Source organism: Streptomyces sp. NPDC096310 (assembly GCF_044763125.1).
In the GTDB taxonomy this organism is placed as follows: Bacteria; Actinomycetota; Actinomycetes; order Streptomycetales; family Streptomycetaceae; genus Streptomyces.
The window spans coordinates 115343-227913 of record NZ_JBIWFO010000003.1 but is presented as its reverse complement, the minus strand read 5'-3'; the positions used below and the strand labels follow the sequence as shown (position 1 = coordinate 227913).

Below are 112571 nucleotides of genomic sequence, written 5' to 3'. Positions count from 1 at the left end.
CCATCACGCAGTACGTGTGCGTGCGGGGGGGGATGACTCATGACGTCGACGCCAGACGGCCCGGCCGGTGACCGGCAGGAGACCGACGCGTCCCGGACCACCCAGCTCCGCATACCCTCGCACCTCAGAAGGGCCGGACAGCAGCGGTCCCGGCCGGCGAGGAACGTCCTGCCGAAGTACGACTACGAGCACTACAGCCGCCTCGCCGGGCCGCTGACCAGGCCCGACGCGGACAAACCGTACACGGTGCAGTACCGCTCGCTGCTCTCCCAGGAGACGCACCGCATCCGGGCCGCCCTGCTGCTCGGCGCGGCGCCGCTGCTCTCGCTCGGCCTCTTCGTCTGGCTGATGCAGCCACAGCACTGGACCGAGCGCGACCCCAACCTGAAGAACGACACGCTTCTCGTTCTCGACATCGTGATGCTGGTCTCGATCGGACTGATCGAGCTGTTCCGCACGATGAATGTCCTCTCGAACGCGCACGCGACGCTGGTGGCGCGCGACCCGATACCCGTCGTGCCCGAGGGCGGTACGCGCGTGGCCTTCCTCACCTCCTTCGTGCCGGGCAAGGAGCCCCTGGAGATGGTGACGAAGACCCTGGAGGCCGCGGTCCGGATCCGGCACCGCGGCGTGATGCACGTCTGGCTGCTCGACGAGGGCGACGACCCGGCGGTCAAGGAGGTCTGTGCCCGGCTCGGCGTGCGCCACTTCTCCCGCAAGGGCATCGCGAAGTGGAACCAGCCCAAGGGCGCGCACCGCGCCAAGACGAAGCACGGCAACTACAACGCCTGGCTGGACGCGCACGGCGACGACTACGACTACTTCGCCTCCGTCGACACCGATCACGTACCGATGCCCAACTACCTGGAGCGGATGCTCGGTTACTTCCGCGACCCGGACGTGGGCTTCGTCATCGGCCCGCAGGTGTACGGAAACTACGACTCGTTCGTCACGAAGGCCGCCGAGTCGCAGCAGTTCCTCTTCCACGCGCTGATCCAGCGCGCGGGCAACCGCTACGGCGCCCCCATGTTCGTCGGTACGAGCAACGCCGTCCGGATCAGGGCGCTCAAGCAGATCGGCGGGCTGTACGACTCCATCACGGAGGACATGGCGACCGGCTTCGAGATGCACCGCCACCGCAACCCCGAGTCGGGCAACAAGTGGCGCTCCGTCTACACGCCCGACGTGCTGGCCGTGGGCGAGGGCCCGTCCGCCTGGACGGACTTCTTCACCCAGCAGCTCCGCTGGTCGCGCGGTACGTACGAGACGATCCTCAAGCAGTACTGGAAGGGCTTCTCCTCGCTGCCCCCGGGCAAGCTCTTCAACTACACGATGATGATCATCTTCTACCCGATGTCGGCCCTCAACTGGATCCTGGCCGCGCTGAGCTGCGCGCTCTTCCTGGGCATGGGCGCCTCGGGTGTGCAGATCGACCCGGCGATCTGGATGATGCTGTACGGGAACGCCTCGGCCCTCCAGATCGGCCTCTACATCTGGAACCGCCGCCACAACGTCTCGCCGCACGAGCCGGAGGGCTCCGGCGGGCTGGCGGGGATGGCGATGTCGGCCATGTCGGCGCCGCTGTACGCCCGTTCGCTGATGGACGCCGTACTGCGCCGTAAGAGCAGCTTCGTGGTCACCCCGAAGGGCGACTCGTCCAGCCCGGACACGCTCTTCGGCACGTTCCGGGTGCACTTCTTCTTCATCCTGGTCTTCGGCGGTTCGATGATCGCGTCGTTCGTCTTCGGGCACGACCATCCGGCGATGCTGACGTGGGCGACACTGGCGATGCTGATCACGGCGGCGCCGGTCTTCATCTGGTGGTGGTCCCTGCGCCAGGAGAAGCGCGCGAGGCGCAGGCGCGGCTCACATCGCGGCAGGCGCGGTTCCGGAGGCCCGGGGGCGCCCGCGCCCGCGACGGCAGGCGCGAACGCGCACCACCAGGCCGTACCCCCGCTCGGCCGTACGGCGCCTCTCGACCGTACGGCGCCACTCCCGCAGATCCCGCACCAGGCGGCACCCACACCCACACCGGCACCGGCACCCGCAGAACCCACCGCACAGACAGCACGGATTTCCCTTGGGGGACGTAAGAAATGAGCGCGATTCCCGTCCGGCAGAACCACCGCAGGAACCGGGCCAGGCGTATCGCGATCGGCGCCGCGGTCGTCGTCGCCGTGGCCGGGTTCAACGGGCCCGCGCTCTACCGCTTCGGCTCGGCGCAGTACCACGAGTACAAGATCAACCGCCCGGACTACAAGGCGGCGAACGGCCATTGGGACTTCCTGGACGTCCCGGCCAAGTTCCGGATCAACTCCATCCACGCCTCGCTGCTGCACACCGGCAAGGTGCTGCTGATCGCCGGCTCGGGGAACAACCAGAAGAACTTCGACGCGGGCACGTTCGAGTCGATCCTCTGGGACCCGGTGACCGACGCGTACAAGAAGATCCCCACCCCCAAGGACCTGTTCTGCTCCGGGCACTCCCAGTTGCCCGACGGGAAGCTGCTCATAGCCGGCGGTACGAAGCGGTACGAGAAGCTGAAGGGCGACGTCACCAAGGCGGGCGGCCTGATGGTCGTCCACAACGAGGACCCGGACAAGCCGATCACCCTGCCCGCGGGCACGGTGTTCACCGGCAAGGAGAACGGCAAGACCTTCGTCTCCAAGGACCCGATCCTGGTGGAGAAGGCCACGAAGGTCTTCGACGAGACCACCGGCGCGTATCTGCGCAACGATCCCGGTCTGGGCCGTGTCTACGTCGAGGCCCGCGAGTCCGGCGCGAAGTACGAGACCGGCGCCGAGGACAACTACCGGGTGCACGGCATGAAGGGCTCCGATGCCCGCAACGTGTACGGCATCGGACAGAAGCTCGCGCTCGACAAGAAGGACTTCCAGGGGATCAAGGAAGCGTACGAGTTCGACCCTGTCGCGGAGAAGTACATCAGCGTCGACCCGATGAACGAGGCCCGCTGGTACCCCACGCTGACCACGCTCCAGGACGGCAAGGTCCTGGCGCTCTCGGGGCTCGACGAGATCGGCCAGCTCGTCCCCGGCAAGAACGAGATCTACGACCCGAAGACGCGGACCTGGAAGTACACCGGGGACATCCAGAAGTTCCCCACCTACCCCGCGGTCTTCCTGATGGACAACGGGAAGCTCTTCTACAGCGGCTCCAACTCCGGGTACGGGCCCGCCGATGTCGGCCGTGACCCGGGGATCTGGGACCTGAAGACCAACAAGTTCGACAAGATCCCCGGACTGAGCGACCCGGACCGGATGGAGACCTCGGCGACGGTGATGCTGCCGCCCGCCCAGGACCAGAAGTTCATGGTGATCGGCGGCGGCGGGGTCGGCGAGTCGGAGGAGTCCAGCGACAAGTCCCGGCTGGTCGACCTGAAGGAGGCCGACCCGCGCTTCAAGGACGGCCCGACCCTGGAGCGGGGCACCCGCTACCCGAGCGCGTCCCTGCTCCCCGACGACAGCGTGCTGGTCACGGGCGGCTCCGAGGACTACCGGGGGCGCGGCGGCTCGAACGTACTCCAGGCACGGAGGTACGACCCGGCCTCCGACACGTACACGCGGATGGCCGACCCGAAGGTGGGCCGCAACTACCACTCCGGCTCCCTGCTGCTGCCGGACGGCCGCGTCATGATCTTCGGTTCGGACTCGCTCTACGCGGACAAGGCCAACACCAAGCCGGGCGTCTTCGAGCAGCGCATCGAGATCTACACGCCGCCGTACCTCTACCGGGACGCGAACGCCCGGCCGGAGGTCACGGACGGGCCGAAGGCGGTGAAGCGCGGCGGCTCCGCGGCCTTCAAGGTGAAGGACCCGGGCGCGGTCACGACGGCGAAGCTGATGCGGCCGAGCGCGGTCACCCACGTCACCGACGTCGAACAGCGCACGGTGGCACTGGACTTCAAGAAGACGGCGGACGGCGTCGAGGTCACGGTGCCGAAGAACAGCGCGCTGGTGCCGTCGGGGTGGTACATGCTCTTCGTGACGGACGGGGAGGGCACGCCGTCGAAGGCGGTGTGGGTGGAGGTCGAGTAGCGGCTCCCGTGGCCAGGGCGGGGGCGTGGTGCGCGCCCGGCGTCAGCGGTCCGGGAGGTGTACGACGAGGTCGGCGTGGCGGCGCGTGGCCGTGATGAGGGTGGCGTTCCGCTGGTCGGTGCCGTGGGCCCAGGCGTGGGCCTCCTCCGGGCTCTTGCCGAACTCCACGTGCCGGTCGACCAGTCGGCGCAGCCGTAGTGCCTCGTCCGGCTCGACGTACCAGGACTCGTCCAGCAGTGGCCGTACGCCGGCCCAGGGGCCTTCCGGCAGCAGCAGGTAGTTGCCCTCGGTGACGACGAGCCGGGCCTCGGGGGCGATGACGGTCTCCCCGGCGACGGACTCCTCGATCTCCCGGTGGAAGCGGGGCGCGTAGACGGCCCCCGTTCCGGTGCCGTCCGGACCGGCCACGTCCCGCAGGCGGCGTAGGAGGGCGACGTATCCCTCGGCGTCGAAGGTGTCGGGGGCGCCCTTGCGGTCCCGGCGGCCGAGGGCGTGGAGTACGGAGTTGGCCAGGTGGTAGCCGTCCATCGGCACCAGGCAGGCGCCCGGCCCCAGTTCGCGGACGAGCAGTTCGGCCAGGGTGCTCTTGCCGGCGGCCGGGGCGCCGACGATGCCGAGGACGGCACGGCCGGGGCGCTCCAGGAGCCCGCGGGCCCGGTCGAGGAGGGCGGCGAGGCCGGTCACCACGGGGGGCTCCGACCGGGGCTCCACGGGACGTGCGGGACGTACGGCGGACCCGGGAGGCGCGGGGTCGGTGGTCGGACGGTGCACCGGGGTTCTCCAGGAGGGGTGGGAGCGGGGCGGCCGCGTACCGAAGGCCCGGAACGCTGCCGGGCAGGGCCTTCCGTACCTGTCTACTTCGCGTTGCGCGCCAGGTCCAGGGCGTACTTCGCGTACCACTCCCCCGCCTTGGGGCCGCCCTTGCAGTCGCCGTCCGACTCCCCGGGGCGCTTGACCCACAGATACGCCTTGACCAGCGGGTCACCGGTGCGGACGGTCGGCCGCTCGCCGAGGGCGCGGCCCGGGGGGTTGCACCATTTCTCGCTGGAATCGCCGTCCGTGTACGGGCCGTTGCCGTTGCGGCTGGTGTCGACGACGAAGGGCTTGCCGCCGACCTTCGCGGAGAGCCGCTTGCCGAAGTCCACGCTCGCGTCGGTCGCGTAGAAGTTGGACACATTGACCGAGAAGCCGTCGGCGGCGCCGATGCCCGCCCACTGGAGCGGTTCGAAGAGCGCGTCGGGGCTCTGCCAGCCCGCGTTGCCCGCGTCCAGGTAGACGGTCGTGGCGGGCTGCTGCTTGAGCCGTTCGATCGCGCCCTTGAGCAGGTGGTACCGCTCCTCGTGGAACTCCTCCGGCGTGCAGCCGTCCACCAGGTGCAGTACGGCGTCGGGCTCCAGGATCACCGTCGCCCCGCGGTCCCCGATGCCCCGCGCGACCTGGTCGACCCAGGTCCGGTAGGAGTCGCCGTCCGCGGCGCCGCCCTTGGAGAACTGGCCGCAGTCGCGGTGCGGGATGTTGTAGAGGACGAGCAGGGCTTCCCGGTCGGCCTTCGCCGCCGCTTCTGTGAACCCCTTGGTCTGCGCCTCCGCGTTGTCCGGGACGATCCACTCGGCGGCCGGCTGCTCCGCGATCTTCCTGATCAGGGCCGCGCTCTGGCTGTCGCCCTTCTCCGTGTACGCGGCCGCCTGGCGGGCCGCACCGCCGTCGGGGTTGACCCAGTAGGGGTCCTCCGCCTTGGGGCGCTGGCTCACCGGCGGCCCCTTCGTGTCGCCGTCGCCACCGCCGCCGGACGTGCAGCCCGCCAGCAGCAGCGCCGTCACCCCCGCGACGGCGACCGCGACAGCCGCTCCGCCCTTCCGGGTCACCGGCCCCGTACGGGCCACCGGCCCCGTCCGGGCCACCGGCCCCGTACGGGATTCCGGTCCCGTCCGGACGCCCCCCGTGCCCCGGTGTCCGCGACGGGAATAACTGCCGTACATCCACTCCCCCTTGGTGCGCTGCCCCGGTGATCGCCGCTTCGCGGGCCCCCTCCCCGGTTCCTCGTCCGGGGCCGCCAATCCTGGCATACCGGGTCCCGGCGCCGGCGCGTTACGCCGGTGGCGCACACCGCCGTACGCCCCCTGTCGGCTCATCCCGGTCAGCTCACCCCGGTCAGATAGGCGGAGACCACCACGTTCGCCGTATAGGCCTGTGCCGCGCGGTCGAAGGTGCCGCCGCAGGTGATGAGGCGCAGCTCGGCGCGGGACTTCTCGTGGGCGCCGTAGACCTTCTTCGCGTCGAACCGGTCCCGGTCGACGACCTGGACGTCGTCGATGGTGAACTCGGCGATCTTTCCGTCGGCCCGGGTGACGCGGACCTTCCCGCCCGGCTTGGCCGAGCTGAGCCCGTAGAAGACGGCCGGTTCTGTCTTGGTGTCGACGTGGCCGACGAGGATCGCCGCCCCCTCCGCACCCGGCCGGGCGCCGCCGCCGTACCAGCCGACCGTGTCCGGCGTCGTGTACGGCGGCGGGTCGACCGCCCCGGCGGCGTCGAGGCCGCGGGCGACGACGGGCGCCTCGATACCGAGGGACGGGATCTCGATCCGCTGCGGGGTGCCCGCCCCTGCCGTGGCGGGCAGCGGGGTACGGGACGGCGGCAGCGGCGCGCCCAGCGGGCGGCCGACCGCGGCCACGTCGCCGGTGGTGGGGGCCGAGACGGCGCCGGGTACCTGACCGTCCCGCCCCCAGATCCACAGGCTGAGCAGCAGGACGGCCCAGGCCACGCCGGTCAGCAGCCGGCCCGACCCGTAGTACCCGTAGTGGCCGCGGTGCCAGCGGCGCCCCCACGAGCAGTGGTCCACGGAACAGTGCCCTGGCGAACAGTGCCCGGGGGAGCAGTGCCCTATGAGACGTCGCTCTGACAAACGGTGCGCTGAGAACATGTCAGTCCGTGTCCCGCCCTGCCGCCGTACGCTGCCTGCGTACGCTCCTGAAGGCCACGGCGACCGCCGCGACCCCGGCCAGAACCAGGCCGATCACCGCGTGCGGGGTGCCGGGGCCGGCCGTTCCTGCGGACTTGTGCTCCTCCGCCCGGCCCGCGGGCCGGGATTCCGCGGCGAGTTGTGCCGTACCGCCGCCGCCCGCCCTGACCGGGCTCCAGGGGTCCCGGTGGTGGCCGGGCCGCTCGTGGTCCCAGCGGCCGTCGCCCCGGCGGTCGTTGTCCCGGCGGTCGTTGTCCCAGCGGTCGTGGTCCCCACGGCCCTGGTCGGGACGGTCGTGGTCGGGGCGGTCGTGGTCGGGGCGGTCGTGGTCGGGGCGGTCGTGGTCGGGACGGTCGTGCCTGGGCGGGTCGGGGCGGCCCTTGCCGACGACGTCGAAGCTGCCCGAGCCGGCGTGGCTGTGACCGTCGCACCTGATGTCGATCTCGTACCGCCCCCCGGTGACGGACGCCTTCACCCGCGCGTGGCCGGTGAGCGGCACGGGCTTCTCCGGGTTCCTGGCCGCCTCGGCCTGGTCCCGGTTCCAGTCCTCCCCGAAGGCGCTGGGGATCAGCTTCGCGTCGTTGGCGAAGACCCGGGACACGGCCACGGCCTCGCGGCTCCTGCATCCCTCGGCGCGGATCTCCACCTGGTCGCCGGGGGCGGCGGTGGACGGGATGACGGTGACCCGGACGGCGTCATGGGCCTGGGCGGTGGTGGCGGTGCCGAGAACGGGTGCGGTCACCAGGACGGTGACCACACCCGTGGCACGGAGAGCGAGCAGAGCAGTACGCATCGTGAACCTCCTGGTGCTGCCCAGGCTCACCCGTGCGCGGGGTTTTCGCATCCCCAACGGCGCGTCGTCACCCCGTACACCGCTCTGACGTGCTCAGACGCGATCGACGAGATCGGCGATCGAGTCAACGACCGTCGAGGGGCGGAACGGGTAGCGGTCGACGTCCGCCGGAGTGGTCACCCCGGTCAGCACGAGGAAGGTCTCCATCCCCGCCTCCAGACCGGCCAGGACGTCGGTGTCCATCCGGTCGCCGATCATCGCGCTGGTCTCGGAGTGCGCGCCGATGGCGTTGAGCCCGGTCCGCATCATCAGCGGGTTCGGCTTGCCCGCGAAGTACGGGTCCTTGCCGGTGGCCTTGGTGATCAGCGCGGCGACGGCGCCGGTGGCGGGGAGCGGGCCCTCGGTCGACGGGCCGGTCTCGTCGGGGTTGGTGCAGATGAACCGGGCGCCGCCGTTGATCAGCCGGATCGCCCTGGTCAGGGCCTCGAAGCTGTACGTACGGGTCTCGCCGAGGACGACGTAGTCCGGCTCGTGGTCGGTGAGGATGTAGCCGATGTCGTGCAGCGCGGTGGTGAGTCCGGCCTCACCGATGACGTACGCCGTACCGCCGGGCCGCTGGTCCTCCAGGAACTTGGCGGTGGCGAGCGCCGACGTCCAGATGTTCTCCACCGGCACGTCGAGCCCCATCCGGGCGAGCCGGGCCTGGAGGTCGCGCGGGGTGTAGATCGAGTTGTTGGTGAGGACGAGGAACGGCCTGCCCGAGTCCCGCAGCCGCTTGATGAACTCGGCGGCGCCGGGGATCGGAACGCCCTCGTGGATGAGGACGCCATCCATGTCGGTGAGCCAGGACTCGATCGGCTTGCGCTCTGCCACTGGACTGTTCTCCGCTCTGCGGGGCCGAATATCTGTGGGCCGGATGGCCGGATACGTGCCGTCGACGCATCCCAGCCTAACCAGGGCGCTCCGGGGACGGTACGGGGCTGGGCCTTCGCAGGTCGGAGGCGGCCGGGGCGGTCAAGGCCGTCAGTGCGGTCAGGGCGGTCGAGGACGTCCAGGCGGTCAGGTCCGGTGGTCGCGCAGGCGGCGGACGCCGAGGGCGAGGACGGCGGCGGCGGCGAGCAGGGCCAGGGCGGCGACGACACGGCCGACGAGGTCGCCGCGGGGTGCGGTGGCTCCGGTCGCTGCGGCGGCCCGGTTCGCTGCGGTGGCGGCGGTTCCGGCTCCGGCGGTGGCGCCCTCGGGGCGTGGCACCGGCGCGCTGTCACCGGTCGGCGCGCCCGCCTCCGTACCGGCCGGAACGCCGCTCGCCGTACCGGCCGACGTACCGCCCGAAGTCCCGTTCGCCGCCGGGGTGGAGACGGAGACCGGGGACGCGGAGGCGGCGCCGCGGGCGGCGTCCCGTCCCCGGTCGCCGGGGGCGGCGACGGCGAAGCGGTAGGTGTTGGACGCGCCGACCCAGTCGCCACCGTCCCCCCGGCGCTGCACCGTCGCGGCGGTGGCCGAGATCTCGTTCGGGCGGGCCGTCGCCGTGAAGGCCAGCCGGATCCGGACGGTGACGGTCCGGTGCGGCTCCACGGTGAAGCCGGGCGCCCTGTCGTCCGGTACACCGACGATCTCGTCCAGGTCGGTCCGCTCCAGCGGCAGGGCGCGCATCCGCCCCTGGTCGTCGGCCATCTCCAGCTTCACATGCGCGACGTCGAGCGCCCGGTCACGGTCGTAGAGGACCACGACGGGGTGGAGGTTCCGGCACTCGGCGCCGGTGGTGTTGGTCAGGTCGAGCGACCATTCCCCGGCGGCGCCGCCGGCCCGGTACGCACCGGGGCCGCCGCGCAGCTCGGTCGTGATCGGGAACTCGGGATCGGCCACCCTGCCGCAGCTCCGCCCGGGCCCGTCGGCGGCCGTCGGGGCCAGGGGGAGCGTGACGAACGCCGTGACGAGGGCGACGACCACGGCGACCACGGTGGCCGCGGCGGCGAGGAGAGGGAGCGGTCGCACGGGACGCATGGCAGACACGGCCTTCGCTGGTCGCTGGGCGGTCGGAGCGCCCGACGCTGCCATGGGCCCCCGTTCCGCGAGGCCCGCCACACCCCAGGAAAGTCAGAAAGTCGCACAAGCGCACCTCATTGGCCCACCGCTCCCGCCCCGACCACCGATCCCGCCGGTCACCGATCCCGCCCGGTCACCGAGGCCCACCTCACCCCCGCCACACCCCGGCCACCCCGGTACCCGCCCCCCGCCTGCGGCCGAACACCGGCGCGAGCACCAACTGCGCCGCGCCCTCCGCGACCGCGTGCGCGCCTCCCCCGGCCGACTCCACCAGGACCCCCGCGCCCCCTGCGCGCCGGGCGATCTCGGCGCGTACGCCTCGTACGAAACACTCCTCGTGCGCGGCGATCGTCCGGCCGCCGAGCAGGACGCGGTCGATGTCGAGGAGCGCGACCAGGTTCGCCGCGCCCGCGCCGAGGATCCGCGCCGCCTCCGCCAGGTCGCCGCGCGCGACGGCGGCCAGGCAGAGCACTTCGACGCAGCCCCGGTTGCCGCAGTCGCAGCGGGGCCCGTCGAGTTGGATGACCTGGTGCCCGAACTCGCCCGCGCCGGTGCGCGCGCCCCGGTGCAGTACGCCGTCGAGTACGAGCCCCGAGCCCAGCCCCGTACCGAGATGGAGATACGCGAACGAGTTTCCGCCGCCGGCGGCGCCCGTGACTCCTCCGACGCCTCCGGCACCCCCGGCACCCCCCGGCCCGCGCAGGGCGAGTCCGAGCGCGGCGGCGTTGGTGTCCTTGTCGAGGACGACGGGCAGCCCGAGCCGGTCGGCGAGGGCGTCGCGCAGCGGGAACCCCTCCCAGCGCGGGAAGCCGGTGACGCGGCCGGGCACGCCGGTCAGGTGGTCGAGCGGCCCCGGCATCGCGACCCCGACGCCCAGCGGTTCCGGCTGCCCGTCGCCCCCGGATCCGCCCGCACCGGATCCGCCCACGTCGGCCGCGCACGCGTCCGCCCGTACCGCGTCGACCCGTACCGCACCCGCCCCCACCGTGTCGGCCCGTACCGCACCCGCCCGTACCGCGTCGGCGCGTACCGCCTCGATCTGCGCCGCCGCCGTCGCGACGACCCGTTCCGCGCCCGCGCCCAGGTCGAACGGGACCTTCCGTACGGCGACGGGCGCGCCCGCCAGGTCCACCAGCACCGCCGTCAGCTCGTCCCGGTCGAGATGCAGCCCCACGGCGTACGCGGCCGAGGGCACCAGCCGCAGTACGGTCCTGGGCTTGCCGCCCGTGGAGGCGCGGCGCCCGGCCTCGGCCGCGAGGCCCTCCGTACGGAGCCTGGCCGTGATCTTGCTGACCGCCTGCGGGGTGAGCCCGGTGCGCTCGGCCAGCTCCAGCCGGCTGATGCCGCCCGCGCCCGCCGTACGGAGCAGGTCGAGCACGAGCGCGGCGTTGTACCCGCGCAGCACCGGCAGATTCGCCCCGGAGCCGCCCGCGCCCGCCCTCGCGCTCATACCCGCACCTCTTCCGTTTCCGTTCCTGTCCCCGCCCGTTCCCTTACCTGTTCCGTGCCCGTACCTGTCTCGCCGCCCTTGCCCGCGCCGGTCCCCGTCGTTCCTCTGCTCACACCGCTATTGTCCACCGGTCTTGCACTTTGGAAACACCGTTGCTTAAGTGGATGCATGACTGGTACCGGCACCCCTCCCCGCGTCGGGCTCGTGGGCTACGGCCTCGCGGGCTCCGTCTTCCACGCCCCGCTGATCGCCGCCACCGAAGGACTCGTCCTCGACACGGTCGTCACCGCCGCCCAGGAGCGCCGGGCACAGGCACGCGCCGAGTTCCCGGACGTGCGGTTCGCGGCGACGCCGGAAGAGCTGTGGCAGCGGGCGGACGAGCTGGACCTGATCGTCATCGCCTCCCCGAACCGCACCCATGTCCCGATCGCGACGGCCGCGCTCACGGCCGGTCTCCCCGTCGTCGTGGACAAGCCGCTCGCGGGCACCGCCGCCGAGGCGCGCGGACTGGCGGCGCTGGCCGAGGAGCGCGGGCTGCTGCTCTCCGTCTTCCAGAACCGCCGCTGGGACAACGACTTCCTCACCCTCACCCGCCTCCTCGGCACCGGCCGGCTCGGCGACGTACAGCGCTTCGAGTCCCGCTTCGAGCGGTGGCGCCCCCAGCTCAAGGGCGGCTGGCGCGAGTCGGGCGCACCGGAGGAGATCGGCGGGCTGCTGTACGACCTGGGCAGCCATGTGGTCGACCAGGCGCTGGTGCTCTTCGGCCCGGCGGTACGGGTCTACGCGGAGGCGGACGTACGGCGTCCTGGCGCCGAGACGGACGACGACACGTTCATCGCGCTCACGCACGCGAACGGCGTCCGCTCGCATCTGTACGCCAGCGCCACCACGGCCCAACTCGGCCCGCGCTACCGGGTGCTGGGCTCGAAGGCGGGCTATGTGAAGTACGGCCTCGACCCGCAGGAGGCCGATCTGCGCGACGGCCGGCGGCCGGGCGGGGGCCGGGCGGCGGGCTGGGGCCTGGAGCCGGAGTCGCTGTGGGGCCGGCTCGGCGCGGGCGATTCGCCGCTGACCGGCGGCGGCCACCCGGTGGAGACCGAACCGGGCGACTACCCGGCGTACTACGCGGCGATCGCCGCCGCGCTGCGCGACGGCACACCGCCGCCGGTGTCGGCGTACGAGGCGGCGGCGACGCTCGATGTCCTGGAAGCGGCGGTGCGTTCGGCGCACGAGGGCACCGCCATCACTCTGGAGGCCCCGCACGCATGAACACCCCCGCGCACGCCCTCTCACCCTCGGTCGCCGAACTGGAGGACCAGCAAGCCCGCCTGACGCTCCCTCACTTCACCCACGAGGACGCCTGGACGCTCGGCACCCTGCTGGTCGAGCTGGCGCGCGCCCGGAGCGCGCCGGTGGCGATCGACATCCGGCGGGGCGCGCAGCAGCTCTTCCACTGCGCCCTGCCGGGCTCGACGGCGGACAACGCCGCGTGGATCGACCGCAAGCGCCGGGTCGTGGAGCGGTACGGGGCCGCCTCGCTCCTGGTCGGCGCCCGCTTCCGCGCCAAGGGCACCACGTTCGAGGAGTCCTCGCGCCTGGACCCGGACCGGTACGCGGCGCACGGCGGCTCGTTCCCGATCGCGGTGGAGGGCGCGGGCGTCATCGGCACGGTGACGGTCTCGGGCCTGCCCCAGGTCGAAGACCACGCGCTGGTGGTGGAGGCGCTGGAGAAGCTGCGCGGCTGAGGCGGCGCCGGTACGGGTACGGGGCCGGGGCGCGGGGCAGGGGTACGGCGCAGGGGCCGGGGCGCGGGACCGGGCCGGGGCGCGGGGCCTGGGTACGGGACCGGGCCGGGGCCAGGGTGCGGGACCGGGCCGGGGCCAGGGTGCGGGACCGGGCGCGGGGCCGGGGTTGCGGGACCGGCCCCCGAATCAAGACTCCCGCCCCCAGCCCTCAGGCCCCAGCCCCGTCCCCAGCCCGCGCCCCCACCCTCACCCCGTCCCCGGTCAGGCGTCCTTGAGCTCCTGCCGCTGCCGCCCCAGCCCGTCGATCTCCAGCTCCACCACGTCACCGGCCCGCAGATACGGCTTCGGCTCCGGCCGGCCCATCGCCACACCCGCCGGCGTCCCGGTGTTGATCACGTCGCCGGGATACAGGGTCATGAACTGGCTGACGTACCGTACGACCTCCCCCACGCCGAAGATCTGCTCGGCGGTCGTCCCGTCCTGCTTCAGCTCCCCGTTGACCCAGAGCCTGAGCCCCAGCGTCTGCGGGTCCGCCACCTCGTCGGAGGTCACCAGCCAGGGCCCGAGCGGGTTGAACGTCTCGCAGTTCTTGCCCTTGTCCCATGTACCGCCGCGCTCGATCTGGAACGCGCGCTCGGACACGTCGTGCGCGACGGCGTACCCGCCGACGTGCGCGAGCCCGTCCTCCGCCGAGTCCAGATAGCGCGCGGTGCGCCCGATGACGACGGCGAGTTCGACCTCCCAGTCGGTCTTCAGACTGCCCCGGGGCACAAGAACCGTGTCGTCAGGTCCGATCACTGTGTCCGGTGCCTTGAAGAAGATGATCGGTTCCGCGGGGATCTCGGCGCCGGTCTCGGCGGCGTGGTCGTGGTAGTTCAGCCCGATGCACACGATCTTGCCGATCCGCCCCAGCGGCGGTCCGACGCGCGTCCCGGCGCCGTCGAGCACGGGCAGCTCGCCGGCGGCTGCGGCCCGCCGGATCCCTTCCAGCGCGGCCTCGTCGGCGAGGAGCGCCCCGTCGATGTCCTGGACAAGACCGGACAGGTCCCGGAGGGTCGTCCCGTCCTCGTCGAGCAGCGCCGGGCGCTCGGCCCCCGGCGTACCGACACGCAGCAGCTTCATGGTCCCTGGTCTCCCTCTGGTCGGCCGGATCTGCGATACATCCGATCATTACGCGGAAGCCGGGGCAAGACCCCGATCACTCCGTGGACGCCTGGCCGCCCCCCTCACATCGCCGTGCCGGGGGCGAGGGCGCCCGCGACCGGCGCGTCCCGGTAGAGGAAGTACCGCTCGGCCGCTGTCCAGGTCGTACTGGTCACCACGTACAGCGCGGCGGCCAGCGGTACGACGGCGACGGTGAAGAGCGTCGCGAAGGACATCAGCGGCATCATCTTCGTCATCGCGGACATCGCGCCGGCTCCGGGAACCTGCGCTCCGTCCGGGCCCGCCGGCATCGCGGGCGCGTTCGCCATCTGGATCTTCGTACGCCGGTAGTTGAAGGTGGCGACACCGGCGACGATCGCGAAGAGCCCCAGGTAGACGAGTCCGGCGCCGCCGAGGACACCACCGTCGGCGAGCGCGTGCGTCCAGCGGTCGCCGAGGGGCGCGGCGAAGAGGGAGTGGCCGAGGAGTTCATTGGCCTCGCCGCCGATCTCACGGCTGGAGAAGAGGTGGTACATCAGGAAGAACGCGGGCATCTGCGCCAGGCTCGGCAGACAGCCGGAGAGCGGCGAGACCTTCTCCTTGGTGTGCAGTTCCATGAGCGCCTTCTGCATGCGCTCGGGGTTCTTGCCGTGCTTCTCGCGCAACTCGGCGATCTGCGGCGCCAGCTTCGTACGCGCCTTCTGCCCCCGGGCGGCGGCCCGCGACAGGGGGTGGATCGCGAGCCGTACGCACGCGGTGAACAGGATGATCGCCGCGGCGGCGGCGCCCGTGTGGAAGAGCGGCTGGAGCAGATCGGCTAGCTGCCCGACCAGGTGGGCGAATACGGACATGAACGCGGACAAGGTGAGCCCTCCGGGGGTCTCGTCGTGCCGGACGAATGGCGCTGCGGCTCGGCGTGGAGGCAGCGGGGCATGACGACCGGCGCGGAGCGCCCGGGAGTGGTCCGGTGGTGGGGCTCGCCCCTACGCGAAGGCCGTCGGCAGCGGCCGACCGGGGGCTCGGGGCCTGGTGCGACCGGAGGCGTCGGGATCGCGCTGGGGCAGGAAGGCGGTGCGCTGCTCGCGGTCGCGGATGGCCGTCCGTACCCGGTGCGGAGGGTGGACGGGCACGGAGCGCGCGGTGATCACGGCGCAGACGACGAGGGCGGAGCCCGCGGCGGCGGTGGCGGTCGCGGCGAGCGCGACGGCGGCGGAGAGGCTGCTCGCGTCAAGGAGCAGGAACTCGGCGAGGAGGAAGACCAGGAGCACGGCGGGACGCAGCAGGCGCAGCGCACTGCGGACCATGGCCCGGCCTCCTCCGCTTTCCGTTCCGTCCCTCACTTCCCCTTCGTTATACACGATGGGCCGCGGGCGCCGGATCGTACAGAAGAACGACAGAGCCGGGCGGACGCTGACGATGACGCCGATGCCCGGCTCCCGGCGCGTTCAGTCCGCAGCCGTACCAGCGTCCGGCGGGGTCAGCCCGTACCGGCGGAGGAACGCGTCGACGAGCCCGTCGGTGCAGGCCGGGCCGACCGGCTCACCGGTCACCGGCACGCGGTAGTGGAGCGGGCCCACGAGCAGGTCCGTCTCGGCCGTCGGATCGAGGCCGGCGGGAAGCTGTCCCTGGTGTACGGCGCGCTCCAGCGGCAGGCGGTCGCGGCGGCGCTGGGCGTCGAGGCAGCGGGCGCGGAAGTCCCGGGCGAACGCCGAGTCGTGCCGCCCCTGGGCGAACAGTGCCCGGGAAGACGGCGCCGGGATCGGGCTCGTCGAGGAACCATCCCGCGCCCTCCCACCGGGCCGTTCCCGCGCCCCCGTCCTTCCCCGCCCCTTCCCCTCCACCCCCGCGCGGTACGGCAGTACGGTGTGGACCATGCGCCCCGACATGCTGCCTGCCGACCACACCGCGGAAGCCGAGCGCCTGCTGCGCACCGCGGACCGGTACCCCGAGGACCACGAGCCCCTGCTCCTGCGGGCCGCGGCCCACCTGGAGCTGGCCGGCGACCGCGACCGCGCCACCGGCCTCTACGACTCCGTCCTCGCCGCGTCCCCCGACCACCCCCACCTGGTGAAGGCGCTCCAGGCCGCCAACCTCTGGGAGTACGGCCACGAGGCGGAGGCCCGCGCGATCATCGACGGACTGCGCACCGCGGCCCCGCTGGACCCGGCGCCGTGGGAGATCGTCGCGGAGACCCTGGAGTCGCACGACGAACTGGAAGCGGCCCACGACTCGTTCACCACGGCCCTGGAACTCCTCCTCGCCCCGGACGAGGAGGTCCCGTACGCCACCCAGTCCCTCCTGATCGGCCGCCACCGCGTCCGCCGCCTGCTGGGCCTGGACCATGACACCTGGGACGCCCTGGCCGACCGCGTCAACCCGGCCACCGTCCCCCTGGACGAGCTCCACGACCCGAAGCGCCTCTGGGCCCTGGGCTCCGACAACCCGGACGAACTCCAGGCCGAGATCACCCGCCTCCGCGCCGAACTGGGCTCCTACCGCACCGCCCTGTCCCGCCCGTTCCCGGTGGCGCTCCTGCACTGGCCGGCCGGAGAACTGACCGAACTCCTGGCGGCGTACCCCTCCCTGGCCGCCGAGTACCCCTCGCACGAGGCCCACCTGACCCAGGTCGAATCCGCCCTCCGCGACCTCGCCGCCACGGGCACCCCCAACCTGGGCATCGTCACGGCCACGGTCCCCTCGTACGAAGCCTTCGCAGCCTCGGAACAGTCCTCCCCCACCCACCTCCCCCTGCTCCCCCTCTACGCCACCACCCTGGCCGCCCGAGGCCGAGCCACCCCCTGGCCACCGCCCCGCAACGCGGCCTGCTGGTGCGGCTCGACGAAGGCTTACCGGGAGTGCCACGGGGCGGGGTAGGCGGCGGGGTTTAGCCCTTCAGCCGCGAGGACCGGCGACAACTGTAGATTCGAAAGTAGACGCCAGCCTGTCAGGCATACGTGGCTGCTGAGTGCATCGTCAAAACCCGAAGGGGGCTCCAGAGCACGCACAGGAGTCTCGTACATAACATCTCAAAGTACGAACTCCAGCGGGTTTGGAGCCGCACACAACCAAAGGGACTTAAACAAGGACAGAAACTGACCACAATGCTATTATCTTAGGATGCTGCAGCAGGGTGCCGAAAACGCTTCGAGCGTTGAGATAACGATGCTCAAGCTTCATCAATCATGCAGAGATCACATTGAGCAAGCAACGAGACCGAACGAGTCTGAAATAAACCGGGTCCTACACCTTGAGGCCGACCTCGCCGCCTGGCTAGGAGCTTTGGAGTTGCAACCAGAAGCCCAACAGCTCCAATCGGCACATCGCGACTTCGGACTTGCCTTCTATGCCGCAATGAGTGGCCTTTACCGTCAAGCTTTCTCTAGCCTGAGATCCTTCCTTGAGGTCATGGTCGGCGCGACCTACCTAAGCTCCCTCGAATTCAGACGACGCCAGTGGGTCAGCGGAGAGCTCGACATTAGCTGGAAGTTGATCACATCTCCCGAGGAGGGGCTATATTCCCCTGAATTTCTAAAAGAGTTTTGCCCGGAAGCAATAGATGAACGTGCGGCGATGCTCGCCAGCCTGAAACAGGCATATAGAAGATGTTCCGAGTATATCCACGGAAACGTCTCAACTTCTCAATTGCTACCAACCGAGATCTCTTACCGCGAGGACATTGCCAAGGAATGGCTGTCGGTCGCAGACTCTACCCTCACAGCAATAATCCACTGCCTCATGGTCAGGTACTATAAAGACCTTCCTCAGACCCATAGAGCGACTGTCGAAGGTTCCCTTGAGGACCATTTTTCCCATCTAGTATCCGTCAGGCAATTGCTCGACCTTCCACTGGAGGAGAAGCACTCGTGAGCACCAACGAACTGCACTTCCGGACGGAAGACCTCACACTGGAGGATGTCGGTAAATATTTCGTCGAGACAGATTTTGACCGCCAGACAATAAATGTCCTAAAAGGCAAAAAAACAGTCATCCTGCAAGGTGCGCGAGGCGTCGGGAAATCATTCCTCCTGAAAGTAGCCCAGAAGGAATCGGACGAGCAATTCGCGAATTCCAAGGTGCTCGCCGTTTACGTCACGTTCAATAAAGCCGGGCTTCTTCAAACTTCAGACTCAGAGCGATTCAAGCATTGGATGCTTGCCAAGATTTGCAATAAGATCATTCGCGAGGCGCGAAGGAAGGGCGTACTACAGAGCCAGAGCAGCGTCTTCGCGACTCTCTCCAATGGAGAGAGTGATGAAGCTACTGCGTCCAGGCTTGAGACCTTGTGGAATAGCCTGGAGGACGCCTGGAAGAACGACTCATCGCCGACAGAGGCAGACTCCGGGATTGACCCGGAAATGATTAAAGATGCAGTCGAAGACCTATGTGACCAAACAGGTGTTCGTAGAATCATTTTGCTCATCGATGAAGCAGCCCATGTATTCATCCCTGAGCAACAACGACAGTTCTTCACAGTAATGCGCGACCTGCGAAGCCCACACATTTCCGTCAAGGCTGCGGTATACCCGGGTGTCACCTACTTTGGCGACTCATTTCAAATGAGTCACGACGCGGAACTCATCAATGTCAACCGTAATATCATGGATCCAAGTTACCTCAGTTCCATGCGAGAAATCGTAATTCGGCAAGACCCGGAGCTAGAAAAATCGATAAACCGCAACGGAGCGGTCTTTGACGCTCTCGCCTTTGCTGCTAGCGGAAACCCGCGAACTCTACTCAAGACGGTATCGTCCGCGTCACCGCTAAATACGAGTAACGCTCAGCGTGTCATGAGGGAATATTATCGCGACACCATCTGGAGCGAACATTCGGCTCTAGGCGACCGCTACATCGGCCACCGCGCTGTGATCGATTGGGGGCGTGAATTCCTTCAGCAAGATGTCATTCCAATGCTACGCGGGAAGCAGCGGCAAACAAAAAATCAGGATAAGCGCATATATTTGTGGATCCACCGTGATGCCCCGGCTGCGGTGAAAGAAGCCCTGCGTCTTCTTTGTTACAGCGGAATTCTGCACGAAGCCGGGAGCGGACTGGTCGCAACTCGCGGTATAACCGGAAACCGATATATGCTGAATATCGGAACGCGAACCGGCCCAGAAGCCGACCCAGTCACCTCGACAAATTGGCTGAGAGGGTCTATTTCGATAAAGCGCATGGTGGAATTCGGAGCTAACCACGAACTCTATGAGAGTATCTCAAAGCTCGACGTCGAAAAGATGGATGAGGAGCGGCAAGAATTCATCAAGTCACAACTCGGTCAAAGCGTGGACAAGTTGGACATGACTACTTTCGCTCGTGAAAAGCTCAAAGAGCTTGGATTCGACACAGTGGGAAAAATTCTAGCGGCCTCCGAGACCGACTTTCAAAAAGCCAAATGGGTTGGCACCGTGCGGTCACGTAAAATGATGAATATCGCAACCACTGCCGTGATGGAGCACCTCTCAGGATGACGCATGGATTAACAAGCGGACGCTCCGAGATTTCAATCACAGTAATACCTGACCAGACGGCAAAGCTACTACCGTCTCGCGAATTTTTGGTTTGAGAGACGGTTCGGGTGATAGTTCCAGCAAATTCGGGGCGCACTGTGCAAAAACTTCAGTGCGCCCCAGCCGTGCTCGCCGGCCACTTCGCCGACGGTTATTTAACGAGTGGACGTTATCCGATCATTCCCCAATCGGTGGCCAACGAAGATCCACCCCAACCATCACCGTCTCTCCAGATTGAGCCAATTCCACGATTTTCCAAATATTCCGAGTAGACGCCAACATTTTCGGTGAAGAGACCCAAAAGGTGCGGCTCGGCACGCTTCTTTTGACGGTAAAGGAAGTAACTGTATTCGTAGAGTTGGCCCACGGCTTGCCGAACAGCCTCTGTAGGATTCCCACCACGAACTACCTTAGCCTCGACTAGCCATTCATCTCCGAGCGTCGCGTCATCATTCTCGCGATGAAGCACAATATCCTTAGGATGCATCAACCTTGTAGTCGGTATGTAACCTCGCGACACAATGTGACGACCAAAGGAATCAATAAGCGACTCGTGATGGCGCTTCTTCACTTGCTGATGAGCAGCGATGTTGGCAACGTAGTCAGAGCTGTCCTTTGGATGAAACCCGAAAAGTGGATCATCTTCGCGCACCCGATGACCATCTGGAGCGTAGTTCACATCAGCAAAACTGGGGCCATCCTCGAATTGCCACAAACGATCGGCGATATCCACACGCTTGAGCAACCTTGACGCATACGCAAGATCTTCCTGGATGGTGTCCTCATTCGGGAGGTGATACGTGTCGTAACGGCGAGAAATCACACTCGCCGCTTCATACGCCTTCGGTCGATCTGCATGGTGGCGCAGCTCAGGTTCATCAAACCACCCACTACGCCTTTGGGTGGCAATCGCACGACGAAGTCGCGACGCTTGACGTCGAAGGTGTTCCTGTCGGGCTCGCCCCCTGCCTAGCCGATCTTCCAAATGCGTGATGCCTTGCTGAAGTGTCAGCGAAACGGTTTGAAGATCAGCACTGAAGATATAGGCCAGGTATAGCCCCTTGCCCGCATGACTGTTGACTTCAGGGTCGAATACGCCAATCCACGGCGTCGCAGCAGGAGTTGTCTGGCCTCCGTACCCCTTAGCGAAGAGCCCTGGCGGGAGCAACAAGTCTGATCGCTGTGCGACCCCCCTCAGCACCCGCTGCCCCACAACGTGCTTCTTCGACCCCGCGCTCGCGTCGTACGTGTCAGCAACTTCGCGCAGCAGCCCATGTATGCCCATGACGCAAACTTAGGACAGGGCGGCACGTTTTTCGCTCAGATTCGACCAACGCCGCCCCACGCACTCACCCCGGCGACTGGACCCGGCTGATGGAGGGCTCCGGAGAGTCTGCCCTCTGGGTTCTTCCACTACCTGCTGGTGAGCAGAAATGGCTCAACCCGCCTTGTCCAGCTCCGCCTCGTAGTGCGCCTGGGCGTGGTCCAGGATCGTGTCCGGGTCGCCGCCGTGGGCTGCCAGCCAGTGGAGGAGGTCCGCGATCAGGTGGGTCGCGGATTCTTCTCCCGTGGGCGGTCGGGAGACGTTGAGCCCGCTGAGGGTGCCAGGGAGGTCCTGGTAGGTGTCCAGCACCGTTGACGCTCGGTGGACACGTAGGCGGGGGCCGTCCTGGGGCAGGGGGAGTTCGCACCACACCGTTTTTCCGGTCGCGGTGACCACCGCGCCCCAGTCCATGGACATCGCGGCCAAGAGGTGCAGGCCCCTGCCGCACTCCTGACCACAGTTCTGCGGCTGCCGCGTCGGCGCCTTCTGGCTCGTGTCGTGCATCTCGATGCGGAGTCGGTCCTCCGTCGGCTCCAGGACGAGCGTGGCCGGGGCGCCGGAGCCCACGTGCTTGATCACGTTCGTCGCGAGTTCCGTGACGGCGAGCTGCGCCTCATCCGCGAGCGCGGAGGCGTTCCATCCCCTGAGCTGTTCCCTGACGGTTCGCCGCAGCACGTGCAGTTGGATCGGGGCCGCAACAAAGGGCAGGACGTAACGGGTCCGGAGGGGGGGTTCTCCGTAGCTGCACATGGGTCGTGCTCCCTTCTGCGGCATGCAAGCGCGCACTCAACGAGTCCGCATGGTTGCATTACGTAGCCGCTCGATGGCTAGTATCGCATCGAGAAGTCCCGCTGTGTAACTTCTCACGAAACTCTCCCGGGTGAATCTGTCGACTCGTCAACGTCGGCTCATCACCCTTCGTTGGCTTGCGGTGCCGGTGACCGGCACTGAATGGAAGGCTGTTCCCATGTCAGTGAGGACTACAACGCGGCGTCGTCAGCTCGGCGCGATGATGCGGAAGCTCCGTGCGCGAAAGGGCATGACGTTGGAGGAGGCAGGCCGGCTCGTCGGCGTGTCCAAGGCCACCGTCAGTCGGTACGAAACCCAGGAGGGCCCGGTGAAGTGGCCCATCGTGGACGCCCTCTGCCGGGAGTACGGCGCAAGCGAGGCCGAACGGAACGCCGTGGTCAAGCTCGCCAAGGACGCCAAGCAGCAGGGCTGGTGGGCGCCGTTCAGCGATTCCATTCCCGCGGAGATGAACCTGCTGCTGACGCTTGAGGACGAGGCCACGAGGGAGGACCACTTCTCCTGCCTCTATGTCCCCGGGCTCCTCCAGACCCGCAGCTACAACACGGCTGTTCAACAGGCCAACGAGATGCGCCTCGCCGCTGTCGAGATTGAGCGACTGGTCGACATCCGCATGAAGCGTCAGGAAATCCTGAGCCGCGACAAGCCGCCTCATCTTTGGGCGATCCTTGACGAGTCGGTGATCCGGCGCATGGTCGGGTCACCGGAGGTCATGCGTGAGCAGCTTGGCCGGTTGCTGGAGGCCAATGAGTCGCCGCACATCACGCTCCAGATCCTTCCGTTCACGAAGGGGGCCCACTCGGCAGCCTTGGGAAGTTTCGTGATTCTGGGCGGCGCCGAAGCGTCACTCGACGTGGTCTACGTCGATCTACATGTCGGCTCTGTCTTCATGGAGAAAGACGCGGAACTGGACCGATACCGACTTGCGTTCGACTACCTTCGCGCACAAGCGTTTGACATGGCCGCCTCTTCGGCCATGATCCAGCGAGTTCGCGAGGAGATGTGATGGTTGCGGTGGTCCGGTCCACAGACACTCTTGAGTGGTTCAAGTCGTCCTACAGCGGTGCCAACACCACAGAATGCGTCGAAGCCGCGCACCTGCCCGACTCGACGGCCATACGTGACTCGAAGAACGTCGACGGACCCCGACTCGTCTTCCCGCAGGGCGCGTGGGCCGGGTTCGTCGGTGCGCTGCGGTGCCAAGGAGTCGGCGGGCGGCTCGGGGCTTGAGCTTCGGGGGGCGGGGTGACCGTGAAGCGGGATGGCCGGGCTGGGGCTTTGGGGTTGTTGGTGGGGTCGGGGGTCGAGCTTCGGGGGTCGAGCTCTGCTTGTGAGGATCGGTTGGTTCTTGTTACCCACCCACCCTCCCTGCCCCCGGGTGTTGACTTTTTGTGATCGGGTTGCCACTCGGGGTGAGCAGCGTCTAGCGTGCCCCTGGACGTAAAACAGCCTCCGCCTGGTGTTCGCAGCACCGGACGGAGGCCTGACCGACGAGATCGAAAGAGGCGATCCCCTTGGCTGCTCCGCAGTCTAGTAATGCGTCGACGCGCTTGCACACCGCTTCCCATCCGATGGCGAGTCCTGGGTACGGCAAGCGTTCGGTTGCCGGGCAACCGGGGCCCTCCGCCGATGACTTCGCGCTGCTTCCCGGGCGTGAGGCGGCCATCGCCGGGTTCATCGACCGGCTGCCGGACGGTGCGGACATCTCGGTGAAAGCCCTGGCCAAGGTGATGGACTACGGGCAGTGCGCCCTGCGTACCGCCCTGAACCTCCTGGAGCGGGCCGGGCATCTCCTTCGGCGGCGGGAGTTGGTGGTCGGTCCGGGCGGGGCGCGATGGGTCACCCGTACGTGGTTCTCCCGGGCCGCCCGGGAGGGCGAAGCCTGGACGGCACAGCCTTCCGGTGGTGCCTCCGAGACGGCGGCGGAGACGGAGACGGCGGCGTCAACAGGCCCGGGCGCGGCACCGTCCGGCCCGGCCCCGGCCCCGGCACAGGCACCGGGCGCGGCACCGTCCGGCCCGGAAGCGGCACCGTCCGGCCCGGCCCCGGCCCCGGCCCCGGGCGCTGCCCAGGCGCCGGGTGCGCCGACGAGCCCGGCCCCGGCGCCGGGCGCGGCGCCCGTGCGGCGTGCCGTGCGGTCGCGGGGGTATCTGTTGCTCGCCTCCGTCGGGCGCCGGTGCCCTGCCCTGTCGTTGTCCGCCGCCGAGTGCGCGGAGCTGGAGCCGCTGGCCGCCGAGTGGTTCGTACGAGGGGCCGGTGAGGAGGAGTTGCTGCGGGCCCTCACCGGTGGGCTGCCCGTGCCCGTGCATCATCCGGCCGGGCTCGTACGGTCGCGGCTCACCGCCAAACTGCCGCCCGAGCCGGTGGACGTGCCGGTGGCGCCGGGGCCGGTGGTGGGTGTGGTGGGCATCGTGGAGTGTGCCAACTGCCGGGCGCCGGGGCGGCCGGGGGCTCTGGTCGACGGGGAGTGCGGGGCCTGCCGGGGCGCGCCTGTGACCGTACGGCATCCCGCCGCGCTGCCGCCGGAGCGGGTACGGGTCCGCGTCGCCGAGCTGCGGAGCGCCGCCGCGGGCGGGTAGGCGCGCCACGTCAACGCGAGGGCCTGTGGGTCAGGCGGACCAGCGGTGCGGACGGGGCCGTCCTGGCCAGGGCCGCCCGGAGTGCGGCCAGGAGTTCTTCGGGGTCGTCCCTGAGCTGGGCCGGGGACACCGAGAGGACCGTCAGTCCGTACCGGGTCATGAGGTTGCGGCGGGCCATCGTACGCTCCCAGCCGGCCGGGCTCAGATGCCATTCCCGCGAGTCGATTTCGAGGACGACGGCCGCGTACGGCCAGTAGGCGTCGGGGCGCGCCAAGAAGGTGCCGTCCGGCAGGTACAGGTCCTGGTTCCACAGCGGGTCCGCGATGAGCGCCTCGCGCAGCACACGGCGGGCGTCGGCCTCCGCGACCGAGCGGATCCCCGCGCTCAGGCCCTCCAGCGCCCCTGCGACCCGGGGGTCCCGGTCGCGTCGGCCGGCGCGCAGCGCGGTCGTGAGGTCAGGGAGGGTGCAGCGGGCCCGCTGGACCACTTCGGCCAGCAGGGCCGTCACCTCCGCCTGGCCGGTCAGATACGGGACCGCGTCGGCAACCGCCCTGGTGAGCGTCGCGCAGGGCAGGCGGTGGACCGGCAGCGAGCGGCAGGTCCTGGGCGGGCGGTGGACGCGGACGGCGGAGCGGGCGCGGGGGCTGCGCGGGCGGCGGCCGGGTGGCACGAGTACGTCGACCACCCGCGACCCCGTCGGCGGGCCCACCGCCCGGACCCCGTACAGGGAGAGCGCCGCCGCGCCCGTGAGCAGCGCGCCCTCCCCGGCGTAGAGGAGTGCGGCGCGCAGGCGTTGGCGTGGGCTCGGGGCGCCGGTCTGGAGCAGGACCACCCGGGGGAGGACCCGCTGCCAGGGCCCGCCGGGGGCGCAGCGCCGGGAGATCGTGGAGCTGGACCAGCCCAGGCGGACGAGTTGGGCCGAGGTGGCGAGGCCGTCCTGGGCCGCGAAGTGTGAAGCGGTGTGGATACGCATGAGACAGAGCTGCCCCGCGACACGCGTTGGTCACCCTCTGTGACGAAGGGTGGCGAGAATACGCCAGGAAGGGGCCCCCTGATGGACCGTTGACCGCGCCTCGGGGGACTTTCCGTACCTCCCCCGGCGTGGCGGCCGGTGCGCGCCGCCGCCCACGCCGCCGCCCCGCCCACGCCGCCGCCCCCGCCGCCGCCCCGCCCACGCCGCCGCCCGCGCCGCCGCCGCCCCGCGCCCCGCCGGTCAGGGCGCCTCGGCCTCCCGGGCCCCCGGGGCCCCCGGCGCGGCGTCCGGCCATACCTGGATGTGGTCCTGTTCCAGCTCCAGCAGCACCCGCTGCTCCATGCCCAGCGCCGCCGTGTACTCGGTGGGCAACTGGAGCCTCCCGGCCCGGTCCAGCATCGCGTACTCCCTGGCCACCACCGATTCCTGGCCCTCCGCGTCGATCTCCGTACGGCGCAGGACCTCGGAGGAGGTGCGGCCGTCGCGGATCGCGACCGTACGGCGGACCTCGTTCTCGACCGCCTGGTCGTGCGTGACGATGACGATCGTCGTGCCCAGTTCCTCGTTGGCCCGGCGGAACGCCGCGAAGACCTCCTCGCCCGTCGCCGAGTCCAGTTCGCCGGTCGGTTCGTCGGCGAGGAGTACGGAGGGGGAGTTGGCGAGGGCGACGGCGATCGCGACGCGCTGCTGCTGGCCTCCTGAGAGCTGGTGCGGGCGGCGGGCGGCGCAGTCGGTGACGCCGAGCATCGCCAGCAGTTCCCCGGTCCGCTCGGCCCTCGCCCTCGACGTCCTTGTGGCGCGGGGGGCGCCTCGGCCCCGCAGTTGCATGGGGAGGGCGATGTTCTGGGCGGCCGTCAGATACGGGAGGAGGTTGCGGGCCGTCTGCTGCCAGACGAAGCCGACCACCTCACGGCGGTACTCCAGCCGGACCTTGGCGTTCATCGTGAGCAGGTCGCGGCCCGCGACCCTGGCCGCGCCCGCCGTGGGCACGTCGAGGCCCGCGAGAACGTTCATCAGCGTCGACTTGCCGCTGCCGGACGCGCCGACCAGGGCCATCAACTCGCCTTCCTGGACCGTGAGGTCGAGCCCCTGGAGGGCCTGCACCTCGACCCCGTCCGTGGTGAAGACACGGACCAGCCGGTCGCAGGTGATCAGCGCGTCGTGCCCGTACGAGGGGCGGTCGCGGTGCGCCGTCGCCTGCTGTTCCAGGTCGGTGAGGGTGGGGGGCAGGGCCGGTTCCTTCATCGTGTGTCTCCCGCTCTCAGCTCCGTGTTCGGTCCGCGTCGCTCCGCCCACCACGCCTGCCCGGCGGCCACCGCCCCCGCGAGGACGAGTACCGCGCCCGCCGGGAGCAGCAGGGACCAGCCGTCCGTACTCAGCGACACGCCGCCCGCCGGGGACGCCGAGGACGCCGACGCCACCGCGAGCTGGGCCAGGTCGATACCCGGGGCCAGCAGCCGGATCGTGGCCCAGCCGACGAGGATGCCGCCCCCGGCGGCGAGCAGCGCCTGCGGCAGCGCCTCCAGGCCCAGCAGCAGACGGCCCTGGCGGCCGGTGAGGCCCATGGTGCGCAACCGGGCCAGCAGGGCGGTCCGTTCCCGCGCGGCGTGCAGGAAGGAGAGGAGCAGCGCGATGACCGCGTAGACCGCGCCGGCCAGGACGGCGACGGTGTAGATCCGCTCGGCGCCCGACTGGAGCGGCGACGGGGTGAACGCCGCCCGTTCCTCGGCCAGCAGGGTCACCTCGGCGGCCCGCGCCGCCGCCCGCAGGTCCTTTCCGTTCAGCCGCTCCCCCGTGACCAGCAGCGTGGTCGGTTCGGGCGCCGCCAGCGCCGCCCGGTCCACCAGCAGGAATTCGGTGCGGGGAGCGGCCGGGGTGTCCGGCCGGACCGCGGTGATCCGTACGGTGATCTCGCCCGCCGACGACACGATCCGGCGCGGCCCGGTGCCCAGCCGTTCCGCGGTGGCGGGGGACGCCACCGCGTTCACCGCCCCGCCGGGGCCGCGCGCCGTCAACTCCCCGGCCGGGAACGCCCCGAGGCCCTGGAGCCGGGCGAGGCGGGTGTACGGTCCCGGCTCGACGCCGATCAGGGTGACGGGCTGCCGCGACGAGGCGCCGGCTTCGCCCCCGGCCGCCGGGGCCGGTTCCGCCACCGTGTCGATGCGTACCGGCGTCACCTCCCGTACGCCGTCCATCCGCCGCACCGACCGTTCGGTGCCCGTCGGCAGCGGCACGGCGTCGCCCGGCGTGGAGATCCGGGCGTCCGCCCCGACCGCCAGCACCGCGGCCCGGTCGCGCGCGTCCGTGATGCCCGTCAGGACGGAGCCGCCGAACGCCGCCGTCGTCAGCGCGATGAGCAGCGCCAGCAGCGGCGCCGCCGTCGCCGTGGCGGACGACCGGCCCGCGCGCGCCAGGGCCAGGAACCCGACGATCCCGCGCAGCCGCGCCGCCGGGCGGGCCGCGTACCGCAGGGGCAGCGGGTACAGCCGTACGAGGACGAGCGCGGCGATCAGCGCCACCAGGACGGGGGCCGCGCTCACCAGCAGGTCGCCCGCCCCGCCGGAGGAAGCGGACGAGGTGCCCCGGCGGCGCAGCGCCGCCACCGAGGCGACGGCCAGCAGGAGCAGGGTCAGTTCGGCGACGGTACGGCGGCGGCTCGGCCGGGCCGCCGCGAGGTCGTCGCGCTCCCCGGACGCGCGCGCCCCGCGCAGCGGCAGAACGGCCCGGAGCGGCATCGTCACACAGGCGATCAGTGCGACGGCGCACGCCCCGTACACCGCGGGCAGCAGGCGCACCCCGCTCCCGTCGATCAGGGCCACCGCCGGCAGCAGGGCCGCCCCGGCGGCGGGCAGCGCGATCACGGCGGTCTCGGCGAGCAGCCGGCCGCCGATGCCGGCCAGGGAGCCGCCGCGTGAGCGCAGCAGGGCGAGTTCGGCGGCGCGGCCCGCGGCGATCAGTCCGCCGGCCATCGCCAGGACGACGGCGGCGACGGCGGCCATCCCGAACGCCGCGACGACGACGATGCGCGAGATCGCCTCGCGGGTCGCGAGGTGGTGGCCGGCGATCGCGCCGAGGCGGGTCTCCACGACCGCGTTGCCGCCCGCGACCTCCCGCATCCGCAGCAGGCCGGGACCGTCCTCCAGGGCAGCGGTCCGGCGTACCAGCTCCGGGGCGTCCGCCGCGGTCAACGTGCCGATGGCGGGGGCGAAGTGCCAGTACTTGTGGGCCTCGGTGCGGGTGCCGAGGAGCGCGGGCGCCGCCTCGGGCGCCAGCAGGAGCCCCGCCTCCCAGCGGAACTGCGGCGGCTTGGAGGAGGTGGCGGTCAGCCCCGGGGTGCGCAGGAGCGGTTCGGCGGACCAGTAACCGCCCTTCGGCGCGCGGGGTTCGACCACCCCGGTGATCCGTACGGTGAGCGCCGGGGTCCCGTAGGAATCGCTCAGGGCGAGTACGGTGCCCACGCGCAGCCGCAGTTCACGGGCGGTCGCCGAGGTCACGGCGGCCTCCACCTCCGTCGTGTGCGCGTCCGCGCCCTCCCCGCCCACGGCCGGCAGCCGTCCGCTCCGCACGGTGGCGTGCGCGGCCAGCTCCGACTGCGTGGCGAGGGTGAAGCGGGGCGGGACGGCGTCGGGGCGCGGGAGCCAGCGGTCGGTGCCGGTCAGGGCCTCGCCGGTGCGTACCCCGTACGCCGACTCGGTGAGGTCGGCCCGCAGCGGGTCGGGCAGCCGCGCCGCCGCCTCCCGGTACACGGCTTCGAGCGCCCGGGGACGCATCGCCGCGACCCGGGCGGGCTCCGGCAGTTCCAGGCCCGCCTGGGGAGCGGTCACCCGCAGCACGGTGTCGGTCAGGGGCGCGGCGGCGATCTCGCGGCGCAGCCCCGCGCTCTCGTAGGCGTCGACGGCCCGGGGGAACGCGGCGGCGAGGAAGGCCGTGAGCAGCACGAGCGCCCCGAAGGCGGCGGCCGCCCCGGGGGCGGTGCGCAGCCGTGTCCGAACCCAGGGGGCGACGGCGCGCGCGGTCTTGGCCGTGGCCGTGTCCGGTCGGTGCGTACGCGTCATGTCAGTGGTCCCCCTGGTGGCGGAGCGCGACCGCGGGGTCGGCGCCGCGCCGGACGGCGAGGGCCGCGGTGATCAGCAGGGGCACGGCGGCGACGCCCGCGAGGAACAGGGCCGCCTGGGGCAGCGGGAGTTCGACCAGTACCTGGGGCACCGGGCGGCCGGCGCGGGTGGTCAGCACGGTCAGCGGGACGAGCGCCCAGGTCAGCAGCGCGCCGAGCGCCGTACCGACGGCCAGGCCGATGGCGATCAGCGCGCCTTGTTCCGTCACGACCAGCGTGGCGAGGCCGCGGCGGGGCGCGCCGAGGGCGCGCAGGACGGCGAGTTCGGCGGTCCGTTCGCGCAAGGACGCGGCGGCGGCGACCGCGAACCCCACGGCGGCCAGCGCGGCCGCCGCCAGCGCGACGGCGATCAGCGCGGCACGCGGCCCCTCGCCGAGCGGATCGCCGAGCAGCCCGGCCGCCGTCTCGTCGCGTACGAGCACCTGGCCGGGGCCGGAGCCGCCGTCGTCGCGGTCGCGCAGCGCGGACGCGACGCGCGCGGTGGCGCCTGGGTCGGTGCTCAGCCACCACTCGTTGGGGGTGAGGGCACGGTCGGTGCGGGCGGCGATGACGGCGTTGACGGCCCGCAGGTCGAGGAGGAGCCCGCCGGCGCTCTGCGCGTCCTGCGACGTACTCGCGTCGGCGCCGGCGCCGACGCCGGTATCCGCGTCCGCGTCCGTCTTCCGGTCCTCCGCCGTTCCCGTCGTCGGCAGCTCTCGTACGGCCTTCACGATGGTCACCCGCACCTGCTCCCCCGCCAGCGTCAGATCGACGCTGTCCCCGCGCCGGGCCCCGGTGGCGCGCAGGAAGCCGTCGGTGGCGACGGCCGCGATCCGCTCCGGGGCGGCGGCGCCCACGACATCGAGCCGGACGGCGAAGGAGCCGGCGGCGTAGGGCTCAGAACGCCCGGTCGGGTACGTGACGGTCAGCGGCGCCGTCGTTCCCGGGGCGGTCGCGGAGGAGGCGGAGGCGGAGGCGGTTGGTTTCAGGGCTTTCGGCGCGCTCTCCTCGGCGTCCTCCGTCACCGTGGCGCTGCCGCGCCAGCGCGTCCCGTCCGGTACGGCGACGGGTGCCGGGCGCGCGCCGTCGCCGGCGCCGGTGGCGAGCAACCGCTCGACGGTCAGCCGGTGTTGACCGGCCCCCTGCTCCGGGGCGGTCCCGCCGAGCCGCAGCCCGGTCACGCGCAGCGGCCCGGCTGGGGCGGCGCGGGTGCCCGCCGCGGTCAGGTCGAGGGCGAGGGTGGCGTGGTGGAGCCGGCCGTCGGCGGGCACTTTCCCGGCGCTGAGCCGGTACGGGATGCCGTAGCGGTCCTCGACCACCACCAGGAGGGTGGCGGCGGGGGCGCCCGGCGCGCCCTTCCCTGCCGTGATCCGTACGTCGAGGGTGAGGTGGCGGGTGTCGTCGGGCAGCGCGATCCCGGTACGGTCCCGGTCCCGGCCCCGGTCCCGGCCCTCGGGCTCCGGTAGGGCCTTCGGTACGTGCGCCACCGCCTCCAGCAGGCTCCGCGCGGGCTCGTCCGCGAGGTCCGGGCGCAGCAGCATTCCCTCCTCGGCGTGGGCGGTGTCCAGCGCGAGTACGGTCGCCGTCCGGCCGCCGGACAGGCCCGCGTCCGTACGGTGGGCGGGGGCGGCCTGCCGTACCCCCGGCAGCGCGGCGTAGAGACCGGCCTGGCCGGGGTCGGCGGGCCTGCCGTCCAGGACCCGTACCGAGGCGCCGGTCGCGAAGTCCGCCTGGTCGCGCTGGGACCGGTCCCACGACGCGCTCTGGCCGAGGGCCGGCAGACCGGTCGCCACGGCGAGAACCAGCAGCAGTACGGGCCCGGCGCCGCGCAGCGACCGGCGGCCGAGGCGGTGGGCCGCCAGCGCGCCGGGCAGACCGCGGCCCCGCGCGGCACGGCGCTCCGCGAGCAGCGCCAGCGGAGGCAGCAGCCGCAGCGTGAGCACCGTACCGGCGAGCAGCGCCAGCGCGGGCGCGGCGACCAGCACCGGATCGATACCGAGGCGGCCCTCCCGGTCGCCGCCGAGCACCCCGGTGCCCGTGCCGGCTCCGGTCCTTCGGTCCAACTGCCAGTAGGCCAGGGCCGCGACGAGCAGCAGGGCGAGATCCGCGCCCGCGCGTACCGGTGCGGGCAGGGCGGCGGCCCGGCCGGGCGCCCCGGCCGAGTCGCCCGCCCCCGCCTTCCCGGCCAGGGCGGGCAGCACGACCAGCGCCGCGCAGCAGAGGGCGACCGCCGCCGAGACCGCCCACACCGGCCAGGCCGGGAGGTCACCGAGGCCGGCCCCAGCTCCCGGCCCGTCGCCGCCGGACGCCGGCCCGCGAGCGAGCAGTCCGGTCAGCGGGGCCGCCAGCAGCGGGGCGCACAGGGCCGCCGGGAGGGCCAGCAGCAGCGCCTCCGTCGCGGCGAGGGCGGCGAGCCGGCCGCGCGAGGCGCCGCGCGCCCGCAACAGGCCCGTCTCGCCCGCCCGTTCACCGGCCAGCGACCGGGCCACCAGCAGCAGGGTGTACCCGGCCAGGAGGAGCAGTTGCAGCGCGACGATCACCAGCGTGGACCGGGAGACCAGCAGCGCCCGCTCGGTCCGGTCGAGCAGCGACGGCAGCGAGGTGGAGACCGCGGCGGCGCCGCCGAGCGCCGGTTCCGTACGCAGCCGCTCGGGGACCCGGGTGGACGCGGTGCGCAGGGCGTCGAGCCGGTCGGTGGTGACGCCCCGGTAGTCGGCGGCGGCCAGCCAGCCGGTGGTGAGGGAGGCGAAGCGGCCGGTGGTGAGGAAGGACGCGTCGGTGAGGAGCGGGCCGTAGGTGGTGAAGTCGACCTCGCGGACACCACGCCCGCCGAGGGTGTCGAGCCGCCAGTACGGCTCGGCGGGGTCGGTGGCCTCGTACACGCCGGTGATCCGGACGGTCAGCCGGTCGTCGGTCAGCCGGTCGGTGAGCACGATCCGCTCGCCCGGCGCCAGTTCCAGCCGTCGGGCGGCCGCTTCGGGCAGCGCCACGGGCACGGCCGCTGCGGGGCCGTCGGCGCCGGCCGCCGCGGACGGCCCCGGCAGTTCGCCCGCCACCAGCGTGATCCGGGAGCGGTCCAGGGCGGCGAAGTGCGTCAGGTCCGGCTTGGTCCCGTCGAGCGGCGCCGTGGCCCCCCGGAGCGAGGCGGGCAGCGCGTACGGTCCCGAGCGCTCCAGCTTCCGTACGGTCACGGGCAGCCCGTCGAACGCCTCCCGGGCGCCCCGGGCCACGGCCCGCTGCGCCGCGTCGCGCCCCTTCACCGGGATGTCCGCGCCGACGACGAGCGCGGCGGAGGCGGCGTCCCGGCCGCGCAGCGTCTCGCGCAGCGCCGTGTCCCCGACGGAGCCCGAGAACGCGGTGAGGGAGGCGAGCACACAGGTGGTCAGCACCACCGCGAGCAGCGCGGCGGCCAGCAGCAGCCGATGCCCCGCCGCACGCAGAAGAACGAACCCCGTCACGCATCCCCCGACAACCCGCACGCCCGTCCGGCCGGACCGGCCGCGGCTCGCTTCCCAGGTCTCCCCCGTTGATCCGCGCCCAGCCAAACACAAATCGGGCTCATCTCCTACCCCGTGCCCGCACATACTGTGGCCGGGCCGACAATTCAGAGGCGACGACGTTCGGGGGATGCGCCCATGACGGAACACACCAGCACGCGCGGGACCACCGCGGGGCCGGCCACCGCCGAGCCGGACGGCGGGTCCGGGGGGTCCAGCGGGTCCGGCGGACCGATGGTCAGCGCGGAGGACCTGCACCGTTCGTACGGCACGGGGCCCGCGGCCGTCCACGCGCTGCGCGGCACCTCGCTCACCGTCGCACGGGCCGAACTGGTCGCGCTCAAAGGGCGGTCAGGGGCCGGGAAGACCACCCTGCTCAACCTGGTCGGCGGCCTGGACGCGCCGGACCGGGGCCGGATCGTCGTGGACGGCGCCGACCTGTCGCGGCTCGGTGAGGACGGGCTCCTGGAACTCCGCCGCGACCGTGTCGGCTTCGTCTTCCAGTCCTTCGGTCTGATCCCCCTGCTCACGGCGGCGGAGAACGTGGGGGTGCCGCTGCGGCTGCGCGGGGCCGATCCGCGCGAGCGCGAGGAGCGGGTGGCGCTGCTGCTGGCCCTCGTCGGCCTCACCGACCACGCGGCGCAGCGCCCCGGCGAACTCTCCGGCGGCCAGCAGCAGCGCGTCGCCCTCGCCCGCGCCCTGGCCAACCGGCCGGCCCTGCTGATCGCGGACGAACCGACCGCGCAACTGGACGCCCACACCGGGCTCATGGTGATGGAGCTGCTGCGTACGGTGGTACGGAGCGAGGGCGTGACGGCCCTCGTCGCCACGCACGACCCGCAGTTGCTCGATCTGGCGGACCGGGTGGTGGAGCTGAGCGACGGCCGGATCGTCGAGGGCTGACAGACCGGGGCTCGACTCGGCTCCGGCTTCGGGTCCGTCGCCCGTCTCGTTACGCTCGGTCGTGTCCGCGGGACCCCCGTCCCGGCGGACAGTGACGACGAAAGGTGGCGGCCATGGCGGCGACAACAGCGAGGATCCCGGCGGCGGCCGTGGCGGCGGGCGGGCTCGTCGGCGGGTACGGGATCGCCCGGTGGACGAAGAAGCGTCCCCTCGGCGGGGTCGCGCTCGCCGCCGCCGGGGCCGTCGCCGCGCGCGAGTGGCACCGTACCGGCGGAACGGTGGCCGCGGCGGGGCTGACCACGCTGTACGTCGCCGCCTTCGCCGGATCGCACCCCCTGGCCAAGAAGGTCGGGGCCTGGCCCGCCGTCTTCACCGTGGCGGGCGCGGTGGCCGCCACGTCCTGGGCGGTCACACGGCGCGGCGGCGCGTGACCCGGGTCCGGACGCGGCCAGGGGATCGGTCCCGGGATCGGCTCCAGGGCCGGCTCCGGGATCGGCTCCAGGATCGGCAGAAAAGTTTTTTCGGAGCCGTTGAACACCCCGGTGCCGGGCCGCGTACTTAACGGCAACTCCCCCATGGTGGCTGGGCGCGTGAACGGACGACATGGTCCGGTACACGCGCCCAGCACTTTTTTCTCAGCCGCCCAGCGCGTGCGACACCGTGTAGATCAGCAGGCCGGCCAGCGCGCCGACCACCGTGCCGTTGATCCGGATGAACTGAAGGTCCCGGCCGATGTTCGCCTCGATCTTCTTCGAGGTGTCGGCGGCGTCCCAGCTCGCGACCGTGTCCGAGATCAGCGAGGTGATCTCGCCCCGGTACGTGGAGACGACATACGCCGCCGCGTCCTCGATCCACCCGTCGACCTTCCCCTGGAGCCGGTCGTCCGTCACCAGCCGGCCGCCCAGCGAGAGCAGCGAGGCGCGGGCCCGCAGCCGCAGCTCGCTGCGGTCGTCCTCGGCCGCCGAGATGATCATTCCGCGTACGGAGGACCAGGCCGAGGCGATGATGTCCTGCACCTCGGGGCGTGCCAGCAGCTCCGACTTCAGCCGCTCGACGCGCGCCCGGGTCTCCGTGTCGGACTGGAGGTCGGCGGCGAAGTCCCGCAGGAAGCGGTCGATCGCGCCACGCGCCGGATGCGTCGGCATGTCGCGCATCTCGGTGACGAAGCGCACCAGCTCCTTGTAGACGCGGTCCCCGATCCTGCGGTCCACGAACCGGGGCGTCCACCCCGGCGCCCCGCCCTGGACCGCGTCCATGACCGAGTCCCCGTGCTCCGCCAGCCAGTCGTGCGCCCGCGCGCAGATCAGGTCGACGGCCCGGTGGTGGGCGCCGTCCGCGACGATCTTGTCCAGGGTCTTCCCGATGCCGGGCGCGATCTCCGCCGCGTCCGCGCGCCGGGTGATCGCCTCGCCGACCACGGCCTGGACGTCCGAGTCCCGCAGGACGGTCAGGGCGCCGCGCAGCGCCGTGGACAGCTCGGCGGTGACCCGGTCGGCGTGGTCGGGCCGGGAGAGCCAGCCGCCGAGCCGGCCGCCGATGCCCAGGGCGCGCAGCCGGGCGCGTACGACATCGGCGGAGAGGAAGTTCTCGCCGACGAAGGAGCCCAGCGAGGCGCCGAGCTGGTCCTTCTTGTTCGGGATGATCGCGGTGTGCGGGATGGGCAGGCCGAGGGGGTGCCGGAAGAGGGCCGTCACCGCGAACCAGTCGGCCAGCGCGCCGACCATGCCTGCCTCGGCCGCGGCGGCGACATATCCGGCCCAGGGGCCCGCGCCGGAGTTCTTCGCCCAGGTGGCGAGGACGAAGACCAGGGCGACGAAGAGGAGGAGGCCGGTGGCGGTGGTCTTCATACGGCGCACGCCGCGCCGCTTCTCCTCGTCGGCGGCCGTGTACGAGAAGCCGGGCAGCCCGGAACGGCGACCGGCCGCGCCCCGGGGAGCCCCGCCGGCGGACGTACCGGAGGCCCCGGACGTACCGGAGGCCCCTGAGGCCCCAGTGGTCCCGGAGGTCCCCGCCGTCAGCCCATTGCCCGGGGCCCCGGCCGGAGTCCGGCCCGGAGTCCGCTCCGCCCCCTGCCCCGGGTCCGTATTATCCGGATCCGCACGTTCCATCCGCTCCACCCGTCCCCGTACGCCTCATGACTGACCCGCTCGTACACATTGTCCCTTCCTCTCGTACTCCCGGGGCGCACGTCGAGTTCCCGGCGCGATGCCGGATGATTGTTCTGTACAGAGGGGCGAGGGGATACGGGGCCATGAACAGACATCGCGGATTTGCCCTGCTCGGGGGGCTTGTGGGGGTGGTCGCGCTGGTGTGCGCCGCCATATTCGGCGCGTACGGCCTGCTGGACGCCGGCTCGTCCGCCGGTGCCGGTCGCGACAGCGTGAACGGTACGGCCGCCACGAGCGGTACGGGCGGGCCGCGCGGCCAGAACCCGCCGCCCGGCCGGGCCGCGCCCGCCTCCGCCGACGCCTGGACCGGCACCTGGGCCACGGCTCCGGCCGGGGTCGAGACCCGCGCGCCCTACGGCCACCCCGGGCGTTCCATCCGTAACGTCGTGCACACCAGCATCGGCGGCAACAGCGCCCGGGTCACCTTCTCCAACCTCTACAGCCCCCGCGCCCTCATGATCGGCCATGCCTCCGTCGCGGTCGGCGCGGGCGGGCCCCGCGCGGTCGACGGGACGCTGCGGCAGCTCTCCTTCGGCGGCCGGCCGGCCGTGACCATACCGGCCGGCGGGCAGATCATCAGCGACCCGGTGGCGCTGCGCGTGCCGTACGACGGTGATCTGCTGGTCACGCTCTACACGCCGGTCGCGGGCGGGCCCGTCACGTACCACCCGTCCGCGCTCCAGACCTCGTACCTCGCCGACGGCGACCGTACGCAGGACTCCTCCGGGGCCCCGTACACCGAACCGAGCAGGGTCTGGCGCTATCTGACCGCCGTCGACGTCCAGAACCGCGAGTCGCGCGGGGCCGTGGTCGCCTTCGGCGACTCGATCACCGACGGCGTGGGCTCGCGCACCGACGCGAACAGCCGCTGGCCGGACATCCTCGCCGACCGGCTGCGCGGCCGGAACATCGGTGTCCTCAACGAGGGCATCGGCGGCAACACGGTCCTCCAGGACTCCGTACGGGACCGCAAGGGCGCGAGCGGCATCTCCCGCTTCCGGCGCGATGTCCTCGACCGCGCGGGGGTGCGGACCGTCGTCATCGACCTCGGCGTCAACGACATCCTGCGCGGCCAGGAGCGCGACCCGGCCAGGATCACCGCCGGCCTCAGGGAGCTGACCCGGCAGGCGCACGCGCGCGGGCTGCGCGTCATCGGCTCGACGCTGACGCCGTTCGGCGCGCACCGCGGCTACAACGCGGACACCGAGTCCGTACGGGAGCGGGTCAACGCGGAGATCCGCGCGGGCCGGGTCTTCGACGACGTCGTGGACTTCGACCGGGTGGTGCGCGACCCGTACGCCCCCCACCGGATCCGGCCGCTGTACGACGCGGGCGACGGCCTGCACCCGAGCGACGCCGGGTACCGGGCGATGGGCCGCGCGCTCAGCCTGGACCTGCTGGAGAACAAGGCGCCCGCCGCGCTGTAGCGGGGAGGGGAGGGGCGGGTCGGGAGGACGCTCGAAGGGCCCCGAAGGGCTCCGCCCCCGCGGCGACGGGCGTCCCAGCGGCCTGCGGGCACTCCTGCGCCTTGCGACTACGGGGCGCCCCAGCCGCTTACGGGCGCCCCGGTGCCCCTGCGACTACGGGCGCCCGCGCGGCTACGGCCGCCCCCGCCTCACTCCAGCTCTCCGCGGTCCGTCTTCTTCTCCAGCCGCAGGCGCTTGCGCTCCTCCTTGAGCCTGCGCTTCTCCGCCTCCCGGACCTTCCGCTCCACCCCGACCCCGCCCATCAGCGCGAACCCGGTGACGATCACGCGCGGCGAGCCGGGGCTCACCGCCGCGTCGTCGCGCCCCGCCTCGCCGAAGCCGCCCATCAGGCCGAAGCCCCTGACCTCGACGTCCAGTTCGGGCGGGACGGTGACATGGACCCCGCCCATGATCGTGAAGCAGCGGATCACCACATCGCGATCCGCGAACCGCGCCTCGCGCAGATCGATCTCGCCGCCCGCCTGGAAGACGACCGCCGTGAACTTCCGGCCCACCGTCCACGTCCCCTTGCGGCCGAAGCCGCCCCAGAACGCGAACGCGCCCTTGGACGTGGCCGGTTCGCGGCCGACGCGGTCGACCCAGATGCCCGGGGCGGCGTCCCGGTCGGCGGCGCGCACGACGTCCGTCGTCGTCCCCGGCTCGGGCAGATCCCGGACCAGTGGCACCAACTCGCCGTGCGTACGCGCCTGGTAGGCCACGCCGAGGCGCTCGTCGAACTCCTCCAGCGTGAGCCGGCCCTCGGCCATCGCCTCCCGCAGCCGCTCAGCCACCTGCTCACGCTCGGCGTCGGAGGCACGCGTCTCAGGCCGTTCACTCGTCATGGGAGCAGAGTAGCCACCCCCTGAGGTCCACGTCACACGGCTGATCGGTCCGCGTACATCTTGGCGATCACCGACTCGATGTCGGGCTCCCGTACGGAGAGATCCACCAGCGGATACTCCGCCGCGATCCGCGCCACCAGCGGCGCCGCGGACTCCGCCGCCGGGAACGCCAGCCACTGCCGCGGCCCCTCCACCTTCACCACCCGCGCGCCCGCCGCCACCGCGTCGATCGGCGGCAGCTCACGCTCCAGGTCGACGACGAGGATCCGTTCGCTCCTGCCCACCTCGTGCAGCCCGCCGAGCGCCCCGTCGTACAGCAGCCGCCCGTGGTCGATGACCATCACCCGCCGGCAGAGCTGCTCGATGTCGGTCAGGTCGTGGGTCGTCAGCAGCACCGTCGTGCCGCGCTCCTCGTTGAGATCGCGCAGGAACTGCCGCACCTTCGCCTTGGAGACCACGTCGAGCCCGATCGTCGGCTCGTCCAGGTACAGCACCTCCGGGTCGTGCAGCAGCGCCGCCGCGATGTCACCGCGCATCCGCTGGCCGAGCGAGAGCTGCCGTACGGGTACGTCCAGCAGCTCCCCCAGGTCCAGCAGGTCCACGCACCGCTCCAGATTGGTACGGAAACGCTCGTCGGGGACCCGGTACATCCGGTGCATCAGCCGGTACGAGTCGATCAGCGGCAGATCCCACCAGAGCGTGGTGCGCTGCCCGAAGACGACCCCGATCCGGTGCGCCAGCCGCGTACGCTCGCGCGACGGGTCGATGCCCGCGACCCGCAGCCGGCCGCCGCTCGGGGTGAGGATGCCCGTGAGCATCTTGATGGTGGTGGACTTCCCGGCGCCGTTCGGGCCGATGTAGCCGACCATCTCCCCGCGCTCCACCCGGAAGGTGATCCCGTCGACCGCCCGCACCTGCTGCTTCTCGCGGCGCAGCAGACCCGTTCTGCGGCGGACGTCGAAGACCTTCTCCACGCCGTCCAGCTCGATGAAACCCGACGCGTCACCGCCGCCCGTCACCATCCGTACTCCCTCTTCCGCGTTGTCGTTGCCGTCGTCATCGTCATCGTCATCTTCCAAGTCACCGACATGGCTGTGCCGCTCCCCAGCCGGACGCACCCGGATCAGCTCCCCGTACTGCGGTACGCCCGCAGCCCCGCCCGCCACGCCAGCCCCGCCAGCGCGCAGCAGCCACAGGCGACGACCGGCGACAGGAACGCCGCCGCGTCCGGCAGCCCCAACGGGTCCTCGCGGCCCAGCACGTACAGCGCCGGGAGCCAGTTGACGAAGGCCAGCGGCACCACGAACGTCACCCCGCGCACCAGGTCCTTCGCGAAGACGGTCGGCGGGTACTGGAGCAGCGTCGTCCCGCCGTACGTGAACGAGTTCTGCACCTGCGCGGCGTCCTGCGCCCAGAACTGGAACGCCGCGCCCGCCACGAACACCGAAGCGAAGATCGCCGCGCCGCTGACCAGCATCAGCGGCACCATCAGCACCCGTACGACCGTCCAGTCGATGTCCACCGCGAGCAGCGCGTACCCCAGCACCAGCAGGCCCTGAGCGATCCGGCCGAGCCGGCGCAGCGCGAACCGGTCGGCCGCGACCTGCGCCAGTACGGGGACGGGCCGCACCAGCAGCGTGTCGAGCGTGCCGTCCCGCACCCTGCGGCCCACCCGCTCCATCGAGCCGAGCAGCAGATCGGCGAGGCCGAAGGCGGTGCCGGCCGTCCCGTACAGAAAGGCCACCTCGGGCAGCGTGTAGCCGCCCAGGGCGTCCACATGGGTGAACATCAGCAGGATCGCCACGAAGTCGAAGGCGGTCGCCGCGAAGTTGCCGAACGCCGTCATCACGAAGGACGCGCGGTACGTCATCGTGGAGCGCACCCACATGGCGACGATCAAGCCGTACGCCCGCAGCCCGTCCCACAGCGCCGCCCCGCGCGAGGCCCGCGGAATCCACAGCTCCGCCGCCCGGTCCTGCGCGTCCCCGGCGCCCGTCACGGGCCCCTCGGTGAACGTCTCGTCAGCCACCCTGGACCACCACCCTCCTCGTCGCCACGGTCTGGAGCAGCCGCCCAGCCGTCAGCAGCCCCGCCGCCCAGCACGCCTGGAACGCGTACGCCCCCACCAGGTCCCACCCGGTGTGCCGGCCGAGGAAGACGTCCGCCGGGATCTGGAGCAGCGAGGACCAGGGCAGCGCCCGCGCGATCTCCCCCAGCGCCCCCGGGAAGAGGGTGAGCGGCAGCGTCAGCCCGGAGAAGAACGTCCCCGCGAGGAACGAGATCTGCGCCACGCCCGCCCCGTCCATCAGCCAGAACGCGGAGAGCGCCACGAGATAGCGGAGCGCGAAGCTGACGACCACCCCGAGCGCCACCGCCACCAGGAAGGCCACCCAGACCAGCGGCGAGCCCGGCATCGCCAGGTCGAAGGCGAGCGAGCCGATCACCATCGGCACGATGCCGCGCCCCAGCAGATGGAAGAGCGCGCGGCCCAGATCCCCGGCCAGCCACCAGAGCTGGAGGTCGGCGGGACGGTAGAGGTCGACGGCGATGTCGCCGTTACGGATGCGCTCCATCAGCTCGTCCTCGAAGCCCCCTCCCAGCATGGCGCAGGTCATCAGCAGCGCCTGGCCGAGCCATACGTAGGTGACGGCCTGGGAGAGGTCGTAACCGCCGAGTTGCGGCCGTTCGTCCCAGAGCGCGGTGTAGGTGTACGCGACGATGAAGCCGAAGACCGTGTTGGTGAACGTCCCGGCCACGGTGGCCACCCGGTACGTCGCGTGACGCCGGAACCCTCCCGCGGCCACCGTCAAGTAGAGCCGCACGAGGGCCCCTTTCTCTCTGGTCGTTTCTCTCCGGGCGTTCTCTCGCTCGCCAAAGCGCATGACCCTAGACGAGTCATTCCGAAGTCCCGTCTGCGGGGAGGTGCCATGCACGCACATCCGCGGCGTTGTCGTCACTCAACGACGCTCCGCGTCGCTTCCCTCCTCCGCCTTGCGGCTGCACGCACCTGACACCTCCCCGCCCGCCCCAAGGGGCGGACGACGCTACTTCGGAATGACTCGTCTAGTACCGCGCGGCCGGCCGCCGCGACCGAATATCCGGTGCCGTCCCAACCGGCTGTCCGGTGCCGCCGCGCCGTGGCGCCGCGCCCGCCGTCGCGCCTGTAGCCGTTCTGGCCGTGTTTCATAGGGCTGCGCAGCGTTTCTTATGCCTGCGTTACGAATGGCCTGATACGACACCGTTATGCCGGAGAGTCATCCTTCGGCCACGGCCGAGGAGTCCCACGCACATGAACGACGAGCCACAGCGGCCGCCGCAGCCGGCCGAGGAGCAGGCCGGGAAGCAGGCCAAGCGGCTGAGGCGCCGCCGTACCGGCCCGCGCAGGCTCCTCCCGACCTGGCGTATGACGCTCTGCGCGCTCCTGTTCTGCGCGCTCGCCCTCATCGGCGGCTTCGCCCTCGGCTACAAACTCGTCGACATCCCGGCCGCCAACGCCGCGGCCACCGCCCAGTCGAACGTGTACCTGTACGCGGACGGCACGCAGATCGCCCGCGACGGCGACATCAACCGCGAGAACGTCCGGCTCGCCCAGGTGCCCAGGACCGTCCAGCGGACCGTGCTCGCCGCCGAGGACCGCGGCTTCTACAACGAGCCCGCCGTCGACCCGCAGGGCATGATCCGCGCCGCCTGGAACACCGCCACCGGCAAGGGCACCCAGGGCGGCTCCACCATCACGCAGCAGTACGTCAAGAACTACTACCTCGGCCAGGAACAGACGATCACCCGCAAGGCCAAGGAGTTCTTCATCGCGATCAAGCTCAACCGCGAGCAGACCAAGGAGCAGATCCTCCAGGGCTATCTGAACACCAGCTTCTTCGGCCGGAACGCGTACGGCATCCAGGCCGCCGCACAGGCCTACTACGGCAAGGACGTCGAGGACCTCACCACCGCCGAAGGCGCCTATCTGGCCTCGCTCCTCAACGCGCCCAGCGAGTTCGACGTCGTCCTCCACCCGGACAACAGGCCCGCCGCCGTCGCCCGCTGGAACTACGTCCTCGACGGCATGGTCAAGGAGAAGTGGCTCACTCCCCGCGCCCGCGCCACGCTGAAGTTCCCCACGCCCCGCGCCATCAGGCCCGCCGCCGGCGGCCTCTCCGGACAGCGCGGCTACCTCGTCCAGGCCGTCGGCGACTACCTCACCGGCCACCGGATCATCGGCGCCGACACCCTGGCAACCGGCGGCTACCGAATCACCACCACCCTGGAACGCAAAAAGCAGAACGCCCTGGTCAAGGCCGTCGACCACCAGGTCACCTCGCAGCTCGACAGCTCCCGCCCGGCCGACCGCAACGTCCGCGTCGGCGGCGCCTCCATCGCCCCGGGGACCGGCCACGTCGTCGCCATGTACGGCGGCGTCGACTACACCGAGCAGTACGTCAACAACGCGACCCGCCGCGACTACCAGGTCGGCTCCACCTTCAAACCGTTCGTCTTCGCCGCCGCCGTCCAGCACGGCTCCCGTACCCAGGACGGCCGCCGCATCACCCCCAACACCGTCTACGACGGCGACACCGGACGCATGGTCGAGGGCCCCGGCGGACCCACCGGCTACGCCCCCGACAACGAGGACGACACCGACTACGGCCCCATCACCGTCAGGACCGCCACCGACAAGTCCGTCAACGCGGTCTACGCCCAGCTCGCCGAGGACGTCGGCCCCGCCACCGTCAGGAACACCGCCGTCGCGCTCGGCATCCCCGCCGACACCCCCGACCTCACCGCCTCCCCCTCCATCGCCCTCGGCCCGGCCACCGCCAGCGTCCTCGACCTGACCCAGGCGTACGCGACCCTCGCCCACCACGGCGAGCGCACCCCGTACACCCTGGTCGCCAAGGTCACCAAGAACGGCGCGGACATCGCCCTGCCCGCGCGGACCACCACCCGGGCCGTCAGCCGCGAGGCCGCCGACACCACCACCGCCATGCTGCGCGGTGTCGTCAACGGCGGGACCGGCACCGCCGCCCGGACCGCGGGCCGCCCGGCGGCCGGCAAGACCGGTACGGCGGAGGAGGACCGGGCGGCCTGGTTCGCCGGATACACCCCGAATCTGGCCACGGTCGTCGCCGTCCTGGGCGCCGACCCGAAGACGGCCCGGCAGAAACCGCTGTACGGGGCGCTCGGCCAGGCCCGGATCAACGGCGGGGGCGCGCCCGCCCAGATCTGGGGCGAGTACACCGCCACCGCCCTGCGGTCCACGCCCGTACAGGGCTTCGACCTCCAGGTGGAGCCCGGCTCGTCCGAGACGGCGCCCCCGGACCAGCAGGGGTCGCGGGAACCTGGCACGGGGGACAGCGCCTCGCCGCGCCCCAGCGGCCGGGGACAGAACCAGGGGCAGACCCAGGGACAGACCCAGGGGCAGACTCAGGGGCAGTCACAGGGGCAGTCACAGGGCCGAACGGGTGGCGCCACCACCACCGGCTCCACCGGCGGAGGCCAGAGCCGGCCCCCGGGCCAGGGCCGGCCGACCGGCGGTACGGACGGGGCCGGCGGCGGTACGGCGGCCACCGGCGGCGCGACGACGACCGGCACCACCGCCGAGGGACCGCCCGCCGGCGGCGCCGGGGACACCGCGGGCGGGGAAGGCACCGGCGGTACGGGCGGCGCCGGCGCCCCGGACGGCATGAACACCACCGGCGGCGCGGCGGGCCAGGGCCCGCCGCCCACCCCGCACCAGGCCCCGGGCAACCTCTAGACGAGTCAGTGCCCGGAGGTCGCCTTCAGCCCCACCACGGCCACCACCAGCAGCACCACGAAGAAGATCCGGGCGGCGGACGCCGGCTCCCCCAGCACCACCATGCCGAGCACCGCCGCACCCGCCGCGCCGATGCCGACCCACACGCCGTACGCCGTACCGATCGGCAGCGTCTTCGCCGCCTGCGCCAGCAGCACCATGCTGACCACGATCCCGGCACCCGTGAACACGCTCGGCCACAGCCGCGTGAACCCCTCGGTGTACTTCATCCCGATCGACCAGGCGACCTCGACCAGACCCGCGACGACCAACAGAACCCACGCCATGACGGCACCTCCGGCACAGAAAGCACGGACAACAGGTGCGTCGTCTTTCGATTAACCCGGTACGGCGCGTCTCGTCGGGCTCCCCCAACGTAGCAAACAGAGGGGAGCCCTACGGACAAAGCCCTTACAGATAGAGCCCGGTGGAGTCCTGGGACCCTTCGAACCGGTCGGCGGCGACCGCGTGCAGATCGCGCTCCCGCATCAGGACGTACGCCACCCCGCGCACCTCGACCTCGGCACGGTCCTCGGGGTCGTACAGCACCCGGTCCCCCGGTGTCACCGTACGGACGTTCTGGCCCACGGCGACCACCTCGGCCCAGGCCAGCCGCCGGCCGACCTCCGCCGTCGCCGGGATGAGGATGCCGCCGGACGAGCGCCGCTCGCCCTCCGGGATGTCGGTCCTGACCAGCACGCGGTCGTGCAGCATCCGGATGGGCAGTTTGTCGTGTTGGCTGGGGGAGTTCTCGCTCACGTCCCAGAACCTACCTGCCCGCGGCGCTCCCGTACGCCGGAGGGGTGACACGGGCCCGCGGCGGGAACCACCACGGATCCCGCCGCGGGCACGGTCACTTCTTGCGCCGCTTCACCGTCCCGGACGCCCTGGCCGGCCGGCCCGCCATCACGAGCAGCCCCACGACGCCCACCGCGAGCAGCGCCACCGGCACCACCCGCTCCAGCCGGGGCCCGCCGTCGTCACCCACGAACGACGCGCGGACGCCCGCGACCGTCCTGTTCACGGCGACGAACGCCCGTCCCGCCGTCTGGTCCACCGTGGAAGCCACCCTGGCCTTCGCGTCGCCGACGATCGTCCGCGGGTGCACCCGCACCCCGATCTCGTCCAGCGTCTCGGCGAGCTGCCCGCGCCTGCGGACGATGTCCGCCTCGATCTGCGCCGGGGTCCTGGAATCCGACACCGCGCTGCCTCCGTCGTCGTGTCCGGTAGTCCTTGAACGACAGTCTGTCAGCTCCGCTCCCACCTCACCCGACGGCACCCCCGATTACCCTCGGGCCCGTACCGCCCCGCCCGACCTCGGAGGAGAACCATGAGCGAGCGACTGACCCCCGGCGACACCGCCCCCGCCTTCACCCTGCCCGACGCGGACGGCAAGGACGTCTCGCTCGCCGGCCACCGGGGCCGCAAGGTCATCGTCTACTTCTACCCCGCCGCGCTCACTCCCGGCTGCACCAAGCAGGCATGCGACTTCACGGACAACCTCGACCTGCTCGCCGGGGCCGGGTACGACGTCATCGGTGTCTCACCGGACAAGCCGGAGAAGCTGGCGAGGTTCCGCGACCAGGAGAACCTGAAGGTCACGCTGGTCGGCGACCCGTCCAAGGAGGTCCTGGAGCGCTACGGCGCCTTCGGTGAGAAGAAGATGTACGGCAAGACCGTGACGGGCGTGATCCGCTCCACGATCGTCGTCGACGAACAGGGCAAGGTCGAGCAGGCGTTCTACAACGTGCGGGCGACGGGCCACGTGGCGAAGATCATCAAAGACCTCGGTATCTGACGGATCCCGGCCCTGACGAACACGGATCGGGGCCCGAACGAACTCTGTGACCGAAGTCCCACTTCCGTGGGGCTTCGGTTTGCATCCGGCGCCACCGTGCAGAAGGTTCCCCTGGACTGTTCCACTCCGAGGAAAGGACCCGCGCCATGGCCGGCCAGGAGCACGAAGAGGCGGCCGACCCCGCAGCGGTCAAACGCCACCCCGCCCTTTTCCGCACCATCAAGCAGCGGAAGAACCCCAAACTCCGCCGGTCGGACATCACCGTCACCGACGAACAGGCGGTCAAGCGGGCCGTGAAAGCCGCCTCCCTGGGTAACGCCATGGAGTGGTTCGACTTCGGTATCTACAGCTATCTCGCCGTCACCATCGGCCATGTCTTCTTCCCGTCCGGGAACCCCACGATCGAACTGCTCTCCTCCTTCGCGACCTTCGCCGTCGCCTTTCTCGTACGGCCACTCGGGGGAATGTTCTTCGGCCCTCTGGGTGACCGGCTCGGCCGCAAGAAAATCCTGGCGCTGACCATGATGCTGATGGCGGTCGGCACCTTCGCCATCGGCCTGATCCCCTCGTACGGCACGATCGGCCTCTGGGCCCCGGCGCTGCTGATCCTCTTCCGGCTGGTCCAGGGCTTCTCCACGGGCGGCGAGTACGGCGGCGCGTCCACCTTCATCGCCGAGTACGCCCCCGACAAGCGCCGCGGCTACTTCGGCAGCTTCCTCGAATTCGGCACCCTCGCCGGGTACGTCGGCGCCGCCGGGCTGGTCACCGCGCTCACCGCGGCCCTCGGCTCCGACACGATGGAGGCGTGGGGCTGGCGCGTACCGTTCCTGGTCGGCGGCCCGCTCGGACTCGTCGGCCTCTATCTGCGGCTGCGCCTCGACGAGACGCCCGCCTTCCAGAAGCTGGAGGCGGAGAGCGCACACGCCTCGGAGGCGGCGGACACGGTGGAGGCCACGACGAAGGACGACCTCGCCAAGATCTTCCGCCAGTACTGGCCCTCGCTGATCCTGTGCATCGCGCTCGTCGGCGCGTACAACATCACGGACTACATGCTGCTGTCGTACATGCCGACCTATCTCTCGGACCAGCTCGGCTACAGCGAGACGCACGGCCTGCTGATCCTGCTGGGCGTGATGGTCGCACTGATGCTGATCATCAACCAGGTCGGCAAGCTGAGCGACCACTACGGCCGCAAGCCGCTGCTGATGAGCGGCATGCTCGGCTTCTTCTTCCTCTCCCTGCCGGCCTTCCTGCTGATCAAACAGGGCAGCATCCCGGCGATCGTGGGGGGCATGCTGATGCTCGGCCTCTCCCTGGTCTGCCTCCTGGGCACCATGTCGGCCGCGCTCCCGGCGCTCTTCCCGACGCACGTCCGGTACGGCTCGCTCTCGGTCGGCTACAACCTCTCCGCCTCCCTCTTCGGCGGCACGACCCCCTTGGTGATCACCGGCCTGATCAGCCTGACGGGCGACGACCTGATGCCCGCGTACTACGCGATGGCGGCGGCGCTGGTGGGCGTGATCGCGGTGGCCTGCATGAAGGAAACGGCCCAGAAGCCCCTGACGGGCTCCCCGCCCTCGGTGGAGACACCGGAGGAAGCCGTGGAACTGGTCCAGTCCCAGACCCCGGAACCCAGGTTCTGACCCCTCCACCACCTCGCCCGCACCTCGGACGGCTGCGCCGGATGGCGTAACCGTCCGATATCCGGTTCGTTACTCAGTGCGATGCCGCGAACGCGCGGCCGGACCGAGGAGGACGAGCGATGCCGGTGAAGTACACCCGCACACTGCTGGAAGAGGCGGCGCGGGAAACGACCAACTTCGATGACGCGGTGCGATGGTGCGGTGGCGAACCGACGCCCGGAAGCCGCCGGTATATCCGGGTCCGGATGGCCGAGGCGGGCGTCGACACCTCGCACTTCGTCACCACGTGGGTGCGCCACAGCGAGGAGACGCTTCGCCAACTGGTCGCCCGCTCCCGGAGCGTCGCCGAGGTCGTACGCAGGCTGGGGATCAGCCCGGTGGGAGGCAACGAGGCCCATATCGGTCGCCGGATAGCGTCTTCCGGCATCGACACCTCGCACTTCCTGCGCACCCCTCGGGGGCGCAGGAAACCCCCTCCGGCCGACCGCATGGTCCTCGGCTCCCCGTCGGACGGCAGGGTCCCGGTGGAGCGCCTGCGTCGCGAATTGGCCCGCTCGGGTGTCGAGGAATCCTGCGCGATGTGCGGCAACGGCCGTGAATGGAACGGCAAACCGTTACGGCTCGAAGTGGATCACATCAGTGGGGACTGGTGGGACAACCGGCTGGAGAATCTACGGCTGCTGTGCCCGAACTGCCACGCCGTCACGGACACTTATCGCGGCCGAAAGCGCAGGGCGTCGATATGACCACGTACCGCCGATACCCCCGCGATCTCCTGGTACGCGCGGCCGCCGAAGCCACCAGCGAGGTCGACCTGCTGCGGATACTGGGAACTCCCCTGGGAAGCGCTCCCCTTCGCTACGTACGCCAACGCCTTGAGCATTACGGTATCGATACCTCCCATTTCCGCGAGGAACGCCTCCCCGAGCGGGAACGCCGTTCCTACACGAAGGAGTTGCTGGCGGAAGCCGCCGCCCACACGCACAGTATCCGGGAAATGCTGGAGTACCTGGGCTTCCCGCCGTGCGACAGCCCGTACGGGTACATCCGAAAAAGGCTGGACCAATTCGGTATCGACACCTCCCACTTCACCCGGAGGTACGGACGGGGCACGGGCATTGTTCCCCTGAGTGAGCTGGCTCCGGCTGTCGCCGCTTCCGCGAGTATCGCCGGTGTCATCGACCTCCTCGGGCTGCGTCGGGGCGGGGCGGCCCGTGCGCGGGTGAAGCGCAGTATCGCGGCCCACGGTCTGTCCGATGCCCACTTCACCGGTCAGGGCCACACTCGTAACGTGCCCTCCCCGCGACGGAAATCCGCGGCCGAGACTCTGCGGCGTCTTCCTCCCGGATCGCCGCGCGCCAAGACCGTGATACTGAGGCGCGCGCTCGACGAGACCGAGATACCGCGCGTGTGCGCCGAGTGCGGTCTCGGCGATATCTGGCAGGGCAAACGGCTGGTGCTGGAGATCGATCACATCAACGGCGACCGGCTGGACAACCGGGCGGAGAACCTGCGCTACCTCTGTCCCTCGTGCCACAGCCAGACGCGCACCTTCTCGAAGCGTTCGCCGCGCGTCGCCGCCCCTCCCCAAGCCGTTGGAGAGACCCGGTAAAGTGAGGGCGGGGCCGTAGCCCAACTTGGCAGGAGGCACCACTTTTAGGTAGTGGACAGTGCGAGTTCGAGTCTCGTCGGCCCCACTGCGAAGGGGCGTGGCACCTGATGTGCCACGCCCCGCTCTCAGCCCAGCAGCTCCCGTACCGCCGGCACCAGCGCCCGGAACGCCTTGCCGCGATGGCTGATCGCGTTCTTCTCCGACGCCGTCAGTTCCGCGCAGGTTCGCGTCTCGCCGTCCGGCTGGAGGATCGGGTCGTAGCCGAAGCCGCCGGTGCCCGCCGGGGCGGTGCGGAGTGCGCCGGGGAGGCGGCCTTCCACCACGCGTTCCGTGCCGTCCGGGAGGGCCAGGGCCGCCGCGCAGGCGAAGTGGGCGGTGCGGTGGGGTGGGGCGATGTCGGCGAGTTGGGCCAGGAGGAGGTCCAGGTTGGCGCGGTCGTCGCCGTGGGTGCCCGACCAGCGGGCGGAGAAGATGCCGGGGGCGCCGCCCAGGACGTCGACGCAGAGGCCGGAGTCGTCGGCCACGGCCGGGAGGCCGGTGGCGGTGGCGAGGGCGTGGGCCTTGAGGAGGGCGTTCTCCGCGAAGGTGACGCCGGTCTCCTTGACGTCGGGGATGTCGGGGTACTCCTGCGCCCCGACCAGCTCGTGCGGCAGGCCGGCGTCCGCGAGGATGGCCTTGAGTTCGGTGATTTTCCCGGCGTTGCGGGTGGCGAGGATCAGGCGGGTCATGCCGACCAGTATCCGTACCGTACGAGCGTGCCGGACGGCCGCCCGTACGGTACGGGGGTTGTCAGGCCGTGCGGGCCAGCGCCGCGTTCTGGAGGGCCGCGAGGTCGACGCAGCCGGCCGTCGCGAGGTCCAGGAGGGCGTTCAGTTCCTTGCGGTCGAAGGGCTCGGCCTCGGCCGTGCCCTGGACCTCGACGAAGCGGCCGTCGCCGGTGCAGACGACGTTCATGTCGGTCTCGGCGCGGACGTCCTCCTCGTAGCGGAGGTCGAGGAGCGGCAGGCCGTCGACGATGCCGACGCTGACGGCGGCGACGGTGCCGGTGAGCGGGCGGCGGCCGGCCTTGACGATCTTCTTGCCCTGGGCCCAGGTGATGGCGTCGGCGAGGGCGACGTACGCGCCGGTGATGGCGGCGGTGCGGGTGCCGCCGTCGGCCTGGAGGACGTCGCAGTCGAGGACGACGGTGTTCTCGCCGAGCGCCTTGTAGTCGATGACGGCGCGCAGGGAGCGGCCGATGAGGCGGCTGATCTCGTGGGTGCGTCCGCCGATCTTGCCGCGTACGGATTCGCGGTCGCCGCGGGTGTTGGTGGCGCGGGGCAGCATGGAGTATTCGGCGGTGACCCAGCCTTCGCCGCTGCCCTTGCGCCAGCGGGGGACGCCTTCGCTGACGGAGGCGGTGCAGAAGACCTTGGTGTCACCGAAGGAGATGAGGACGGAGCCCTCGGCGTGCTTGCTCCAGCCACGTTCGATGGTGACGGGGCGGAGCTGTTCGGGGGTGCGGCCGTCGATTCGAGACATGGCCGTGAGCCTATCGGGACGTGGGGAGGGGCCTGATCCGGCGGTGGTGGCCGTGGTCGGATTCAGGCCCCGTGCCCGCGCCCGCGCCCGTGCCCGCGCCCCGTGCCTCTTCGTCTTTGACTTCGTCTTTGTCGCGTCGCTTTACATCATGTCTTCGATGTCGGCCGCGATGGGGTCGGCGTCCGTTCCGATGACCACCTGGACCGCGGTGCCCATCTTGACCACGCCATGGGCTCCGGCCGCCTTGAGCGCGGCCTCGTCGACGAGGTCGGGGTCGACGACTTCGGTGCGGAGGCGGGTGATGCAGCCCTCGATCTCCTCGATGTTGTCGAGCCCGCCGAGCCCGGCGACGATCTTCTCAGCCTTGGTGGCCATGTCTTTCTCCCTGACGTTCGAACACGGACCGTTTTGTCACCGTAACGCACGGTTGGCTCATCTTCGCGGGCGAGCGGTCACGCCGTACCGAATGATGGCGGGAGAAGCCTAACTCAACTGGTCTACACCAGTCATGGAGGGATGGGAGAGGAATGGGGGAACGCCGATGAGCGCCGACGGCGCCGCCGTGCCGCGGCAGCCGGCGGGGCGGCGGAAGGGGCCGTGGAGCGGTCGGTGGAACGGTCTGTTCCAGGGGCTCCAGAAGGTGGGCCGGAGCCTCCAGCTCCCGGTGGCCGTACTGCCCGCCGCCGGTCTGCTGGTCAGTCTGGGCAATCTCTTCTCGGCGTATCTGCACGGGCCGTTCTGGGACCGTACGGCGAAGGTGTTCACCCAGGGCGGCACGGCGATCCTCGACGGGGCGTTCGGGCTGCCGCTGCTCTTCTGCATCGGCGTGGCGATCGGTTTCGCGAAGAAGGCGGACGGGTCGACGGCGCTCGCCGCGGTGGCCGGCTTTCTCGTCTACCACAACGTACTGGCCGCGTTCCCGGTCGACGGCACGGTGACGAAGGCGGTGCCGGAGGGGGTGCCGCAGAATCCGGGGGTGCTCGGGGGCATTCTGATCGGGCTGCTGACGGCGGTGGTGTGGCAGCGGTTCCACCGGACGCGGCTGGTGGACTGGCTGGGGTTCTTCAACGGGCGGCGGCTGGTGCCGATCCTGATGGCGTTCCTCTGCGTGGTGCTGGGCGTGGCCTTCGGGCTGCTGTGGCAGCCGGTGGGGGACGCGCTGACGGCGTTCGCGAAGCAGCTCATCGGGCTGGGTGCCTGGGGTGCGGGGATCTTCGGGGTGGCGAACCGGCTGCTCATCCCGATCGGGATGCATCAGTTCCTGAATACGTTCTTCTGGTTCCAGGCGGGTTCGTTCACGAAGCCGGACGGCACGGTCGTGCAGGGCGATCTGACGCGGTTCTTCGCCGGGGATCCTTCGGCGGGGCAGTTCATGTCGGGGTTCTTCCCGATCATGATGTTCGGGCTGCCGGCCGCGGCGCTGGCCATCACGCACTGCGCGCGCCCGGAGCACCGTAAGCGGATCGCGGGGCTGATGCTCTCCGTCGCGCTGACGTCGTTCGTCACGGGGGTGACGGAGCCGCTGGAGTTCTCGTTCATGTTCGCGGCGCCGTTGCTGTACGGGGCGCACGCGCTGCTGACGGGCGCTTCGATGGCGATCACCTGGGCGCTGGGGGTGCACGCGGGGTTCAGCTTCTCGGCGGGGCTGATCGACTATGTGGTGAACTGGCATCTGGACACGAAGCCCTGGCTGATCATTCCGATCGGCCTCTGTTTCGCGGTGGTCTACTACGTGGTCTTCCGGGTGGCGATCACCGTGTTCGACATTCCGACGCCGGGGCGGGAGCCCGAGGAGCTGGAGACGGCGGTCGAGGAGCAGAACACGAGGTAGCCCGACCGGTCCGCGCGCCCCCGGGGCCACCGGAGCGATCCGCCCGAGCCGCCCGAGTCGTCCGCCTGCACGATCCGTCTGGGCGATCGAGTAACCCAGGTCACATTCTTCGCCGAATTAGGGCGGTTCCTTATCCGTTCCTCACCGTGTACAACTGGTCTAAACCATTGAGTGGTGTAGACCACGCGGCCTCGTGCCGCGTTCCCCCTGGAGGAAGTTGATGTCCACGGCCAGCGCCGCGCCCGCGGCGGAGAACAAGCCCGCTGCGGAGAAGCCGAAAAGGGGCAGCGGCCTGATGTCCGTGATGCAGCGTATCGGGCGCAGCCTGATGCTGCCCGTCGCGGTCCTGCCCGCCGGGGCGCTGCTCGTCCGGCTCGGGAACGGGGACATGCTCGGCCGTGACTCGTTCCCCGCGTTCGTCACGAAGATCGCGGGCTTCATGGCCGCGGGCGGCAACGCGATCCTGGACAACATGCCACTGCTGTTCGCCGTCGGTATCGCGATCGGTTTCGCGAAGAAGGCGGACGGCTCGACCGCGCTCGCCGCCGTCACCGGCTATCTGGTCTTCAAGAACGTGCTGGCCACCTTCACCGACTCGAACCTGCCCAAGGTGGCGCAGGTGGTGGACGGCAAGATCGTGATGACGGACGCGCCCGTCGACGCGAAGGTCCTGGGCGGTGTGGTGATGGGCGTCGTGGTGGCCCTGCTGTACCAGAAGTTCTACCGGACGAAGCTGCCGGACTGGGCGGGCTTCTTCGGCGGCCGCCGTCTCGTACCGATCCTCTCCGCGTTCGCCGGGCTCGCGATCGGCATCGTCTTCGGCTACATATGGCCGGTTCTGGGCGCCGGGCTGCACAACCTCGGTGAGTGGCTGGTGGGTTCGGGCGCGGTCGGCGCGGGCATCTTCGGTGTCGTCAACCGTGCGCTGATCCCGGTCGGGATGCACCATCTCCTCAACTCGTTCCCGTGGTTCCAGGCCGGTACGTTCGAGGGCAAGAGCGGTGACATCAACCGCTTCCTGGCGGGCGACCCGACGGCCGGGCAGTTCATGACCGGCTTCTTCCCCATCATGATGTTCGCGCTCCCGGCGGCCTGTCTGGCCATCACGCACTGCGCGCGCCCCGAGCGCCGCAAGGCCGTCGGCGGCATGATGCTCTCGCTCGCGCTGACCGCGTTCGTGACCGGGGTCACCGAGCCGATCGAGTTCACGTTCATGTTCATCGCGCCGGTGCTGTACGCGATCCACGCCGTGCTGACCGGGGTGTCCATGGCGCTGACCTGGGCCCTGGGCATGAAGGACGGCTTCGGCTTCTCGGCGGGCGCGGTCGACTACTTCCTCAACCTGGGGATCGCGACCAACCCGTGGGGCCTCGCGCTGGTCGGGCTCTGTTTCGCGGCCCTCTACTACGCGATCTTCCGCTTCGCGATCATCCGGTTCAACATCCCGACGCCGGGGCGGGAGTCGGACGAGGAACTGGCCGAACTCCTCAAGGCCGAGGCCAAGTAGCCGGCTCCCCGAGAGGGTTCTCCCCAGGCCCCGTGGGCCCGGCCGATGTCAGGACGGCCGGGGCCCACGGTCGCGTACGGGTACGGGTACGGGTACGTGCGCGGCGTACGTCCCGTACGCCGCGTCAGATCTCGTAGACCGCGCCGGGAACCGCCAGCTCGGCCGGGCCCGCGTACACGTCGCGCGCGTCGGTCAGGTTCCGGTCCCCGTCGGTCCACGGCGGCACATGCGTGAGGACGAGCCTGCGGGCCCGGGCCCGGGCCGCGTGCGCGCCGGCCTCGCGGCCGTTGAGGTGCAGGCCCACGACGTCCTCCTTGCCGTATGTGAAGGCCGCCTCGCAGAGGAAGAGGTCCGTCTCCTCGGCCAGCTCGACCAGCGGTTCGCAGACGCCGGTGTCACCGGAGTACGTGAGGGATCTGCCGCCGTGCTCGACGCGGATCGCGAAGGTGTCGACCGGGTGCGCGACCTTCTCCGTACGGACGGAGAACGGGCCGATGTCGAAGGAGCCCGAGCCGGGTTTGAGCGTGTGGAAGTCGAAGACCTCGCTCATGGACTTGTCCGTGGGGGTGTCCGCGTACGCCGTGGTGAGTCGCTGTTCGGTGCCCTCGGGCCCGTAGACGGGGATCGGGTCGCAGCGTCCGCCGTCGAAGCGGTAGTAGCGCGCGACGAAGTAGGCGCACATGTCGATGCAGTGGTCGGCGTGGAGATGGCTGAGGAAGATGGCGTCGAGGTCGTAGAGACCAACATGGCGCTGCAACTCGCCAAGGGCGCCATTACCCATGTCGAGGAGCAGCCGGAAGCCGTCGGCCTCTACGAGGTAACTGGAGCAGGCCGATCCCGCGGCGGGGAACGAGCCCGAACAGCCGACGACGGTGAGCTTCATGGAGCGGGAACCTCCGTGGCGTGGACGGCGGGGCGACGGGGGTCGTGCGGTGCGGAGGCCGCGCCGCCAGGCGCCGCCCGTCGCCCCGCGACGCCGCCCCGCCTGTCCGCTCGACCTCTTACCGAGCGTAAAGCGCGAAACGGCCGGTCGCTCCTCCACAGTGGTCCGTTGTGGGGGAACTCACCCAGGACGTCACTGGTTCGGATGGTCCGTACGGGCGGGCCCCGCTCCACGCCGCGGGGCCCGCGCCGTCCCGTACTCAGCCTGTGCTCCGTCCGTGGGCCGTCCGTACTCCCCCGGCCGGCCGCCGCGGACCGCTACGCCCAGAGCTGGCCGTGCAGCGTCTCGATCGCCTCTTCCGTCGTCGCCGCCGTGTAGACGCCGGTCGACAGGTACTTCCAGCCGCCGTCCGCCACGACGAAGACGATGTCGGCGCTCTCCCCCGCCTTGACGGCCTTCCGGCCCACGCCGATCGCCGCGTGCAGGGCCGCGCCGGTGGAGACGCCCGCGAAGATGCCTTCCTGCTGGAGGAGTTCGCGGGTACGGGTGACGGCGTCGGCGGAGCCGACGGAGAAGCGGGTGGTGAGGACCGAGGCGTCGTACAGCTCAGGGACGAAGCCCTCGTCGAGGTTGCGCAGCCCGTAGACGAGGTCGTCGTAGCGGGGCTCGGCGGCGACGATCTGGACGCCGGGGACGTGCTCGCGCAGATAGCGGCCGACGCCCATGAGCGTGCCCGTGGTGCCGAGGCCCGCCACGAAGTGGGTGACGGAGGGCAGGTCGGCCAGGATCTCCGGGCCGGTGGTGGCGTAGTGGGCGCCCGCGTTGTCGGGGTTGCCGTACTGGTAGAGCATCACCCAGGAGGGGTTCTCCGCGGCGAGTTCCTTCGCCACCCGTACGGCGGTGTTGGAGCCGCCCGCCGCGGGGGACGGGACGATCTCGGCCCCCCACATGGTGAGCAGGTCGCGCCGCTCCTGCGAGGTGTTCTCCGGCATCACACAGACGATGCGGTAGCCCTTGAGCCTGGCCGCCATGGCGAGCGAGATGCCGGTGTTGCCGCTGGTCGGCTCCAGGATGGTGCAGCCCGGGGTGAGCCGGCCGTCCTTCTCCGCCTGCTCGACCATGTGGAGCGCGGGCCGGTCCTTGACGGAGCCGGTCGGGTTACGGTCCTCCAGCTTGGCCCAGAGCCGTACGTCCTCCGAGGGGGACAGCCGGGGGAGCCGGACCAGGGGGGTGTTGCCGACCGCCGCGAGCGGGGAGTCGTACCGCATCAGACGGCGCGCGTCGCGTCGGGCGCGCCGCCGGCCACGGCCGGGAGGATGGTGACGCTGTCGCCGTCGGCGAGTTCGGTGGCGATGCCGTCCAGGAAGCGGACGTCCTCGTCGTTGAGGTAGACGTTGACGAAGCGGCGGAGCTGGTTGTCCTTGGCGGGGTCGATCAGCCGCTCCCGGATGCCGGCGTGCCGGGTGTCGAGGTCGGCGAACAGCTCGGAGAGCGTGCCTCCGGTGCCCTCGACCGCCTTGGCGCCGTCGGTGTAGGTGCGGAGGATGGTCGGGATGCGGACCTCGATGGCCATGGCGTGGGCTCCTGTCGGGAGGCTTCGTGGTGGGCGGGAGACTGCGTGACGGGCGCGCGGCTCGGGCCCCCGCGCGAGGGGGTGTGCGGTGACGGAGGTGCGAGGACGTGCGGATGACGTCCGGGTACGGGAGACCGCGCTCCGGGCGGGCCGTCGCTCAGCCGGCGGCGCGGCCGGGACAGATGGCACTGGCGAGGCGGCACAGATCGACGTGCAGCCGCGCCACGAGCAGCGGTGTGCTCGGCGTCTTGTCACTCACGTCGATGGAAACCATGCACTCATCGTATCGATTCCCGTTTGGCGCCCGGGCATGCGTTCCCATGGGGTGGACGCTTGACGTCCACGGAGTGGACGGGCGGGCGGACAGGGCTGGTGGACGGGCCGGTAACTGGGCCGATGGCCGGGCCCTCAGACGATCTCGACGGGCTCTTCCTCTACCGCGCCGTCCACGATGCGGTACGAACGGAACTGGAAGGGGCCCGAGCCGTCGGTGTCGGCGGTGGAGACCAGCACGTAGTGGGCGCCGGGCTCGTTGGCGTAGGTGATGTCCGTACGGGACGGATACGCCTCGGTCGCGGTGTGCGAGTGGTAGATGATCACCGGCTCCTCGTCCCGGTCGTCCATCTCGCGGTAGAGCTTGAACAGGTCCGCCGAGTCGAACTCGTAGAAGGTCGGCGAGCGGGCGGCGTTCAGCATGGGAATGAACCGCTCGGCCCGGCCGCTCCCCTCGGGGCCGGCGACGACGCCGCACGCCTCGTCGGGGTGGTCGGCTCGCGCGTGCGCGACGATCTGGTCGTGCAGGGCCTGGGTGATGGTGAGCATGAAGAAAATATAGAGGGACCGGCGCCGGGGCTGTAAGGCGGCGCTCAGCGGCGGGCGGCCCGAACGATCAGGGTGCCGATGTGGCCGGGGATCGGGGCGTCCAGTGGGCCCCCAGCGCTCCGAGGCGTTGTCGACCATGACGGGCGAGAGGTCGATCCTCGTGCCGGGCGTCCCACAGCTCGCGCTCCGAGTCGTAGTTGTGCTGGGCGGGCAACGCGCTTCCTCCGAAAGGCCGTTGAGCGGATGCGGGTGCCCTGCCCGGGGACCGGGGCAGGGCACTTCAGGCGTCAGTGGCTGTCGGGCGCCTTGTCGTCGCACGGTGAGCCGTCCGCGCCGTCGTGCGCCTTGCACGGGTTCTTGTCGGCTCACTCCGACCGACCGGGGCGGTGGATGCGGGCCCGGCCACGCACGGCCGGGCCCGCCGCCCCGCGTACCGCCGTTCGGGGCCGGTGGCGCGCGGGAGATCGGGAGGACCAGTGGGGTGCCGCTGTCACGCGGTGCCCGGCTCGACCGGTTCGTCGGGCAGGTCCTCCGCCGTGACGGGCGGGCCGTGCCACAGCAGGGTGATGCCGTGCTCGGCGCAGGCGGCGGCCTCGTCGTCCTCGTACGGGAAGTCGTGGCCGCCCCCGGGGCATCGCGTCACCACGCCTCCTGCCCGAGGAGCACGCCGGCGACCCGGTCACCCTCCCCGAAGGTGGTGGCGGTGCTGCCGCCCGCCCCGGCGACCCGTCTCTGGTACGCGAACCGGTCGCCGTAACGGGTGAGGCGGTCCCAGTGATGGACCAGACAGATCCGGGCGCGCCCACCCGGGATCCCGCGCATGAGGGTCACCAGCTCGTCGAACCGGGGGCGGTGCGCATCGCTCAGGGCGTCGTCCCCGAGGTCGACCCACCGGCCCGCGATCTCCCAGCCCTGCGCCAACGCCCAGTTCCGGCATCCCTCCAGACGGAGGTCGAGGACGGCGCGGGCGCGGGGGCTGGCGTGGCGGTCGTAGATGAACGCGAGGGGTGGCTCGGACATGGTCGGCTCCTGAGACTGCACGGGGCGCGACGTCGGCCTCACCCGGCGGGGCTCGGCCGACGCCGCCTCACACAGGTCACGCTATGGAACAGCCCGGTCACAGCCCAGTGGCAGGTTGTCCCAGTTTGCGGATCAGGTAGGACGCACCGCCCTACCCGACCAGACCAAGACGGTCGGCCAGCCCAAGAAGTGCCGTGTCGCTGCGGGAGGAGCGCTCTCGCAGGTCCTCGACCAGGCGGCGGGACGTGGCGTGATAGCGCAGCCACTCGGGTGCTTCCTCCTCCGCCTTCAGCAGGGCGTTCCCGGAAGCCCCGTCCTTGCCCAGGTCGTTGTAGGCGAGTGCCCTGTCCACATGGAAGCGGGCGCGCCAGGTCGGTGGCAGCGACTCAAGGTTCGCAACGGTGCGCGCGGCCTGGATCGCCTCGTCGCTCTTCTCCATCTCGACCAGGAAGTTCACGCGTGCGACAGAGGCATTCGTCGGCCCGAAGGGGGTGGCATAGACCGTGATGTCGTTGCCCATGCTCTCGGCGGCGCCCTTCGCCATCCGCAGCAGGTCCTTCACCGCCTCGTGTCGTTCCTGCCGTACGGCAGCGGTCGCCGCGCGCAGCAGCAGAACCCCCCACAACGCCAGCTCCGAGGGGGTGGAACGAAAGGACGGCTCGATCTGTTCGGCACGAGCCAGGGCTACTTGCTCCGCGTCCGCGAGACGCCCCTGCTTGGTGAAGACCCACGAGAGAGTTGACGCGGCCAGCGTTTCCAGGTTCGGATCGTCGCTCTGCCGGATGGCGGCGAGGGAACGCTCCATCGCGGTGAACGCCGCGTCCTCCTTGCCGAGCGCGGTGAGGGTGGTCGCTGCGACCTGGTAGGCCACTGCGAGGACGGAATTGGCTGCCGCGCCATCGCTCCCGGTGTAGGTGTGGGTTGCGGCTCGGGCGTCCCTGATGAGTTGGGGAAGGATGATTCCGATCTCGGACATGCGGCCCTCACGCCGGATGGTCTCGGTCGATTTCAAGGAAGCGCGCAGGTCGGCGATGGTCGGAGGGTCCTCCGGGTCGGTATCGCCACTCAGTAGATCCGCTACTGGGGATACGGCTTGACGAAGAGCCAGCACGGACGGCAGGCCGTCGTCCGTGGTGTCCCGCACGTCGAATGTGGTGGGCTGCCCGACGAGATAGCTGGGCTCGGTGTCCAACGCCTGGGCCAGCGCATTGATACTGGAGAGCCGGGCGGTCTTTCGGCGTCCCTGCTCCAGCTTGCGGATCACGTCGACGGACAGTGCCGCTCGCTCGGACAGTTGCTCCTGGGTCATGTTTCGCCGTTGCCGTAGTTCTGCGAGACGGTCACCCAAGCTCGATTTCGCGGTTGAACTCATCGGTACCCCCACCAGAAGGTGAGGTTCCACGGTACGCCCGCCAGGGAAACGCCCCTTCGCCCCGGCCGGGGCGAAGGGGCGCGGCGGGAGCTACGCAGGGGGGCGTCCCCCGTGTGGTGCGCCCGTGGTCACTCGGAGGCGGGGGCGTATTCCGGTTCGTCCGTGGGATTGGCGGGCCTGGTCCGCTGCGGCGTGCGGTTCTTCAGGTACTGCCAGCCGATGGCGAGGAACACCGCCCAGACCGCCCCCACGTAGAGGGAGATCCGCGCGTCGCTGTCGTACGCGATCAGACAGGTGACCAGGGCGAGGAAGCCGACCGCGATCCAGCTGAAGAGCGAGCCGCCGGGCGCCGGGAAGGACGAGGCGGGCAGCCGGCCGGCCTCGACGCCGCGGCGGTAGCGGATGTGGCTGATCAGGATCATCATCCAGGTCCAGATGCCGGCGGCGGTGGCGACCGAGGTCACATAGCCGAACGCCTTCTCGGGGACGAGGTAGTTGAGGATCACACCGATGCCCATGAGGGCGACGGAGACGCTGATGCCGACGGCCGGGGTCTTGCGGGAGTTGAGCCGGCCGAAGGCGCGCGGCGCCTCGCTGTTGGCCGCGAGGTCGCGCAGCATCCGGCCGGTGGAGTACATGCCGGAGTTGCAGGAGGAGAGCGCGGCGGTCAGTACGACGAAGTTGACGATGCCCGCGGCGAGCGGGATGCCCATCTTCTCGAAGGCGTGGACGAAGGGGCTGGTGCCCTCCTGGAACTCGGTCCACTTGACGACGGAGAGGATCACGAGGAGCGCGCCGACGTAGAAGACGATGATGCGCCAGGGCAGGGTGTTGATGGCCTTGGGGAGGGTCTTCTCGGGGTTCTCGGACTCGCCCGCCGTGACGCCGACCAGTTCGACGGCGAGGTAGGCGAACATGACGCCCTGGAGGGTCATCAGGCTGGAGCCGATGCCGTTGGGGAAGATGCCGTGGTGCTGCCACAGGTTGGCGGCGGTGGCGGTGTCACCGGCGTCGGAGAAGCCGAGGGTGAGCACACCGAGCCCGATGACGATCATGCCGATGATGGCGGTGACCTTGATCATCGAGAACCAGAACTCGACCTCACCGAAGATCTTCACCGAGATCAGGTTCACCCCGAAGAGGACCACCAGGAAGACCAGCGCGCTGACCCACTGAGGGATCCGCGGGAACCAGAAGTGGATGTAGATCGCGGCGGCGGTGAGTTCCGCCATGCCGGTGACCACCCACATCAGCCAGTACGTCCAGCCGGTGGCGAAGCCGAAGAACGGGCCGAGGAATTCGCGGGCGTACTCCGCGAAGGAGCCCGAGACGGGCCGGTAGAGGAGCAGTTCGCCCAGCGCCCGCATGATGAAGAAGATCACGACGCCGGCGAGGGCGTACATGAGGATGATGCTGGGACCGGCCTTGGCGATGTTCGCCCCGGCGCCCATGAAGAGGCCGACGCCGATCGCGCCGCCGATGGCGATCATCTGGACCTGGCGGCTGCCGAGTCCGCGCTCGTACCCCTCTTCGTCCGCGCCGTTCCCGGCGGGACCCCTGGCGGGCCCGTCGCCGCCGTACTCCTTGTCGACCTGCGCAGAGGTCATGGTCGTGCGCCCTTTCTCCATGCAGATCCGCGGTCGCTCACGGCCACGGACCAGTTCCTGATCCCCCCGGATGTGGATGGAGTGCCACCGGCGTTCGGCCGGTCGAAACACCCCCGGGGACAGGGGTGGCGTCCCCGGGGGGTCCGGCAGATCTATCACGGGAGGAGGGGCGCCGGGCGCCCGCGACTGTGGCCCAGCCCACAGGAAGAAGCGGACAAATCGCACCGCGAACCGCAAAGAAGGCCGCAGCGGTGACGCGATCGTTATGTCGATTTGAGCGTCGTTTGAGCGTCCGGCGGGAGCATGGCGGGAGGCGTCCCGGTGGCCCTGAAATGGCGCGGAGACGTCACCTCAGGGCCCCGGCCACCGGAGCCGCCGGAGACGTCACCGGGGGCCCACGAGGGACGTCGGAGCGTCAGGGCGTCAGGGTCTCCACCAGCGTCTCCTGGAGCGCGCCGAGCCAGAGGTACGCCATCACCATCGGCTTGCGCGGGTCGGAGTCCGGCAGCCGGTACAGCTCGCCGCCCTCGTCCTCGTCGCCGACCTCCAGGCGCGTGCCGATCGTCAGCCGCAGATCGTTGAGCGCGCCGAGCCAGTGCACGCAGTCGTCGGACGTCAGCTTCAGTACGGCGCCGCCCTCGCCGGTGGCGGTGAGCGCGTCCAGCGTGCGGACGAGCGCCATGCCGTCCTCGCGCTTGCGGTCGCGCAGGTCGTTCTCGGTGAACCGGCGGAACTCCGAGGAGTACTCCTTCAGTTCCTCGTCCTCGTCACCGTCGCCCGAGGACTCCGGGTCGCCGTACGCGTCCGGGAAGAGCCGGGCCAGCGCCGGGTCGGCGGGCGGCTCGCTGGGGCCCGGCGTGAAGAGCGCGGCGAGCGGGTCCTCGCCCTGTGCGGGCTCGTCGGCGGGGCCGATCAGCTCCAGCAACTGCACGGCGAGTGAACGCAGGATCGAGATCTCGACCTCGTCGAGCGCGACGGCCGCGCCGCCGCCCGGGATCGCCTCGAAGCGCCCGGCCATCAGGTGCGGTCCTGCGAGAGGGTCGCCCAGAGCCCGAATCCGTGCATGGCCTGCACATCGCGCTCCATCTCCTCGCGGCTGCCGCTGGAGACGACCGCGCGGCCCTTGTGGTGGACGTCGAGCATCAGCTTGTGCGCCTTGTCCTTCGGGTAGCCGAAATAGGTCTGGAAGACGTAGGCCACGTAACTCATGAGGTTGACCGGATCATTGTGGACGATCGTCACCCATGGCACGTCGGGCTCGGGGACCGCGAAGGTCTCCTCGGCCGATTCGGGGCGTTCGATCTCAGTCGGAGCAACACTCACGGTTCGGGACGACCTTCTTCTCCGCAGGGGGCGCCGGCATGCCGCGGCCTCACGCGTCCCATGCTGCCACCACGTGAGCGGTGTCGCACAAACGGCCATCGAGAAATCGTCAGAGTGACGAGTATTCGGGGTAGCATCGTCCTATGAACACTGCGGACCTTGGGCTGCCGGTGGACATTCCGTCGACCGCGCTCTTCACCGATCAGTACGAGCTGACGATGCTCCAGGCAGCGCTGCGGGCCGGTACGGCCGACCGGCGCTCCGTCTTCGAGGTCTTCACCCGGCGGCTGCCCGAGGGGCGCAGGTACGGGGTCGTGGCGGGTACCGGACGCGTTCTGGACGCCGTGGAGAACTTCCGCTTCGACCCCGATCTGCTGGGCTTCCTGCGCGAGAACGCCGTCGTCGACGAGGCGACGCTCGCCTGGCTCGCCTCGTACCGCTTCCGCGGCGACATCTGGGGATACCCGGAGGGCGAGGCCTACTTCCCCGGCTCGCCGGTGCTGCGGGTCGAGGGCACGTTCGCCGAGTGCGTGCTGCTGGAGACCGTGATCCTCTCCGTCCTCAACCACGACTCGGCGATCGCCGCCGCGGCCTCCCGGATGGCGACGGCCGCGGGCGGCCGCCGGCTGATCGAGATGGGTGCGCGCCGTACGCACGAGCTGGCCGCGGTGGCCGCCGCGCGCGCCGCGTACGTGGGCGGCTTCGACGCCACCTCCGACCTGGCCGCCGGGTTCCGGTACGGCATCCCCACGGTCGGTACGAGCGCGCACGCGTTCACCCTGCTGCACGACACCGAGCGCGACGCCTTCCGCGCCCAGGTCGACTCGCTCGGCCGCGGTACGACGCTGCTGGTGGACACGTACGACGTGGCCGAGGCGGTACGGACCGCCGTGGAGATCGCCGGGCCCGAGCTGGGCTCGGTGCGGATCGACTCGGGCGATCTGCTGCTGGTCGCGCACCGGGTGCGGCAGCAGCTCGACGAGCTGGGCGCGGTCAACACCAAGATCGTGGTCACCTCGGACCTGGACGAGTACGCGATCGCCTCGCTGGCGGCGGCGCCGGTGGACGCGTACGGCGTCGGTACGCAGCTCGTCACGGGCAGCGGGCACCCCACCTGCTCCATGGTCTACAAGATCGTCGCGCGGGCCGCCTCGGCGGACCCCAAGGCCCCGCTCCGGCCGGTGGCGAAGAAGTCGCTGGGCGGGAAGACCTCGATCGGCGGGCGCAAGTGGGCGGCGCGCAGGCCGGACGCGCAGGGGTACGCGGAGGCCGAGGTGCTCGGCACCGGCGCGGTGCCCCAGGAGCTGCTGGACCGGCAGCTCCTGGTGGAGCTGGTCAAGGGCGGCGAGATCGTGGCGCGGGAGTCGCTGGACGTGGCGCGCGAGCGGCACGCGGCGGCGCGGGCGGGGCTGCCGATGTCGGCGATGCAGTTGTCGCGGGGCGAGCCGGTGATTCCGACCGAGTACCTGTGAGCCCTGCCCGCGCCCGGAATGCCCGCGCCCCGCAATGGCCGCGCGCCCAGGTGCGTACGGCCCGGGTGCGGGTGAGACTGGGGGCGGGTGGGACCGGGTGCGGGTGAGACCGGGGGCGCTGGTGTGCGACCCCTCCCGCGGGGCAGCAGGAGTCTCTACGCTCGCCTCCAGCCGCCCGCCCGGCCCGGGGCCGCTCCGGTCACCGGGCCGCCCCACCGTCCGCCGCTTCTGTCCGCTCCCCACTGAAGGACCCCCGTCATGCACCGCGCACTGATCGTCGTCGACGTACAGAACGATTTCTGCGAGGGCGGCAGCGTCGCCGTGGCGGGCGGCGCCGATGTCGCCGCCGCCATCACCGACCTCGTGGCCCAGGCGACCGCCGGATACCGGTACGTGGTCGCCACCCGCGATCACCACATCGACCCGGGCGACCACTTCGCGAAGGCCCCGGCGGCACCGGACTACGTCACCACCTGGCCGGTGCACTGCGTGGCCGGTACGGAGGGCGTGGGCTTCCACCCGAACTTCGCGCCGGCGGTCGCCTCGGGCGCGATCGCCGCGGTCTTCGACAAGGGCGCGTACTCGGCCGCGTACAGCGGTTTCGAGGGCTTCGACGAGAACGGCCTGCGCCTGGCGGACTGGCTGGAGGCGCGCGAGGTGACCGAGGTCGATCTGGTCGGCATCGCCATGGATCACTGTGTGAAGGCGACCGCGCTGGACGCGGTGCGGGCGGGCTTCGCCGCGCGGGTGCTGCTCGACCTGACGGCGGGGGTGGCCGAGGAGACCACTGAGCGGGCCCAGGAGGAGCTGCGGGAGGCGGGTGTGGAGCTGACGGGCAAGCCGGTGGTCCCGTCCCGCGGGTGACCCGCCGGACGGCCGCACGGGGGCTCTCGGCCCGCCGGTGACCAGGACGGGCGCCCCGAAGGGGCTTCCATCACCTGTTGCCGGGCACGGACCCCGAGGGCGTCAGTACCCCATCACCGCGGGTCTCAGCAGCGCCCGGATCGGCCGCCAGAGCTGGTCGGCCGTGCCCGGCGCGTCCGGTGTCGTACGCCAGAGCAGGCCGTCCGGGTGGTGCAGCACGGCGGTGATCTCGTCCGGTGTCGGCGGCTCCGCGTTGCCGCGCAGATAGACCGCCCGCAGCCCCAGGTTCCGCAGCCTGGTCAGGGCGCGGGCCCGGTTCGCGGCATGCACCAGGACCCGTACGGTGCCACCCTCGGCGGCCGGGCTGGGCAGGGTCAGTGCCACCACCACGGTGCCGTTCGGGAGCTTGCTGAAGCCTCCACTCGCCATGTCCTCATCGCCCCCGTGAGACGTCGTGTCAATAAGAGAATCGTAGGACGCACCTAAACACGAACGGCCGCCGCCCGCTAGGGGGCGACGGCCGATCACGTGTTTGACCTGGTGTTACTTCCGGTTACTTGCCGGACTTACCTACCTTGACCGTCATCGTCGAGCCGTCCAGCGGCTGGCTGACGATGCTGATCTTGGTGTTGGTGTCAGGAACCTTCACGCTTCCGCCCTTGTTCTCCTCGCTCCAGTAGGTGCCCTTGCGGTCGTCGAAGACCGGGGCGCCCAGGGACGGGGAGATCCGCGTCAGCTTGTCGGCGCGGTGGAGCGAGAGACCCGACGTCGGCCACCAGCTGAAGGTGGAGTCGTACGCCTGGATCCGGTTGCGCATCAGCGTGCCGTCCGACCACTTCAGCGGCTTGGCGTGGGCGTCGATCGGCAGGACCAGGCCCTCACCCGGGTGCTGGCTGGTGTTGTTGTCCTTCTGCGAGGTGTCCCACAGCCAGATCAGCAGGCCGTTCTGGTAGGCGAAGTGCTCGACCTTGCCGTCGTTCGGCGCCGTGAAGCCGAAGTTGTACGGGCCGACCTTGAGCGTCCTGTCGTACGAGACGTACTGGCGGTTCTCCGCGATGTAGTACTGCTCGTAGTCCTGGGTGAAGGACTCGCCGATGCGCGAGAAGCCGTTCGCGGTCCAGCCCGCGTCGTCGCCCTCGGCGTTGTCGGTGAAGACCGGCGCGCCGTCGGCGGTGAGGGTGATGGCGTCGGCCGTGAAGCCCTTGCCGCTCACGCCGCCGTCCGTCTGGTAGCGGAAGCGCAGGTCGAACTTCTGGCCGGCGTAGGCGTCCAGCGGGAAGGCGAGCTTCTTCGCCGCGCCCGAGACACCGGTCAGCGCCGGCTTGTCGGCGGCGTCGCGGGGCAGGGACTTGCCGTCGGCGGTACCGTCCAGCGGCGTCCAGTTGGCGCCGCCGTCCGTGGAGACCTCGGTGTAGAGGTAGTCGTAGTCGGCCTCGATGTCCCACCAGCCGGTCAGATCGAGCGACGCGGACGACGTGCCGGTCAGATCCACCGAACGGGTGAGGGTGTTCTTGAGGTCGTCACCCATGTCGCTCCACCACTGCCTGGAGCCTTCCGCGGGCTTCACGACCGTCGTCGTCTTCTCCTTCTTGGGGAGTTCGACGACGAGGGCCTGCGGGTTCTTCGTGTTGTACGCGGAGACGCCCAGCTTGTGGGTCGAGTTGGTGGCCGCCTTCGCCTCGGCGTAGTCGAGCCAGCCGAGCTGGAGCTTGTCCCAGGCGGTCATGTCGCCGGGCAGGTCGCCGATCTCGTCCTTGCCGGTGCCCAGCCACGAGCCGGACGACATCAGCGTCCAGAAGGCGGTGGAGTTCTCGCCGCCCGCGGTGTCGTACAGGTCGGGCAGGCCCAGGTCGTGGCCGTACTCGTGGGCGAAGACCCCGAGGCCGCCGTTCTCCGGCTGCATCGTGTAGTCACCGACCCAGATGCCGGTGTCGCCGACCGGCGCGCCACCGGCCTTGTTGCCCGCGGGGCCCGTGGAGCCGGCGTTGGTGCCGTACGCGTACCAGCGGTGCGCCCAGAGGGCGTCCGTGCCCTGGACGCCGCCGCCCGCGGACTCGTCCTCACCGGCGTGGACGATCTGGAAGTGGTCGACATAGCCGTCGGGCTCGTTGAAGTCGCCGTCGTTGTCGAAGTCGTAGCGGTCCCACTGGTCGTACTGGGAGAGCTGGTCCTTGATCTGGGCGTCGGTCTGCCCCTGGGCCTTCTGGCCGGCGGTCCAGGCGGTGAGACCGTCGCGCACCAGGTCCCAGACGTTGGCGCAGTTGGTGGAGCCGCAGTAGTTGGAGCCGTAACGGGCCTCGTTCCACGGGACCTTGACCCAGTCGGAGACCTCGCCGTCGACCGAGTAACGCCCGGAGGACGTCTTCTCGTAGTAGGTCTTCAGGGAGTCCTTCGGCTCGCCCTTGGCGTCCTTGCCGGTGCCGAAGTACAGGTCCTGGAAGTGCTCCTGGCTGTAGTCGGCCTGCCAGGCGGTGGAGTTGTCCACCTTCCGGTCGGGCTCGGCTATCTCGTTGTGCAGCGGGCCGGGGTCGCCGCCGTACTTGACGACGGGCGGCAGGGGGCCGTCGGCGCCGTCCGGGTCGTACGTCGTGGTGCCGTCGACGTCGTCGCCGAACTCCACGAGAATGGTGAAGATCTTGTCGGTCTTCTCCCGGCCCAGCTCGACGTACTTCTTGTTGTCGAGCCTGACGACCTGGGAGCCGCCGCGCCGCTCCACCTTGGCGTCGCCGGATATGACCTGCTGGAGCGCGGCCTCGCGCTGCTTGGACTGCTGCTTGCTGAACGGGCCGTCCAGGTCGTGGTCGACCTGCCCCTTCTGAGGCGCCGGGTCGCGGCGCTCCGCGCCGGACGGGGCGCTGGAAGCGGAGGCGGGGTTGTCCTGGGCCTGAGCCGTGGTGAAGGCCGATGCCGTCGCGGCGGTCGCGGCCAGAGCCACGAGCACCGCGGAGACTCTTCTCGCCCGTCGGTTTCTGATCACTTGGTGGTGTTCCTCCCCGGCGCACGCGATCCGCGGACCGGGAGTGGAGGATCCGCGCGCGTCTGCGCGTCATAAGTGACGACATTGGACCCGAGTTGACGGAGAAAAGACAGACCTTGACTTGAACCCGTCAATTGCACTATGCGGCCTTCCGGTTCCACTATCCGGACGGAGGGAGCGAACCGGCCAACGGGTGCATATATTCGGCCTGTTGGCGGGGGTGCGTGACTCGATGCGCCCCCTATGCACCGGCACCATGCGTCAGGTCACGCTTACCAGCCGTTCCACTCGGGCATCCACGGCCTTAGAGTCGCGAGTAAGTGCGACCGCCTTGCCACGACCTGGTCCCACTTGTCCCCCGCACGAGATACGCGAGACGCACCCAACATCCCCAGAGCAACAGAATCCCCGTAACCCCACAGATATCAATGCCCCCGAGGGACGGATTCCGCCATGCCGCGTCCTACTGCCGCACAGCTCGCCTACGGCTCCGCCACCATCGTCTGCTCCACCCTCGCCATGCTCCTGCTCTCCGGTACGAGTACGGGTATCGGCGTCGCGGTGATCGGCGTCGCCGCGCTCGGTCTCGGGCTGCTGGTCGCCATGACCGTGCCGCTGCCCCGCAAGGACCGGGCCGCGCGGGCGGCCACCCCCCGCCGGGGGACCGGCGCGGACACCGCGGCCCGCTCCACGACGGTGCCAGGACCGCGTACGCAGGGCTCGGGCGTGGGCACGCGGGTCCGCCGCTAGCGGACCGCGTCCATACCGCCCGGCGCGCCGTGGTTCACCGGGGCGCCGTCACCACGACGGTCCTGGCGGCCTTGTCGTGCAGGCCCTGCCTGTACGGCCGGCTGGCCAGGATCGTGACGATGATGATGAACCACCAGAGGAAGAGACAGCAGAGCAGCGCGGGCACCCAGAGCACCAGGGCGCGTGTCAGCGAGGAGTTGGCCTCCGGTACGGACCCGTCGTTGAGCATCGCCACCCGCAGCCTCAGCCAGCGCTTGCCGAGGGTCTGCCCGTACTTCTTCGTCATCAGAGTGTCGTAGCCGACGTACGCGATGATCGAGATGAGCGACCAGACCCACTGGGTACCGGTGTTCACCTGGTTGGTGACCTCGTCCCAGTTCCCCGTGGTGTTCGACGAGTGGCGCCAGCCGCCGACGAGCAGCGAGACGATCGCCAGCGGGATGAAGATGATCAGCGCGTCGATGACGCGGGCCGCGAGGCGGGTGGCGAACGGCGCGAGAGGCGGCATCCCGGCGAGCGGATCCGTACCGCCGTGGGGGCCGCCTCCCCCGTAGGGGTCCTGCCCGTAGGGAGAGCCGCCGTACGGGGAGCCGCCGGGCGCGTTCGGGTCGTACGGCGGGGCCTTGGGCGGTCCGTGCTCGCCACCGTAGGGAGCGCCGTAGGGGGAGCCGTGCGGGGAATCCCCGGAGGGCGGCGGAGGCCCCTGGGGCGGTGGAGGCTCGTGCGGTCCCTGGGGGTCCTGCGGTCCCTGGCCCTGACCTTGGCCCTGCCACTGACCCTGCCTCGGCCCCTGTCCCTGTCCCCGTCCCTGTCCCGGCCCCTGGGGCTCTGACGGCTTCTTGAGGAAGGGGTCGTCCTCGGGCGGCTGGCCGGGCGGCGGCTGATCATTGCTCATGGGGGCAGTGCACCCCGGCCCGGAGAGGCCCGCAACGGCTGGCACGCCGTTCGGAGGAACACCCGGCCAGGCCCCTCGACAGCCCCGCCGGCGGGCCCTCAGCGCGCCACGAAGGTATGGGCGATCTTGTCGTGCCAGCACTGCCGCCACGGCCGGTCGATCAGGCACCACAGCACATTGCCGAGCCCCACGACGAGCACCCCGAGCACGCTGTAGACCAGCCAGCGGCGCAGCGCGGCGCCGAAGGCCGGGGCCTCGTGGGTCTCGATGTCCCGTACGTCGAGCCCGCACAGCTTCTTGCCCAGCGTGCGCCCCCACTTGGCGGTCGGCACCGCCTCGTAGACCACGCCGACGACCAGCAGGGCGACGAGGACGCCGCCGAGGTAGCCGGCCGTGGTGGTGTCGAGCAGCCAGACGGTGACGGTCTGTCCGGTCTGCCGGGCCGCCTCGACCTTGTCGTCGATATGGGCCAGGGCGCGGCTGATGAGCGGTACGGCGATGGCGCCGACGATCGCCCCCAGCACCAGCGTGTCGATCAGCCGGGCCAGGACGCGCTTGCCGAGGGCGGCGGGGCGCGAGGCGGCCTGGGCGCGCGCGACCTGGAGGAACGGGTCCTCCACGGGCGGCTTCCAGGGCACCACGGGCTGGTCTGCCTGGTCCGGTTGGGCGAGCCGGTGCACCTGCTGTGCCCAGGAGGCGGCGCCGCCGCCGCTGCCGGAGCTGATGGGGGAGGCGGGCCCGGGGTCGGGCTGGGGCGCGGGGGCCGGTTCGGGCGCGTAGGAGTGCGGGGGCTGCGAGGACTGGAGGGACTGCGGTGAGGGCAGGGCGGGCTGGGCCGGTGGCTGCGGGTGTCCCGGCTGACGGGCCGGGAGCTGCGGTTTCGGTCCGGCGTCGAGCGCGCGGATCGCCATCGTGCCCTCGTCCCCGGCGGGGCGCTCCGAGGCGGCGTCCTCGTCCTTCGCGCGCCGCGCGGCGCGCAGGGCGCGGATGGTCATGGTGGAGTCGGCGGGCTTCTTGGCCTCGCGGGGTGCCGGGGCCCGGCCGGGGCCCGCGCCGCCGCGCCGCTGGGGGCGGATCGCGACCGTACCGTCGGTGGGCGGGGTGTCGCCGTCGGCGTCGCCGCTCGCGGTGCCGTCCCCGGTCCCGGGGCCGAGGGAGCGTACGCCGGGCAGCGCGCCGCCGGACGGGTCGGCGGCCGGGGCGGGGGCGGGGACCCGGGGGTCCTGGCCGGGCGCGGCGGTTCCGCCCCAGGAGACCCGGGCGTCGCGCTCGCCACCGAAGCCGGCCTGGCGGGAGGCGTCGGCCTGCCAGGCGGAGGCGGGCTCCTGCCGGGGCCGCTCGCGCGGGTCCTCGTCGAGGAAGACCGGCCCGGTCTCGTCGACGGCGGGCAGCGCGGGCGGGGTGGCGGCGGCCGGGAGCGCGGCGGGCGCGCCCTCGTCCTCCCGGGGCGCGGGGCGCGAGGTGCCGGGCACCCAGGCGGCCCCGTTCCAGTACCGGACGTATCCGGGAATGGAAGGGTCCGGGTAGAAGCCTTCCCGGGGTACGTTCCCGCCGTCACCAGGAGGAGTAGCCACTGACCCCAACTCCGTTCGCTCACACCATGATTGACCTGAAAGGGCCGCCCGGCGCCGGAACGGCGACCGGATTCGCACTCCCGCTTGTCCAGGAAGACAGTAACGAAGAACTCGGGGCCCGGAAGATGGCGCCCGGCAGAAAGAACCCCGTTCGGGCGGCGGTCCGGCCGTACCGCTGCGAAGCGTAAAGCTGCGGGGTGGGATCTGTTCGCGGACCTGCACCAATTCGGCACACCGGTTCGAGCGGGAGCGCCCGTCCATCGGGCGGAAGCGGGGTAAAGCGCGCCTCCGTCACGCGCGTCACCCGGTTGGACCGCACGCGCGCGCCGGATTCACTCCTTGGCGGTCGTCGCGCTCGCCCCCGGCGGGACGCGCATCGCTCCCCCGGGTGACCGCGGTACCCGCCGGGGAACGGCGCTCCGCTCACGCGCAGTCAGCGCGCTCACCCAAAGTCATCGGTGAAAGTCGCGTCATGAACGACGAGGCGCCGCCTCTCTTCCGGTGAGGCCCCGTCGCCGGGCCCGCCACTGGGCCCGTCGCCGGGCCCGCCAGGAAAGGAAGTGCCCGTCATGCACTCTGTGGTCGAACGCGAGCTGGAACTGAATCTGGTGCTGTCGCCCGAGCGCAGCATCCCGGTGCCGGCCCGGCTGACGTACCGTACGGACGATCCGTACGCCGTGCACATCACCTTCCACGTCGGCTCGGACGCCCCCGTGAACTGGACCTTCGCCCGGGAGTTGCTGGTGGAGGGGGTCTTCCGGCCGTGCGGGCACGGGGACGTCAGGATCTGGCCGACGAAGGTCGACGGGCGACAGGTGCTGTGTGTCGCCCTGTCCTCGCCCGACGGGGACGCCCTGCTCGAAGGGCCCTCGGTGGCTCTTTCGGCGTGGGTGGAGCGGACGCTGCGGATCGTGCCGCCCGGCACGGAGGCCGAACGGCTGGGGCTGGACGACGCGCTGACCGCGCTGCTGACCCCGGCGGGCACCGACGAACTGTGGCTGCGCGACCCGTGGCCGTCGGACGAGTCCGTGGACGACGAGGCGTGAGCGCGCGGGGCGCGTCTCACACGTTCAGTTCGCGGGTCTCCTCGACGAAGTCACGGACGACCGCCGCGTTCCGTACGGGCACGTCGCACCGCACGGCGCCGGTACGGATCCGCAGCCGGGACGGGCCGAAGGGCGTCGTCTCCGCCAGCTCCGCCCACCCGATCACGGCCGGCTCGGCGGCCGTGCCCGACAGGCCGCCGCGCAGGGTGACGCCCTCGTCGGTGACCTCCAGGTCGCCGAGGCGGACGGTGCCCTCCGTGTCGAGGGTCGCGCGCAGCCGTTCGAGCACCCGGGGGCGTATGCCCGCCTCCAGCGCCTCGGACAGCTTGTTCTGCCGTACGACGTGCGCCAGGACGACCGGCTCCGCACGGCCGGCCGGCCAGATCGCGGTGACGGCGGCCCGTTCGGTGAACCGCAGGCCGCCGGAGGCCAGGCCGATGTCGCTGTCGCCCCGGTCGTGGCCGGTGGAGTCGATCTCCTGCCAGGCGTACGTGACGGGCTGGGACCGCGGGTATCCGAGCAGCACGCCGCCCTCGTACACGACGGCCGTCCGGACGCCCTCGGCGGGCGGTATGCGGCGCAGCCCGGCGACGCCCGCGTAGACGAGGACGGCCACCACCGGCACGTACAGGAAGGGGGACTTGAGGGTGAGGTAGGCGATCACGGCGGCCATGGCCGCCGGGACGAGCAGGATCTCCATCCAGGGCAGCCCGCGGTGGACACGGTGGACGGAGCGCCGGTCGCCCAGGCCCCGTACGCCCGCCGTCATGTCGTACTCGGTCAGCTTGCTCACACGTACTCCCGCCGCGCCCTCGGGCGGGCCGCTCCCCGGGGGAGGTGTCACGCCGTCGGCCTCAGAACAGCTTGCCCGGGTTGAGCAAGCCCAGCGGGTCGAAAGTCTGCTTGATTCCCCGCTGCAACTCCAACCCCACAGGCCCCAGCTCTCGCGACAGCCACTCCTTCTTCAGAGTGCCGACGCCGTGCTCCCCGGTGATCGTGCCGCCCAGTTCCAGGCCGAGCCCCATGATCTCGTCGAAGGAGGCGCGGGCCCGCCGGGACTCCTCCGGGTCGGCCTGGTCGAAGCAGACCACGGGGTGGGTGTTGCCGTCGCCCGCGTGGGCGCAGACGCCGATGGTCAGGTCGTACTTCTCGGCGATGGCGGCCGTGCCGTCGATCATCGCGGCGAGCCGGGAGCGCGGTACGCACACGTCGTCGATCATCGTGGCCGTCCGGACGGCCTCCAGCGCGGGGAGCGCGAGACGGCGGGCCTGGAGCAGCAGTTCGGACTCGGCGGTGTTCTCGGCGGGCACCACCACCGTGGCGCCGGCCGCCGTGCACAGCTCGCCGACGGCGGCGAGGTCGGCGGCGGGGTCCGGAGTGTCGAAGGCGGCGAGGAGCAGTGCCTCGGTGGACTCCGGAAGGCCCATGTCGGCCATCGCGTTGACGGCGCGGACGGTCGTACGGTCCATGATCTCCAGCAGTGACGGGGTGTGCCCGCCCTCCATGATCCGGCAGACGGCGTCGCACGCGGCGGCGGCCGAGCCGAACTCGGCGGCCAGGGCGAGCTGCCGGGGCGGCTCCGGTTTGAGGGCGAGGACGGCTTTGACGACGATGCCGAGGCTGCCCTCGGAGCCGACGAAGAGACGCGTCAGGTCGTACCCGGCGACCCCCTTGGCGGTGCGGCGTCCGGTGGTGAGGAGCCGGCCGTCGGCTAGGACGACGTCGAGGCCGAGGACGTACTCCGCGGTCACGCCGTACTTGACGCAGCACAGCCCGCCGGACGCGGTGCCGATGTTCCCGCCGATGGTGCACATCTCCCAGCTCGACGGGTCGGGCGGGTAGGCGAGGCCGAGTTCGGCGACGGCGCGGGAGAGGGTGGCGTTGATGACGCCGGGCTCGACGACGGCGATCCGGTCGACGGCGTCGATCTCCAGGATCCGGTCCATCTTGGTCAGGGAGAGGACGATGCACCCGTCCGAGGCGTTGGCGGCGCCCGACAGCCCCGTACGGGCTCCTTGCGGGACGACGGGGACGCGGAGGGCGGTCGCCGTGCGCATGACGTGCTGGACCTGTTCGACGGTGCGCGGCAGTACGACGACGGCGGGCGTTCCGGCCGGGCAGAAGCTGGCCATGTCGTGGGCGTAGGAGACCGTGATGTCGGGATCGGTGATCAGGGCGTCGGCGGGAAGGCCGGTCCGGAGCCGTACGAGGAGATCGTCCATGATCCCAGGCTCGCACCCGGGGCCATCGGTGTGAACCCGTGGGCGATCCACAACTCAAGACAGTGTGTGCTCTTCATATTGACGCACAGTAATCATCATGAACGCCATGAAGACGGAGCAGGTCAGACAGGTCAGAAGGGCGGCGCTGGCGGCCGGGGTGGGGGCGGCGCTGGTCGGGGGCGTCCTGCTGTTCGTACCGGACCGGGGGGAAGGGTCGCGGGCACAGACCCCGCAGGAGCGGGCCCTCGCGGCGGTGAGCGCGGGCGCCCCCGCCTCGCTGCCGGACCTCGACGCGCTTATCCAGGACCGCGAGAAGTGGCTGCGGACGCATCCGGAGGACAGCACGGCGTGGGCGGTGCTGGGCGCGGCGTACGTCGAACGCGGCGAGCGGCGCGGGGACACGGCGTACTACTCGAAGGCCGACGAGGCGCTGCGGCGCTCGCTGAAGGGCCCGCCGGTGGGGGCGGCCGGGCCGGAGGACCACGGGGCCCGCACCGCCGAGTCCGCGGACGGCGACGGTACGGACGGCGACGGCGGTACGGAGGGCGGGGACGACGGCAAGCAGGGCGGACTGGGCACGCCCACCCGTACCCGGGCGCTGGCCGGCCTCGCCTCGCTCGCCAACGCCCGCCACGACTTCACCACCGCCAAGAAGTGGGGCGAGACGCTCCGCGCCCGCCAGCCCAAGGCGTGGACCGCGTACCCGGTGCTGATCGACGCGTACACCGGTCTGGGCGACTACGCGGCGGCGGGCAAGGCGCTCGACAAGCTGAAGGAGCTGCGCCCCGGCACCCCGGCCGTGCTGGAGCGCGCGGTCTCCGTCTACCGGGACCGCGGCTGGCGCGAGGACGCGGAGGCGAAGGCCGACGAGGCCGTGGCGCACGCCGACTCCCCCACAGCCAAGGCGGAGGCGCTGTTCGCGCTGGGCGAGCTGGCCTGGGAACGCGGTGAGCCGACCGAGGCGATGGGCCACTACGAGGCGGCGCTCGCGACGGTACGCGACCACCCCGCCTCGCTGGCCGGCCGGGCGCGCGCACTGGCCGCGCTGAGCAGGACGGACGAGGCGTACCGCGACTACCAGGCGGCGCTGGCGAAGCTGCCGCGCCCGGAGTACGCGCTGGAACTGGGCGAGCTGTACGACGCGAACGGCCTGGACGGCGACGCTCGCACCCAGTACGCGACGCTGCGCGCCCGGGCCGCGCGGGCGCAGGGGCACGGCGTGAACGAGGAGCTGGTCCTCGCCCGCTTCGAGGCCGACCACGGCTCCCCGACGGCGGCCGTGGCACGGCTGCGCGCCGAGTGGGCGCGCCACCACCGCTCCATGGAGGTCGCGGACGCGCTCGGGTGGGCGCTGTACCGGGCGGGCCACGGCCAGGAGGCACTGAAGTACGCGAAGAAGGCGACGGGGCAGGGGCGGCGCAGCGCGCTGTTCCTCTACCACCGGGGCGAGATCGAACGGTCACTGGAGATGTACGGCCCGGCCCGCCGCCATGTCGGCGATGCGCTGCGCGTCAACCCGTACTTCTCGCCGCTGCTGGCGCCGCGGGCGCTGGCCGCGCTGGAGTCGCTCGGGGAGCCGGAGGAGGGCGGCCCGCGGGACGTGGAGGGCGCGGGGTCGACGCCGCAATCCCCGGAGATGGTGCGGCCGACAGCGTCGGGGGCGACGCCGGTTCCGAGCGGGACCGCGCTGCCGGGCGGGACGCCGCCGGCGACACCGCCGGTGACTCCTCCGGCGACGCCGTCGCCCTCCTGAGGGGCGGGCGTCAGCGGCGGCGTACGCGGCATACGTACGGGAGCGGGGCCCGGTCGAGGAGACCGGGCAGTGCCCTGAGGGTGTAGCGCCCGCTGAAGTCATCGGCGCTGAGGACGAATTCGGCGCCCGCGAGGAGCCGAGCCCGTGCCGCTCTCTGCGCCTGGGGGGCGTGGCACCAGGGACCGGAGCGCGGTGGGTACGTCCGGATCGGGAGCCCGGACGGGGACGAGTATCCCCGGCGGAATCCACCCGGCGCCCGGGGCGGGATCGAGGCCGTCGGCGATGCGCCGGGCCTGGTGGCGGAGGAAGGACAGGGCGGAGTCCGGCGACACCGCCTGCCGGGCGGCGAGGACGACGCGTACCCACGTACCGTTGACCGGCCCCTCGCCGACCACGGTCAGGTGGTAGAACCGGGTGGCGCTCACACTCGCCGCCCGGCGGGGGGCCGCTGCCGCCGGTGGAGTTCCGCGAGGGCGGCGAGTTGGGTCCGTTCCCGCTCGGTCGCCGGGCGGACCGAGATCAGGGCGGCCTGCCAGGTGTGCCCGGAGGGCCTGACCAGACAGACCGCCGATCCGGTGAACGATCGGATGATGCCCGGCATTTCCACTCGCCGGTCGTACACCGCCATACCGATCCGCAGATCGGGTGGACCGGGTGGACCGGGCTCCGAGGCGGAACGTACGGGCAGGCGTCGCGGCGGGCAGGACGGCGGAACGCGCGGTTCGGGGGTCATCCGGCGCCACCGGCCCGACGATGCGGGTGCGCCGCGATCTGGCGCGTGCAGTGGAATGCGCTGACCGCCCCGATCCCGCGACGGGCGTTCTCCCGACGCCTGTCCCACCAGTCGCACAGGTCGCAACCAGGCACCGGGGCCAGGTCAATCGGCGGGTAGATCAGGGCTGGCGGGACTCCGGAAGTACGTCGTCGCTCACGCATCACGGACCGCTCCTCTCTGTAGTGACTCCACTACCAGGGGTGCCCAGGGTGGTCTATCCTCGAAAAGCCTTCAACCTCCGCCCAGTTGATTGAAAGTTGGTTCAATAGTGGCTAACCGTAAGGAGCTTGATCCCCAGTCGGGGCCCCTCGCGGCCTTCGGGGAGCGTCTGCGCAGGCTGCGGGAGGAACGCGGATGGACTCAGGATGAGTTGGCGGACCGTACCGAATATTCGGCCTCGCATATTTCGGGGGTCGAAACCGGGTCCCGAAACCCAACCGCCAAATTCGCCGCAAGCGCGGACAGGGCGTTCGGCACCGGGGAAGCACTGACACGGCAAGGAGCGGCGGCGCGGAACTCGGCGATACTCGACGGCTTTCCCGAGTTCGTCGAGCACGAGGGCAGGGCCTCGGAGATCCGCCTGTTCGAGCTGGGGATCGTTCCGGGGCTGTTCCAGACGCGGGAGTACGCCGAAGCCATCACCGCGGGTGCCGTGCGGCGCGGCGCGATCACGGAGCAGCAGGCGGAGGAACGCCTTACGCTCCTGTCCCGACGCCAGGCACTGATCGCGCGGACACCGCCCCCGCAGTTGTACGTCCTGCTCGACGAGAGCTGTATCAGGCAACGTGTGGGCGGGCCCCGAGTCCTGGCGGAGCAATTGGGGCATCTCCTGGAAGTCGCGGACATGCCCAACACCGTGGTGCAGGTAGCCCCGTTCGAACTGGGCGAACGCCGCTCCTTTGACTCGCCCGTTACGCTGGCCACCCTGCCCGACGGGTCGTGCATGGCCTATGCGGAGTCCGCGCACTCCGGCCGTCTGGAGCGCGATACACGGTTGGTCCGGCCTATTTTCACGGCCTACCATCAGCTACAGGCTGAAGCACTCTCGCAGAGAGAGTCCGTAGCCATGGTCAGTCAGGTGAGAAAGGGCTTCCTGTGACAACCGATTCGCTCCGCTGGTTCAAGTCCTCCTACAGCTCCAACGGCGGCCAGTGCCTTGAGGTCGCCGCCGATCTGATCGTCTCGCGCGGCACCGTCCCCGTCCGGGACTCCAAGGACCCGAGCGGCCCCGTCCTGGGCTTCCCCGTCCACTCGTTCGCATCCTTTGTGGCGGGCGTCAAGGCTGGAGAATTCGGCACCGTTTGACCCTGCGGTACAGCGCCTACCGGTTCACCGGGCCCCTATCGCCCTCCCCTCGGAGTGATGGGGGCCGGCCCGTCTTCGGCCGGCGAGGCTCCCCAAGTTGGCCGCGAAACCGTGCGCCTCCCACGCGAGGACTACCTCGTCGAGCAGCTTGGGATCGCCCAGGCCCTAGCAGTGCTGTCAGTGCTGTCAGTGCCCGTTGATAACGTGCTCCGTCCAGTCGTGGAGTTCATGGAGGGGCGGGGTACGTGCGGCATGTGACATGCCATCAGGTCGGCGAACAGCGGTTGGCCGAGGCGCTCGACGACATCGACGGGCGGGCCTACACGCGGTGGCACTCGCTCCGGTACGGCAGCATCTCGCCGACGCTGATCCGGGCCATGGCGGACGAACTGCTCGACCATGTCGCCGCGCGAACGGTGACGGAGCCGGGGCTCGACGCCGCGGCCGGCACGGTTGCCGTCACTGCCGCGGAGTGTGTGCACGGAGTGCTGAGCATCATGTGCTTCCCGAGCGGGGACCAGGAACTCCGGTTCCCCCTCGTCGGGGAGCGGATCAGCACGGACCCGGACGACGACGAGTTCGGGGACGGGCCCATCACCTTCCGGGACGTCGTCAAGGAGGCGCCCACCGCGCGGACCTGGCTCGACATGTTCGAGATGTGTGTCGTCAGCGGGCATGTGTGGGACTGGGAGCGGGTCACCGGGCTGCTGCTGCGTGGCGACTACGCGCCCGCCATCCGTGACGGCGTGCCCTACAACCGGTACACCTCCGTCTCCGACCCCGCCGACGTCGCCGCCATGGACGCCCTGTGCCCCTATCTCACCGAGGCGGCCGGGCATCTGCCCCGCGACTGGCCTACGGTTCCGCTGCGCAAGCCGGACGCCGGGGAGCGCACGGAGGCCGCCCGGCGGCTCGACGAGGTCGGCGACGCGCTGAGCGCGGACCAGCGGCTGCTCCGCGTACTCCTCGACGACGACCAGCACGCCTTCGAGGACGCCCTCGTCGCCCGGCTGGTCGCGTACCGGGAGAGCGTCGAGGCCGATGCCGGTGATCCCGCGCCCCGGTCCCTCCTTCCCCTCGGCACCCTCGCCCTGGCCTGCCTCGCTGTCCAGGTCCATGGGTGGGAACTCGGTGTCCGGTCCGGGTACCTGCCGTACGGTCTGCTGGGATCGCCGGACGCGCCGCGCCGGGCGGCGGAGAGGAACCGGAACGATTTGGGCTGCTGGGCCGCCAAGTAGGCTGGGATGTCACAAGAGGCTTGAGCTTCGGGGGTCGAGCTTCGAAGGCCGAGCCTTGCTTGTGAGGAGTGGTTGGTTCTTGTTTCCCACCCACCCTCCCTGCCCCGGATATTGACTTTTCGCGACCGGGTTGCCACGCAGGGTGAGATCCGTCTACCTTGCCCCTGGAAAGAAAAACGGCCTCCGCCCGGTGTTAGCGCACCTGACGGAGACCTCACCAGCTAGATCAAGGGCTTGATCTTTGTGGCTGCTTCGCAGTTTAGTGTTGCGCCGCCGCGCGTGCACACCGCTTCCTGTTCGATGGCCAGTGCCGGGTACGGCAAACGTACGGTTGCCGGTCAACCGGCCCCCTCCGCAGACGACTTCGCACTCCTGCCCCGACGCGAGGCGGCCATCGCCGGGTTCATCGACCGACTGCCCGACGGGGCCGACATCTCGGTGAAAGCCCTGGCCAAGGTGATGGACTACGGACAGTGCGCCTTACGCACCGCCCTCAACTTCCTTGAGCGGGCCGGACATCTTCTCCGGCGGCGTGAGTTCCTGGTGGGGACGGGCGGCGGGCGATGGGTCACCCGTACGTGGTTCTCGCGTGCCGCCCGGAGTGGGGACACCTGGAGTGCGCCTGCCGACGCGGGCGAGTCTGGTGCGGAGGCGGCGAGTACGAGCGCGGCGAGCGTCGCGGCACCGGACCAGGCGCCGCTCGCGGACCCGGCTCCCGCCCCGGCCCTGGTCCCGGCCCACAGCACGGCCCCGGTCGCGGCGCCCGCCCCGGCGCCCGGTACGCGGGCGGGACGGTCACGGGGGTATCTCGTGCTCGCCTCCGTCGGGCGGCGGTGCCCCGACCTGTCGCTCTCCGCCGCCGACTGCGCGGCGCTGGAACCGCTGGTCGCCGAGTGGTTCGTACGCGGGTCCTATGAGGAGGACGTGCTGCGCGCCCTCACCGACGGGCTCCCCGCGCCCGTACATCACCCCGCCGGTCTCGTACGGTCCCGGCTCACCGCCAAGCTGCCACCCGAGCCGGCGGATACTCCGCTGGTATCGGACCGGGTGGCACCGGCCTTGGTGGAGTGCGGCACCTGCCGGGCGCCGGGGCAGCCGGAGGCGTTTGTCGACGGGGAGTGCGGCGCCTGCCGGGGCGGGGGCATGCCCGTACGCCCTCCCGCCGCGCTGCCACCGGACCGGGTCCGGGCCCTCGCCGCCGAGGCACGGCGCGCCGCCGCCCGCAGGTGAGCGCGCGGCGGCAGCCCCTTCAGAGGTTGCCGCGCTTCTCCTGTTCGCGCTCGATCGCCTCGAAGAGCGCCTTGAAGTTGCCCTTCCCGAAGCCCATCGAGCCGTGCCGCTCGATCATCTCGAAGAAGACGGTCGGCCGGTCCTGGACCGGCTTGGTGAAGATCTGGAGCAGATAGCCGTCCTCGTCGCGGTCGACCAGGATCTTCAGCTCGCGCAGGGTCTCGACGGGCACCCGGGTCTCCCCCGCCCACTCGCCGAGAGTGTCGTAGTACGAGTCGGGGGTGTCCAGGAACTGCACACCGGCGGCCCGCATCGTCCGTACCGAGGCGACGATGTCGTTGGTCGCGAGCGCGATGTGCTGGACACCGGCCCCGCCGTAGAACTCCAGGTACTCGTCGATCTGCGACTTCTTCTTGGCGATCGCGGGCTCGTTGATGGGGAACTTCACCTTGAGGGTGCCGTCGGCGACGACCTTCGACATCAGCGCCGAGTACTCGGTGGCGATGTCGTCCCCCACGAACTCCTTCATGTTCGTGAAGCCCATGACGGTGTTGTAGAAGCTCACCCACTCGTTCATCCGGCCGAGTTCGACATTGCCCACGCAGTGGTCGACGGCCTGGAAGGTGCGCTTGGCGGGCGGTTCGACGATCGGGTCGGCCGCGCCGAAGCCGGGCAGGTACGGGCCGTCGTAGCCGGAGCGCTCCACGAGGGTGTGCCGGGTCTTGCCGTACGTGGCGATCGCGGCCAGGACAACGGTGCCGTGCGCGTCCTTGATCTCGTACGGCTCCTGGAGGCCGCGGGCGCCGTGCCCGGTGGCGTAGGCGTACGCGGCGCGCGCGTCCGGGACCTCGATCGCGAGGTCCACGACACCGTCGCCGTGCTCGGCCACATGGGCGGCGAGGAAGCGGCCCCACTCCGTGGACGGCTTGATGACGGACGTGAACACGAAGCGGGCGGAACCGTTGGTCAGGACGTAACTCGCGGTCTCGCGGCTGCCGTTCTCCGGGCCCGCGTAGGCGACGAGCTTCATGCCGAAGGCCGTGGAGTAGTAGTGCGCGGCCTGCTTGGCGTTGCCGACGGCGAAGACGACCGCGTCCATTCCCCTGACCGGGAAGGGATCGGCCTCGCGCGCGGTGTCGGGGGTGGTGCCGGGGGTGCCGAGGGTGCTGTGCGTCGAGGTGTCAGCCATGAGGTCAGCGTCGCGCCGTTCCACAAGGTGCGCAACAGTTCGGGTTTTCCCTGGGCATTCTGTACAGCGAATCGCCAGAATGACGGGACGATCCGCACAGGATGACCATGCTGGAGGAGGGAGACGGACCGTGGGTATCGACGGGCTCGACGGCAGGCTGATCGTGCTCCTGGCACAGGAACCCCGGATCGGGGTGCTGGAGGCGTCGCGCCGGCTCGGCGTGGCGCGCGGAACCGTACAGGCGCGGCTCGACCGGCTCCAGTCGAACGGGGTCATCCGGGGGTTCGGCCCGGCGGTCGACCCGGCGGCGCTCGGCTATCCCGTCACGGCCTTCGCCACGCTGGAGATCAAACAGGGGCAGGGCACGGACGTACGGGCCCATCTGGCGAGCGTCCCCGAAGTGCTCGAACTGCACACCACCACGGGCGAGGGGGACATGCTCTGCCGCCTGGTCGCCCGCTCGAACGCCGATCTCCAGCGGGTGATCGACCGGGTGGTCGGCTTCGACGGGATCGTCCGGGCCGCCACGGCGATCGTCATGGAGAACCCGGTGCCGCTGCGGATCATCCCGCTGGTGGAGCAGGCGGCGCGGGACGACTGACCGGGTGGGAGCAGACTCCAAAGACTCCGCTGCAAAGAAAGCATTGCAACGAAGTCTTTGCATGGCTACGGTGACACCATGACCGAGCACGAAGAAGCAAAGCCGGAACCGCAGGTCCCGGAACACCGCGAACGCACCCTGGACGCCCGGTCCCTCCGCGGTCTCGCCCACCCGCTCCGCATGCGGCTGCTGGGCGCCCTCCGTCACCACGGCCCCGCCACCGCCTCCCAGCTCGCCGCCCAGCTGGGCGAGTCCAGCGGCGCCACCAGCTACCACCTGCGCCAGCTCGCCGCACACGGCTTCGTCGAGGACGACCCGACGCGCGGCAAGGGCCGTGAGCGGTGGTGGAAGGCCACCCACGACGGGATCCGGTTCGGCGAGGACCTCCACGCGGACACCAACCCGGAAGTGCGCGGCGCGGTCAACCTGTTCCTGCACGAGGTGGCCACCATCCACACCCAGGAACTGACCACCTGGCTGGGCACGGCGGGCGACTGGCCACTGGAGTGGTCGCAGGCCGCGGACATGAGCGACTTCACCCTGCGGCTGACGCCGCAGCAGCTCACCGAGTTGAACGCGGACCTGCACGCGGTCGCCGAGCGCTACCGCCGGATCGGGCCCGCCGCCGAGGACGCCCCGCAGGTCCGCGTACACCTGCACACCTTCCCGCGCCACGACTCGACGGACTGACCGGCCGGAACGGGCCGGAACCGGCCGGCCGACGGAAGCAGATCTCAGGGGGATCCATCATGCACGCCGACATCCATCTCACACTCCACACCCTGCGCGCCGCCGAACTGCGCCGGGAGGCGGCCGCGTCCCGGGGGACCACCCGCCCCCGCCGGGCCCGTACGGACCTCCGTACCCGACTGGGCTGGTCCCTGGTCGAGTTGGGGCTGCGTCTCGTCAACCGTCCTGTGGCACGCACGAGAACGCACCTCGCATGAGCGGGCCCACGGATTCAGGCGCCCCGGAACGCTGGCCCTTCTTCGCCACCCTCGCCGCCAACACCGTCTCCATAGCCGGGAGTTCGCTGACCCTGATCGGAGTGCCGTGGTTCGTCCTCCAGACGACCGGGAGCGCCGCCGACGCCGGGATCGTCGCCTTCTGCGCGACACTGCCGGTCGTCGTCTCCGCGATCGTCGGCGGCCCGGTCATCGACCGGCTCGGGCGGCGCCGGGTCTCCGTCGTCTCCGACCTGGTCTGCGGCCTCGCCGTCGCCGCGATCCCGCTGCTGCACTACGCGGGCGTGCTGGAGTTCTGGATGCTGTGCGCGCTGATGGCCGTCAGCGGCCTCGTGCACACCCCGGGGCTCACCGCCCGTTACGTCCTGCTGCCGGACCTCGCCGAGCGCGCCGGGACGACCCTGCCGCGCGCCGCGAGCCTGTACGACGCGGTCTCGCGCGGCGCGCGGATGATCGGCGCCGCGCTGGCCGGCGTACTGATCGCCGTGGTGGGCGCGGAGGCGGTCCTGTTGCTGGACGCCGTGACCTTCGCGGGGTCGGCGGCGCTGATCGCCACCGGGCTGCGGGGCGTCGCCCCGGCGGAGCCGCAGCGCCTCGCCCCGGTCTCACTCACCACGTACCGCACCGAACTGCGCGAGGGGTACGCCTTCCTGGTGCGTGCCCGGCTGCTGCTGGGCATCACGCTGATGGTGATGATCACCAACGGCCTGGACCAGGGCTGGAGTTCGGTCCTGCTGCCGGTCCACGCCCGTGACGAACTGGGCGGCCCGGCCGATCTCGGCCTGCTCACCGCCGTGTTCGGCGGCTCCGCGCTGCTGGGCGCCCTGCTGTACGGGGCGTACGGGGAACGCTTCCCGCGCCGGGCCGTGTTCGCGGGCGCCTTCCTGCTCTGCGGGGCACCCCGGTTCGTGGTGGCGGCGCTGACGGACGGGACCCTGCCGCTGGCCGTGACGATGGCCGCGGGCGGTTTCGCGGCGGGCGTGCTCAACCCGATCCTCACCACCGTGATCTACGAGCGGGTGCCGGACGCGCTGCGCAGCCGGGTGTCCAGTGTGACCACGGCGGGGGTCGAACTGACGATGCCGCTCGGCGGACTGGCCGCGGGCCTGCTGGTCGAGCGGGCCGGTCCGGGCCACGCACTGCTGGCCGTCGGCGGGGTCTATCTGCTGGCGACGCTCAGTCCGCTGGTCTTCCCGGCCTGGCGGTCCATGGAACGTACCGCGGAGAAGGCCGCTCCGGAGACGTCCCGGGACGCGGGGAATGTCAGCAGCTCGGGACCTGGTCCTTCCGCCCCCGCTCCAGCGCCGTGAGCGACGACACCGCGCCCTTCAGCGTCGAGACCGGCACCAGCAGCATCCCCTTCGGCAGCTCGGCCTGAGCGTCCGCGCACTCCGCCTTCGGCACGAGGAAGACGGTCGCCCCGTCGCGCCCCGCCGCCTGGGTCTTCAGCGCCACCCCGCCGACCGGGCCGACCTCCCCGCCGTCGGTGATCGTCCCCGTACCGGCGATGGTGCGGCCACCGGTCAGATCGCCGCCCGCGCCATCGCCGTCGAGCTTGTCGACGATGCCGAGCGCGAAGAGCAGCCCGGCGCTGGGGCCGCCGACATCGGCGAGGTGGAGGCTGACGTCGATCCTCGCCGGGTCCTCGCCGAGCAGACCGAGCGCGGCCGTCGTCGCGGAGTTCTGCGACTCGATCATGTCCTGGGTGTTGTGCTTCCGGACCTGCTGGTCGGACTTGCCCGAGGGGTAGACCGCCTCGCGCGGCAGCACGGCCCGGTCCGCGCGGAACCAGCCCTCGGCCACATCGCCGAAGTCGACGTCGGTGGAAGGCCCCGTCGCCTCGATCGTCGTCATCCGCAACTGCCCCTCGGTCTTCCGGGTGGGCGCGCCGCTGATGGTGATGACCGGCCGGTCCTTGTTCGTGCCGAGGACGTCCGCGGTCATCCCGGGCTGCGCCACGGCATACGGCAGGGGCGCGACGCCGACGACGACGAAGAGCGCGACGACCGGGACGGCGCACACGATGAGGACGCCGGGACGCGAGAGGCGAGAGAGACGAGAGAGACGAGGGAACTTCGGGAGGCGAGAGAACACCATGTCAATGTATCTGCCGCGCGCCCTCGCCCTTCCGCCAGCGCGGAGCACCCCCGCCCGTCTCCTCCCCGAGCGCGGGGCTTCCGTCAGCGCAGGGCGTCCGCCACCTCGCGGGCGGCGTCGACCACGCGCGGACCGACCCGTTCCGGTACGGCGTCCGCGAGCATCACCACCCCCACGCTCCCCTCGATCCCGGTCACCCCGACGAGCGCCGCCGCCGCCCCGCTCGCGCCAGCCTCCAGCTCGCCGCTGGTGAGGGTGCAGCGCGGCTCGGTGAGGGCGGCCCCCCGGGCGGCGAGGATCGCCTTGCCGGCCGCGCCCCGGTCCAGTGGATGGCGGAATCCGGCCCGGTAGGCGACGTGGTAATCGGTCCAGGTCGGCTCCACGACGGCGACCGCCAGCGCCTCCGCCCCGTCGACGAGCGTCAGGTGCGCGGTCGCGCCGATGTCCTCGGCGAGCGCCCGCAGCGCGGGCAGCGCGGCCTCCCGTACCAGCGGATGCACCTGCCTGCCCAGGCGCAGCACCCCGAGGCCCACCCTGGCCCGGCCGCCGAGGTCACGGCGTACGAGCGTGTGCTGTTCGAGGGTGGCGAGCAACCGGTAGACAACGGTCCGGTTGACCCCGAGCCTGGTGGACAGCTCGGTGACGGTCAGCCCGTGGTCGGTGTCGGCGAGAAGTTTGAGGACGCGCAGTCCCCGGTCGAGCGTCTGGGAGGTCTCCGCGGTCACGACGCCCTCTCCTTCGGTATGAGTTCGGAGCGAGTTCGGAGTGAGTGGTGAGTGGTGAGTGACGACGGCGCTCTCCCTGCCCTGAGCTTCTGCCGCGCCGGATCCCGTTCCGGCGCCGCGTGGAGAGGCCACCGGCGGGCCATGGCACCACCGGCTGCGCTACGCGGCGGAGTTGCCACGGAGCGTTCACATTGCGGGGACAGTAACCATCGGTACCGCTCAGCGGAAGCCCTCGTCCAGAATCCGGGCATGAGAGGGGAGTCAATCCGCGTTAACGGTAAATGTCCGGCTGAACGGTGACGTCATGTGTTCCCATGTGAGGCGTACGGTGACGGCCGGGGGCCCCGGACAGCAGTCGTGGCCGCCGCCCGGGCTCCGGGCGGCGGCCACGCTGTGCATCAACCGTTACAACTGTCACGGCGCCTTGCTCATACCTCTACGACGTCCACACTTCACACGGCCCCCACGCGGGCCGCTTCCACCGCCCTTCACACGCTGTTCAGCGCATCCGGGTGGCCCACTCCCCCACCTTCGAGATGCGCTCCCTGAGCTGCCCCGCCGTGGCCTCCGCGCTCGGCGGCCCGCCGCACACCCGGCGCAGCTCCGTGTGGATCACGCCGTGCGGCTTGCCGCTCTGGTGGACGTACGCGCCGACCATGGTGTTGAGCTTCTTGCGCAGCTCCAGCAGCTCCTTGTGGGAGACGACGGGGCGCCGTTCGGCCGGCAGCTCCAGCAGATCGGCCTCGGTGTCCGGCTTCTTGCGGCTGTGCGCGATCTGCCGGGCCTGGCGCTTCTGGAGCAGCAACTGCACCTGGTCGGGTTCGAGGAGGCCCGGGATGCCGAGGTAGTCCTGCTCCTCCTCGCTGCCGGGGTGCGCCTGCATGCCGAACTCGGCGCCGTCGTACAGCACCCGGTCGAAGACGGCGTCGGACTCCAGCGCCTCCCAGGGCAGCATGTCGCCGGAGTCAGCGCCTTCTTCGTCCTGCTCGCGCTCGGCCTCCGCCATCTCCTTCTCGGACTCGGCGTAGGGGTCCTCCTCCCCCTCCTTCTTCGGCTTGTCGAGGACGTGGTCGCGCTCGACCTCCATCTCGTTGGCGATGCCGAGGAGGGTGGGGATGGTGGGCAGGAAGACGGAGGCGGTCTCGCCGCGCCGCCGCGACCGTACGAAACGGCCCACGGCCTGCGCGAAGAACAGCGGGGTCGAGATGGTCGTCGCGTACACGCCGACGGCGAGGCGCGGCACGTCGACGCCCTCCGACACCATCCGGACGGCGACCATCCACCGCTCCTGGCTCGCCGAGAACTCGTCGATCCGTTTCGAGGCGCCGACGTCGTCGGAGAGGACGAGCGTCGCCTTCGTCCCGGTGATCTCCCGGATGAGCTTGGCGTAGGCGCGGGCCGCGTCCTGGTCGCTCGCGATCACCAGCCCGCCGGCGTCCGGGATGCCCTTGCGCACCTCGGTGAGGCGCTGGTCGGCGGCGCGCAGGACGCTGGGCATCCAGTCGCCGCGCGGGTCGAGCGCGGTGCGCCACGCCTGTGAGATCGCGTCCTTGGTCATGGGCTCGCCGAGGCGGGCGGCGACCTCGTCGCCGGCCTTGGTGCGCCAGCGCATGTTGCCGCTGTAGCTGAGGAATATCACCGGCCGGACGACGCCGTCGCCGAGGGCGTTCCCGTATCCGTACGTGTAGTCGGCGGCGGAGCGGCGGATGCCGTCGTTGCCCTCCTCGTACGCGACGAAGGGGATCGGGTTGGTGTCGGACCTGAACGGCGTACCGGTCAGCGCGAGACGCCGGGTCGCGGGCTCGAACGCCTCCAGGCACGCCTCGCCCCAGGACTTGGAGTCGCCCGCGTGGTGGATCTCGTCGAGGATGACGAGGGTCTTGCGCTGCTCGCACCGGTTGCGGTGCAGCATCGGCCGGACCCCGACACCCGCGTACGTGATGGCGACGCCGTCGTACTCCTTGCTCACCGGTCCCGCGCTGTACTCGGGATCGAGCTTGATCCCCACACGCGCGGCGGCCTCGGCCCACTGCTTCTTCAGGTGCTCGGTGGGCGCGACGACGGTGACCTGCTGCACGACATGGTGGTGCAGCAGCCAGGAGGCGAGCGTCAGCGCGAAGGTCGTCTTGCCGGCGCCGGGGGTCGCGACGGCGAGGAAGTCACGGGGCTGCTCCTCTAGATATCGGCCGAGGGCACCTTCCTGCCAGGCACGCAGCTTGTTGGCGGTGCCCCAGGGCGCGCGGCCGGGGAAGGCGGGCGAGAGGTGGTGGGAGGAGGCGGTAGTAGTCACGGTCTCCGGTTCGGACGCTCGGTGGCGGGGGCACGGGGTACGAGCGCGCACGAAGGTACGCGTACGTACGACAACCGGGCCACCCTACCGGCGGGGTGCCCCGGTCCTCGTACGAACGAGGCCGTGGACGGGCAGGTGCGACGGGCGCCACATCCGCGGATCCGTCACCGCGCGAAACGCGACAGCACCTCCGCGATCTTCGGCATCTCCAGATCGCCCTGGCACACGCTCAACACAAACCGTTCAGCCTCGTCCACGTCGAAATCAGGATTCAGCGGATGCCCGTTCAAATGCAGGAAAACCCAGGTGGCGTACCATGCGATGCGCTTGTTGCCGTCCACGAGTGCATGATTTCGCGCCAGGGACTCCATCAGAGCCGCAGCCTTCTGCCACACGTCCGGATACGCGTCCTGGCCGAACACACTCGCCTGCGGGCGCCCCAGCGCCGAGTCGAGCAGCCCGTAGTCACGCACCTCGTCAGCACCCAGACGCTTGGCGAGTGCGAGCAACTCGGGAAGGGTCAGGTACTGCATCAGGCGAGCCTCCGGTTGAGCTCCTCACTCGCCGCCAGCACGTGGTCCGCCGCCTCGTTGAAAAGGCGCGAACGCTCGTTTATGGCGGTGATGACCGCCTCGTGGGCGAACGACTGCATGCTGCGGCCCTCCGCCTCCGCGCGCTCGCGCAGTGCATCCAGCTCTTCGTCGGTGAACCTCAGATTCAGACCAGCCATGCCCGTATGGTACCGCGTGGTACCACGCGGCCACGAGCTTTCGGTCCTCACCCGGCGGCACCAGCTCAGCGCACAGCGACGCGGACCCGCGTAGCCACCCACACCCCCACCAGCGCCACCACCGCCATCGGCAGGAACACCGCCGCGAACGCCGTCGGGTGCGACGCGGTGGCCGCCGCGCCCGAGGCGGCGTGGCCCGCCGCGCCCACCGCGCCGCCGCCCAGCGCCGCGAACGCCGCGCCGCCCGCCGCCAGCAGCAGGACGTTCGACAGCCCGTCGGAGATCTGGAGCGCCGCCGAGTTCGCGCCCGCCTCCTCCGGCGCCGAGAGCTGGAGCAGCAGCACACTGGTGGAGGCGATCACCGCGCCCATGCCCAGGCAGCCGAAGGCCCAGGCGACCGCCACGATCCACACCGGCACCGCCTCGATCAGCACGCTCGGCGCGGTCGCGATGGCCAGCGCCACCAGGACCATGCCGCCCGCCATGAGCCGGCCCCGGTACGGCTCCATGCGCGGCCGGGACTGCACGTACGAGCCGAGCGCCCAGGTCGCGCCGCCGACCGCCAGCGAGAGCCCGGCCATCGTCGGCGACAGACCGCGCTGCGTGACCAGCATCAGCGGTACGAAGCTCTCCGCCGCGATGAACGCCCCGGAGGCGACCCCGCGCAGCAGCACCACGGAGGGCAGCCCGCGCGCCGCGCGCCAGGTCCCGCCGGGCAGCAGCCCGAGGACGGCGGGCACCAGGAACGCCACGCCCGCCGCGGCCGGCAGGAGCGAGAGGAGGCGCAGATCCTGGCCCGCGTACTGGAGGAGCGCCGCGCCCAGCGAGATCCCGAGCGCGAACCGGATCCTGCGCCGGTCGAAGCCGGCCGCGGGCCCCGACGGGTCGGCGGGCCCGGACGCCATCCGCCGGATCGCGGGCACCGCGAAGACCAGCGGCGGTACGACGAGGACGGGGATGCCGACGAAGACCCAGCGCCAGCCGAGGTGTTCGGTGACGGTCCCGGCGGCGAGCGGCCCGACGACGGACGGAACGACCCAACTCGCGGCGAGCGCGGCCATCATCGCGGGCCGCAGCCGCTGCGAGTAGGCGCGGCTGATGACCACGTACAGGGCGACGATGACCAGCCCGCCGCCGAGCCCCTGGACCGCCCGGCCGAGGACGAACAGCCACATGGAGCCGGCCGCACCGGAGAGCAGCAGCCCGGCGGCGAAGGCGCTGACACCGGTGACGAGCGGCGCGAGCGGCCCGTCGCGGTCGGACCACTGTCCGGAGAGCACCATGGCGAAGAGGCTGGTCGTGAAGTACGCGGAGAAGGCGAAGGCGTACAGCGACACGCCGTCCAGCTCACGCGCGGCGACCGGCATCGCCGTGCCGACCGCGGTCGCCTCGAAGGCGATCAGCAGCACGACGGAGACGATGGCGATGCTGAGCGCCCGGTGCTCCGGCCCGAGCACACCGCCGCGCCACCCGGAGACGGGGGCGGGGACGGTGGCCGGGACGGGCGGAGGTGTGGCGCTGGGACCGGATATGCCGGAGGGGGCGGCGGGGGCGGCGCCGGCGTCGCCTGGTTCCAGTGCGGTCATTGGTTCAGCGTAAGGGTCATCTCGCGGGTTGGGCCCTGTCGCCGGGTGGATCTTCGCTGGGCCGTTGGTCGTAGGACCACGCGCGGCGCGTCCGTGAACGGCGTGTGGCAGTCACGTTGCACGGCGCCGGAAAGCCTTGAGCCGCGCCGTCCGCCCTCGTACGGTCGGAGACAGCGGAAACAGCGAGGACAGCGGAGACAGCGGTAGGACACGACACCGCGCAGCGCACGGCCGTGTGCCCGAGTGGTTCAGGGGCTCGACTGCAAATCGAGTTACGTGGGTTCGATTCCCGCCACGGCCTCGGTCTCCGTACGCGTACGGGCCGCCCCATCGACACCGGGGCGGCCCGTTCCGCTGTGCGAGGGGGGCCAGGGAGGCCAGGGGGGGCAAAGGAGGCTAAGGGGGCTAAGGGGCGTCCGCGTACCGGTCGAAGGTCTCGGTGCCGGTACCGCCGGACGTCCACGCCACGCTGAGCGCGCCGTCGAAGAAGGTGAAGTCGCCGCTGCGGTCCTCGGACTCCACCGGTACGTCGTCACGGGAGCAGATCAGCGCGAAGCGGTACTTCTTGCCCGGCTCCGTCACCGTGCGCAGACCTTTGCACTCCAGGTCGCCCTTGACGTACACCATCGTGATCTTGCTGTCCTTCTGGATGGTCTCGACGTCCTCGCCCTTGAGGACGCCCAGGACCCCGCTGCCCGAGGAGGACCGCCACATCCCCTCCATACCGGTACCGGTGGGCCCGGCGTCGGAGGGCTCCGGGTGGGACGTTTCCGAGTCGGTTTCGGGGTCGGTTTCGGGGTCGGACGTTTCAGGGGCGCCGGTCTCCTCCGTCGCCCCGGTCGACTCCGCGCCGGACGGACCGGAGCTCGCGGCGACATCCTTGCCGTCGCTCCCGTCACCGTCCCCGCCGGTCGCCAGCCAGACGCCGCCCCCGGCGAGCAGTACGACGGCCGCCACGGCGCCGGCCAGCAGGGCGGCCCTGCGGCGGCCACCGGGGCGCTGCCCGGGGTGAGGCGGCTGGGGCGGCTGGGGCAGGTAGGGCGGCGGGGCCCCCTGGTAGCCCTGATGGCCCTGGCCCTGGTAACCGCCGTAGGCGGGCGGGGGCGGGGCCGGCTGCGCGTACGGGTTGCCCTCGACGGGGGCCCCCTGCGGGGGTGCCTGCGGCTGAGGGGGAAGCGAGTACGGCCCCGGCTGGCCGCCCTGGCCCGGCTGCCCCGCTTGGCCCGGCTGCGCCGGCCGGTCCCGCGGAGCCCCTGAACCGTCGGAAGCGGGTGGATACGGCGGCTGGCTCATCAATCTCCCTCGTTGGCGTACGACATGGTTGCAGGAGCAACGCCGGTCGGATCAGCATATGTTGAACGCCCACCTGGGGCAGGTCCGAGGTCGCCCGCCCCATGCGGCCGCCGCGACAGATCCCTTGACTACCCGTCAGTAGCTGCCCCACTGTTGTGTCCATGACGGCATCCGGGGCGGGACCGCGCACGGCACGTCGCACCACACGTCGCACCACACGTCGTACGGCCCGCGGATGCGCGCTGTTCGGCGCCGTACTGACGCTGCTGACCGGGGTCGCGCTCGGCGGCCCGGGAACCGCCGCGGCGGAGAGCACCCGGGCCACGCCGTGGTTCGACGACCGGGCGGCCACCGAGGTCTCCGTCGACGGCGCCCGGTTCACCGACGGCCACGGCCGCGAGGTCGTCCTGCGCGGATTCAACGTCTCCGGCGAGACCAAACTCGACGAGAACGGCGGCCTGCCCTTCGCCGACGTGGCGGACGCCCGTAGATCGGCGGCCGCCCTGCGCTCGCTGACCGGCGGGAACGCCGTACGCTTCCTGCTCTCCTGGGCCCATGCCGAACCCGAGCCGGGCCGGATCGACACCGCCTATCTGCGCGGCGCCACCGAGCAGATCAGAGCCCTCCTCGACGCCGGACTGCGGGTGTTCCCCGACTTCCACCAGGATCTGCACTCCCGGTACCTCTTCGACAAGGACAGTTGGTACACGGGCGACGGCGCGCCCCGGTGGGCCATCGAGGCGGGCGGGTACCCGCGCGAGTCCTGCGGCGTCTGTGTCCTGTGGGGCCAGAACATCACCCAGAACCAGGCGGTCAAGAGCGCGACCCGGGACTTCTGGAGCAACCGCGTCCTCGGCATCCCCGTACAGACCGCGTTCCTCGACACCGCGCAGAAGACGATGACGTACCTCGCGCAGAACCTCGACGCGGACGAGTTCGCGGGCATCGTCGGCTTCGACCCGTACAACGAGCCGTTCGCGGGCGAGTACGCGGCCGGCCAGACCAGCCGCGCCTGGGAACGGGACGTGCTCTGGCCGTTCTACGAGAAGTTCCGCTCCCGCATGGACGCGGCGGGCTGGCGCGACAAGCCGGTCTTCGTGGAGCCCAACATGTTCTGGAACGCCAATCTGGACTTCGCGCGGCACGAGGGCGGCCTCCTCGACGCGGGCACCGTCGGCGCGCGCTACGTCTTCAACACGCACTTCTACGACCAGAAGGCCATCTCCGGCGTCTTCATGTGGGGCAAGGCCGAGGACGGCCAGTACTCCAAGGACTTCACGACCGTCCGGGACCGCTCGGCGGCGCTGGGCACCACCGGGATCGTCAGCGAGTTCGGCCACCCGCTGAACGGTATGACCGCCGACAAGGCGCCCACCGTGAACAAGGCGCTGTACCAGGCACTCGACTCCCGGCTGCCGGGGGCGAGCTGGTGGACGGGGGCGGCCCGTTCGGGGCCGGTGCTTTCGGGCACGCAGTGGCAGTGGGACATCTACAGCGGGCGCCACCGCGAGGCGATGAACGGCAACCCCGGCAAGATCCTCACCCAGGGCGACGCGTGGAACGACGAGGACATGTCCGCCGTCGGACTCGACGCCTCGGGCCAGGCCGTCCTGCGCCAGGACGCCCGGCTGCTGGATCGGCTCTACCCGGGCGCGGTGGCGGGCCGTACGGTCGCCTTCACGTACGAGGACCGCTCCCGCGACGGCGGTACGGCCCTGACCTGGAACCGGATCCCCGACACCCTGCCCAACACCGCCCGCCTGGTGGGCACCGGCCGGTACGGGATCCTGGTCTGGCGCTCCGAGGGCGCCACCCGCGCCCCCACCCAGCTCCATCTGCCGAACGGCTTCACCCCCGCCTCCACCACGGTCGTCTCCGACCTGGGCACGGCGACCGGCCTGCCCGCCTACACGGCCCAGGGCCAGACCGCCGACCACGCTCTGGCATCCGCCACCGAACCCGGCACCACCAGCGCCCAGCGCCTCCTGCTGACGGCCCCACCCGCGTCGGACAGCGCGGGCACCCTCCACTACGCCCTGGTGGCGGAAGGCCCCACGACACCGGAGGTGCGCGCCGCTGCCCAGCGCGAACTGACGGCGTGGGCGGCGTCCGCGGCGTTCCCGGGGCTGCCGGCGGCTCCGTGAACAGCCACCGTCCCGCACCACGGTGTCGTGTGCGTCCGCACACCCCGTCCGCTACCTTGATCCGGATACGGGGACACGGGGCACGGCGCGGGGGGAGACCCAAGCATGACAAACAGTCCGTACTCGGACGAGTGGCAGCGACTGTTCGACATGGCGGGCCGCAGCGGCGACAGCTCGGCGGACGCACGGATGTCACTGGCCTCGGCCTCGGCGGGAAACACCGGTGGGGAGCCGGACCTGCGCCACAGCGACGGCCCGTGGACCAGAGCCGCCGGTGTCGCCGAGGAGTTGCGCACCAGCATCACTGCCGCGAAGAGCAGGCTCACCTCCGCGCATGAGGGAAGTGCGACGGGCACCGAGGGTCTGACGGCCATGGGCACCCTGAAATCGGTACTCATCTCCTGGGAAGAGCGACTGAAGTCGGTTCAGGACGAGTGCGGTTCCCTCGCCCCGAAGTTGCGGCTGGTGGCTCAAGGCCAGGGGGAGCGCGAAGTGACGGTGAAGTCCTCCTTCGCGGGACTCGACAAGCCGGCCGACGCAAAGGCGAAGTGACTCCTGTGCTGACGTGGCAGCAGTTGCGCGACCTGAAGTACGCGGAGCTCCAGGACGCGGCCGACGGCTGGGCCGAGGTGAGCAATCGGGCCGACGCAGCCCGTGACCGGGTGAGCAACGAGATGACGAACAGGCTCACGGAGTCACAGAAGGGCGAGGCCGCGAGCGCGGCGCTCACCCGACTGGTGCGGCTCGACCGGAACTTCGAGTACCTCTATGCCGAGTGCGGCTTGATCCGTACGACACTGAACAGCCTCGCCTTCGAACTGAGCGGGTCACAGACACAGTTGAAGGGCGCTCTGCAGGAGGCCGCTCACCTCAAGTTCACCGTGCACCCGGACGGTTCGGTGAGCTACCCGGCCGACGGCGAGAACATCATCGACGGCACACGGCTGCCCGGGGGCAGCGCGACGGGCGCATACAGCCCCTCGCTCGGTCCCTCCTCCGGGGCCCCTCCGCTGGCTCCGCCCAATCCGAACCACGCCAAGGCCCAGGACATCGCCGACCGCATCCTGAAGGCGGTCAACGAGGCCAGGGAGACCGACAGACGGTTCAGTGAGACCTTGGCCAAGCTCAAGGCGGCTCCCGGCCTTGCCGTCGACACGAAGACCTGGACGGACGCCGCCGCGGACGCCGCTGCGGTCCGTGACGTGGCGGACGACTACCTGAAGGACAACATCCCGCAGGACAAATCCCCCGCGGAGCGGAGGGCGTGGTGGGCCGGTCTCACGCCGGAACAGCGAGAGGAGTACCGGGCCGTCTACCCGGATGTGATCGGCAACCTGGACGGAATCCCGGCCGAGACCCGCGACATGGCCAACCGCGACAACCTGCAGTTGCTGATCGGAAAGCTGGAGGGCCAGAACAGCGAGGCAGCGCAGAGCCAACTGGCCGGTCTGAAGTCGATCGACGGCCAGTTGCGCGCGGACCCGCAACCGGGCGTACCCCCCATGTACCTCCTTGGCATCGGCGACCAGGGAAACGGCCGGGCAATCGTGTCCTTCGGGAACCCGGACACAGTGAAGAACGTCTCCGCCTACGTTCCTGGTCTGGGCACGGCTCTGGACGAGAGCTTCGCGAAGAACGACGTACAGCGGGCACGCGACACGGCCGTCGGCGCGGCCGCCTACGACGAGTCGAGCGCCGCGATCGTCTGGCTCGGCTACGACGCGCCGCAACTCCCGGCCGAGCAACTGGCCGACAACGCCGGTGTGATGTTCGATCGCGACGCCAGAGCCGGGGCCCAGGCCTACAACAAGTTCATGGCAGGCATCTCGGCAACAAACCAGAATACCGATCCGCATGTCACTGCCATCGGCCACTCCTACGGTTCCTTCACCGTGGGGCAGGCAGCACAGCAGAGCGGCGGCATCCCGGGCGCCGACGACATCGTGCTCCTCGGCAGCCCCGGCACGGGCGCAGACTCAGCCAAGGACCTCGGCGTAGGCAAGGGCCATGTATATGTCGGCGCCGCGGACAACGACCCGGTGACCATGATGCCCAGCAAGGACGAATCGAGCGCCCTCGGAGCCGGCACAGCGGGCGGAGCCTCCGCCGGACTGGTGCTCGGGCTCGGCATGGGAGGCCCTGCCGGTGGCCTGATCGGTGCTGCGGCGGGCGGCGTGGTCGGCGGCATCGCCGGCTTCAGCTCATCGGAGGACGAGAGCCAGATCTGGTTCGGCACGGACCCGGCGCACAAGGACTTCGGCGCGACGCGCTTCAAGGTGGACGACGGGGCACGCCCGTTCGTCGACGGGCAGGGGGCGACACCGGCCCACTCTAACTACTTCAATCCTCTGAAAGACCCTGAGTCGGCGGACAACATCGCAAAGATCGTCGCGGGCCAGGACGGTCTCACGGTTCAGGAGCATCGATGACCAAGAAACTGCGCTCCTCTCTGGCCACAATCCTGATGCTGATGGCGGTGACCGGATGCAGCATCCCGGGAAGCAATTGGAGCGAGAAGAAGGAAGGGCAAATGGCAAGCAAGATCAGCTTGCAAGAAGCAGCCGAGAAAGCCGACGCGATCATGTTGGACACCATCTCGTCGGTGCAACCAACTCTAGATTGGGTACATTACGCGCCAACGAAGAGCGGGTGCGGCGACTACACCATCGACGGTAAGGAAACAGGGGCAGCAACCCGGCGTGCCGCAGTGATGACCATCGTGTCGGAAGAGCGACGAGGCAACCTGCTCGGTGTACTGGAACGACTGTGGAAGAAGCGGGGGTACAAAATCACCGGGACGAACCCTTCAAAAGCGCACCCAGCCATTTTCGCCCAGACGCCGGAAGACTTCCGAATGAGTGTCGTGGTGGGCGCCAAAGGCCAGTTCTTCTTCTCTCTTGCGACCCCGTGCTTCATCGAGTCCGAAGTCGCCCCGCCCAGGACAGAAGCCAACGGAACACCCTTCGAGGGGGAGCACGTCCCCTCCCCCTCCGTGCACTCCGACTTCTGGTCCGCGACCACCGCTCCCTGAAGAGCCCGTCAACGGCCCCGGTAACTCGCCGTCTCAAAGGCCGGAACCGGGAGGGGCATTACGCGGATCGCCGTACACCTGCCCCTGCCCCTGCCCAGGCTGCGGTGGAGCATAAGCAGGCGGGTACGGCGCGTAAGCCGGAGCAGGCGGCGACACCGGCGCCGCCGAGGCCGCTGCGGCGCGACGGCGGGACCGGACGACCAGTACGGCGGCCGCACCGCCCAGAAGCACGGCAGCGCCCACGCCCACGCCGATCCAGAGACCGGTATCGCCGCCTCCGTCCGACGCGGCGGCGGACTCCTTGGTGTCTGCCTTGTCATCGGCGGCGGCGCCTGCGGCCTTGGAGGCCTCGGCCGAGGGAGAAGGCGACTTGGCTTCAGCGGCTAGGAGATCCGGCAGGGGGTATTCGTCCGCCGGTTCGAGACTACCGGGAGTATTGATCGCTCGAAGCGGCCGGATGGCCCCGTAGCCGACATAGTCATTGCGCTTGTTGCCACTCGTCGGACCACCGGCCGTGTTGAGCATGGCCCGGAGCACCTGGTTGTTGTTCCACTCAGGGCGCTTGGACCAGATCAGCGCGGCGGCGGCTGAGGCAATGGCGGTCGCGTCACTGGTGCCGTGCGATTTGCACAGCCCCGTGTCCGAGGTCTTACAGGCATGAACCATGTCCATGCCAGGTGCAGCAAAGTCCACTTGCGGACCCCACTGAGACTCTTCAGACTTGTTGAGATCCTTACCGACAGCCCCGATCGCCACAACACCAGGGGTCGCTGCCGGGTAAGCCAAAGATGAGTCACCACTGTTCCCCGTGGAGGCGAATACCAAAGAGCCCTTGCCAAGGGCGTACTTGACGGAATCCGCCATCTCCTGGGAGCCTTCGCGCACGCTCATCGAGATGTTAATTACTCGGGCGCCGGAATCAGCAGCATAGCGAATCGCTGTCGAGACAGAGGTGTTGAATTCGGCAACTTCCGCGTCCTGGTTGGAGTCCCAGCCGGCGTCATGCACGCGAATCGGAAGGATTTTAGCTCCCGGAGCCAGGCCGAACGCACCATCCCCCCCGCCGCTCTTCCCGGTACCGGCAATCAGGCCAGCCATGCTGGTGCCATGCCCTTTAGGGTCAGAATGCTCATCACCCGATTCCTTCGGAGTCAGGTCCTTGCCTTTGAGGACTTGCCCCTGCAGATCGGGGTTCGTGTCATCAACTCCGGTGTCGATGACCGCCACCGTCACACCCTTGCCCGTACTGACCTTCCAGATGTTTTCAGCACCCATGACATCCAGATGCCACTGCTGTGAGCGGATGGAATCCGCGTAGGCAGGCGAGACTGCCCCGCCCACAAGTAGTCCCCCCAGAACGGCGGCAACCATCGCCCGACTTTGGGACCCCGGACGGCTGCTGATACGCATCTGCTCTCCCACACCGTTTCCCTGCGACATCAGTCGATGACCGGCGGCACGATACGTCGCCCACCCTGCTGCCAGGTCTCCTCGTCCTCGACGAGGTAGTCCGGACGGTTTCCCTGGGACTCCTCACGGCGACGTGCCGTGCCGTTGGAACGTGGCGCAGCGGCTCCACCACGTGCTGCTTGACCGGCTTGTCTGCCTTCACCGTTCGCACCGCGTACCAGGCCGGATCCTCCCGGAGTGAACGGGCGCCCGGCGGTGGTGCCGGGCTGCTGTGGACGGCCTCCGACGATTCCGCCGGCCTCGCTTCCGAGCCGGCGTCCCCCGGCCACTCCTCCCTGGCCGGAGCTCACACCGCCCGGACCGCTGCCCATGCCGTTTGCCATCGGCGGACGCCCGTGCAAGCTCTCTCCACCGATGACCGTGCCCCGGGGGATTCCTCCGGTAGGCCGGCCCGAGTTGGGCGGGATGGGCCGGCCGCCGACAATCCCACGCTCCTGCGGCGGCCGCGCGGTCGGACCACCGGTAGGTCCGCCCTGCCCTGGCAGCAGTGGAGCCCGTACTCCGGCGCTGGGTCTCCCTGAGCCCGGCTGTCCCGGAATCGGGGCGGGACTTCCACCGAATGAGGGCGGCATCATTCCCAATGCGGGCGTCTCGGGGCGACTGCCTGTCACCGGAGGGGTCGGGGTTGCGGAGGAAGGCGTCAGCGTCGTCGACGGTGTCGCCCCACCAGCGATTTCCGTGGTGGTGGACCGCTCAGGTGCCGTTGCAAGCGGAGGCGGCTCTGCGGCCGCACGGGACTGAGGCGTAACTGCCCCGCCCTCACTGTGCGAGGACAGCGAAGCGTTAACGCCGCCAGGTGTAGTTGAGCCACTGCCGTTTCCGCCGCGGCCGAGGCCCTGCTCATTGTTATCAACCATGCCATCGTCCGGCACGAACGCCCCCGGCGGCGGCTGAAAAGTAGGCGCCTCCAGCTTCGTCATCTCCGTCTGGGCCTGCTGGTACGACTGCGACAGCTTCCTCATCTGGTCGGCGGCTTCCAGACGGCTCTTCTCCGCCCCCGCGTCCAGCGTCGCCTGGGACTTGCGCGCCACCAGGCCCGCGTCCGGGTCGTTGTGGTGTTCGGTCGCCGCCGCGAGGTTGCCCTTGGCGCCCGCTACGTCGCGCGGGATGGAGCTCTGCGCGAGCGCGATCGCGTCGGACGCCCGGGCGAGCCACTTCGAGGCGTCGTCGCTGTACTCGGCCAGCCGGTAGGTCGAGCTGGCCAGGCTCGCCCCCCAGCTTTCGAAGGCGTCCTTGCCCTTGCCCTCCCACTCCACCCGTTGCGGGCGGAACTGGAACTGCTGGGCGATGTCCCGGATTTCGGCGGCCGCGGCCGACAGCCGGTCGGCCGCCGCCTGTACCGTCCCGCTGTTCGCCTTGTCGAGCCACGCCAGCATCTGCTCGTGAGACATGGCTTCGAAGGAGGTCGATCCGCCGCCCCCGTTGTGTTCGCCGTACTCCGCCATCCCGATGTCCTACCTGTTCCCCGTAGTCCCCGTGGTTCCCGTTGTTCCCGTGGTTCCCGTGGTTCCCGTTGTTCCCGTGATCCCCGCGGTTCCGTGATTCCCGTCCGACCCCGCGCCGAAGGCCCCGGCCCTACTGAGCTACGACACCGGCCGTGTCGCCCGGCTGCTCAGTGCTCTGGTCCTTCCCCGAGCCCGAACCCGGGCCCTGGCCCTGGCTCTTGTTCTGCTGCGCCGTCGGGTCCAGCTCCGGGTTGTAGTGCTTCTTCATGTTCTTCTGGATCTGGAGCATGCGCGCCCGAATATCGTCGTCCTCGCCCTCGTAGCCGTGCTTGGACGAGACCACGGCGATCCCCATGCCCTCCAGCGAATCCGCCAGGAGCTGCGAGAGGTCCTTCAGTTGGTCGATGACCGAGGTGTACGCCGCCGACAGGCCGTTCGCTTCCGCCCAGGCGCCGCCGTCCCCGCCGAAGTGGCTCCGGCCCACCGGTTCCTGGCTTACCTTGTCCGGGGCGGCCGGTGAGTCGTTCAGGTTGGTGATCAGCTTGTCGACGCGCTTCTTGAAGTCCATCATCGACTCGGCGTCGTAGAGCATGGAGGCCATCGCCGGATGGACCGAACGCAGCATGCTTTCGTCACTCACCGGCGTTCACCGGCCCCCTGGCCCGAACCCCCGGGCCCCCGGGCCCCCCGTTGTCCACGATCAGGACGTCCGTGATCAGCACGGATGCCTCCCCCCCCTTTGCCAACATCTGACTCTTGAGCTTAGCCAGTGGTGCTGACACCTCGCACTCCAAGGTCGCGACTGCAACGGGAATCACGTCGTCATCAGGCAGGGGGGACCCTGTTGATGACGCCGTTCCCGGGGAGCCTTCACACATGGGACGAGCACATCCGTGCGGAGTGGTCCTGCCCGTCCGGGTCGTGCCCTACCCGCCCGGCGCCGCCGCCACCGCCGCCTGGGGGCGGATCGGGAGGCGGCTGATGGGCCGGCCCGTCGCCGCTCGTACCGCTGCCGCCACCGCGGCCGGGGAGGTGACCACCGGGGCGGCGCTGGCGGGTTTGGCGCCGAAGGGGGCCACCACGTCGCGTTCCTCGACCAGGCGGACGATACGGATGTCCGGGGCGTCCAGGGAGGTCGGGAGTGCGTAGCCGGTGAGGTCGGGGCGGCGGATCAGGCCTCGGGTGGTGCGGAGGTTCTCCGTCAGGGCCGTGCCGATGCCCTGGGTGATGCCGGCCTCGATGCGGGTGGCGAGCTGGGCAGGGTTGAGGACGCGGCCGACGTCCTGTGCCACGGCCATCTCCACCACTCGGATCGAGCCGAGTTCGATGTCGACGTCCACCACCGCGCGGATCGCGCAGAAGGCCATGCCCACGAAGGCATCGCCCTGGCCCGCGTCGTCCAGGGGTTCCGTGGGGTGGGGGCGGCACTGGGCCGTGGCCCAGAGTTCCTTGCCGTCCATCGCCTCCGTGACGGTCGTGGAGAGCACGCCGTCGTACGAGGTGATCTTGCCGTCGGTGATCTGGAGCAGTTCGGTGGACATCCCGAACTTGTGGGCCAGCGGCTGGAGGAGCTGCGTACGGACCATCTTCGCGGCGCGTTCGACCGCGCCGCCCGAGACCCAGGTGTGCCGGCCGTGGGCCGCCGGGCCCGCCGGGGGCTGGTCCGTGTCGACGGGCGCGACCTGGACCTCCTCGATGCCCAGGGTCTCCTGGACGATCTGGCGGGCGAGGGTGGTGAAGCCCTGGCCGGTCTCGACGGCGGCGCAGATGACCGTGGCGATGCCGTCGTGGACCTTCACGGTCGCCGTGGAGACCTCGTCGGCGCCCTCGGCGCCGAGCATGTGGACCATGCCCAGCGCGTAGCCGACGCCGCGCCGTACCGCGCCCGGTTCGCCCGCGCCCTCGGGGCCGCCGGGGAGCAGCCAGGCGGCTTCCGGGGTGTCCTTGGGGAGGGCGGGCAGCGGGTAGTCCCGTACGGCGGTGAGCAGTTCGGCCACCGGGGCCGGGCAGGTCACCGTCTGGCCGGTGGGGAGGATGTCACCGGTGGCGAGGACGTTGCGCAGGCGCAGTTCGGCCGGTTCGAGGCCGAGTTTGGCGGCGAGCTTGTCCATCTGGCCCTCGTACGCGGCGCAGACCTGCATGGCGCCCTCGCCGCGGACATGGCCGGAGGGCGGGTTGTTGGTGCGTACGGCCCAGCCCTCGATGAAGGCGTGCGGGACGACGTAGGGGCCGCAGGCGAAGGCGACGGCCGCCGCGAGGGATTCGGAGGAGGCGTCGGCGTACGCGCCCGCGTCCAGCAGGATCTGGGCCTCGACCTTGACGAGGCGGCCCTCGGCGTCCGCGTGGTGGCGGTAGCGCAGCAGGGTGGGGTGGCGGTGGGCGTGGCCGAGGAAGGACTCCTCGCGGGTGGCGGCGAGTTTGACGGGGCAGCCGGTGCGCAGGGCGAGGAGCCCCAGCGGGATCTGGAAGCCGGGGTCCTCGCGGTCGCCGGTGGCGCCGGGCACGCCGGTGACGACGACCTTGACCTGTTCGGGTTCGAGGCCGAAGCAGGCGGCGGCCAGATCGCGGTCGGTGTGCGGGTCGGTGGAGGCCGTGTAGATCTCGACGCCGCCGTCCGGTCTCGGTACGGCGAGGCCCGCTTCGGCGCCGATGGGGGCGGGGTCCTGGCGGCCGATGCGGTAGAGCCCTTCGACGATGACCTCGCCGGTGAGGTCGGGGTCGCCGTAGCGCAGCGGGATGTGGCGGATGAGGTTGCCGTCGGGGTGGAGCGGTTCGGCGGCGAACGCCTTCTCCGGGTCGGTGACCGGTTCGAGCACCTCGTACTCGACGGCGATGGCGGCGGCGGCGAGCCGGGCCGTGTCGGGGTGGTCGGCGGCGACGGCGGCGATGGCCTCGCCGTGGTGGCGTACGACGTCGGCGGCGAAGACGGGGCGGTCGACGACGCTCCTGCCGTAGGCGGAGTCGCCGGGGATGTCGGTGTGGGTGACGACGGCGCGTACGCCGGGCATGTCGGCGGCGGCGGCCGTGTCGACGGAGACGATACGGGCGTGCGGGTGCGGCGAGCGCAGGATGGCCGCCCACAGCAGGCCCTCGGCCCACAGGTCGGCGGCGTACGGGAACGTGCCCTCGGTCTTCGCTCGCGCGTCGGCCGGCGCGAGTGAGGCTCCGAGGCCGTGCGCGGGCGGCTCCTGGTGGGGACCGTCGAGCGCGGTCCCGGTGGCCGCGTCGTTGCTCACGCCATGCCTCCGTCGGGCGAGTGCGGGTGCGGGTTCGGGTGCGGGGTCGGGTCACCGGCGGCGCCGGTCCCCGGGGGTGTCTGGTGCGGGACGCGCGCTTCCTCGGAGGCGGCGGCCGCGGCCTCCGCGCTCGCCTTGCGTTCGGCGACGACCTCGCCGACGGCGTCGAGGACGCCGCGGTAGCCGGAGCAGCGGCAGAGGTTGCCGCAGAGCGCCTGGCGGGTCTCCAGCTCCGTGGGGGCGTGGTTGCCCTCCAGGAGGTCGTGGACGGTCATGGCCATGCCGGGGACGCAGAAGCCGCACTGGACGGCTCCGCACGCCGCCAGGGCCCGCTGGACGTCGGAGGGTTCGCCGTCGACGGCCAGGCCCTCGACCGTACGGACCTCGGATCCGGCGGCGGTCGCGGCGGGGACGAGGCAGGAGGCGACGAGCCGGCCGTCGACCTGGACGTTGCAGGCGCCGCACTCGCCCTGGGAGCAGCCGTCCTTGGCGCCCGCGAGGCCGAGGCGTTCGCGCAGCACGTACAGGAGCGACTCGCCGATCCAGGCGTCGGTGACGGGGCGGTCGGCGCCGTTGACGCGCAGGACGTAGGAGCCCGAGGGGTGTTCGGCGCTGTCGTTGCTGTGGGTGAGCGGGGCGAGGTCGTGGTCGGGCGAGGGGGCGGGCGACGGGTCGGGCACATGGCCGGACGCGTGGCCGGACGCGTGGTCCGTTCCGGGGGCCGCTTCCGGCTCCGGTACGGGCGCGGCCTCGGGCTCCGGGGCCGGCTCCGGTACGGAGGTGTCCTCGGCCGGTTCCGGCGCCCAGGGCGCGGCGGCGCCGCCGGGCAGGGTCGCGGGCGGGGCCTCGCCGGTCCACTGGGAGGCCAGCACGGAGGTACTGAACTCGCCCGATTCGTCCGGGAGGTCGCCCCCGGCGACCGGAATCGTCCACTGGCCGGTGGGTTCGGCGGGCTCGTCGGCGGACGGCGCGCCCGCTTCCTGGACGACCTCGCTGAAGTTCCAGTGGCTCGTGCCCTGCGGCTCGTAACCGCCGGGCCCGTAGCCGCCGTGGCCGTACCCGCCCTGGCCGTAGTCTCCGCCCTGCCCGTACGCGGCGTCCTGGGCCCCTGCCACGGGCTGGGCGGCCCAGCCGCCGGGCACGGACTGATCGGGCCGTGACGGGTCGCCGGGGGCCTGTGGCTCGATGCTGGGCGGTACGTAGCCGTGCCCCGGCGCGGCCAGGGGCGCGTCCAGGGTGTCCTCGGGAGGCAGTTGGACGAAGGCGGTCGCCTCGGCGTCGTAGTCGCCGCCGTACGGGACCGGCTGCCAGCCGCCCTGGTGCGCGCCGTCCTGGCCAGGGCCGTGGCCGGATCCGGACTGGTCGTTGGTGGTCACGACAGCGCCCTCCCCAGTGCTCGTCGGGCCAGCGCGGCGACGGTGCGCCGCAGGTGCAGTACGGCGGCGGACGGGGCCGGCGCCTCTCCTCCGTCGACGGGCGGCGGCGGGTCCGGGATGCACGCGGCGGCGACGTACTCGCCGAACGCGGCGAGCGCTTCCTGCGCGAGTCCGCGCGCGCCGTCCCAGTCGATCAGCGAGGCGATCCAGCGCTCCGCCTCCAGCGGGCGCAGCGGCATCGGGGCGATCGCGCCGACCGCGCAGCGCACGCCGCGCCGCGCCGGGTCGAGGACGACGGCGACGGACGCGGTGGCGCGGCCGGGGCCGGTCCGTCCCGTGGCCTTGAGGAAGACCTGGGGGGCGTGCAGGAGCGGTACGCGGACGAAGCCGATGAGTTCGGCGGGGGCGAGCATCTCGCGTCCCGCCAGGAGGTGGGAGACGGGGATCTCGCGGCGCGCGCCGGCGGGCCCCGCGACCACCAGGTCGGCTTCGAGCGCGGCGAGGACGGGCAGGGCGTCACCGGTCGGGGCGGCGGTGGCGATGTTGCCGCCGAGGGTGCCGGCGTTACGGATCTGGGGCGGCCCGGCGGCGCGCGCGGACGCGGCGAGCGCGGGGATGAGGGCCGCGAAGTCGGGCCTGCCCATGCGCGCGTGGGTGAGACCGGCGCCGAGCAGGGCGTGGCCGTCCTGGTAGTGCCAGCCGCGCAGTTCGCTGATCCGGCCGAGGCCGACCAGTCCCGCGGGCCTCAACTGGCCCTTGTTGACGGCCGCCATCAGGTCGGTGCCACCTGCGACGGGCACGGCGGCAGGCCTCTCCGTGAGCGCCGCCACGGCCTCGTCGAGCGAGGCCGGCAGCGTCACGAACTGCGCCGTCTGCGGTGCGTGCGTGGTCAACCCCACTGCCCCTTTCCGGTGTCCCGGTGTCCCGCCTGTGTTGCCGTACCGTACGTGCTCACAGGCCGGACGTGGCAACTCTGGCACATCTTCGGGGCGGGGCGACGCGAGGGTCCACGAAGGACGCATCCGTCCCCGACCAGGGGGAAGGTCCGCTTTCACCCCTCTTCGCCGTCACATGCGGAATGCCACTCTTCGGCGGTCGTTGTATGACTTATCCGCCTGAGGTGACACGGAGTACGGCGCGCCTTCCTGTTGCCCGGAACCGGTCGGGACCGGCCGGGACCGGTCGGGACCGGCAGGGAGCCGGCAGGGCGCCGGCCCGAAGTCGGCCGGGACCGGGCCCGATACGCTCAGACCAGCGGCGGCGCCCCCTCGATCGGCCGTCCCGCGACGCCGGGCCGGCGCTGCCAGGGCAGCGGGCCGCCGGGCGGCCGGTAGGCGACCCCGAGGGCGTCGAGACGCCGGTAGTGCTCCGTCATCCGCTGTTCGAAGTCGGCGAAATCACGTTCCCCGGGGGCGGGCAGGGCCGACCAGGCGACCTCGGCGAACGCGGCGAGGCGCGGGAAGACCTGGTAGTCGACGCGGGAACGGTCCTGCATCACCTCGGTCCAGACATTGGCCTGGGTGCCGAGGACATGGGCGGCCTCCTCGTCGGTGAGCTGCGGGGGTACGGGTTCAAAACGGTAGACGTCCTCCAGGGTGCGGACGTATCCGATGGGCATCGGCTCGTCCTCGCCGGACGCCTGACGGTGGTCCAGGTAGACGTGCTGTTCCGGACACATGACGACGTCATGACCGGCGCGTGCCGCGGCGACCCCGCCCGCGTAGCCGCGCCAGGAGGAGACGGCGGCGCCCGGCGCGAGGCCGCCCTCCAGGATCTCGTCCCAGCCGATCAGGCGCCGCCCGCGCGCGGCGAGCCAGCGGTCGAAGTGGCGGATGAACCAGGACTGGAGTTCGTCCTCGTCCGCCAGGCCGAGTTCGCGGATCCTGGCCTGGGCCGCCGGGGAGCGCTTCCACTGGTCCTTGGGGCACTCGTCGCCGCCGACATGGATGAACGGCGAGATGTCGGCGGGGAAAAGATCGAGTATCTCGGTGAAGACGTCCTCGTAGAACCGGAGGGTGTTGTCGGTGGGGGCGAGTACGTTGTCATTGACGCCCCAGGTGTCCCAGACGGTGAGGGAGGCCGTGTCGATGACATCGGTGTTGCCGAGTTCCGGGTACGCGGCGATGGCGGCCTGCGAATGGCCCGGGATCTCGATCTCGGGGACGACGGAGATATGGCGCGCGGCGGCGTACGCGACGATTTCGCGGATGTCGTCCCGGGTGTAGTAGCCGCCGTGCGGTCTCTCGTCCCACAGGTCCGAGGCGCGGTGCCCCCATTTGGTGCGGCCCCGCCAGGCGCCCACCTCGGTCAGCCGCGGCCGGCTCCTGATCTCGACGCGCCAGCCCTGGTCGTCGGTGAGATGGAAGTGGAAGACGTTCAGCTTGTGGGCGGCGAGCAGATCCAGCCACCGCAGAATGTCGTCCTTGGGGGTGAAGTGGCGTGAGACGTCGAGCATCATCCCCCGCCACGCGAAGCGGGGCGCGTCCTCGATGACCGTCATCGGTACGGACCAGTGGCGCCCGGCGTCGAGCGGCGCCGCCCGGTACGCGTCGGGGCCGAGGAGCTGACGGAGGGTCTGGGCGGCCCAGAAGACCCCGGCGGCGCTGCCGCCGTCGAGCCGGACGGCGTCGGTGGAGACGGTGAGGCGGTAGCCCTCGGGGCCCAGTTCGCGGCCGATGTCCTCGCTGATCCCCAGGACGATCCGGTTGTCGTCGGGGCCGCTCTCCGGGAACGGCAGCCCGGTCGCGGCGCCGACGGCGGTACGGAACCACCGGGCGACGCCCTCCGTACCGGGTCCCGCCTCGACGGCGGTCCCGCTGTCGAGCGGATACGCGTCCGCTCCGCGTCCGTTCGGGGCCGGCCAGGCGCGCCGGGGGTCCGGGATCAGATCCATCGTGTGGTCCTCCTCGGTCTCACTCGTCTCACTGGTCTCACTCTTCCCGTTGGGCCCCGGCCTCAGCCCCGGTCCCTGTCCGGGTCTCGGTCCTGTCCCGGTCCCGGTCGTCGGGCCGGCGGGCCGTGACCGCGCCGTTCGTCAGTCCTTGACCGCGCCGCCGAGTCCGGAGACCAGGCGCCGCTGTACGAGCACGAAGAAAACCAGTACCGGAACGGTCATCACGGTGGAAGCGGCCATGATCCCACCCCAGTCGTTCTCGTCCGGTTTGAAGAAGACCAGCAGCGCCATGGGCAGCGTCGACTGGGAGGTGTCGCTGATGAGGAAGGATTTGGCGAACAGGAAATCGTTCCAGGTCGAGATGAACGAGAAGACGCTCGTCGCGACCAGCCCGGGAAAGACCAGCGGGAAAAGGATCTGCCACAGGAACCGGGTACGGCTCGCGCCGTCGATGTACGCGGCCTCCTCCAGCGCCTCGGGGACCGCCTTGACGAATCCCCGCAGCATCCAGACGGCGAAGGGCAGCGAGAACGCGAGATGCGGCAGGACCAGCGAGCCGAGGGTGTTGAGCAGCCCCGCGTCCCGCATCAGGAAGAACAGCGGGATGGTCAGCGCCTCGATCGGCACCATCTGCGCGACGAGGAACATGATGAGCAGGGTCGTACGGAACCGGAAGCGGAAGCGGGTCACCGCCGTCGCGGCGAGAAAGGCGATGAGCGCGGAGGCGATCACCACCGTCCCCGCGACCGCGAGGCTGTTGAGGAAGTACCGGCCGAATTCCTGCTGTTCGAAGACGCGCCGGAAGGAGTCGAGCGACGGGGAGAGCGTCCACGGGCGTGGCTCGGCCGACTGGATCTCCCCTGCGGGTTTGACCGCGGAGAGGACCATCCAGTACAGCGGGAAAGCCACGATCACGGCGATGAGGAGGGCGGAGGCCTCGGCGAGGAGCCGCCAGGGACGCCGTACCCCAAGGCGCATACCAAGACGCATGTCGGGACTCGTACCGGGACGCGCACCGGGAGTCGTACCGGAACTCGTGACGGAACGGATGCCGGGACGGATGCCGGGCTGGTTCACAGTTCTTCTCCCCTGCGTCGGATCAGGCGCAGATAGACGAGTGTGACCGCCAGCAGAATCAGCAGCATGACCACACCGATCGCCGAGCCCAGGCTGTACTGCGAGGACGCGAAGGCCTTCTGATAGGCGTAGACGTTGAGTACGAGATTCTGTCCGGCGATGCCCCCGCCGTTGGTCATCACATAGATCTGGGTGAAGACCTTGAAGTCCCAGATGATGGACTGGATGGTGACGACCACCAGGATCGGCCGCAGCATCGGCGCGGTGACCGAGCGCCAGGTCCGCCACTGCGAGGCCCCGTCGAGCGAGGCCGCCTCCAGCACTTCCGCGGGGATCGCCCGGATGCCCGCGTAGACGGTCACCATCACGAACGGGAACGAACACCAGACGACTTCGAGCAGGACGAGTGTGAACGCGCTGTACCGGCCGTACGTCCAGGAGAAGTCGCCCAGCCCGAGCAGCCGGTTGACGGGGCCGTGGTCCGGGTCGAAGAGGAAGACCCAGACGGTGGAACCGGTGATCGCGGGAGTGGCCCAGGCACCGAGCGCGGCGAGCATCAGCGCCAGCCGAGGCACGGCCCGTACCCGGGTCAGCAGGACGGCGAGCGCGCAGCCCACGCCGAGCGTGGTGACGACGCACGCAGCGGCGAACAGGACGGTCGCGAGCAGCACCTGCCAGAACTGGCCGTCGGCGAAGAGCGTGGCGTAGTTGCCGAACCCCTTGAAGGTGGTCGGCTCCCCGCCGCTGACCTGGGCCTGGGTGTACTCCAGGAACGAGATCAGACCGAGTTGGTAGATCGGGTAGACCAGCAGTCCGCCGAGGACGACGAGCGCGGGCGCGAGATAGAGCCAGGGCGTCCACCCCGCCTGTCCCGGCCGGCGAGCGGCCCGCCGGGAAGCGGGACGGGAAGCCGGACGGGACGTACGCCCCGAAGCGGGCCCGGAGGCGGCGCCGACGGCGCCGCCGGCCGGGTCCCCCGAAGCGGGCCCGGAGGGGACCCGTACGGCGGTTCCGGGCTCCCCCGCGGCGGTACGGTCCCGCGCCGCCCCGGCGGCCGGTCCTGTGGCCTTCGTCATCGCGCTCAGCCCGCGGCGTTGAACGCCGCGTCCATCTTCTTCGCCGCGTCGTCCGACGCCGCGGCGACGTCCTTACGGCCGCTCACCACCTCTTGCAGCATCGTCGGCAGGACCAGCGAGGCATCGATCTCGGCCCAGCCGGGCGACGCCGGAACGAACCTGGCGCCCGCGCCCAGCGTCTTCACGAAGGGCTCGATGAACGGCTGCTTACGCGCCGAGTCGGCCAGCACGTCCGTGTACGTGGGCAGGAAGCCCATCGCGTCGAACATCTTCGCCTGGGTCTCCTTGCCGGTGAACTCCTTCATCAGATCCACGGCGAGCGTGCGGTGCGACGTGGACCTGAGGACACCGATGTTGTTGCCGCCCGCGAAGGCCGGTGCGATCGATCCCGCCTCGACGCCGGGCAGCGGCACGACCGCGTACGCGCCCTTCACCACTCCCGCCTCGACGGCCGAATGGCTGAAATCGCCTCCGATCGCCATCGCGGCCTTCCCCGAGGCGAAGGCCGTCACCGTCGCGTTGCCGCCCATCGAGGCGCACTTGGCGGCGGGGCAGTTGTCGTCGCCGAAGAGGGAGGTGTACGCCTCGATGCCCTTGCGGGCGGCGGGGCTGTTGACGGTGGCCTTGTACGTACCACCGGCGCTCTCCTCGGCCAGTTCGCCGCCGTTCGCCCAGAGGAACGGCATGGCCCCGTACGTGTACGCGCCACCGACCGCGAGCCCGTACAGCCCCGGCTTCGACCGGTGGACCTTCTTGGCCGTGGAGATCAGCTCTGCCTGGGATGTGGGCGGTGTGAGCTTCAGGTCCTTGAAGACGTCGGTGCGGTAGTACAGGGCGCGGACGCCGACGAAGAGCGGCGCCCCGTAGATCTTGCCGCCGACGGTGACGGACTGCCGGGCCGTCGCGTCGGTGTCCTTGGCCTCGTCCCAGGCGTTGAATTCCGCCGTGACATCGGCGAGCCCGCCGTCCTTCACGTATCCGGCCGTGTCGGTGTTGCCGTACTCGATCAGGTCGGGGGCGCTCTTCGGGTCGTTGAACGCGGCCTTGACGCGCTGGGCGCGGGTCTCGACCGGGATGTACTCGACCTCGACCTCCGTTCCCGCGTGCTGCTCACGGAACGCGGCGACCGCCGCGTCGACGACCTTCTCCTTGGGCTTGTTGCCGACCTCCTGGAAGAGCCAGACGCGCAGGGTGCCGCTCTTCTCGTCCTTGGTCGCGCTGGTGTCGGAGGTCCCCGGGGCGCAGCCGGTGGCGGTGAGGCCGGCGAGCACCAGTGCCGCGACCGGGGTGGCCATGCGAACAGTGAGCTTCATCCCGAATCCCTACAGGTCGGCGTTGCATCTTGCGCAACGAGCGTTTCGTGCCGCACAACTGGCAGGGAGATTAAGCGCGTCCGGAACGCGCCCACAAGTGGTCTCAACCAATTCGTGACGCCGTACCGACGAACGCCCCCACCTCGTCCGGGGCACCGCCCAGGGCCGAACGGGAGACATTTCAGGAAACGCGCGGTGACGCACACGCGGGATGCGCACGGAACGCGTACGGCCCCCGGGGCACCGCGTACACGCGGTGCCCCGGGGGCCGTACGGAACGGAAGGCGGGCGGCGGCTACTTCTTGCCGCTGTCCTTGCCGCTCTTCCCCTTGTCCTTGTCCCCGCCGGGGCCCATGGACTCGTAGATCTCCTTGCACATCGGACAGACCGGGTACTTCTTGGGGTCGCGCCCCGGCACCCAGACCTTTCCGCACAACGCGACCACGGGAGTGCCGTCGAGCGCACTCGCCATGATCTTGTCCTTCTGGACGTAGTGGGCGAAGCGCTCGTGGTCGCCGTCGCCGTGCGACACCTGGGGTGTCGGCTCCACGAGGGTGCTTGTACCTGCCCCGCGATCGGGCTCAAGAGTGCTCATGGGAACCAAGGGTACCCACGCCTGAGGCATCACGGAGTAGCCGGGTCCGTGCACTCCGCAGCCGGACGGGCGCCCGTCGTGCCGACACGCCGGGCGCGGACCGCCGGGTGGCGAGTTCAAGCCACCGTCCCGGGCGCGCATGTCACCCCGTCGGCCGCCGCTCGCCGGCCCGTACGCCGGCTGTCACCCCGGTGGCCCGCCCGGCCACCGTAGCCCCTTCAGTTGAGGGAGGGGTCGTCCGGGTACGTCGCGACCATCGCCAGCTCGCCGCGCTGTCTGCGCAGCACCGCCCGCCACAGGCTCTCCGGGCGCGGTGACGAGACGTCCCCCGGCTCGGACTCCACCACGTACCACGCGCCTTCGCGCAGCTCCCCTTCGAGCTGACCGGGGCCCCAGCCCGCGTACCCGGCGAAGATGCGCAGCGAGCCGAGCGCCCGTGCCAGCAGCTCCGGCGGGGTCTCCAGGTCGACGAGGCCGATCGCCCCGTACACCCTGCGCCACCCCAACGGCCCCTCGTCGCCCGGGATCACGGCGAGCCCCAGCGCCGAGTCCAGCGAGACGGGTCCGCCCTGGAAGACCACGCCCGGCTCGCCCGCCAGCTCGCCCCAGGGCTCCAGGATGTCCCCGACACCCACCGGCGTGGGCCTGTTGAGGACGACGCCGAGCGAGCCCTCGTCGTCGTGAT

General features: G+C 70.9%; 103 protein-coding genes, 2 tRNA genes, 1 pseudogene and 1 riboswitch (1 of these 107 cut by a window edge). Of the genes and pseudogenes, 39 read left to right on the top strand and 67 right to left on the bottom strand.

The genetic code is table 11. The annotated features are described in order from the left end of the window. The first annotated feature begins 39 nt into the window (after positions 1 to 39). Both ACIQ7D_RS09320 and ACIQ7D_RS09315 read left to right on the top strand, forming a co-directional pair. Entirely contained in the window at positions 40 to 2100 is a 2061-nt protein-coding gene (locus ACIQ7D_RS09320) for a glycosyltransferase family 2 protein (protein WP_403935466.1), read from the top strand. Beyond that, a complete protein-coding gene (locus ACIQ7D_RS09315; RefSeq protein ID WP_403935464.1) occupies positions 2097 to 4055 on the top strand; it encodes a galactose oxidase-like domain-containing protein in 1959 nt (652 codons plus the stop codon). Before ACIQ7D_RS09320 ends, ACIQ7D_RS09315 begins: the two co-directional genes overlap by 4 nt. A 42-nt stretch (positions 4056 to 4097) precedes the next feature. Here the strand turns inward: ACIQ7D_RS09315 and ACIQ7D_RS09310 are convergent, their stop codons facing one another. The 7 genes from ACIQ7D_RS09310 to ACIQ7D_RS09280 all read right to left on the bottom strand — a co-directional run bounded on the left by ACIQ7D_RS09310 (position 4098) and on the right by ACIQ7D_RS09280 (position 11303). Further along, on the bottom strand, positions 4098 to 4742 hold the full coding sequence (locus ACIQ7D_RS09310) for a nucleoside/nucleotide kinase family protein (RefSeq protein ID WP_403935462.1): 645 nt from the start codon (positions 4740 to 4742) through the stop codon (positions 4098 to 4100). Between the two features lie 167 nt (positions 4743 to 4909). After that, the gene (locus ACIQ7D_RS09305) at positions 4910 to 6034 is read right to left on the bottom strand and encodes a glycoside hydrolase family 6 protein (protein WP_403936068.1); all 1125 of its coding nucleotides are present in this window, start codon (positions 6032 to 6034) and stop codon (positions 4910 to 4912) included. 158 nt (positions 6035 to 6192) lie between these two features. Then, entirely contained in the window at positions 6193 to 6894 is a 702-nt protein-coding gene (locus ACIQ7D_RS09300) for a class F sortase (protein ID WP_403935460.1), read from the bottom strand. Positions 6895 to 6976: 82 nt separating this feature from the next. Beyond that, the gene (locus ACIQ7D_RS09295) at positions 6977 to 7807 is read right to left on the bottom strand and encodes a hypothetical protein (protein ID WP_403935458.1); all 831 of its coding nucleotides are present in this window, start codon (positions 7805 to 7807) and stop codon (positions 6977 to 6979) included. A gap of 93 nt (positions 7808 to 7900) precedes the next feature. Further along, a complete protein-coding gene (locus ACIQ7D_RS09290) occupies positions 7901 to 8680 on the bottom strand; it encodes an HAD-IIA family hydrolase (RefSeq protein ID WP_403935456.1) in 780 nt (259 codons plus the stop codon). A 186-nt stretch (positions 8681 to 8866) separates the two neighbouring features. Then, a complete protein-coding gene (locus ACIQ7D_RS09285) occupies positions 8867 to 9802 on the bottom strand; it encodes a hypothetical protein (protein ID WP_403935455.1) in 936 nt (311 codons plus the stop codon). 199 nt (positions 9803 to 10001) lie between these two features. Continuing rightward, positions 10002 to 11303 carry an ROK family protein gene (locus ACIQ7D_RS09280; RefSeq protein WP_403935453.1) on the bottom strand — a complete coding sequence of 434 codons (1302 nt, stop codon included), beginning with the start codon at positions 11301 to 11303 and terminating at the stop codon, positions 10002 to 10004. Between the two features lie 168 nt (positions 11304 to 11471). On the opposite strand from ACIQ7D_RS09280, the gene ACIQ7D_RS09275 reads away from it, so the two are divergent. Beyond that, the gene (locus tag ACIQ7D_RS09275; protein ID WP_403935451.1) at positions 11472 to 12572 is read left to right on the top strand and encodes a Gfo/Idh/MocA family oxidoreductase; all 1101 of its coding nucleotides are present in this window, start codon (positions 11472 to 11474) and stop codon (positions 12570 to 12572) included. Then, positions 12569 to 13048 (top strand): heme-degrading domain-containing protein, encoded by a 480-nt coding sequence (locus tag ACIQ7D_RS09270; RefSeq protein ID WP_403935450.1) that lies wholly within the window; start codon positions 12569 to 12571, stop codon positions 13046 to 13048. Before ACIQ7D_RS09275 ends, ACIQ7D_RS09270 begins: the two co-directional genes overlap by 4 nt. 261 nt (positions 13049 to 13309) lie before the next feature. Here the strand turns inward: ACIQ7D_RS09270 and ACIQ7D_RS09265 are convergent, their stop codons facing one another. From ACIQ7D_RS09265 to ACIQ7D_RS09250, 4 genes are all read right to left on the bottom strand, one after another. Beyond that, the gene (locus tag ACIQ7D_RS09265) at positions 13310 to 14170 is read right to left on the bottom strand and encodes a fumarylacetoacetate hydrolase family protein (protein ID WP_403935448.1); all 861 of its coding nucleotides are present in this window, start codon (positions 14168 to 14170) and stop codon (positions 13310 to 13312) included. 104 nt (positions 14171 to 14274) lie between these two features. Continuing rightward, positions 14275 to 15054, bottom strand: a complete 780-nt coding sequence (locus tag ACIQ7D_RS09260) for a YidC/Oxa1 family membrane protein insertase (RefSeq protein ID WP_403935447.1) — start codon at positions 15052 to 15054, stop codon at positions 14275 to 14277. Positions 15055 to 15174: 120 nt separating this feature from the next. Next, entirely contained in the window at positions 15175 to 15495 is a 321-nt protein-coding gene (locus ACIQ7D_RS09255; RefSeq protein ID WP_403935445.1) for a DUF6412 domain-containing protein, read from the bottom strand. Between the two features lie 141 nt (positions 15496 to 15636). Then, on the bottom strand, positions 15637 to 16065 hold the full coding sequence (locus tag ACIQ7D_RS09250) for a TetR-like C-terminal domain-containing protein (RefSeq protein ID WP_403935443.1): 429 nt from the start codon (positions 16063 to 16065) through the stop codon (positions 15637 to 15639). Here ACIQ7D_RS09250 and ACIQ7D_RS09245 point away from each other — a divergent pair. From ACIQ7D_RS09245 to ACIQ7D_RS09235, 3 genes are all read left to right on the top strand, one after another. Next, entirely contained in the window at positions 16064 to 17065 is a 1002-nt protein-coding gene (locus ACIQ7D_RS09245; protein ID WP_403935441.1) for an SEC-C metal-binding domain-containing protein, read from the top strand. The two genes, ACIQ7D_RS09250 and ACIQ7D_RS09245, sit on opposite strands and share 2 nt — an antisense overlap. A 243-nt stretch (positions 17066 to 17308) precedes the next feature. Further along, positions 17309 to 18058, top strand: a complete 750-nt coding sequence (locus ACIQ7D_RS09240) for a hypothetical protein (RefSeq protein WP_403935439.1) — start codon at positions 17309 to 17311, stop codon at positions 18056 to 18058. Beyond that, complete coding sequence (locus ACIQ7D_RS09235; protein ID WP_403935437.1) at positions 18055 to 19659, top strand: hypothetical protein; 1605 nt, start codon at positions 18055 to 18057, stop codon at positions 19657 to 19659. The genes ACIQ7D_RS09240 and ACIQ7D_RS09235 overlap by 4 nt, the downstream gene beginning before the upstream one ends. A 208-nt stretch (positions 19660 to 19867) precedes the next feature. On the opposite strand, the gene ACIQ7D_RS09230 is transcribed toward ACIQ7D_RS09235, so the two are convergent. Both ACIQ7D_RS09230 and ACIQ7D_RS09225 read right to left on the bottom strand, forming a co-directional pair. Beyond that, positions 19868 to 20983, bottom strand: a complete 1116-nt coding sequence (locus ACIQ7D_RS09230) for an MrcB family domain-containing protein (RefSeq protein ID WP_403935436.1) — start codon at positions 20981 to 20983, stop codon at positions 19868 to 19870. 153 nt (positions 20984 to 21136) lie between these two features. Then, positions 21137 to 21772, bottom strand: coding sequence for an ATP-binding protein (locus tag ACIQ7D_RS09225; RefSeq protein ID WP_403935434.1), 636 nt, complete (start codon positions 21770 to 21772; stop codon positions 21137 to 21139). Between the two features lie 217 nt (positions 21773 to 21989). On the opposite strand from ACIQ7D_RS09225, the gene ACIQ7D_RS09220 reads away from it, so the two are divergent. The 3 genes from ACIQ7D_RS09220 to ACIQ7D_RS09210 all read left to right on the top strand — a co-directional run bounded on the left by ACIQ7D_RS09220 (position 21990) and on the right by ACIQ7D_RS09210 (position 24408). After that, complete coding sequence (locus ACIQ7D_RS09220) at positions 21990 to 22835, top strand: helix-turn-helix domain-containing protein (protein WP_403936066.1); 846 nt, start codon at positions 21990 to 21992, stop codon at positions 22833 to 22835. Then, positions 22835 to 23059, top strand: a complete 225-nt coding sequence (locus tag ACIQ7D_RS09215) for a DUF397 domain-containing protein (RefSeq protein WP_403935433.1) — start codon at positions 22835 to 22837, stop codon at positions 23057 to 23059. Before ACIQ7D_RS09220 ends, ACIQ7D_RS09215 begins: the two co-directional genes overlap by 1 nt. Positions 23060 to 23400: 341 nt before the next feature. Continuing rightward, positions 23401 to 24408, top strand: a complete 1008-nt coding sequence (locus ACIQ7D_RS09210; RefSeq protein WP_403935431.1) for a hypothetical protein — start codon at positions 23401 to 23403, stop codon at positions 24406 to 24408. A 10-nt stretch (positions 24409 to 24418) separates the two neighbouring features. On the opposite strand, the gene ACIQ7D_RS09205 is transcribed toward ACIQ7D_RS09210, so the two are convergent. From ACIQ7D_RS09205 to ACIQ7D_RS09190, 4 genes are all read right to left on the bottom strand, one after another. Then, entirely contained in the window at positions 24419 to 25381 is a 963-nt protein-coding gene (locus ACIQ7D_RS09205) for a hypothetical protein (RefSeq protein ID WP_403935429.1), read from the bottom strand. Positions 25382 to 25621: 240 nt separating this feature from the next. After that, positions 25622 to 26626: an ABC transporter ATP-binding protein gene (locus tag ACIQ7D_RS09200; RefSeq protein WP_403935427.1), complete on the bottom strand. Its 1005-nt coding sequence runs from the start codon at positions 26624 to 26626 to the stop codon at positions 25622 to 25624. Further along, positions 26623 to 29436, bottom strand: coding sequence for an ABC transporter permease (locus ACIQ7D_RS09195; protein ID WP_403935425.1), 2814 nt, complete (start codon positions 29434 to 29436; stop codon positions 26623 to 26625). Before ACIQ7D_RS09195 ends, ACIQ7D_RS09200 begins: the two co-directional genes overlap by 4 nt. A 1-nt stretch (position 29437) precedes the next feature. Next, a complete protein-coding gene (locus ACIQ7D_RS09190; RefSeq protein WP_403935424.1) occupies positions 29438 to 32932 on the bottom strand; it encodes an FtsX-like permease family protein in 3495 nt (1164 codons plus the stop codon). Between the two features lie 177 nt (positions 32933 to 33109). Here ACIQ7D_RS09190 and ACIQ7D_RS09185 point away from each other — a divergent pair, with 177 nt between their 5' ends. Together ACIQ7D_RS09185 and ACIQ7D_RS09180 are read left to right on the top strand one after the other, a co-directional pair. After that, positions 33110 to 33874 (top strand): ABC transporter ATP-binding protein, encoded by a 765-nt coding sequence (locus ACIQ7D_RS09185; RefSeq protein ID WP_403935422.1) that lies wholly within the window; start codon positions 33110 to 33112, stop codon positions 33872 to 33874. Between the two features lie 113 nt (positions 33875 to 33987). Next, positions 33988 to 34305, top strand: coding sequence for a hypothetical protein (locus ACIQ7D_RS09180; RefSeq protein ID WP_403935420.1), 318 nt, complete (start codon positions 33988 to 33990; stop codon positions 34303 to 34305). 204 nt (positions 34306 to 34509) lie between these two features. Here ACIQ7D_RS09180 and ACIQ7D_RS09175 read toward each other — a convergent pair whose 3' ends face one another. Further along, a complete protein-coding gene (locus tag ACIQ7D_RS09175; protein ID WP_403935418.1) occupies positions 34510 to 35982 on the bottom strand; it encodes a DUF445 domain-containing protein in 1473 nt (490 codons plus the stop codon). A 143-nt stretch (positions 35983 to 36125) separates the two neighbouring features. Here ACIQ7D_RS09175 and ACIQ7D_RS09170 point away from each other — a divergent pair, with 143 nt between their 5' ends. Beyond that, a complete protein-coding gene (locus ACIQ7D_RS09170) occupies positions 36126 to 37469 on the top strand; it encodes a GDSL-type esterase/lipase family protein (protein WP_403935416.1) in 1344 nt (447 codons plus the stop codon). 188 nt (positions 37470 to 37657) lie between these two features. Here ACIQ7D_RS09170 and ACIQ7D_RS09165 read toward each other — a convergent pair whose 3' ends face one another. The 4 genes from ACIQ7D_RS09165 to ACIQ7D_RS09150 form a co-directional block, all read right to left on the bottom strand. Then, the gene (locus ACIQ7D_RS09165) at positions 37658 to 38350 is read right to left on the bottom strand and encodes a DUF1707 domain-containing protein (RefSeq protein WP_403935414.1); all 693 of its coding nucleotides are present in this window, start codon (positions 38348 to 38350) and stop codon (positions 37658 to 37660) included. A gap of 32 nt (positions 38351 to 38382) precedes the next feature. Further along, complete coding sequence (locus ACIQ7D_RS09160; protein WP_403936064.1) at positions 38383 to 39372, bottom strand: ATP-binding cassette domain-containing protein; 990 nt, start codon at positions 39370 to 39372, stop codon at positions 38383 to 38385. A 101-nt stretch (positions 39373 to 39473) separates the two neighbouring features. Continuing rightward, a complete protein-coding gene (locus ACIQ7D_RS09155) occupies positions 39474 to 40310 on the bottom strand; it encodes an ABC transporter permease (protein ID WP_403936062.1) in 837 nt (278 codons plus the stop codon). Between the two features lie 61 nt (positions 40311 to 40371). Next, complete coding sequence (locus ACIQ7D_RS09150; RefSeq protein WP_403935412.1) at positions 40372 to 41172, bottom strand: ABC transporter permease; 801 nt, start codon at positions 41170 to 41172, stop codon at positions 40372 to 40374. A 467-nt stretch (positions 41173 to 41639) separates the two neighbouring features. Here ACIQ7D_RS09150 and ACIQ7D_RS09145 point away from each other — a divergent pair, with 467 nt between their 5' ends. Then, positions 41640 to 44102 carry a transglycosylase domain-containing protein gene (locus tag ACIQ7D_RS09145; RefSeq protein WP_403935410.1) on the top strand — a complete coding sequence of 821 codons (2463 nt, stop codon included), beginning with the start codon at positions 41640 to 41642 and terminating at the stop codon, positions 44100 to 44102. Between the two features lie 5 nt (positions 44103 to 44107). Here the strand turns inward: ACIQ7D_RS09145 and ACIQ7D_RS09140 are convergent, their stop codons facing one another. The 3 genes from ACIQ7D_RS09140 to ACIQ7D_RS09130 form a co-directional block, all read right to left on the bottom strand. Then, positions 44108 to 44428: a DMT family transporter gene (locus ACIQ7D_RS09140; protein ID WP_384993431.1), complete on the bottom strand. Its 321-nt coding sequence runs from the start codon at positions 44426 to 44428 to the stop codon at positions 44108 to 44110. Positions 44429 to 44462: 34 nt separating this feature from the next. Further along, positions 44463 to 44537: riboswitch (guanidine-III (ykkC-III) riboswitch) on the bottom strand. 15 nt (positions 44538 to 44552) lie between these two features. Further along, positions 44553 to 44855, bottom strand: coding sequence for a co-chaperone GroES (locus ACIQ7D_RS09135; protein WP_329827408.1), 303 nt, complete (start codon positions 44853 to 44855; stop codon positions 44553 to 44555). 139 nt (positions 44856 to 44994) lie between these two features. Beyond that, on the bottom strand, positions 44995 to 45342 hold the full coding sequence (locus ACIQ7D_RS09130) for a DUF3618 domain-containing protein (RefSeq protein ID WP_403935408.1): 348 nt from the start codon (positions 45340 to 45342) through the stop codon (positions 44995 to 44997). Positions 45343 to 45471: 129 nt separating this feature from the next. Here ACIQ7D_RS09130 and bcp point away from each other — a divergent pair, with 129 nt between their 5' ends. The 5 genes from bcp (at position 45472) to ACIQ7D_RS09105 (ending at position 49279) form a co-directional block, all read left to right on the top strand. Then, positions 45472 to 45939 (top strand): thioredoxin-dependent thiol peroxidase, encoded by a 468-nt coding sequence (gene bcp, locus ACIQ7D_RS09125; protein WP_403935406.1) that lies wholly within the window; start codon positions 45472 to 45474, stop codon positions 45937 to 45939. 146 nt (positions 45940 to 46085) lie between these two features. Then, entirely contained in the window at positions 46086 to 47582 is a 1497-nt protein-coding gene (gene proP / locus ACIQ7D_RS09120) for a glycine betaine/L-proline transporter ProP (protein ID WP_403935404.1), read from the top strand. Positions 47583 to 47701: 119 nt separating this feature from the next. After that, positions 47702 to 48328 (top strand): HNH endonuclease signature motif containing protein, encoded by a 627-nt coding sequence (locus tag ACIQ7D_RS09115; protein WP_403935402.1) that lies wholly within the window; start codon positions 47702 to 47704, stop codon positions 48326 to 48328. Beyond that, complete coding sequence (locus tag ACIQ7D_RS09110; protein WP_403935400.1) at positions 48325 to 49194, top strand: HNH endonuclease; 870 nt, start codon at positions 48325 to 48327, stop codon at positions 49192 to 49194. Before ACIQ7D_RS09115 ends, ACIQ7D_RS09110 begins: the two co-directional genes overlap by 4 nt. 9 nt (positions 49195 to 49203) lie before the next feature. Continuing rightward, positions 49204 to 49279 (top strand) — tRNA-Leu (locus tag ACIQ7D_RS09105). A 40-nt stretch (positions 49280 to 49319) separates the two neighbouring features. On the opposite strand, the gene rdgB is transcribed toward ACIQ7D_RS09105, so the two are convergent. The 3 genes and pseudogenes from rdgB to ACIQ7D_RS09090 form a co-directional block, all read right to left on the bottom strand. Next, on the bottom strand, positions 49320 to 49922 hold the full coding sequence (gene rdgB / locus ACIQ7D_RS09100; protein ID WP_403935398.1) for an RdgB/HAM1 family non-canonical purine NTP pyrophosphatase: 603 nt from the start codon (positions 49920 to 49922) through the stop codon (positions 49320 to 49322). A 61-nt stretch (positions 49923 to 49983) separates the two neighbouring features. Next, positions 49984 to 50715: a ribonuclease PH gene (gene rph, locus ACIQ7D_RS09095; RefSeq protein ID WP_403935396.1), complete on the bottom strand. Its 732-nt coding sequence runs from the start codon at positions 50713 to 50715 to the stop codon at positions 49984 to 49986. 141 nt (positions 50716 to 50856) lie between these two features. Beyond that, positions 50857 to 51099: pseudogene (locus ACIQ7D_RS09090) on the bottom strand (glucose PTS transporter subunit EIIB); the annotation flags it as partial. Between the two features lie 157 nt (positions 51100 to 51256). Between ACIQ7D_RS09090 and ACIQ7D_RS09085 the strand changes: the two are divergent. Both ACIQ7D_RS09085 and ACIQ7D_RS09080 read left to right on the top strand, forming a co-directional pair. Beyond that, complete coding sequence (locus ACIQ7D_RS09085; protein ID WP_403935394.1) at positions 51257 to 52546, top strand: PTS transporter subunit EIIC; 1290 nt, start codon at positions 51257 to 51259, stop codon at positions 52544 to 52546. Positions 52547 to 52766: 220 nt separating this feature from the next. Beyond that, complete coding sequence (locus ACIQ7D_RS09080; protein ID WP_403935392.1) at positions 52767 to 54053, top strand: PTS transporter subunit EIIC; 1287 nt, start codon at positions 52767 to 52769, stop codon at positions 54051 to 54053. A gap of 124 nt (positions 54054 to 54177) precedes the next feature. Here ACIQ7D_RS09080 and ACIQ7D_RS09075 read toward each other — a convergent pair whose 3' ends face one another. From ACIQ7D_RS09075 to clpS, 11 genes are all read right to left on the bottom strand, one after another. Further along, a complete protein-coding gene (locus tag ACIQ7D_RS09075; RefSeq protein ID WP_403935390.1) occupies positions 54178 to 54936 on the bottom strand; it encodes an MBL fold metallo-hydrolase in 759 nt (252 codons plus the stop codon). A gap of 317 nt (positions 54937 to 55253) precedes the next feature. Then, positions 55254 to 56204: a PLP-dependent cysteine synthase family protein gene (locus tag ACIQ7D_RS09070; protein WP_403935388.1), complete on the bottom strand. Its 951-nt coding sequence runs from the start codon at positions 56202 to 56204 to the stop codon at positions 55254 to 55256. Next, the gene (locus tag ACIQ7D_RS09065) at positions 56204 to 56509 is read right to left on the bottom strand and encodes a MoaD/ThiS family protein (RefSeq protein ID WP_403935386.1); all 306 of its coding nucleotides are present in this window, start codon (positions 56507 to 56509) and stop codon (positions 56204 to 56206) included. Before ACIQ7D_RS09065 ends, ACIQ7D_RS09070 begins: the two co-directional genes overlap by 1 nt. 157 nt (positions 56510 to 56666) lie before the next feature. Beyond that, positions 56667 to 56783: a putative leader peptide gene (locus tag ACIQ7D_RS09060; protein WP_365812991.1), complete on the bottom strand. Its 117-nt coding sequence runs from the start codon at positions 56781 to 56783 to the stop codon at positions 56667 to 56669. Positions 56784 to 56917: 134 nt separating this feature from the next. Then, positions 56918 to 57331, bottom strand: a complete 414-nt coding sequence (locus ACIQ7D_RS09055; RefSeq protein ID WP_403935385.1) for a Mov34/MPN/PAD-1 family protein — start codon at positions 57329 to 57331, stop codon at positions 56918 to 56920. 490 nt (positions 57332 to 57821) lie between these two features. Beyond that, positions 57822 to 57974, bottom strand: a complete 153-nt coding sequence (locus ACIQ7D_RS09050) for a hypothetical protein (protein WP_403935383.1) — start codon at positions 57972 to 57974, stop codon at positions 57822 to 57824. Further along, positions 57971 to 58351, bottom strand: a complete 381-nt coding sequence (locus ACIQ7D_RS09045; RefSeq protein ID WP_403935381.1) for a recombinase family protein — start codon at positions 58349 to 58351, stop codon at positions 57971 to 57973. Before ACIQ7D_RS09045 ends, ACIQ7D_RS09050 begins: the two co-directional genes overlap by 4 nt. A 151-nt stretch (positions 58352 to 58502) precedes the next feature. Next, positions 58503 to 59723: a helix-turn-helix domain-containing protein gene (locus tag ACIQ7D_RS09040; RefSeq protein WP_403935379.1), complete on the bottom strand. Its 1221-nt coding sequence runs from the start codon at positions 59721 to 59723 to the stop codon at positions 58503 to 58505. A gap of 128 nt (positions 59724 to 59851) precedes the next feature. Further along, entirely contained in the window at positions 59852 to 61330 is a 1479-nt protein-coding gene (locus ACIQ7D_RS09035; protein WP_403935377.1) for an amino acid permease, read from the bottom strand. A gap of 415 nt (positions 61331 to 61745) precedes the next feature. Further along, complete coding sequence (locus tag ACIQ7D_RS09030) at positions 61746 to 62348, bottom strand: DUF2017 domain-containing protein (RefSeq protein ID WP_403935376.1); 603 nt, start codon at positions 62346 to 62348, stop codon at positions 61746 to 61748. Beyond that, positions 62348 to 62653, bottom strand: coding sequence for an ATP-dependent Clp protease adapter ClpS (gene clpS, locus ACIQ7D_RS09025; protein ID WP_403935374.1), 306 nt, complete (start codon positions 62651 to 62653; stop codon positions 62348 to 62350). Before clpS ends, ACIQ7D_RS09030 begins: the two co-directional genes overlap by 1 nt. 143 nt (positions 62654 to 62796) lie before the next feature. Here clpS and ACIQ7D_RS09020 point away from each other — a divergent pair, with 143 nt between their 5' ends. Together ACIQ7D_RS09020 and ACIQ7D_RS09015 are read left to right on the top strand one after the other, a co-directional pair. Next, positions 62797 to 64125 (top strand): nicotinate phosphoribosyltransferase, encoded by a 1329-nt coding sequence (locus ACIQ7D_RS09020; RefSeq protein ID WP_403935373.1) that lies wholly within the window; start codon positions 62797 to 62799, stop codon positions 64123 to 64125. 258 nt (positions 64126 to 64383) lie between these two features. Further along, the gene (locus ACIQ7D_RS09015) at positions 64384 to 64989 is read left to right on the top strand and encodes an isochorismatase family protein (RefSeq protein ID WP_403935371.1); all 606 of its coding nucleotides are present in this window, start codon (positions 64384 to 64386) and stop codon (positions 64987 to 64989) included. A 102-nt stretch (positions 64990 to 65091) separates the two neighbouring features. Here the strand turns inward: ACIQ7D_RS09015 and ACIQ7D_RS09010 are convergent, their stop codons facing one another. Both ACIQ7D_RS09010 and ACIQ7D_RS09005 read right to left on the bottom strand, forming a co-directional pair. Beyond that, a complete protein-coding gene (locus ACIQ7D_RS09010) occupies positions 65092 to 65418 on the bottom strand; it encodes a hypothetical protein (RefSeq protein ID WP_403935369.1) in 327 nt (108 codons plus the stop codon). Between the two features lie 124 nt (positions 65419 to 65542). Further along, on the bottom strand, positions 65543 to 67966 hold the full coding sequence (locus tag ACIQ7D_RS09005) for an immune inhibitor A domain-containing protein (RefSeq protein ID WP_403935367.1): 2424 nt from the start codon (positions 67964 to 67966) through the stop codon (positions 65543 to 65545). Positions 67967 to 68419: 453 nt separating this feature from the next. Here ACIQ7D_RS09005 and ACIQ7D_RS09000 point away from each other — a divergent pair, with 453 nt between their 5' ends. Beyond that, complete coding sequence (locus ACIQ7D_RS09000; protein ID WP_403935365.1) at positions 68420 to 68716, top strand: hypothetical protein; 297 nt, start codon at positions 68420 to 68422, stop codon at positions 68714 to 68716. A 34-nt stretch (positions 68717 to 68750) separates the two neighbouring features. Here ACIQ7D_RS09000 and ACIQ7D_RS08995 read toward each other — a convergent pair whose 3' ends face one another. Both ACIQ7D_RS08995 and ACIQ7D_RS08990 read right to left on the bottom strand, forming a co-directional pair. Then, positions 68751 to 69611: an RDD family protein gene (locus ACIQ7D_RS08995; protein WP_403935363.1), complete on the bottom strand. Its 861-nt coding sequence runs from the start codon at positions 69609 to 69611 to the stop codon at positions 68751 to 68753. A 98-nt stretch (positions 69612 to 69709) separates the two neighbouring features. Continuing rightward, entirely contained in the window at positions 69710 to 71185 is a 1476-nt protein-coding gene (locus ACIQ7D_RS08990; RefSeq protein WP_403935362.1) for an RDD family protein, read from the bottom strand. 569 nt (positions 71186 to 71754) lie between these two features. Between ACIQ7D_RS08990 and ACIQ7D_RS08985 the strand changes: the two genes are divergently transcribed. Further along, positions 71755 to 72231: an SsgA family sporulation/cell division regulator gene (locus tag ACIQ7D_RS08985; RefSeq protein WP_403935360.1), complete on the top strand. Its 477-nt coding sequence runs from the start codon at positions 71755 to 71757 to the stop codon at positions 72229 to 72231. Positions 72232 to 72247: 16 nt separating this feature from the next. On the opposite strand, the gene ACIQ7D_RS08980 is transcribed toward ACIQ7D_RS08985, so the two are convergent. Together ACIQ7D_RS08980 and ACIQ7D_RS08975 are read right to left on the bottom strand one after the other, a co-directional pair. Next, entirely contained in the window at positions 72248 to 73024 is a 777-nt protein-coding gene (locus tag ACIQ7D_RS08980) for a hypothetical protein (protein ID WP_403935358.1), read from the bottom strand. A gap of 61 nt (positions 73025 to 73085) precedes the next feature. Then, complete coding sequence (locus ACIQ7D_RS08975; protein WP_403935356.1) at positions 73086 to 74453, bottom strand: FAD-binding oxidoreductase; 1368 nt, start codon at positions 74451 to 74453, stop codon at positions 73086 to 73088. Between the two features lie 97 nt (positions 74454 to 74550). Here ACIQ7D_RS08975 and ACIQ7D_RS08970 point away from each other — a divergent pair, with 97 nt between their 5' ends. Further along, positions 74551 to 76206: a tetratricopeptide repeat protein gene (locus ACIQ7D_RS08970; protein ID WP_403935355.1), complete on the top strand. Its 1656-nt coding sequence runs from the start codon at positions 74551 to 74553 to the stop codon at positions 76204 to 76206. Positions 76207 to 76304: 98 nt separating this feature from the next. Here the strand turns inward: ACIQ7D_RS08970 and ACIQ7D_RS08965 are convergent, their stop codons facing one another. Both ACIQ7D_RS08965 and ACIQ7D_RS08960 read right to left on the bottom strand, forming a co-directional pair. Continuing rightward, positions 76305 to 76631, bottom strand: coding sequence for a hypothetical protein (locus ACIQ7D_RS08965; protein WP_403935353.1), 327 nt, complete (start codon positions 76629 to 76631; stop codon positions 76305 to 76307). After that, the gene (locus tag ACIQ7D_RS08960; protein WP_403935351.1) at positions 76628 to 76807 is read right to left on the bottom strand and encodes a hypothetical protein; all 180 of its coding nucleotides are present in this window, start codon (positions 76805 to 76807) and stop codon (positions 76628 to 76630) included. Before ACIQ7D_RS08960 ends, ACIQ7D_RS08965 begins: the two co-directional genes overlap by 4 nt. A 442-nt stretch (positions 76808 to 77249) precedes the next feature. Here ACIQ7D_RS08960 and ACIQ7D_RS08955 point away from each other — a divergent pair, with 442 nt between their 5' ends. The 4 genes from ACIQ7D_RS08955 (at position 77250) to ACIQ7D_RS08940 (ending at position 80754) form a co-directional block, all read left to right on the top strand. Beyond that, entirely contained in the window at positions 77250 to 78080 is an 831-nt protein-coding gene (locus ACIQ7D_RS08955; protein WP_403935349.1) for a helix-turn-helix transcriptional regulator, read from the top strand. After that, positions 78077 to 78286, top strand: a complete 210-nt coding sequence (locus ACIQ7D_RS08950) for a DUF397 domain-containing protein (RefSeq protein WP_403935347.1) — start codon at positions 78077 to 78079, stop codon at positions 78284 to 78286. The genes ACIQ7D_RS08955 and ACIQ7D_RS08950 overlap by 4 nt, the downstream gene beginning before the upstream one ends. Before the next feature lie 245 nt (positions 78287 to 78531). Next, entirely contained in the window at positions 78532 to 79524 is a 993-nt protein-coding gene (locus tag ACIQ7D_RS08945; RefSeq protein ID WP_403935345.1) for an immunity 49 family protein, read from the top strand. Between the two features lie 300 nt (positions 79525 to 79824). Beyond that, complete coding sequence (locus ACIQ7D_RS08940) at positions 79825 to 80754, top strand: hypothetical protein (protein ID WP_403936060.1); 930 nt, start codon at positions 79825 to 79827, stop codon at positions 80752 to 80754. A 19-nt stretch (positions 80755 to 80773) separates the two neighbouring features. Here the strand turns inward: ACIQ7D_RS08940 and hppD are convergent, their stop codons facing one another. Beyond that, positions 80774 to 81943 carry a 4-hydroxyphenylpyruvate dioxygenase gene (hppD, locus tag ACIQ7D_RS08935; RefSeq protein WP_403935343.1) on the bottom strand — a complete coding sequence of 390 codons (1170 nt, stop codon included), beginning with the start codon at positions 81941 to 81943 and terminating at the stop codon, positions 80774 to 80776. 130 nt (positions 81944 to 82073) lie between these two features. On the opposite strand from hppD, the gene ACIQ7D_RS08930 reads away from it, so the two are divergent. The 4 genes from ACIQ7D_RS08930 (at position 82074) to ACIQ7D_RS08915 (ending at position 84819) form a co-directional block, all read left to right on the top strand. Further along, positions 82074 to 82544, top strand: coding sequence for an Lrp/AsnC family transcriptional regulator (locus ACIQ7D_RS08930; protein WP_403935341.1), 471 nt, complete (start codon positions 82074 to 82076; stop codon positions 82542 to 82544). Between the two features lie 78 nt (positions 82545 to 82622). Beyond that, entirely contained in the window at positions 82623 to 83234 is a 612-nt protein-coding gene (locus tag ACIQ7D_RS08925; protein ID WP_403935339.1) for an ArsR/SmtB family transcription factor, read from the top strand. A 59-nt stretch (positions 83235 to 83293) separates the two neighbouring features. Then, positions 83294 to 83491 (top strand): hypothetical protein, encoded by a 198-nt coding sequence (locus ACIQ7D_RS08920; protein WP_403935337.1) that lies wholly within the window; start codon positions 83294 to 83296, stop codon positions 83489 to 83491. Further along, on the top strand, positions 83488 to 84819 hold the full coding sequence (locus ACIQ7D_RS08915; RefSeq protein ID WP_403935335.1) for an MFS transporter: 1332 nt from the start codon (positions 83488 to 83490) through the stop codon (positions 84817 to 84819). The genes ACIQ7D_RS08920 and ACIQ7D_RS08915 overlap by 4 nt, the downstream gene beginning before the upstream one ends. On the opposite strand, the gene ACIQ7D_RS08910 is transcribed toward ACIQ7D_RS08915, so the two are convergent. The 6 genes from ACIQ7D_RS08910 to ACIQ7D_RS08885 form a co-directional block, all read right to left on the bottom strand. After that, positions 84773 to 85606, bottom strand: coding sequence for a S16 family serine protease (locus tag ACIQ7D_RS08910; protein ID WP_403935333.1), 834 nt, complete (start codon positions 85604 to 85606; stop codon positions 84773 to 84775). The two genes, ACIQ7D_RS08915 and ACIQ7D_RS08910, sit on opposite strands and share 47 nt — an antisense overlap. Positions 85607 to 85689: 83 nt before the next feature. Further along, positions 85690 to 86331 (bottom strand): helix-turn-helix domain-containing protein, encoded by a 642-nt coding sequence (locus tag ACIQ7D_RS08905; RefSeq protein WP_403935331.1) that lies wholly within the window; start codon positions 86329 to 86331, stop codon positions 85690 to 85692. 499 nt (positions 86332 to 86830) lie between these two features. After that, positions 86831 to 88621: a DEAD/DEAH box helicase gene (locus ACIQ7D_RS08900; protein ID WP_403935329.1), complete on the bottom strand. Its 1791-nt coding sequence runs from the start codon at positions 88619 to 88621 to the stop codon at positions 86831 to 86833. 164 nt (positions 88622 to 88785) lie between these two features. Beyond that, positions 88786 to 89154, bottom strand: a complete 369-nt coding sequence (locus ACIQ7D_RS08895; RefSeq protein ID WP_403935327.1) for a type II toxin-antitoxin system death-on-curing family toxin — start codon at positions 89152 to 89154, stop codon at positions 88786 to 88788. After that, positions 89154 to 89351, bottom strand: coding sequence for an Arc family DNA-binding protein (locus tag ACIQ7D_RS08890; RefSeq protein ID WP_403935325.1), 198 nt, complete (start codon positions 89349 to 89351; stop codon positions 89154 to 89156). Before ACIQ7D_RS08890 ends, ACIQ7D_RS08895 begins: the two co-directional genes overlap by 1 nt. 65 nt (positions 89352 to 89416) lie before the next feature. Continuing rightward, the gene (locus ACIQ7D_RS08885; RefSeq protein WP_403935323.1) at positions 89417 to 90937 is read right to left on the bottom strand and encodes an MFS transporter; all 1521 of its coding nucleotides are present in this window, start codon (positions 90935 to 90937) and stop codon (positions 89417 to 89419) included. Between the two features lie 229 nt (positions 90938 to 91166). On the opposite strand from ACIQ7D_RS08885, the gene ACIQ7D_RS08880 reads away from it, so the two are divergent. Next, a tRNA-Cys gene (locus tag ACIQ7D_RS08880) sits at positions 91167 to 91238 on the top strand. Positions 91239 to 91342: 104 nt separating this feature from the next. On the opposite strand, the gene ACIQ7D_RS08875 is transcribed toward ACIQ7D_RS08880, so the two are convergent. Continuing rightward, the gene (locus tag ACIQ7D_RS08875; protein ID WP_403935321.1) at positions 91343 to 92230 is read right to left on the bottom strand and encodes a hypothetical protein; all 888 of its coding nucleotides are present in this window, start codon (positions 92228 to 92230) and stop codon (positions 91343 to 91345) included. Between the two features lie 161 nt (positions 92231 to 92391). Between ACIQ7D_RS08875 and ACIQ7D_RS08870 the strand changes: the two genes are divergently transcribed. The 4 genes from ACIQ7D_RS08870 (at position 92392) to ACIQ7D_RS08855 (ending at position 97405) form a co-directional block, all read left to right on the top strand. Further along, positions 92392 to 94374 (top strand): cellulase family glycosylhydrolase, encoded by a 1983-nt coding sequence (locus ACIQ7D_RS08870; protein WP_403935320.1) that lies wholly within the window; start codon positions 92392 to 92394, stop codon positions 94372 to 94374. Positions 94375 to 94479: 105 nt separating this feature from the next. Next, the gene (locus ACIQ7D_RS08865; RefSeq protein WP_403935318.1) at positions 94480 to 94926 is read left to right on the top strand and encodes a hypothetical protein; all 447 of its coding nucleotides are present in this window, start codon (positions 94480 to 94482) and stop codon (positions 94924 to 94926) included. Then, on the top strand, positions 94923 to 96803 hold the full coding sequence (locus tag ACIQ7D_RS08860) for an alpha/beta hydrolase (RefSeq protein ID WP_403935316.1): 1881 nt from the start codon (positions 94923 to 94925) through the stop codon (positions 96801 to 96803). Before ACIQ7D_RS08865 ends, ACIQ7D_RS08860 begins: the two co-directional genes overlap by 4 nt. After that, on the top strand, positions 96800 to 97405 hold the full coding sequence (locus tag ACIQ7D_RS08855; RefSeq protein ID WP_403935314.1) for a hypothetical protein: 606 nt from the start codon (positions 96800 to 96802) through the stop codon (positions 97403 to 97405). The genes ACIQ7D_RS08860 and ACIQ7D_RS08855 overlap by 4 nt, the downstream gene beginning before the upstream one ends. Before the next feature lie 33 nt (positions 97406 to 97438). On the opposite strand, the gene mycP is transcribed toward ACIQ7D_RS08855, so the two are convergent. The 12 genes from mycP to ACIQ7D_RS08795 all read right to left on the bottom strand — a co-directional run. After that, a complete protein-coding gene (mycP, locus tag ACIQ7D_RS08850; protein WP_403935312.1) occupies positions 97439 to 98776 on the bottom strand; it encodes a type VII secretion-associated serine protease mycosin in 1338 nt (445 codons plus the stop codon). Positions 98777 to 98844: 68 nt separating this feature from the next. Further along, complete coding sequence (locus ACIQ7D_RS08845; protein WP_403935310.1) at positions 98845 to 100320, bottom strand: hypothetical protein; 1476 nt, start codon at positions 100318 to 100320, stop codon at positions 98845 to 98847. A 130-nt stretch (positions 100321 to 100450) separates the two neighbouring features. Then, complete coding sequence (locus ACIQ7D_RS08840) at positions 100451 to 100960, bottom strand: hypothetical protein (protein WP_403935308.1); 510 nt, start codon at positions 100958 to 100960, stop codon at positions 100451 to 100453. A gap of 286 nt (positions 100961 to 101246) precedes the next feature. Beyond that, the gene (locus ACIQ7D_RS08835; RefSeq protein ID WP_403935306.1) at positions 101247 to 103556 is read right to left on the bottom strand and encodes a xanthine dehydrogenase family protein molybdopterin-binding subunit; all 2310 of its coding nucleotides are present in this window, start codon (positions 103554 to 103556) and stop codon (positions 101247 to 101249) included. Beyond that, a complete protein-coding gene (locus tag ACIQ7D_RS08830) occupies positions 103553 to 104932 on the bottom strand; it encodes a (2Fe-2S)-binding protein (RefSeq protein WP_403935304.1) in 1380 nt (459 codons plus the stop codon). The genes ACIQ7D_RS08835 and ACIQ7D_RS08830 overlap by 4 nt, the downstream gene beginning before the upstream one ends. Further along, positions 104929 to 105825, bottom strand: coding sequence for an FAD binding domain-containing protein (locus tag ACIQ7D_RS08825; RefSeq protein ID WP_403935302.1), 897 nt, complete (start codon positions 105823 to 105825; stop codon positions 104929 to 104931). Before ACIQ7D_RS08825 ends, ACIQ7D_RS08830 begins: the two co-directional genes overlap by 4 nt. A gap of 353 nt (positions 105826 to 106178) precedes the next feature. After that, positions 106179 to 107825, bottom strand: a complete 1647-nt coding sequence (locus ACIQ7D_RS08820) for a beta-N-acetylhexosaminidase (RefSeq protein WP_403935300.1) — start codon at positions 107823 to 107825, stop codon at positions 106179 to 106181. A 141-nt stretch (positions 107826 to 107966) separates the two neighbouring features. After that, the gene (locus tag ACIQ7D_RS08815) at positions 107967 to 108815 is read right to left on the bottom strand and encodes a carbohydrate ABC transporter permease (RefSeq protein WP_403935298.1); all 849 of its coding nucleotides are present in this window, start codon (positions 108813 to 108815) and stop codon (positions 107967 to 107969) included. Positions 108816 to 108898: 83 nt separating this feature from the next. Next, positions 108899 to 109978: a carbohydrate ABC transporter permease gene (locus tag ACIQ7D_RS08810; protein WP_403935296.1), complete on the bottom strand. Its 1080-nt coding sequence runs from the start codon at positions 109976 to 109978 to the stop codon at positions 108899 to 108901. Between the two features lie 5 nt (positions 109979 to 109983). Then, on the bottom strand, positions 109984 to 111291 hold the full coding sequence (locus ACIQ7D_RS08805) for an extracellular solute-binding protein (RefSeq protein ID WP_403935294.1): 1308 nt from the start codon (positions 111289 to 111291) through the stop codon (positions 109984 to 109986). A 295-nt stretch (positions 111292 to 111586) separates the two neighbouring features. Further along, a complete protein-coding gene (locus ACIQ7D_RS08800) occupies positions 111587 to 111886 on the bottom strand; it encodes a DUF3039 domain-containing protein (RefSeq protein WP_329826823.1) in 300 nt (99 codons plus the stop codon). Between the two features lie 218 nt (positions 111887 to 112104). Further along, positions 112105 to 112571, bottom strand: the 3' portion of a protein-coding gene (locus ACIQ7D_RS08795) for a YqgE/AlgH family protein (RefSeq protein WP_403935291.1). It continues 94 nt past the right edge of the window; the window shows 467 of its 561 coding nt (coding positions 95-561); its start codon lies off the right edge, out of view; the stop codon is at positions 112105 to 112107.

Coding starts and splice junctions, on each gene's coding strand:
- ACIQ7D_RS09020 (WP_403935373.1), top strand. CDS start 62,797: ATGAACACTGCGGACCTTGGGCTGCCGGTGGACATTCCGTCGACCGCG.
- ACIQ7D_RS09110 (WP_403935400.1), top strand. CDS start 48,325: ATGACCACGTACCGCCGATACCCCCGCGATCTCCTGGTACGCGCGGCC.
- ACIQ7D_RS09040 (WP_403935379.1), bottom strand. CDS start 59,723: ATGAGTTCAACCGCGAAATCGAGCTTGGGTGACCGTCTCGCAGAACTA.
- ACIQ7D_RS09055 (WP_403935385.1), bottom strand. CDS start 57,331: ATGCTCACCATCACCCAGGCCCTGCACGACCAGATCGTCGCGCACGCG.
- ACIQ7D_RS08800 (WP_329826823.1), bottom strand. CDS start 111,886: ATGAGCACTCTTGAGCCCGATCGCGGGGCAGGTACAAGCACCCTCGTG.
- ACIQ7D_RS08925 (WP_403935339.1), top strand. CDS start 82,623: ATGACCGAGCACGAAGAAGCAAAGCCGGAACCGCAGGTCCCGGAACAC.
- ACIQ7D_RS09165 (WP_403935414.1), bottom strand. CDS start 38,350: ATGACGAGTGAACGGCCTGAGACGCGTGCCTCCGACGCCGAGCGTGAG.
- ACIQ7D_RS09070 (WP_403935388.1), bottom strand. CDS start 56,204: ATGCGGTACGACTCCCCGCTCGCGGCGGTCGGCAACACCCCCCTGGTC.
- ACIQ7D_RS09220 (WP_403936066.1), top strand. CDS start 21,990: ATGTCAGTGAGGACTACAACGCGGCGTCGTCAGCTCGGCGCGATGATG.
- ACIQ7D_RS09295 (WP_403935458.1), bottom strand. CDS start 7,807: ATGCGTACTGCTCTGCTCGCTCTCCGTGCCACGGGTGTGGTCACCGTC.
- ACIQ7D_RS09275 (WP_403935451.1), top strand. CDS start 11,472: ATGACTGGTACCGGCACCCCTCCCCGCGTCGGGCTCGTGGGCTACGGC.
- ACIQ7D_RS08995 (WP_403935363.1), bottom strand. CDS start 69,611: ATGAGCAATGATCAGCCGCCGCCCGGCCAGCCGCCCGAGGACGACCCC.
- ACIQ7D_RS09200 (WP_403935427.1), bottom strand. CDS start 26,626: ATGAAGGAACCGGCCCTGCCCCCCACCCTCACCGACCTGGAACAGCAG.
- ACIQ7D_RS09135 (WP_329827408.1), bottom strand. CDS start 44,855: ATGCTGCACGACCGCGTGCTGGTCAGGACCGACATCCCGGAGGGCGAG.
- ACIQ7D_RS09075 (WP_403935390.1), bottom strand. CDS start 54,936: ATGAAGCTCACCGTCGTCGGCTGTTCGGGCTCGTTCCCCGCCGCGGGA.
- ACIQ7D_RS08985 (WP_403935360.1), top strand. CDS start 71,755: ATGCACTCTGTGGTCGAACGCGAGCTGGAACTGAATCTGGTGCTGTCG.
- ACIQ7D_RS08855 (WP_403935314.1), top strand. CDS start 96,800: ATGACCAAGAAACTGCGCTCCTCTCTGGCCACAATCCTGATGCTGATG.
- ACIQ7D_RS09175 (WP_403935418.1), bottom strand. CDS start 35,982: ATGGAACGTGCGGATCCGGATAATACGGACCCGGGGCAGGGGGCGGAG.
- ACIQ7D_RS09115 (WP_403935402.1), top strand. CDS start 47,702: ATGCCGGTGAAGTACACCCGCACACTGCTGGAAGAGGCGGCGCGGGAA.
- ACIQ7D_RS09205 (WP_403935429.1), bottom strand. CDS start 25,381: ATGCGTATCCACACCGCTTCACACTTCGCGGCCCAGGACGGCCTCGCC.
- ACIQ7D_RS09085 (WP_403935394.1), top strand. CDS start 51,257: ATGAGCGCCGACGGCGCCGCCGTGCCGCGGCAGCCGGCGGGGCGGCGG.
- ACIQ7D_RS09210 (WP_403935431.1), top strand. CDS start 23,401: ATGGCGAGTCCTGGGTACGGCAAGCGTTCGGTTGCCGGGCAACCGGGG.
- ACIQ7D_RS09185 (WP_403935422.1), top strand. CDS start 33,110: ATGACGGAACACACCAGCACGCGCGGGACCACCGCGGGGCCGGCCACC.
- proP (WP_403935404.1), top strand. CDS start 46,086: ATGGCCGGCCAGGAGCACGAAGAGGCGGCCGACCCCGCAGCGGTCAAA.
- ACIQ7D_RS09060 (WP_365812991.1), bottom strand. CDS start 56,783: ATGGTTTCCATCGACGTGAGTGACAAGACGCCGAGCACACCGCTGCTC.
- ACIQ7D_RS08810 (WP_403935296.1), bottom strand. CDS start 109,978: ATGACGAAGGCCACAGGACCGGCCGCCGGGGCGGCGCGGGACCGTACC.
- ACIQ7D_RS08920 (WP_403935337.1), top strand. CDS start 83,294: ATGCACGCCGACATCCATCTCACACTCCACACCCTGCGCGCCGCCGAA.
- ACIQ7D_RS09035 (WP_403935377.1), bottom strand. CDS start 61,330: ATGACCTCTGCGCAGGTCGACAAGGAGTACGGCGGCGACGGGCCCGCC.
- ACIQ7D_RS08970 (WP_403935355.1), top strand. CDS start 74,551: ATGAACGCCATGAAGACGGAGCAGGTCAGACAGGTCAGAAGGGCGGCG.
- ACIQ7D_RS08885 (WP_403935323.1), bottom strand. CDS start 90,937: ATGACCGCACTGGAACCAGGCGACGCCGGCGCCGCCCCCGCCGCCCCC.
- ACIQ7D_RS09265 (WP_403935448.1), bottom strand. CDS start 14,170: ATGAAGCTGCTGCGTGTCGGTACGCCGGGGGCCGAGCGCCCGGCGCTG.
- ACIQ7D_RS09015 (WP_403935371.1), top strand. CDS start 64,384: ATGCACCGCGCACTGATCGTCGTCGACGTACAGAACGATTTCTGCGAG.
- ACIQ7D_RS09195 (WP_403935425.1), bottom strand. CDS start 29,436: ATGACGCGTACGCACCGACCGGACACGGCCACGGCCAAGACCGCGCGC.
- ACIQ7D_RS08805 (WP_403935294.1), bottom strand. CDS start 111,291: ATGAAGCTCACTGTTCGCATGGCCACCCCGGTCGCGGCACTGGTGCTC.
- hppD (WP_403935343.1), bottom strand. CDS start 81,943: ATGGCTGACACCTCGACGCACAGCACCCTCGGCACCCCCGGCACCACC.
- ACIQ7D_RS08820 (WP_403935300.1), bottom strand. CDS start 107,825: ATGGATCTGATCCCGGACCCCCGGCGCGCCTGGCCGGCCCCGAACGGA.
- ACIQ7D_RS08910 (WP_403935333.1), bottom strand. CDS start 85,606: ATGGTGTTCTCTCGCCTCCCGAAGTTCCCTCGTCTCTCTCGTCTCTCT.
- ACIQ7D_RS09320 (WP_403935466.1), top strand. CDS start 40: ATGACGTCGACGCCAGACGGCCCGGCCGGTGACCGGCAGGAGACCGAC.
- ACIQ7D_RS08845 (WP_403935310.1), bottom strand. CDS start 100,320: ATGGCGGAGTACGGCGAACACAACGGGGGCGGCGGATCGACCTCCTTC.
- ACIQ7D_RS08895 (WP_403935327.1), bottom strand. CDS start 89,154: ATGCAGTACCTGACCCTTCCCGAGTTGCTCGCACTCGCCAAGCGTCTG.
- ACIQ7D_RS09230 (WP_403935436.1), bottom strand. CDS start 20,983: ATGGGCATACATGGGCTGCTGCGCGAAGTTGCTGACACGTACGACGCG.
- ACIQ7D_RS09305 (WP_403936068.1), bottom strand. CDS start 6,034: ATGTACGGCAGTTATTCCCGTCGCGGACACCGGGGCACGGGGGGCGTC.
- ACIQ7D_RS09280 (WP_403935453.1), bottom strand. CDS start 11,303: ATGAGCGCGAGGGCGGGCGCGGGCGGCTCCGGGGCGAATCTGCCGGTG.
- ACIQ7D_RS09225 (WP_403935434.1), bottom strand. CDS start 21,772: ATGTGCAGCTACGGAGAACCCCCCCTCCGGACCCGTTACGTCCTGCCC.
- ACIQ7D_RS09030 (WP_403935376.1), bottom strand. CDS start 62,348: ATGGCCGGGCGCTTCGAGGCGATCCCGGGCGGCGGCGCGGCCGTCGCG.
- ACIQ7D_RS08890 (WP_403935325.1), bottom strand. CDS start 89,351: ATGGCTGGTCTGAATCTGAGGTTCACCGACGAAGAGCTGGATGCACTG.
- ACIQ7D_RS09270 (WP_403935450.1), top strand. CDS start 12,569: ATGAACACCCCCGCGCACGCCCTCTCACCCTCGGTCGCCGAACTGGAG.
- rdgB (WP_403935398.1), bottom strand. CDS start 49,922: ATGACCCGCCTGATCCTCGCCACCCGCAACGCCGGGAAAATCACCGAA.
- ACIQ7D_RS09255 (WP_403935445.1), bottom strand. CDS start 15,495: ATGGTCCGCAGTGCGCTGCGCCTGCTGCGTCCCGCCGTGCTCCTGGTC.
- bcp (WP_403935406.1), top strand. CDS start 45,472: ATGAGCGAGCGACTGACCCCCGGCGACACCGCCCCCGCCTTCACCCTG.
- ACIQ7D_RS09215 (WP_403935433.1), top strand. CDS start 22,835: ATGGTTGCGGTGGTCCGGTCCACAGACACTCTTGAGTGGTTCAAGTCG.
- mycP (WP_403935312.1), bottom strand. CDS start 98,776: ATGGTTGCCGCCGTTCTGGGGGGACTACTTGTGGGCGGGGCAGTCTCG.
- ACIQ7D_RS09065 (WP_403935386.1), bottom strand. CDS start 56,509: ATGGCCATCGAGGTCCGCATCCCGACCATCCTCCGCACCTACACCGAC.
- ACIQ7D_RS09170 (WP_403935416.1), top strand. CDS start 36,126: ATGAACAGACATCGCGGATTTGCCCTGCTCGGGGGGCTTGTGGGGGTG.
- ACIQ7D_RS08865 (WP_403935318.1), top strand. CDS start 94,480: ATGACAAACAGTCCGTACTCGGACGAGTGGCAGCGACTGTTCGACATG.
- ACIQ7D_RS09250 (WP_403935443.1), bottom strand. CDS start 16,065: ATGGTCCACACCGTACTGCCGTACCGCGCGGGGGTGGAGGGGAAGGGG.
- ACIQ7D_RS08940 (WP_403936060.1), top strand. CDS start 79,825: ATGGCCAGTGCCGGGTACGGCAAACGTACGGTTGCCGGTCAACCGGCC.
- ACIQ7D_RS08960 (WP_403935351.1), bottom strand. CDS start 76,807: ATGCCGGGCATCATCCGATCGTTCACCGGATCGGCGGTCTGTCTGGTC.
- ACIQ7D_RS09160 (WP_403936064.1), bottom strand. CDS start 39,372: ATGGTGACGGGCGGCGGTGACGCGTCGGGTTTCATCGAGCTGGACGGC.
- ACIQ7D_RS09140 (WP_384993431.1), bottom strand. CDS start 44,428: ATGGCGTGGGTTCTGTTGGTCGTCGCGGGTCTGGTCGAGGTCGCCTGG.
- ACIQ7D_RS09010 (WP_403935369.1), bottom strand. CDS start 65,418: ATGGCGAGTGGAGGCTTCAGCAAGCTCCCGAACGGCACCGTGGTGGTG.
- ACIQ7D_RS09145 (WP_403935410.1), top strand. CDS start 41,640: ATGAACGACGAGCCACAGCGGCCGCCGCAGCCGGCCGAGGAGCAGGCC.
- ACIQ7D_RS08870 (WP_403935320.1), top strand. CDS start 92,392: ATGACGGCATCCGGGGCGGGACCGCGCACGGCACGTCGCACCACACGT.
- ACIQ7D_RS09315 (WP_403935464.1), top strand. CDS start 2,097: ATGAGCGCGATTCCCGTCCGGCAGAACCACCGCAGGAACCGGGCCAGG.
- ACIQ7D_RS09240 (WP_403935439.1), top strand. CDS start 17,309: ATGCTGCAGCAGGGTGCCGAAAACGCTTCGAGCGTTGAGATAACGATG.
- ACIQ7D_RS09080 (WP_403935392.1), top strand. CDS start 52,767: ATGTCCACGGCCAGCGCCGCGCCCGCGGCGGAGAACAAGCCCGCTGCG.
- ACIQ7D_RS08875 (WP_403935321.1), bottom strand. CDS start 92,230: ATGAGCCAGCCGCCGTATCCACCCGCTTCCGACGGTTCAGGGGCTCCG.
- ACIQ7D_RS09245 (WP_403935441.1), top strand. CDS start 16,064: ATGCGCCCCGACATGCTGCCTGCCGACCACACCGCGGAAGCCGAGCGC.
- ACIQ7D_RS08915 (WP_403935335.1), top strand. CDS start 83,488: ATGAGCGGGCCCACGGATTCAGGCGCCCCGGAACGCTGGCCCTTCTTC.
- ACIQ7D_RS09180 (WP_403935420.1), top strand. CDS start 33,988: ATGGCGGCGACAACAGCGAGGATCCCGGCGGCGGCCGTGGCGGCGGGC.
- ACIQ7D_RS08975 (WP_403935356.1), bottom strand. CDS start 74,453: ATGGACGATCTCCTCGTACGGCTCCGGACCGGCCTTCCCGCCGACGCC.
- ACIQ7D_RS09045 (WP_403935381.1), bottom strand. CDS start 58,351: ATGTCCGAGCCACCCCTCGCGTTCATCTACGACCGCCACGCCAGCCCC.
- rph (WP_403935396.1), bottom strand. CDS start 50,715: ATGTCTCGAATCGACGGCCGCACCCCCGAACAGCTCCGCCCCGTCACC.
- ACIQ7D_RS08815 (WP_403935298.1), bottom strand. CDS start 108,815: ATGCGTCTTGGTATGCGCCTTGGGGTACGGCGTCCCTGGCGGCTCCTC.
- ACIQ7D_RS09000 (WP_403935365.1), top strand. CDS start 68,420: ATGCCGCGTCCTACTGCCGCACAGCTCGCCTACGGCTCCGCCACCATC.